This is a genomic window from Lentzea sp. CA-135723 (genome assembly GCF_050936595.1).
Taxonomy (GTDB): Bacteria; Actinomycetota; Actinomycetes; order Mycobacteriales; family Pseudonocardiaceae; genus Lentzea.
Window position 1 is genome coordinate 1,071,886 of record NZ_JBNJMK010000002.1, and the last position, 112,450, is coordinate 1,184,335.

The 112,450-nt window shown below is 69.2% G+C and carries 113 protein-coding genes (2 of these 113 running past the window's edge); 65 read left to right on the forward strand and 48 right to left on the reverse strand.

Annotated elements, in window-relative coordinates; genetic code table 11:
* Positions 1-438 carry the 3' end of a helix-turn-helix transcriptional regulator gene (locus tag ACQEU1_RS40890; protein WP_433214790.1) on the forward strand. It extends 1,956 nt beyond the left edge of the window, so only the last 438 of its 2,394 coding nucleotides appear in the window; its start codon lies off the left edge, out of view; the stop codon is at positions 436-438.
* Here the strand turns inward: ACQEU1_RS40890 and ACQEU1_RS40895 are convergent.
* On the reverse strand, positions 435-875 hold the full coding sequence (locus ACQEU1_RS40895) for an Lrp/AsnC family transcriptional regulator (RefSeq protein ID WP_433214793.1): 441 nt from the start codon (positions 873-875) through the stop codon (positions 435-437). The two genes, ACQEU1_RS40890 and ACQEU1_RS40895, sit on opposite strands and share 4 nt — an antisense overlap.
* A gap of 74 nt (positions 876-949) precedes the next feature.
* Here ACQEU1_RS40895 and ACQEU1_RS40900 point away from each other — a divergent pair, with 74 nt between their 5' ends.
* Complete coding sequence (locus ACQEU1_RS40900; RefSeq protein WP_433214796.1) at positions 950-2,137, forward strand: trans-sulfuration enzyme family protein; 1,188 nt, start codon at positions 950-952, stop codon at positions 2,135-2,137.
* A gap of 140 nt (positions 2,138-2,277) precedes the next feature.
* Positions 2,278-3,621 carry an amino acid permease gene (locus ACQEU1_RS40905; RefSeq protein ID WP_433217036.1) on the forward strand — a complete coding sequence of 448 codons (1,344 nt, stop codon included), beginning with the start codon at positions 2,278-2,280 and terminating at the stop codon, positions 3,619-3,621.
* 56 nt (positions 3,622-3,677) lie between these two features.
* Here the strand turns inward: ACQEU1_RS40905 and ACQEU1_RS40910 are convergent, their stop codons facing one another.
* A complete protein-coding gene (locus tag ACQEU1_RS40910) occupies positions 3,678-3,983 on the reverse strand; it encodes a hypothetical protein (protein WP_433214799.1) in 306 nt (101 codons plus the stop codon).
* A 124-nt stretch (positions 3,984-4,107) separates the two neighbouring features.
* Positions 4,108-4,455: a hypothetical protein gene (locus tag ACQEU1_RS40915; protein ID WP_433214802.1), complete on the reverse strand. Its 348-nt coding sequence runs from the start codon at positions 4,453-4,455 to the stop codon at positions 4,108-4,110.
* 103 nt (positions 4,456-4,558) lie between these two features.
* On the opposite strand from ACQEU1_RS40915, the gene ACQEU1_RS40920 reads away from it, so the two are divergent.
* From ACQEU1_RS40920 to ACQEU1_RS40930, 3 genes are read left to right on the forward strand one after another with little or no spacing between them, the layout of a single operon-like run.
* Positions 4,559-4,774 (forward strand): hypothetical protein, encoded by a 216-nt coding sequence (locus ACQEU1_RS40920; RefSeq protein WP_433214805.1) that lies wholly within the window; start codon positions 4,559-4,561, stop codon positions 4,772-4,774.
* 23 nt (positions 4,775-4,797) lie between these two features.
* Positions 4,798-5,424: a pyridoxal 5'-phosphate synthase glutaminase subunit PdxT gene (pdxT, locus tag ACQEU1_RS40925; RefSeq protein WP_433214808.1), complete on the forward strand. Its 627-nt coding sequence runs from the start codon at positions 4,798-4,800 to the stop codon at positions 5,422-5,424.
* On the forward strand, positions 5,421-6,170 hold the full coding sequence (locus tag ACQEU1_RS40930) for a YebC/PmpR family DNA-binding transcriptional regulator (protein ID WP_433214811.1): 750 nt from the start codon (positions 5,421-5,423) through the stop codon (positions 6,168-6,170). Before pdxT ends, ACQEU1_RS40930 begins: the two co-directional genes overlap by 4 nt.
* Before the next feature lie 83 nt (positions 6,171-6,253).
* On the opposite strand, the gene ACQEU1_RS40935 is transcribed toward ACQEU1_RS40930, so the two are convergent.
* On the reverse strand, positions 6,254-6,670 hold the full coding sequence (locus ACQEU1_RS40935) for a hypothetical protein (protein ID WP_433214814.1): 417 nt from the start codon (positions 6,668-6,670) through the stop codon (positions 6,254-6,256).
* A gap of 147 nt (positions 6,671-6,817) precedes the next feature.
* Complete coding sequence (locus ACQEU1_RS40940) at positions 6,818-7,408, reverse strand: TetR/AcrR family transcriptional regulator (protein WP_433214817.1); 591 nt, start codon at positions 7,406-7,408, stop codon at positions 6,818-6,820.
* A gap of 102 nt (positions 7,409-7,510) precedes the next feature.
* On the opposite strand from ACQEU1_RS40940, the gene ACQEU1_RS40945 reads away from it, so the two are divergent.
* Positions 7,511-8,248, forward strand: a complete 738-nt coding sequence (locus ACQEU1_RS40945) for a 3-oxoacyl-ACP reductase family protein (protein ID WP_433214820.1) — start codon at positions 7,511-7,513, stop codon at positions 8,246-8,248.
* Complete coding sequence (locus ACQEU1_RS40950) at positions 8,245-9,438, forward strand: MFS transporter (protein WP_433214823.1); 1,194 nt, start codon at positions 8,245-8,247, stop codon at positions 9,436-9,438. Before ACQEU1_RS40945 ends, ACQEU1_RS40950 begins: the two co-directional genes overlap by 4 nt.
* On the opposite strand, the gene ACQEU1_RS40955 is transcribed toward ACQEU1_RS40950, so the two are convergent.
* Together ACQEU1_RS40955 and ACQEU1_RS40960 are read right to left on the reverse strand one after the other, a co-directional pair.
* Complete coding sequence (locus ACQEU1_RS40955; RefSeq protein ID WP_433214826.1) at positions 9,413-9,625, reverse strand: DUF397 domain-containing protein; 213 nt, start codon at positions 9,623-9,625, stop codon at positions 9,413-9,415. The genes ACQEU1_RS40950 and ACQEU1_RS40955 overlap by 26 nt on opposite strands.
* Entirely contained in the window at positions 9,622-10,455 is an 834-nt protein-coding gene (locus tag ACQEU1_RS40960) for a helix-turn-helix domain-containing protein (RefSeq protein ID WP_433214829.1), read from the reverse strand. The genes ACQEU1_RS40955 and ACQEU1_RS40960 overlap by 4 nt, the downstream gene beginning before the upstream one ends.
* 127 nt (positions 10,456-10,582) lie before the next feature.
* Between ACQEU1_RS40960 and ACQEU1_RS40965 the strand changes: the two genes are divergently transcribed.
* Positions 10,583-11,083: a DUF4262 domain-containing protein gene (locus ACQEU1_RS40965; RefSeq protein ID WP_433214832.1), complete on the forward strand. Its 501-nt coding sequence runs from the start codon at positions 10,583-10,585 to the stop codon at positions 11,081-11,083.
* Positions 11,080-11,547, forward strand: coding sequence for a GNAT family N-acetyltransferase (locus ACQEU1_RS40970; protein ID WP_433214835.1), 468 nt, complete (start codon positions 11,080-11,082; stop codon positions 11,545-11,547). The genes ACQEU1_RS40965 and ACQEU1_RS40970 overlap by 4 nt, the downstream gene beginning before the upstream one ends.
* Before the next feature lie 336 nt (positions 11,548-11,883).
* Here ACQEU1_RS40970 and ACQEU1_RS40975 read toward each other — a convergent pair whose 3' ends face one another.
* A complete protein-coding gene (locus tag ACQEU1_RS40975; RefSeq protein WP_433214838.1) occupies positions 11,884-12,546 on the reverse strand; it encodes a glycoside hydrolase family 75 protein in 663 nt (220 codons plus the stop codon).
* 85 nt (positions 12,547-12,631) lie between these two features.
* Positions 12,632-13,195 (reverse strand): TIGR03086 family metal-binding protein, encoded by a 564-nt coding sequence (locus ACQEU1_RS40980; RefSeq protein ID WP_433214841.1) that lies wholly within the window; start codon positions 13,193-13,195, stop codon positions 12,632-12,634.
* 145 nt (positions 13,196-13,340) lie between these two features.
* Between ACQEU1_RS40980 and ACQEU1_RS40985 the strand changes: the two genes are divergently transcribed.
* Complete coding sequence (locus ACQEU1_RS40985) at positions 13,341-14,816, forward strand: peptide MFS transporter (RefSeq protein ID WP_433214844.1); 1,476 nt, start codon at positions 13,341-13,343, stop codon at positions 14,814-14,816.
* A 169-nt stretch (positions 14,817-14,985) separates the two neighbouring features.
* On the opposite strand, the gene ACQEU1_RS40990 is transcribed toward ACQEU1_RS40985, so the two are convergent.
* Positions 14,986-16,266 carry a cytochrome P450 gene (locus ACQEU1_RS40990; RefSeq protein WP_433214847.1) on the reverse strand — a complete coding sequence of 427 codons (1,281 nt, stop codon included), beginning with the start codon at positions 16,264-16,266 and terminating at the stop codon, positions 14,986-14,988.
* A 32-nt stretch (positions 16,267-16,298) separates the two neighbouring features.
* A complete protein-coding gene (locus ACQEU1_RS40995; RefSeq protein ID WP_285641206.1) occupies positions 16,299-16,892 on the reverse strand; it encodes a TetR/AcrR family transcriptional regulator in 594 nt (197 codons plus the stop codon).
* 154 nt (positions 16,893-17,046) lie between these two features.
* Between ACQEU1_RS40995 and ACQEU1_RS41000 the strand changes: the two genes are divergently transcribed.
* The 8 genes from ACQEU1_RS41000 (at position 17,047) to ACQEU1_RS41035 (ending at position 27,962) form a co-directional block, all read left to right on the forward strand.
* Positions 17,047-17,199, forward strand: a complete 153-nt coding sequence (locus tag ACQEU1_RS41000; RefSeq protein ID WP_433214851.1) for a hypothetical protein — start codon at positions 17,047-17,049, stop codon at positions 17,197-17,199.
* Between the two features lie 235 nt (positions 17,200-17,434).
* Positions 17,435-20,308: a PQQ-dependent sugar dehydrogenase gene (locus ACQEU1_RS41005; protein ID WP_433214854.1), complete on the forward strand. Its 2,874-nt coding sequence runs from the start codon at positions 17,435-17,437 to the stop codon at positions 20,306-20,308.
* Between the two features lie 139 nt (positions 20,309-20,447).
* On the forward strand, positions 20,448-21,647 hold the full coding sequence (locus tag ACQEU1_RS41010) for a glutamate-cysteine ligase family protein (RefSeq protein WP_433214857.1): 1,200 nt from the start codon (positions 20,448-20,450) through the stop codon (positions 21,645-21,647).
* Positions 21,644-22,933: an ergothioneine biosynthesis protein EgtB gene (gene egtB / locus ACQEU1_RS41015; RefSeq protein ID WP_433214860.1), complete on the forward strand. Its 1,290-nt coding sequence runs from the start codon at positions 21,644-21,646 to the stop codon at positions 22,931-22,933. Before ACQEU1_RS41010 ends, egtB begins: the two co-directional genes overlap by 4 nt.
* A 4-nt stretch (positions 22,934-22,937) precedes the next feature.
* The gene (egtC, locus tag ACQEU1_RS41020) at positions 22,938-23,663 is read left to right on the forward strand and encodes an ergothioneine biosynthesis protein EgtC (protein WP_433214863.1); all 726 of its coding nucleotides are present in this window, start codon (positions 22,938-22,940) and stop codon (positions 23,661-23,663) included.
* Entirely contained in the window at positions 23,660-24,631 is a 972-nt protein-coding gene (egtD, locus tag ACQEU1_RS41025; protein ID WP_433214866.1) for an L-histidine N(alpha)-methyltransferase, read from the forward strand. The genes egtC and egtD overlap by 4 nt, the downstream gene beginning before the upstream one ends.
* Positions 24,632-24,694: 63 nt before the next feature.
* On the forward strand, positions 24,695-26,290 hold the full coding sequence (locus ACQEU1_RS41030) for an alpha/beta hydrolase (RefSeq protein WP_433214869.1): 1,596 nt from the start codon (positions 24,695-24,697) through the stop codon (positions 26,288-26,290).
* An 85-nt stretch (positions 26,291-26,375) separates the two neighbouring features.
* The gene (locus ACQEU1_RS41035) at positions 26,376-27,962 is read left to right on the forward strand and encodes an alpha/beta hydrolase (protein ID WP_433214872.1); all 1,587 of its coding nucleotides are present in this window, start codon (positions 26,376-26,378) and stop codon (positions 27,960-27,962) included.
* On the opposite strand, the gene ACQEU1_RS41040 is transcribed toward ACQEU1_RS41035, so the two are convergent.
* Together ACQEU1_RS41040 and ACQEU1_RS41045 are read right to left on the reverse strand one after the other, a co-directional pair.
* Positions 27,947-28,105, reverse strand: a complete 159-nt coding sequence (locus tag ACQEU1_RS41040; RefSeq protein WP_433214875.1) for a hypothetical protein — start codon at positions 28,103-28,105, stop codon at positions 27,947-27,949. The two genes, ACQEU1_RS41035 and ACQEU1_RS41040, sit on opposite strands and share 16 nt — an antisense overlap.
* A gap of 61 nt (positions 28,106-28,166) precedes the next feature.
* Positions 28,167-28,886, reverse strand: a complete 720-nt coding sequence (locus ACQEU1_RS41045) for a sulfite exporter TauE/SafE family protein (protein ID WP_433214878.1) — start codon at positions 28,884-28,886, stop codon at positions 28,167-28,169.
* Between the two features lie 83 nt (positions 28,887-28,969).
* Here ACQEU1_RS41045 and ACQEU1_RS41050 point away from each other — a divergent pair, with 83 nt between their 5' ends.
* Positions 28,970-30,736 carry a LamG-like jellyroll fold domain-containing protein gene (locus ACQEU1_RS41050; protein ID WP_433214881.1) on the forward strand — a complete coding sequence of 589 codons (1,767 nt, stop codon included), beginning with the start codon at positions 28,970-28,972 and terminating at the stop codon, positions 30,734-30,736.
* Here ACQEU1_RS41050 and ACQEU1_RS41055 read toward each other — a convergent pair.
* Complete coding sequence (locus tag ACQEU1_RS41055) at positions 30,696-31,616, reverse strand: sigma-70 family RNA polymerase sigma factor (protein WP_433214884.1); 921 nt, start codon at positions 31,614-31,616, stop codon at positions 30,696-30,698. The genes ACQEU1_RS41050 and ACQEU1_RS41055 overlap by 41 nt on opposite strands.
* Entirely contained in the window at positions 31,613-32,569 is a 957-nt protein-coding gene (locus tag ACQEU1_RS41060; protein ID WP_433214887.1) for a helix-turn-helix transcriptional regulator, read from the reverse strand. Before ACQEU1_RS41060 ends, ACQEU1_RS41055 begins: the two co-directional genes overlap by 4 nt.
* A gap of 181 nt (positions 32,570-32,750) precedes the next feature.
* Here ACQEU1_RS41060 and ACQEU1_RS41065 point away from each other — a divergent pair, with 181 nt between their 5' ends.
* Entirely contained in the window at positions 32,751-32,942 is a 192-nt protein-coding gene (locus ACQEU1_RS41065; RefSeq protein WP_285641232.1) for a S1 RNA-binding domain-containing protein, read from the forward strand.
* Positions 32,943-32,976: 34 nt separating this feature from the next.
* Here ACQEU1_RS41065 and ACQEU1_RS41070 read toward each other — a convergent pair whose 3' ends face one another.
* From ACQEU1_RS41070 to ACQEU1_RS41085, 4 genes are all read right to left on the reverse strand, one after another.
* Positions 32,977-33,834 carry a hypothetical protein gene (locus tag ACQEU1_RS41070; RefSeq protein ID WP_433214892.1) on the reverse strand — a complete coding sequence of 286 codons (858 nt, stop codon included), beginning with the start codon at positions 33,832-33,834 and terminating at the stop codon, positions 32,977-32,979.
* A complete protein-coding gene (locus ACQEU1_RS41075) occupies positions 33,831-34,292 on the reverse strand; it encodes a hypothetical protein (RefSeq protein ID WP_433214895.1) in 462 nt (153 codons plus the stop codon). The genes ACQEU1_RS41070 and ACQEU1_RS41075 overlap by 4 nt, the downstream gene beginning before the upstream one ends.
* 100 nt (positions 34,293-34,392) lie before the next feature.
* Positions 34,393-34,869, reverse strand: coding sequence for a hypothetical protein (locus tag ACQEU1_RS41080; protein WP_433214898.1), 477 nt, complete (start codon positions 34,867-34,869; stop codon positions 34,393-34,395).
* A complete protein-coding gene (locus ACQEU1_RS41085; RefSeq protein ID WP_433214901.1) occupies positions 34,869-36,302 on the reverse strand; it encodes a helix-turn-helix domain-containing protein in 1,434 nt (477 codons plus the stop codon). Before ACQEU1_RS41085 ends, ACQEU1_RS41080 begins: the two co-directional genes overlap by 1 nt.
* Positions 36,303-36,684: 382 nt before the next feature.
* On the opposite strand from ACQEU1_RS41085, the gene ACQEU1_RS41090 reads away from it, so the two are divergent.
* The 8 genes from ACQEU1_RS41090 (at position 36,685) to whiA (ending at position 43,899) form a co-directional block, all read left to right on the forward strand.
* Positions 36,685-37,173, forward strand: coding sequence for a hypothetical protein (locus ACQEU1_RS41090; protein ID WP_285641239.1), 489 nt, complete (start codon positions 36,685-36,687; stop codon positions 37,171-37,173).
* Positions 37,174-37,320: 147 nt separating this feature from the next.
* Positions 37,321-37,590 carry a Rieske (2Fe-2S) protein gene (locus ACQEU1_RS41095; protein WP_433217039.1) on the forward strand — a complete coding sequence of 90 codons (270 nt, stop codon included), beginning with the start codon at positions 37,321-37,323 and terminating at the stop codon, positions 37,588-37,590.
* Between the two features lie 108 nt (positions 37,591-37,698).
* Positions 37,699-38,166 carry a Rieske (2Fe-2S) protein gene (locus ACQEU1_RS41100; RefSeq protein WP_433214904.1) on the forward strand — a complete coding sequence of 156 codons (468 nt, stop codon included), beginning with the start codon at positions 37,699-37,701 and terminating at the stop codon, positions 38,164-38,166.
* Positions 38,167-38,208: 42 nt separating this feature from the next.
* Positions 38,209-40,110, forward strand: coding sequence for an excinuclease ABC subunit UvrC (uvrC, locus tag ACQEU1_RS41105; protein ID WP_433214907.1), 1,902 nt, complete (start codon positions 38,209-38,211; stop codon positions 40,108-40,110).
* 273 nt (positions 40,111-40,383) lie between these two features.
* Positions 40,384-40,734: a phosphohydrolase gene (locus ACQEU1_RS41110; protein WP_433214910.1), complete on the forward strand. Its 351-nt coding sequence runs from the start codon at positions 40,384-40,386 to the stop codon at positions 40,732-40,734.
* Between the two features lie 356 nt (positions 40,735-41,090).
* Positions 41,091-41,948: an RNase adapter RapZ gene (gene rapZ, locus ACQEU1_RS41115; RefSeq protein WP_166054870.1), complete on the forward strand. Its 858-nt coding sequence runs from the start codon at positions 41,091-41,093 to the stop codon at positions 41,946-41,948.
* Positions 41,949-41,953: 5 nt separating this feature from the next.
* Positions 41,954-42,922, forward strand: a complete 969-nt coding sequence (locus tag ACQEU1_RS41120) for a gluconeogenesis factor YvcK family protein (RefSeq protein WP_382445155.1) — start codon at positions 41,954-41,956, stop codon at positions 42,920-42,922.
* On the forward strand, positions 42,913-43,899 hold the full coding sequence (gene whiA / locus ACQEU1_RS41125; protein WP_030478101.1) for a DNA-binding protein WhiA: 987 nt from the start codon (positions 42,913-42,915) through the stop codon (positions 43,897-43,899). The genes ACQEU1_RS41120 and whiA overlap by 10 nt, the downstream gene beginning before the upstream one ends.
* Positions 43,900-43,999: 100 nt before the next feature.
* Here whiA and ACQEU1_RS41130 read toward each other — a convergent pair whose 3' ends face one another.
* A complete protein-coding gene (locus tag ACQEU1_RS41130; RefSeq protein ID WP_433214914.1) occupies positions 44,000-46,327 on the reverse strand; it encodes an ATP-binding protein in 2,328 nt (775 codons plus the stop codon).
* 91 nt (positions 46,328-46,418) lie between these two features.
* Between ACQEU1_RS41130 and ACQEU1_RS41135 the strand changes: the two genes are divergently transcribed.
* The 6 genes from ACQEU1_RS41135 (at position 46,419) to ACQEU1_RS41160 (ending at position 50,571) form a co-directional block, all read left to right on the forward strand.
* On the forward strand, positions 46,419-46,625 hold the full coding sequence (locus ACQEU1_RS41135; RefSeq protein WP_433214917.1) for a hypothetical protein: 207 nt from the start codon (positions 46,419-46,421) through the stop codon (positions 46,623-46,625).
* Between the two features lie 114 nt (positions 46,626-46,739).
* Complete coding sequence (gap, locus tag ACQEU1_RS41140; RefSeq protein ID WP_433214920.1) at positions 46,740-47,744, forward strand: type I glyceraldehyde-3-phosphate dehydrogenase; 1,005 nt, start codon at positions 46,740-46,742, stop codon at positions 47,742-47,744.
* Positions 47,745-47,760: 16 nt separating this feature from the next.
* Positions 47,761-48,954: a phosphoglycerate kinase gene (locus ACQEU1_RS41145; RefSeq protein ID WP_433214923.1), complete on the forward strand. Its 1,194-nt coding sequence runs from the start codon at positions 47,761-47,763 to the stop codon at positions 48,952-48,954.
* The gene (tpiA, locus tag ACQEU1_RS41150; protein ID WP_433214926.1) at positions 48,954-49,742 is read left to right on the forward strand and encodes a triose-phosphate isomerase; all 789 of its coding nucleotides are present in this window, start codon (positions 48,954-48,956) and stop codon (positions 49,740-49,742) included. Before ACQEU1_RS41145 ends, tpiA begins: the two co-directional genes overlap by 1 nt.
* 174 nt (positions 49,743-49,916) lie before the next feature.
* A complete protein-coding gene (secG, locus tag ACQEU1_RS41155; RefSeq protein WP_285641251.1) occupies positions 49,917-50,159 on the forward strand; it encodes a preprotein translocase subunit SecG in 243 nt (80 codons plus the stop codon).
* Between the two features lie 67 nt (positions 50,160-50,226).
* On the forward strand, positions 50,227-50,571 hold the full coding sequence (locus tag ACQEU1_RS41160; protein ID WP_053738343.1) for an RNA polymerase-binding protein RbpA: 345 nt from the start codon (positions 50,227-50,229) through the stop codon (positions 50,569-50,571).
* A 66-nt stretch (positions 50,572-50,637) separates the two neighbouring features.
* Here ACQEU1_RS41160 and ACQEU1_RS41165 read toward each other — a convergent pair whose 3' ends face one another.
* Positions 50,638-51,507 carry a hypothetical protein gene (locus tag ACQEU1_RS41165; RefSeq protein WP_433214931.1) on the reverse strand — a complete coding sequence of 290 codons (870 nt, stop codon included), beginning with the start codon at positions 51,505-51,507 and terminating at the stop codon, positions 50,638-50,640.
* A gap of 217 nt (positions 51,508-51,724) precedes the next feature.
* Here ACQEU1_RS41165 and ACQEU1_RS41170 point away from each other — a divergent pair, with 217 nt between their 5' ends.
* The gene (locus tag ACQEU1_RS41170) at positions 51,725-52,357 is read left to right on the forward strand and encodes an AzlD domain-containing protein (RefSeq protein WP_433214934.1); all 633 of its coding nucleotides are present in this window, start codon (positions 51,725-51,727) and stop codon (positions 52,355-52,357) included.
* The gene (locus ACQEU1_RS41175; protein ID WP_433214937.1) at positions 52,354-53,964 is read left to right on the forward strand and encodes a serine/threonine-protein kinase; all 1,611 of its coding nucleotides are present in this window, start codon (positions 52,354-52,356) and stop codon (positions 53,962-53,964) included. The genes ACQEU1_RS41170 and ACQEU1_RS41175 overlap by 4 nt, the downstream gene beginning before the upstream one ends.
* Here the strand turns inward: ACQEU1_RS41175 and ACQEU1_RS41180 are convergent.
* Complete coding sequence (locus ACQEU1_RS41180) at positions 53,951-54,571, reverse strand: TetR/AcrR family transcriptional regulator (RefSeq protein WP_433214940.1); 621 nt, start codon at positions 54,569-54,571, stop codon at positions 53,951-53,953. The two genes, ACQEU1_RS41175 and ACQEU1_RS41180, sit on opposite strands and share 14 nt — an antisense overlap.
* A 39-nt stretch (positions 54,572-54,610) precedes the next feature.
* On the opposite strand from ACQEU1_RS41180, the gene ACQEU1_RS41185 reads away from it, so the two are divergent.
* A complete protein-coding gene (locus tag ACQEU1_RS41185) occupies positions 54,611-55,744 on the forward strand; it encodes a hypothetical protein (protein ID WP_433214943.1) in 1,134 nt (377 codons plus the stop codon).
* Here the strand turns inward: ACQEU1_RS41185 and ACQEU1_RS41190 are convergent.
* From ACQEU1_RS41190 to ACQEU1_RS41200, 3 genes are all read right to left on the reverse strand, one after another.
* Positions 55,734-56,990, reverse strand: coding sequence for a sensor histidine kinase (locus ACQEU1_RS41190; RefSeq protein WP_433214946.1), 1,257 nt, complete (start codon positions 56,988-56,990; stop codon positions 55,734-55,736). The two genes, ACQEU1_RS41185 and ACQEU1_RS41190, sit on opposite strands and share 11 nt — an antisense overlap.
* A 140-nt stretch (positions 56,991-57,130) precedes the next feature.
* Positions 57,131-57,760 (reverse strand): DUF4360 domain-containing protein, encoded by a 630-nt coding sequence (locus ACQEU1_RS41195; RefSeq protein ID WP_433214949.1) that lies wholly within the window; start codon positions 57,758-57,760, stop codon positions 57,131-57,133.
* Positions 57,761-57,840: 80 nt separating this feature from the next.
* On the reverse strand, positions 57,841-58,377 hold the full coding sequence (locus ACQEU1_RS41200) for a DUF4360 domain-containing protein (protein ID WP_433214952.1): 537 nt from the start codon (positions 58,375-58,377) through the stop codon (positions 57,841-57,843).
* 284 nt (positions 58,378-58,661) lie between these two features.
* Here ACQEU1_RS41200 and ACQEU1_RS41205 point away from each other — a divergent pair, with 284 nt between their 5' ends.
* Entirely contained in the window at positions 58,662-59,051 is a 390-nt protein-coding gene (locus ACQEU1_RS41205; RefSeq protein ID WP_433214955.1) for a response regulator, read from the forward strand.
* Positions 59,052-59,376: 325 nt separating this feature from the next.
* Entirely contained in the window at positions 59,377-59,613 is a 237-nt protein-coding gene (locus tag ACQEU1_RS41210) for a hypothetical protein (RefSeq protein WP_433214958.1), read from the forward strand.
* 76 nt (positions 59,614-59,689) lie between these two features.
* On the opposite strand, the gene ACQEU1_RS41215 is transcribed toward ACQEU1_RS41210, so the two are convergent.
* Positions 59,690-62,578 carry a substrate-binding domain-containing protein gene (locus tag ACQEU1_RS41215; RefSeq protein ID WP_433214961.1) on the reverse strand — a complete coding sequence of 963 codons (2,889 nt, stop codon included), beginning with the start codon at positions 62,576-62,578 and terminating at the stop codon, positions 59,690-59,692.
* Positions 62,579-62,695: 117 nt separating this feature from the next.
* Between ACQEU1_RS41215 and ACQEU1_RS41220 the strand changes: the two genes are divergently transcribed.
* Together ACQEU1_RS41220 and ACQEU1_RS41225 are read left to right on the forward strand one after the other, a co-directional pair.
* Positions 62,696-63,913 carry a hypothetical protein gene (locus ACQEU1_RS41220; protein WP_433214964.1) on the forward strand — a complete coding sequence of 406 codons (1,218 nt, stop codon included), beginning with the start codon at positions 62,696-62,698 and terminating at the stop codon, positions 63,911-63,913.
* A gap of 37 nt (positions 63,914-63,950) precedes the next feature.
* A complete protein-coding gene (locus tag ACQEU1_RS41225) occupies positions 63,951-64,817 on the forward strand; it encodes a M48 family metalloprotease (protein ID WP_433214967.1) in 867 nt (288 codons plus the stop codon).
* 37 nt (positions 64,818-64,854) lie between these two features.
* Here ACQEU1_RS41225 and pgl read toward each other — a convergent pair whose 3' ends face one another.
* Genes pgl through tkt form a run of 6 tightly spaced genes read right to left on the reverse strand, consistent with a single transcriptional unit; the run spans position 64,855 to position 72,984 of the window.
* The gene (gene pgl / locus ACQEU1_RS41230) at positions 64,855-65,628 is read right to left on the reverse strand and encodes a 6-phosphogluconolactonase (RefSeq protein WP_433214970.1); all 774 of its coding nucleotides are present in this window, start codon (positions 65,626-65,628) and stop codon (positions 64,855-64,857) included.
* Entirely contained in the window at positions 65,625-66,638 is a 1,014-nt protein-coding gene (gene opcA / locus ACQEU1_RS41235) for a glucose-6-phosphate dehydrogenase assembly protein OpcA (protein ID WP_433214973.1), read from the reverse strand. The genes pgl and opcA overlap by 4 nt, the downstream gene beginning before the upstream one ends.
* On the reverse strand, positions 66,635-68,122 hold the full coding sequence (zwf, locus tag ACQEU1_RS41240) for a glucose-6-phosphate dehydrogenase (RefSeq protein WP_433217043.1): 1,488 nt from the start codon (positions 68,120-68,122) through the stop codon (positions 66,635-66,637). Before zwf ends, opcA begins: the two co-directional genes overlap by 4 nt.
* A gap of 50 nt (positions 68,123-68,172) precedes the next feature.
* Positions 68,173-69,759, reverse strand: a complete 1,587-nt coding sequence (locus ACQEU1_RS41245; RefSeq protein WP_433214976.1) for a glucose-6-phosphate isomerase — start codon at positions 69,757-69,759, stop codon at positions 68,173-68,175.
* Between the two features lie 25 nt (positions 69,760-69,784).
* A complete protein-coding gene (gene tal, locus ACQEU1_RS41250) occupies positions 69,785-70,897 on the reverse strand; it encodes a transaldolase (RefSeq protein WP_433214979.1) in 1,113 nt (370 codons plus the stop codon).
* Entirely contained in the window at positions 70,894-72,984 is a 2,091-nt protein-coding gene (tkt, locus tag ACQEU1_RS41255; RefSeq protein ID WP_433214982.1) for a transketolase, read from the reverse strand. The genes tal and tkt overlap by 4 nt, the downstream gene beginning before the upstream one ends.
* A 253-nt stretch (positions 72,985-73,237) precedes the next feature.
* On the opposite strand from tkt, the gene ACQEU1_RS41260 reads away from it, so the two are divergent.
* Genes ACQEU1_RS41260 through ACQEU1_RS41270 form a run of 3 tightly spaced genes read left to right on the forward strand, consistent with a single transcriptional unit; the run spans position 73,238 to position 76,480 of the window.
* A complete protein-coding gene (locus tag ACQEU1_RS41260) occupies positions 73,238-74,161 on the forward strand; it encodes a heme o synthase (RefSeq protein ID WP_433214985.1) in 924 nt (307 codons plus the stop codon).
* A 22-nt stretch (positions 74,162-74,183) separates the two neighbouring features.
* Entirely contained in the window at positions 74,184-76,199 is a 2,016-nt protein-coding gene (locus tag ACQEU1_RS41265; protein ID WP_433214988.1) for a hypothetical protein, read from the forward strand.
* A gap of 41 nt (positions 76,200-76,240) precedes the next feature.
* A complete protein-coding gene (locus tag ACQEU1_RS41270) occupies positions 76,241-76,480 on the forward strand; it encodes a three-helix bundle dimerization domain-containing protein (RefSeq protein WP_433214991.1) in 240 nt (79 codons plus the stop codon).
* Here ACQEU1_RS41270 and ACQEU1_RS41275 read toward each other — a convergent pair.
* The 4 genes from ACQEU1_RS41275 to ACQEU1_RS41290 all read right to left on the reverse strand — a co-directional run bounded on the left by ACQEU1_RS41275 (position 76,464) and on the right by ACQEU1_RS41290 (position 79,255).
* Positions 76,464-76,706: a hypothetical protein gene (locus tag ACQEU1_RS41275; RefSeq protein WP_433214994.1), complete on the reverse strand. Its 243-nt coding sequence runs from the start codon at positions 76,704-76,706 to the stop codon at positions 76,464-76,466. The two genes, ACQEU1_RS41270 and ACQEU1_RS41275, sit on opposite strands and share 17 nt — an antisense overlap.
* 83 nt (positions 76,707-76,789) lie before the next feature.
* The gene (locus ACQEU1_RS41280) at positions 76,790-77,440 is read right to left on the reverse strand and encodes an HD family phosphohydrolase (protein WP_433214997.1); all 651 of its coding nucleotides are present in this window, start codon (positions 77,438-77,440) and stop codon (positions 76,790-76,792) included.
* 222 nt (positions 77,441-77,662) lie between these two features.
* Positions 77,663-78,310: a hypothetical protein gene (locus tag ACQEU1_RS41285; protein WP_433215000.1), complete on the reverse strand. Its 648-nt coding sequence runs from the start codon at positions 78,308-78,310 to the stop codon at positions 77,663-77,665.
* A 6-nt stretch (positions 78,311-78,316) separates the two neighbouring features.
* Positions 78,317-79,255 carry a hypothetical protein gene (locus tag ACQEU1_RS41290; protein ID WP_433217046.1) on the reverse strand — a complete coding sequence of 313 codons (939 nt, stop codon included), beginning with the start codon at positions 79,253-79,255 and terminating at the stop codon, positions 78,317-78,319.
* 396 nt (positions 79,256-79,651) lie between these two features.
* Here ACQEU1_RS41290 and ACQEU1_RS41295 point away from each other — a divergent pair, with 396 nt between their 5' ends.
* Complete coding sequence (locus ACQEU1_RS41295; protein WP_433215003.1) at positions 79,652-80,173, forward strand: FKBP-type peptidyl-prolyl cis-trans isomerase; 522 nt, start codon at positions 79,652-79,654, stop codon at positions 80,171-80,173.
* Positions 80,174-80,217: 44 nt separating this feature from the next.
* Here the strand turns inward: ACQEU1_RS41295 and ACQEU1_RS41300 are convergent, their stop codons facing one another.
* Together ACQEU1_RS41300 and ACQEU1_RS41305 are read right to left on the reverse strand one after the other, a co-directional pair.
* Positions 80,218-80,442, reverse strand: coding sequence for a cold-shock protein (locus ACQEU1_RS41300; protein ID WP_433215006.1), 225 nt, complete (start codon positions 80,440-80,442; stop codon positions 80,218-80,220).
* Positions 80,439-81,380 carry a quinone oxidoreductase family protein gene (locus ACQEU1_RS41305; RefSeq protein ID WP_433215009.1) on the reverse strand — a complete coding sequence of 314 codons (942 nt, stop codon included), beginning with the start codon at positions 81,378-81,380 and terminating at the stop codon, positions 80,439-80,441. The genes ACQEU1_RS41300 and ACQEU1_RS41305 overlap by 4 nt, the downstream gene beginning before the upstream one ends.
* A 133-nt stretch (positions 81,381-81,513) precedes the next feature.
* Here ACQEU1_RS41305 and ACQEU1_RS41310 point away from each other — a divergent pair, with 133 nt between their 5' ends.
* Entirely contained in the window at positions 81,514-82,302 is a 789-nt protein-coding gene (locus ACQEU1_RS41310; RefSeq protein ID WP_433215012.1) for a glycoside hydrolase family protein, read from the forward strand.
* Between the two features lie 210 nt (positions 82,303-82,512).
* On the opposite strand, the gene ACQEU1_RS41315 is transcribed toward ACQEU1_RS41310, so the two are convergent.
* On the reverse strand, positions 82,513-84,099 hold the full coding sequence (locus tag ACQEU1_RS41315; protein WP_433215015.1) for a DUF885 domain-containing protein: 1,587 nt from the start codon (positions 84,097-84,099) through the stop codon (positions 82,513-82,515).
* A 36-nt stretch (positions 84,100-84,135) separates the two neighbouring features.
* On the opposite strand from ACQEU1_RS41315, the gene ACQEU1_RS41320 reads away from it, so the two are divergent.
* The 4 genes from ACQEU1_RS41320 to ACQEU1_RS41335 all read left to right on the forward strand — a co-directional run bounded on the left by ACQEU1_RS41320 (position 84,136) and on the right by ACQEU1_RS41335 (position 86,759).
* Positions 84,136-84,426 carry a hypothetical protein gene (locus tag ACQEU1_RS41320; RefSeq protein WP_433215018.1) on the forward strand — a complete coding sequence of 97 codons (291 nt, stop codon included), beginning with the start codon at positions 84,136-84,138 and terminating at the stop codon, positions 84,424-84,426.
* Complete coding sequence (locus tag ACQEU1_RS41325) at positions 84,423-85,274, forward strand: ATP-grasp domain-containing protein (RefSeq protein WP_433215021.1); 852 nt, start codon at positions 84,423-84,425, stop codon at positions 85,272-85,274. Before ACQEU1_RS41320 ends, ACQEU1_RS41325 begins: the two co-directional genes overlap by 4 nt.
* A gap of 75 nt (positions 85,275-85,349) precedes the next feature.
* On the forward strand, positions 85,350-85,772 hold the full coding sequence (locus tag ACQEU1_RS41330) for a MarR family winged helix-turn-helix transcriptional regulator (protein ID WP_433215024.1): 423 nt from the start codon (positions 85,350-85,352) through the stop codon (positions 85,770-85,772).
* Positions 85,773-85,871: 99 nt separating this feature from the next.
* Complete coding sequence (locus ACQEU1_RS41335; protein ID WP_433215027.1) at positions 85,872-86,759, forward strand: NmrA/HSCARG family protein; 888 nt, start codon at positions 85,872-85,874, stop codon at positions 86,757-86,759.
* On the opposite strand, the gene ACQEU1_RS41340 is transcribed toward ACQEU1_RS41335, so the two are convergent.
* Together ACQEU1_RS41340 and ACQEU1_RS41345 are read right to left on the reverse strand one after the other, a co-directional pair.
* Positions 86,745-88,322 carry a solute symporter family protein gene (locus ACQEU1_RS41340; protein WP_433215030.1) on the reverse strand — a complete coding sequence of 526 codons (1,578 nt, stop codon included), beginning with the start codon at positions 88,320-88,322 and terminating at the stop codon, positions 86,745-86,747. The genes ACQEU1_RS41335 and ACQEU1_RS41340 overlap by 15 nt on opposite strands.
* Complete coding sequence (locus ACQEU1_RS41345) at positions 88,319-88,729, reverse strand: DUF485 domain-containing protein (RefSeq protein ID WP_433215033.1); 411 nt, start codon at positions 88,727-88,729, stop codon at positions 88,319-88,321. Before ACQEU1_RS41345 ends, ACQEU1_RS41340 begins: the two co-directional genes overlap by 4 nt.
* A gap of 333 nt (positions 88,730-89,062) precedes the next feature.
* On the opposite strand from ACQEU1_RS41345, the gene ACQEU1_RS41350 reads away from it, so the two are divergent.
* The 8 genes from ACQEU1_RS41350 to ACQEU1_RS41385 all read left to right on the forward strand — a co-directional run bounded on the left by ACQEU1_RS41350 (position 89,063) and on the right by ACQEU1_RS41385 (position 96,104).
* Positions 89,063-91,711: a nitrate- and nitrite sensing domain-containing protein gene (locus ACQEU1_RS41350; protein ID WP_433215036.1), complete on the forward strand. Its 2,649-nt coding sequence runs from the start codon at positions 89,063-89,065 to the stop codon at positions 91,709-91,711.
* Complete coding sequence (locus ACQEU1_RS41355) at positions 91,708-92,127, forward strand: roadblock/LC7 domain-containing protein (protein WP_382445103.1); 420 nt, start codon at positions 91,708-91,710, stop codon at positions 92,125-92,127. Before ACQEU1_RS41350 ends, ACQEU1_RS41355 begins: the two co-directional genes overlap by 4 nt.
* Positions 92,128-92,130: 3 nt before the next feature.
* Positions 92,131-92,679 (forward strand): DUF742 domain-containing protein, encoded by a 549-nt coding sequence (locus ACQEU1_RS41360; protein ID WP_433215039.1) that lies wholly within the window; start codon positions 92,131-92,133, stop codon positions 92,677-92,679.
* Positions 92,680-92,758: 79 nt separating this feature from the next.
* Complete coding sequence (locus tag ACQEU1_RS41365) at positions 92,759-93,277, forward strand: ATP-binding protein (protein WP_285641303.1); 519 nt, start codon at positions 92,759-92,761, stop codon at positions 93,275-93,277.
* A 131-nt stretch (positions 93,278-93,408) separates the two neighbouring features.
* Complete coding sequence (locus tag ACQEU1_RS41370; RefSeq protein WP_433215042.1) at positions 93,409-94,245, forward strand: helix-turn-helix domain-containing protein; 837 nt, start codon at positions 93,409-93,411, stop codon at positions 94,243-94,245.
* Entirely contained in the window at positions 94,242-94,409 is a 168-nt protein-coding gene (locus ACQEU1_RS41375) for a DUF397 domain-containing protein (RefSeq protein ID WP_433215045.1), read from the forward strand. The genes ACQEU1_RS41370 and ACQEU1_RS41375 overlap by 4 nt, the downstream gene beginning before the upstream one ends.
* A 117-nt stretch (positions 94,410-94,526) precedes the next feature.
* Entirely contained in the window at positions 94,527-94,991 is a 465-nt protein-coding gene (locus ACQEU1_RS41380; RefSeq protein ID WP_433215048.1) for a GbsR/MarR family transcriptional regulator, read from the forward strand.
* Between the two features lie 9 nt (positions 94,992-95,000).
* Positions 95,001-96,104: an ankyrin repeat domain-containing protein gene (locus ACQEU1_RS41385; RefSeq protein WP_433215051.1), complete on the forward strand. Its 1,104-nt coding sequence runs from the start codon at positions 95,001-95,003 to the stop codon at positions 96,102-96,104.
* Here the strand turns inward: ACQEU1_RS41385 and ACQEU1_RS41390 are convergent.
* From ACQEU1_RS41390 to ACQEU1_RS41400, 3 genes are read right to left on the reverse strand one after another with little or no spacing between them, the layout of a single operon-like run.
* Positions 96,083-97,009: a COX15/CtaA family protein gene (locus tag ACQEU1_RS41390; RefSeq protein ID WP_433217049.1), complete on the reverse strand. Its 927-nt coding sequence runs from the start codon at positions 97,007-97,009 to the stop codon at positions 96,083-96,085. The two genes, ACQEU1_RS41385 and ACQEU1_RS41390, sit on opposite strands and share 22 nt — an antisense overlap.
* Before the next feature lie 11 nt (positions 97,010-97,020).
* Positions 97,021-97,779, reverse strand: a complete 759-nt coding sequence (locus ACQEU1_RS41395; protein WP_433215054.1) for an ABC transporter permease — start codon at positions 97,777-97,779, stop codon at positions 97,021-97,023.
* Positions 97,776-98,681: an ABC transporter ATP-binding protein gene (locus ACQEU1_RS41400; protein WP_433217052.1), complete on the reverse strand. Its 906-nt coding sequence runs from the start codon at positions 98,679-98,681 to the stop codon at positions 97,776-97,778. The genes ACQEU1_RS41395 and ACQEU1_RS41400 overlap by 4 nt, the downstream gene beginning before the upstream one ends.
* Before the next feature lie 201 nt (positions 98,682-98,882).
* Between ACQEU1_RS41400 and ACQEU1_RS41405 the strand changes: the two genes are divergently transcribed.
* Entirely contained in the window at positions 98,883-99,458 is a 576-nt protein-coding gene (locus ACQEU1_RS41405) for a DUF998 domain-containing protein (protein WP_433215057.1), read from the forward strand.
* Positions 99,455-101,440 (forward strand): glycosyltransferase, encoded by a 1,986-nt coding sequence (locus tag ACQEU1_RS41410; RefSeq protein ID WP_433215060.1) that lies wholly within the window; start codon positions 99,455-99,457, stop codon positions 101,438-101,440. Before ACQEU1_RS41405 ends, ACQEU1_RS41410 begins: the two co-directional genes overlap by 4 nt.
* A 652-nt stretch (positions 101,441-102,092) precedes the next feature.
* On the opposite strand, the gene ACQEU1_RS41415 is transcribed toward ACQEU1_RS41410, so the two are convergent.
* From ACQEU1_RS41415 to mptB, 4 genes are all read right to left on the reverse strand, one after another.
* Complete coding sequence (locus ACQEU1_RS41415; protein WP_433215063.1) at positions 102,093-102,935, reverse strand: oxidoreductase; 843 nt, start codon at positions 102,933-102,935, stop codon at positions 102,093-102,095.
* 91 nt (positions 102,936-103,026) lie between these two features.
* Complete coding sequence (locus ACQEU1_RS41420) at positions 103,027-103,557, reverse strand: TetR/AcrR family transcriptional regulator (RefSeq protein ID WP_433215066.1); 531 nt, start codon at positions 103,555-103,557, stop codon at positions 103,027-103,029.
* A 10-nt stretch (positions 103,558-103,567) separates the two neighbouring features.
* Positions 103,568-107,212: a patatin-like protein gene (locus ACQEU1_RS41425; RefSeq protein ID WP_433215069.1), complete on the reverse strand. Its 3,645-nt coding sequence runs from the start codon at positions 107,210-107,212 to the stop codon at positions 103,568-103,570.
* A gap of 84 nt (positions 107,213-107,296) precedes the next feature.
* Entirely contained in the window at positions 107,297-108,844 is a 1,548-nt protein-coding gene (mptB, locus tag ACQEU1_RS41430) for a polyprenol phosphomannose-dependent alpha 1,6 mannosyltransferase MptB (RefSeq protein WP_433215072.1), read from the reverse strand.
* A gap of 311 nt (positions 108,845-109,155) precedes the next feature.
* On the opposite strand from mptB, the gene ACQEU1_RS41435 reads away from it, so the two are divergent.
* The 4 genes in view from ACQEU1_RS41435 to ACQEU1_RS41450 are tightly spaced (at most 1 nt apart) and all read left to right on the forward strand, a layout consistent with a single transcriptional unit that may run on beyond the window.
* Complete coding sequence (locus tag ACQEU1_RS41435; protein ID WP_433215075.1) at positions 109,156-109,827, forward strand: helix-turn-helix transcriptional regulator; 672 nt, start codon at positions 109,156-109,158, stop codon at positions 109,825-109,827.
* Positions 109,824-111,278: a Fe-S cluster assembly protein SufB gene (gene sufB, locus ACQEU1_RS41440; RefSeq protein ID WP_433215078.1), complete on the forward strand. Its 1,455-nt coding sequence runs from the start codon at positions 109,824-109,826 to the stop codon at positions 111,276-111,278. Before ACQEU1_RS41435 ends, sufB begins: the two co-directional genes overlap by 4 nt.
* Before the next feature lies 1 nt (position 111,279).
* A complete protein-coding gene (gene sufD, locus ACQEU1_RS41445) occupies positions 111,280-112,437 on the forward strand; it encodes a Fe-S cluster assembly protein SufD (RefSeq protein ID WP_433215081.1) in 1,158 nt (385 codons plus the stop codon).
* Positions 112,434-112,450 carry the beginning of a non-heme iron oxygenase ferredoxin subunit gene (locus ACQEU1_RS41450; protein WP_382437014.1) on the forward strand. The gene runs 298 nt beyond the window's last position, so 17 of the gene's 315 nt are visible here — the first part of the coding sequence; it begins with the start codon at positions 112,434-112,436; its stop codon lies off the right edge, out of view. The genes sufD and ACQEU1_RS41450 overlap by 4 nt, the downstream gene beginning before the upstream one ends.

The following is a 112,450-nucleotide window of genomic DNA, read 5'->3' on the forward strand; positions in this document are numbered from 1 at the left end:
GTGTTGCGGGAACAGGCACACGCGCTAGGCGTGGACGGCATCGCGTTGCTGCAGGAGTCGGTCGACCTGCTGGCACCCACGGGCGCGGTCCTGGAACGGGCGCGCAGCCACTTCGCGCTCGGCCGGGCGCTGCACCTCGCGGGCAGGGTCAAGCCGGCCAGGGCGGAGCTGCGCACCGCCGTCGACCTCGCGGACGACTGCGGCGTCGAGGAACTCGCCGAGGCGATCCGGCAGGAGCTCGCGGCCGGGCCGGCGGGGCTCACCGAGTCCGAACGGCGCGTCGCCGCGCTCGCCGCGGAAGGGAAGATGAACCGCGAGATCGCCGCCGCGTTGTTCGTGCAGCTGCGCACGGTCGAGATCCACCTGACGAAGGTTTATCGCAAGCTCGGCATTGACGGGCGCGACCAGCTGGCACCCGCATTGCGGCTCGCCGGTTAATGCTTCCTGACGTGCGAGAAAAGGAGGTTCGTATGAACCTCTGTCACCTCTCGGCGTGAAGTGAACTTGTCGAGCACGAGCCGTTGGAGATGACCGACGTCGGATACCGCGACGTGCACCAGGAAATCCTCTGGGCCCGTCACGTGCGAGAGCGCCAGCGTTTCGGGAAGCGATAGCACGTAGGCCATGAACGGGTCGACGATCTCCTTGGTGTGCGGGCGGATCTTCACCGCCAGCATCGCCTGGACGTGCCGGCCGACCGCGCTGGGATCGATCTCGGCGTGGTAGCCGGTGATCACGCCGCGCTCCCGCAACGCCCGGTGCCGCACGACCGCGGTGGACTGGGCGACGTTGACGCGTTCGGCCAGGTCCTTGTTCTGCAGCCGCGCGTCCTTCCGCAGCTCCCGCACGATGGCCTCGTCGATCGAATCCAGCACGGCTCTTCTCCGTTCCGCCGAATCGGCTGCGGTTCGTCCACCGCTCGCCCGAGGAAGTCTCCACCATTCGGGCCATGACGCGCATCGAGACCATCGCAGTGCACGGCGGCCGCGACGACCTCGCGGAACTCGGCGTGCACGCCCCTCCCATCGACCTGTCCACCACCTACCCCGTGCCTGACCAGGCGCTCGGCGGGGAGGCGCTGGGGGACTGGGCCACCGGCGCCGCGCGGGCGGCCTCGCCCGTCTACGCGCGGCTGCACAACCCCACGGTGGCCCGGTTCGAGCAGGCGCTCGCGGCTCTGGAGCACACCGAGACGTCCGTCGCGTTCGGCAGCGGCATGGCAACGGTCACCGCCGTGGTCCAGGCCGCCTGCGTGATGGCGGGAAAACCGCACGTCGTAGCCGTGCGGCCGCTCTACGGCGGCACCGACCACCTGCTGTCGTCGGGTCTGCTGGGCGTCACCACCACGTACGTCGAGGCGGGCCTGGTGTCCTCCGCGATCCGGCCGGACACCGGGCTCGTCGTCGTCGAGACGCCGGCCAACCCCAACCTCGACCTCGTCGACATCGAGCACGTCGTCCGGCAGGCGGGGGACGTGCCGGTCGTGGTCGACAACACCTTCGCCACCCCGATCCTGCAGAACCCGGCGCTGCACGGCGCCGAGTACGTGCTGCACTCCGGCACCAAGTACCTCGGCGGGCACGGGGACGTGCTCGGCGGCGTCGTGGCCTGCACCGAGGAGCGCGCGGCGGCGTTGCGGCAGGTCAGGATCATCACGGGCGCCGTGCTGCACCCCCTGGGCGGCTACCTGCTGCACCGCGGGCTCGCCACGCTGCCGTTGCGCGTCGAGGCGGCCTCCAAGTCCGCGGCGGTTCTCGCCGCACGACTGGCCGAGCACGACGCCGTGGAGTTCGTGCGCTACCCCACGGCCTCACGGCAGATGCGTGGTACAGGCGCGATGATCGCGTTCGGAGTGCACGGCGATCCGGTCGAGATCGTGCGAAGGCTGAAACTCGTCACCCCGGCCGTCTCATTGGGTTCCGTGGACACGTTGATCGAGCACCCGTCGGCTTTGACCCATCGCCTGGTACCTGGCGAAGAACTGCGTGCTTCTGGCGTTCCGGACAATTTGCTGCGCATTTCCGTGGGCCTCGAGCATGTCGAAGACATTTGGTCCGACCTAAACGCGGCGCTGTGTGACGTCGCTTACGTTAAGCCTTCCCCAACCGATTACTTGGTGATGACTGCCACTCGCTAGGGTTCCGACGCATCAGCGCATCGGGGCGCGGGAGGTTCCGATGCGAGCAATTTTCCGTTTTCGGAAGGAACCTCCTCGTGAGTTCTGTGGAAACTGATGCGGACGGCTACACCAAGGCGCTGAGCAAGCGTCAGGTGCAGATGATCGCCATCGGTGGCGCGATCGGCGTCGGCCTCTTCCTGGGTGCGGGCGGACGCCTCGCCACAGCGGGGCCGTCGCTGGTCCTGTCGTACGCCGTGTGCGGCCTCGCGGCGTTCTTCGTCATGCGCGCGTTGGGCGAGCTCGTGCTCCATCGCCCCGTGTCGGGCAGTTTCGTGGAGTACGCCCGCGAGTTCATCGGACCGTGGGCGGGCTTCACCTCAGGCTGGCTCTACTGGCTGAACTGGGCCATGACCGGCATCGCCGAGATCACCGCTGTCGCGATCTACATGCACAAGTGGTTCCCGGACATGCCGCAGTGGATCACCGCGCTGGTGGCCCTGGTCGTGCTCGTCGCGATCAACATGCTGTCGGTCAAGCTCTTCGGCGAGCTGGAGTTCTGGTTCTCTGTGATCAAGGTGACCGCGATCGTGGTCTTCCTGGTCGTCGGCACCGGCCTGGTCATCGGCAACGCGGACGTCGGCGGCACCACGGCGTCCGTCTCGAACACCCTGGGCCACGGCGGCCTGTTCCCGGCGGGCTTCGGCATCGCGCTGATGACGCTGCAGGCGGTCATCTTCGCGTACTCGGCCATCGAGCTCGTCGGCATCGCGGCCGGTGAGACCAAGAACCCCGAGAAGATCATGCCGCGCGCCATCAACGGCGTCGTCTACCGCATCGCCATCTTCTACGTCGGTTCCGTGCTGCTGCTGACGATGCTTCTGCCGTGGGACCACTTCACCGGCACGGAGTCGCCGTTCGTCACGGTGTTCTCGGCGCTCGGCATCCCGGTCGTCGGCGACATCATGAACGCCGTCGTGCTGACGGCCGCGCTGTCCTCGTGCAACTCGGGCCTGTACTCCACCGGCCGCATCCTGCGGTCGCTGGCGCAGAAGGGCGAGGCCCCGGCCATCACCGGCAAGATGAACTCCCGCCACGTGCCCTACGGCGGAATCCTGTTCACCGGTGTCGCGTACCTGTTCGGCGTGGTGCTCAACTACACCGTGCCCAAGGAGGCGTTCGACATCGCGATCGCCGTCGCGTCGTTGGGTGTCGTGTCGACGTGGGCGACGCTCATCATCTGTCAGCTGCGATTGCGCAAGAAGGCGTTGGCAGGCGAACTGGAACGGCCGTCGTATCGGATGCCCGGTGCGCCTTACACCTCGTACGGCACGTTGGCGTTCCTCGCGCTGGTGATCGGGCAGATGGCGTTCGCCGGCACACCGGAGAAGATCGCGTTCTGGTCGATCCCCGTGGTCGCGCTGGTGCTGTTCGTCGGCTGGCGCTTCGTGAAGTCGCGGCAGCCGGTCGGGCCCGCGCAGGAACAGCTGGCCTCGGTCGACTGAGTTTCACCAACGGCGGGCCGTCTCCTTTCCCGAGGGAGGCGGCCCGCCGTCGTTCGTCAGCAGGTGGCGTCGGCCTGACGCCCCGGCTTGCGGGCCGGCTTGGTGCCGTTGACCAGGTAGTCGGCGATCGCACCGTCCACACAGGTGCGTTCAACGTGCCGTTGACGATCAACGCCGACCCGCTGCCGCCGATCTGCGCGGGCGTGCCGGGCTGGTGCTTCCAGAAGGCGCACGGCCCGTTGAACCACGTGTTGCCCCACGTCGATGAACTCCGACGACCCGAAGCCGGTGTCCAGGTGGTACGCGCCGTCCTGCGTGGCGAGGAAGTCGAACCAACAGTGCTGGTTCTCCTCCAGCAACACGTCCTGGTCGATGGATTCATGCGGTCGAGCAACGGGTCGTTCTCGCAGTCAGCCAGCCGTTCTGGATCCGGTAGGTCCAAGACGGCTGGCTGACCAGCGTCGGCACGCCCGAGAGCTACCTGGTTCACGACGCAGGTGGTGGCCGGGACGCTCGGCGCCAGGTCACGGCGCTCGATGCCGATCCAGTCGAACTCCTCTCCGTGCGGCAGGCGCGCGCCGAGCAGCGAGTTCTGGGGTCCGGTGCCGGTGAACGGGTCGCCGTCCTGTGCTGGACGCGGGAGAGCGCCAGCGTGATCGTGGCGCCGTTCGGCTGGGCCGGGTCGCGCGGCACGGCGAGGGTGCCGCACTCGGCACCGCCGGCGGCGAGGGCCTGGTCCGCGCACGGGCCCCACTGGATGACGGGCTGGGGAGTGGCCTGCGCCGGGACGGCGAGCGTCACCAGTGCCGGCGAGGTCGCTGGAAGTAGCTTCACCACCTCATGTTGATCAGCGGAAGTCCTTGTGAGACAAGACTTTGGCGTGACGGTCGGCAACTGTTGCCCGTTGGTGCACCGCGACCGTGCTTGGATCGGCTGCATGAGTGAGACGACGAGGTCGCGCTGGGACTGGGTCTTGCTGGTGCTGGGGGTCGTGTTCCTGCTGATCGGTGTGGTCGCGGTGACCGACGCCGTGTCGTCCGGCGGCATCGCGAGGGTGCTGTCCGGTTCCGTCTGCGTGGTCTTGGGCGTGGGCACGATCTGGCGCTGGGCCCGGCACCGAGCGGCCTCGCGGGGTACCGGCGAACGGCCCTGAACACCTCGAATATGCTGGTGAGCATGGTTGTCGCTGCCCCACCCGTCATCGGCGTGCTCGCCCTGCAGGGCGACGTTCAGGAACACCTCGTGTCGCTCGCGAAGTGCGATGTCACCGCACGGCCCGTGCGCAGGGCCGAAGAGCTGGACGAGCTGGACGGCATCGTCATCCCCGGCGGCGAGTCGACGACCATGAGCAAGCTGCTGGTCAACTTCGACCTGCTGGAGCCGCTCCGCGCCAAGATCAAGGCGGGCTTCCCGGCGTACGGGTCGTGCGCGGGCATGATCCTGCTGGCCGAGACCGTGCTGGACGGCCGGGACGACCAGGAGCAGCTCGGTGGCCTGGGCGTGACGGTGCGCCGGAACGCGTTCGGCCGGCAGATCGACTCGTTCGAGACCGACCTCGACCTGGCGGGCGAGCCGGTTCACGCCGTGTTCATCCGGGCGCCTTGGGTGGAGTCGGTGAGCGAAGGGGTCGAGGTTCTCGCTACGGTGCCTGTTACGGCTGAGGCGGGAGACGCCGCCGGTAGGATCGTCGCGGTCAGGCAGGGCAACGTGCTGGCGACGGCGTTCCACCCGGAGCTCACGGGTGACGAACGTGTTCACCGCCTGTTCGTTGACATGGTTCGCGGTTCGACGGAGGAGAAATGAGCGGCCACTCCAAGTGGGCGACCACCAAGCACAAGAAGGCCGCTATTGACGCCAAGCGCGGCAAGCTCTTCGCGCGGCTGATCAAGAACATCGAGGTCGCGGCCCGCACGGGCGGCGGCGACCCCGACGGCAACCCGACGCTGTACGACGCGATCCAGAAGGCCCGCAAGAACTCGGTGCCGCTGGACAACATCGAACGCGCCCGCAAGCGCGGCGGTGGCGAAGAGGCCGGCGGCGCCGACTGGCAGACCATCATGTACGAGGGCTACGGCCCCAACGGTGTCGCGGTGCTCATCGAGTGCCTCACGGACAACCGCAACCGTGCCGCGTCCGAGGTGCGCACGGCGATGACGCGCAACGGCGGCTCGATGGCCGACCCGGGCTCCGTGTCGTACATGTTCAGCCGCAAGGGCGTCGTGATCGTGCCGAAGTCGGGCACGACCGAGGACGACGTCATGATGTCGGTGCTCGAGGCCGGTGCCGAGGAGGTCAACGACCTGGGCGAGGCCTTCGAGGTCGTGTCCGAGGCGGGCGACCTGATCCCGGTGCGCAAGGCGCTGCAGGAAGCCGGCATCGACTACGACTCGGCGGACTCCAGCTTCCTGCCGTCGGTGTCGGTGCAGCTCGAGGCCGAGGGCGCGCGGAAGATCTTCAAGCTGATCGACGCGCTGGAGGACTGCGACGACGTGCAGAACGTCTTCGCGAACTTCGACGTGTCGGACGAGGTCATGGCCGAGGTCGGCTGACCACGAACGCGCAGGAACGCCGGTCACGCGAGAGCGTGGCCGGCGTTCTGCGTTCAGGCGATGTGTTCCGATGAGTGCCGGATTCAGTTTTCGTTGGTGCAGCCCTGCCTGGTGCAGACCGCAGTGCCGCGGTGGTCCGCACCGTCCCACAGGGCCACGACGACGTAGGTGAATCCGCCCGGGTAGTTGCAGTCGAAGGGGACGCGGAACGGCCGGTTTTCGCCTGCCTGTGCCGTTCGGGTGTCAATGCCCGTGTCACAGTGTTCGGCCAGACCACGGAACCGGGCCTGCTTCGTGGAGGATCGCGCCCTGAGTTCGCCGGTGATGACGACGTCGCGGTTGTGCCACGTGACGGAGCCCGTGATGACGCTCGCGCCGTACGGCACCCGGAATTCCGTGACCGGGTAGTCGGCCGCGGCCGCCGTGGTCGCGCTGATCGGCATGAGGCCCGCCGCCATCACGGCGGCCGCGCCCAGCGTCGCGGCAATTGTCTTGCGCATTGTCGTGATCCCTCGTTCGGGCCGATTGTTCCGGCCGACGACCCGAGACTGCCCAGCAAGTGCTGTCCGGCGCCGGGCTGCTGGGCGCCGGACATCAATGACCGGACAATCGGCCCCGTTCGCCGCTGGACCAAGCTCGCGGCGCGTTCATTCCCAGGGCAGCGTGCGCAGGGTCAGGTCGACGATGCGCCTCAACTGCTCGCGGGACGCGCCCGTCGACGCCTGCACCGCGATGCCCTGCGACACCGACAGCACGTAGACCGCCACGTCCCGCGGGTCCGTCCCGGCAGGCAGGTCGCCTTCCTCCGACGCCCGCGTGAAGCGCGACGTGAGGACCTCCTCCGCCGACCGCCACCGCGCGTTGAGCTCGGCTTTCGCCTCCAGGGCCGTGTCGCCGGGGGAGAGGGCGCTCTGCACGAGCAGGCAGCCCGCCGGGGTGTCGGCGCCGGTGGTGGCGTCGACCGCGCCCAGCAGGAAGAGCCGCACGACCTCACGTGCGGTGGGCGCGGCGAGGGCGGCGGGGCCGTAGGCGAAGATCGTCGAGATGTAGTGCTCGACGGCCTGTTTGAAGAGGCCCGTCTTCGAGCCGAAGGCGGCGTAGATGCTGCCCGGCTTGAGGTTCGTGGCGGTGGTGAGGTCCGACATCGTCGCGCCCTCGTAGCCCTTGGCCCAGAACACGCGCATGGCGGAGTCCAGCACGGCCTCCGTGTCGAACTCGCGCGGCCTGCCGATCGCCATCGTGGGCCTCCTCACTTTTTTGAGTACCCGTTCAAGATAGCACTTGCGAGGCGAAGCTCTGCGGTGACATCTTGAACGAGCACTCAACAACAAGGGGTAACCATGGAGCTCGAAGGCAAGGTCGCGATCGTCACCGGTGGGTCGCGGGGGATCGGGGCGGCGATCGCGGAACGGCTCGCGCACCAGGGCGCGACCGTCGCGATCACTTACTACGCATCGCCTGACCAGGCGGAACTGGTCGTGAAGTCGATCGAGGACAAGGGCGGGAAGGCCTTCGCGATCAAGGTCGACGCTGGCGACCGGGACGCGGTCAGGGCCGGGGTTCGCGAGGTCGTGGAGCGGTTCGGCCGGCTCGACGTGCTCGTCAACAACGCCGGGGTGATCGACGTCAAGCCCATCACCGACGTCGGCGACGACGAGTACGACCGGACGGTCGCGGTCAACCAGACCAGCGTGTTCGCCGCCAGCCAGGAAGCGGTGAAGCACTTCCGAGAAGGCGGGCGGATCATCACCGTCGGCTCCATCAACGCCGACCGGGTCACGTATCCCGGCGGCACGCTCTACGTGCTCACCAAGGCCGCGGTCGCCGGGTTCACCAGGGCGCTCGCCCGCGAGGTCGGCGCCAGGGGCATCACGGTCAACAACATCCAGCCCGGGCCGACGGACACCGACATGAACCCCGCCGACGGGCCGCGCGCGGACTTCTCGCGGGCGCACATCGCCATCGGGCGGTACGGGACGGCCGACGAGGTCGCGAGCCTGGTCGCCTACCTGGCCGGGCCGGACGCCGCGTACGTCAACGGCGCCTCGATCGACGTCGACGGCGGCTACGCGGCTTGATCCCGATCATCATGCTCGCGGTGTTCGTGATCCCGATGGGCATCTCGGGCACGGCCATCGCGCTGCCGCTCATCGCGCACGACCTGGGCAGCGACCCCGCGAGGTTGCAGTGGGTCGTCAACGGGTTCAGCGTCGCGTTCGCGGTCTTCGGACTGGTCTGGGGGGTCGCCTCTGACCGGATCGGGTACCGCAGGACGTTCCGGATCGGCGTGGGAACGCTGCTGGTGGCCTCGGCCACCAGCGCGCTCGCGCCGAACCTCGTGGTGCTCGACGTCGCGCGCGTGGCGGCCGGGATCGGCAGCGCGGCGGTGGCGACGGGCGCGAGTTCGTTGCTGTCCAACGGTTTCGGCGGCGCCGAACGCAAGCGCGCGTTCGCCGTGTTCGGCACGGTCATCGGGCTCGGGCTGGCGTTGAGCCCCACGATCTCGGGCGCGCTCATCGCCGCGTTCGGCTGGCGAGGGGTGTTCGTGGCGCACGCGGTGCTGGCCGTGCCGGGACTCGCGTTCAGCGGGCTGCTGCCGAACCCGCGCACGAGCGGAAGCCGCAAGGTCGACTTCTCCTTGCTGCGCAACAACTACTTCCTCGCGCTGGCCCTCGTCACGGTCGCCGGGGCGTTCGGCTTCGTCACGCTGCTGACGTACCTGCCGGTCGCGTTCAGCGGGATCGCGGGCCTGCCGGCGGGAACGGCCGGGTTGCTCATGCTGCCCATGACCATCCCGGTGCTGGTCGGACCGGTGCTCGGCATGCGCGGCTCACCGAGGACCGTCATCGCGGTGTCGTTGGCGGCGCTGGTGCTGGGATCGCTGGGGATGGTGCTGCTGGCGCCCGGGAACTGGCTCGGCTGGCTGGTGGTGCCGATGCTGCTGGTGGGGTTCGGGTTCGGCCTGCCGCTGGGGCGGATCGACGCCGAGGCGCTCGCGACCGTGCCCGCGCACAGCACCGGGACGGCCTCGGGCGTGCTCAACCTCGTGCGGATCGGCAGCGAGGCCGTCGCGGTGGGCGCGTACGCGGCGACGATCGCCTGGCTGATCGGACGAGCCCTGCCCGAGGACCTCGCCCACGACACCGCCGCCGGACACCCCGGCCAGGCGGCGGTCTACGCGGACGCGTTCGGCTGGATGATGATCGGCCAGGCCGTGGTCGTCGCGGTGGTGGCGGTGGCGATCAGCTGGTTGCTTTCACGTCGGTGAGGAACGCCGACCACGCGGCGGGCGAGAAGGGGAGGTGGGTGGCGGGGGCCTTGCTGTCCCGGATGCCAACCCCCCGGCCTACCTCGACGCAGTTGTCACCGGTTCCGCTGTAGCTGCTCTTCTGCCAGCCGATCTCCAAGCAGTTGTTGCTGTCGCCGCTGTAGCTGCTCTTCAGCCAGTTGGTCATTGGAGACCCTCCAAGATGCTGTTGATCACCGCCCTAGATTGTTCCTCATCCAAGGCGACAGCAGCGAGGTCCTTCAGGATGGTCTCGTAGGTGTCGACGGTCTCCTTGTCGTCGAAGAACAAGCAGCACCGCACACTCTCGATGTAGACGACCGGTGGGTACTTCGGGAACTTCATCACCCGGAAGTCACCGGACGTTCCCGCGTGCATGCCGACAGACCTCGGGATGATTCGGATGCTGATGTACCTGCGCACCGACATCCGCAGGAGGTGGGCGAGTTGTTCCCGCCACACTTCTTCGCCGCCGACCTGGAGCAGCAAAGCGTTCTCGTGCACGAAGAAGGTGAACTTCCGGCCCGGCTCGAGGATCTCGGCTCTCGCCACGCGCGCCGCGACGAGGGCAGGCACGTCCTCGGCTTCGACCGGGGCGGCTTCGGTGACGACGGTGATGTACTCGGGGATCTGGAGCAGGCCCGGCACGAGGTTCATCGACCAGCCGGTGGTCTCGTCGGATTCTTTCTCCTGATTGATCAGTGTCTGGACCTGCTCCGGGACACCGTTGTCTGGCACCTGGAGGTAGACGCTTCCCTGCTCGCGGAACAGCTCGATCAGGCGTTCGCGCTCCGCCAGTGGTGTGCGGCAATAGGCGAGGAGCTCGCGGACCTCGGTCTCGGTCACGCCGCCCTTGCCGGCGAGCATGTCCGAGAGCTTGGCCTCCTGCCAGCCGAGCTTCACGGCGAGTTCGCGCTGGGTCATGCCGGTGGCGTCGATGGCGGCGCGCATGCCGTTGCCGAACTCGCGGCCCACCACGCTGGACGATCTCTTGGGCATGGACGGACGGTAGGGCCGGCGGCCGCGAAACCTCTATCGTTTCCGGCCAAATCTGCCTGAAGGTGGGAGCGTTGGAACAGCTCCAAGCAGGCATAAGGCGCCGGAACGGTGCCGTAGGGTGGGTGGCGTGCTTTCCGACGAAGACATCGAACTGAGGGCGCGGCTGCTGTCCGCGGCCGACCGGTTCGGGCACACCAACATCGTGGTGAACCCGGACGCCGAAGGTCCCGGCTACGTGTTCTCGGTGGGGGCCTGGCGCCGGTTCGGGGTCGCAGAGGCGGTGGTGATCGGGCTGCCGCAGGGCATGGGCGAGAACCTCGTCAACATGTACGTGAAGCGGGCCAGCGAGGGCGAGCGGTTCCAGCCCGGCAAGCTCTACGACGACTTCTTCGAGGGCGTGCCGATCACGTTCGAGCGGGTCTACAAGGGGTTCTACCCGGAGTTCTTCGGGAGCGCGTACCTGCTCTACGACGGGTCGGAGTTCGCCGCGCTGCAGATCATCGTGCCGACGCCGCAGGGCCAGTGGCCGTGGCAGCCGGACGCGCCGGAGGGGTTCCACGACCACCAGATGATCCTCACCGAGAGCGGCATCCCGGAGAGCTGGGCGCCGGGGGTCACCGGGCCGTGAGCGTCCACTTCGGACAGTTGACGCCCGCCCACGCCGGTGAGGTCATGACGATCCAGCGCGCCGCGTACCTGGCGGAGGCCCGCCGGTACGGGGCGTGGGACCTGCCGCCGCTGGTCGAGACCCTCGACGAGATCCGCCGGCACCTGGGTGACGGAACGCCGTCGGTCGGCGCGTTCGACGGGCCGCGGCTGATCGGGTCGGTGCGCAGCCGGGTCGACGGCGACCGCATGGAGGTCGCGCGGCTGGCCGTCGCGCCGGACGTCCAGGGAGGCGGAATCGGCCGCGCGCTGCTCGAAGCGGTCAGCGGACGTGCACCCGATGAGGTGAAAGGCGTCTGGCTGTTCACCGGGGCCGAGAGCGACGGCAACATCCGGTTCTACGAGAGCGCGGGGTTCGTGCGGGTCAGCGAGCACCTCGACGCCGTGGGTATCAGGTGCGTCACTCTGGAGCAGAAGGTCATCTGACGTTCAGGGGCCTGTCACGAGCGGCTGGCACGCTCAGGAACCGGTCCACCCACGACCAACCACCGGTGCGGACGTCGATCACACGTCGGCTGATCCGTCCGGCACCCGCTGCCCCCGGCGCATCCGGCGCCGGGGGCAGCGTTGTTTCCCGAATCGTTGTCCGGCGGGCGTTGTCCACTTTTCGCGCGCCGACACCGGACAACGATCTCCCGGTAGAAATGCGGTGCGATCAACGGCGGGGGGCCGGTGATCGCGGCGGGGGAAAGGAACGCCCCGCCTCGCAGGAGGCGAGGGGGATGCGGGGCGGGGCGTTTCGGAACAACGACCGGGAATTCGTCAGTTCTGGCTCAGGAACTGCTGGGCGAGCGATTCGCCGAGCGAGGTGGCTTTCGCGTGGTCCTCGATCGGCGACACCTTCGAGTTCTTGAAGTAGATGTAGTGCACGGGGCCGTCCGAACCGCCGTTCTCGGGGTCGGGGTTGATGCCCAGGTTCACGGCCGTCGCGTAGGACGCCTCACCGATGATCGCCGTGGGGCCCGTGTCACCGACCACGGCGTACTCGACGCGGTTGTTGTAGATGACGGCCACGACACCGCCGCCCTGGATGCCGAACTTGCGGTAGTCCCACGTGCCGCTGGCCGAGGGCACGACCACGTACGGGAGCTTGTCCGCGACCAGCGGCTTTCCCTTGGAGTCGTGGAACGCGGTGTCGTCCTGGTACCACGGGTCGGTCTGCTCGTTGCACTTCGAGGTGCGCTGGCCGTCGCAGTCGACGTCCAGGTCGGCCTTGTACCAAACGGCGCCGTTCTTGCCGCAGACCGGGATGTTCGCGGCCGTCTCGGAGTCGCTGCGGTACTTGCCGGACGAGATCTGCTGGCACGACGTGAGCTTGGCGAGCAGTTGCGACGCGGACGGCCCGGCGGCGTGCGCGGCGGGCGACGCGAACAGGGAAGCGACGAGTGCGGACACGGCGAAAAGCCCTGGGGCGAGCTTGCGCATTGTTGCCTCTTTCGACAGGGAACTTTCCTGACTGAAAGCGGCGGCAGCAATAGAGTGCGCAACTTAAGCAACACGCGTCAAGGCCTTAAGGCTTACGTCCCAGAAGTCCGATCAGGCGCGTTTGGTCGTCCGCGTCCGGCGCAACCGGAACGGGCGAATCGAACATCGACGAACCACTCCAGTCGTCGATGTTGCGTTCCACATAACCCAGAACGGCCGACGCGAGTCCGGGATCAATTCGTTCGTCCGCGCCGATCGAGCGGGCGAGGTCCCAGGCGTGCACCGCGAGATCCGCGGTCATCTGCCAGCAATATTCCTCGGCGTCGAGCTTCCCCGACGAGACGCTCACCGGTTTGGCCAGCGCGTGCGGGCCGAGCCAGGCCTCGCGGGCCGCCGCGGCCGCCACGACCCAGGACACGAGCGGGTCGTCGCCGAGGTTGTCGTGGTCGAACCTGTCGCCGACCTGTTTGGCCGTGCAGCCCGCGAGCAACTCAGGGGCCCAGAGCTGTTCGTAGACGAGGTGACCGACGAGGTCCCTCACCGACCACTCCCGGCAAGGGGTGCCGAGTGTCCACTGGTCCGGCGCGATCTCGCGCACCCTCCGGTCGAACTCCGTCATCGCCACGCCGTGCGCCTGGATCAACTCCATCCCAGCAGTGCATCAAATCTCGCCCAACCCCGCACCCCGGCGTGAGAGTTGGGCCACTCGGACGCAACCCGATTTGGTGGCCGTACACGCGTTCGGCGTAACCTCGACCGGATCTCCGCCGTGACATCGTTGACACGAAGGGACGATGACTGTGAGCGCACCCAGCGCCAGCATCTCCGAGCAGGACAAGGGATTCTTCGGGCACCCCCGAGGCCTCTCCACCCTGTTCTTCACCGAACTCTGGGAACGGTTCTCGTTCTACGGGATGAAGGCCATCCTCGGCCTCTACCTGTGGACAGCCGTCTCCGAGGGAGGTCTGGGCGTCGACAAGGCCCTGGCCCTGTCGATCGTCGCCATCTACGGCACGGCGGTCTACATGTCGAGCGTCGCGGGCGGCTGGCTCGCGGACCGGCTGTGGGGCGGGCAGCGCGCGGCGTTCATCGGCGGCGTGCTGATCATGTGCGGTCACATCGCACTGGCCGTCCCGATCGGCCTCGCGGGCGTGTACCTCGGCCTGATCTTCGTGGTGCTGGGCACCGGCCTGCTCAAGACGAACGTCTCGACGATCGTCGGCGGCCTCTACAGCCGTGAGGACAAGCGCCGCGACGCCGGCTTCACGATCTTCTACATGGGCGTCAACATCGGCGGGTTCATCGCGCCGCTGATCACCGGCTCGCTCGCGGACGGCTGGGGCTTCCACGCCGGGTTCGCCGCGGCCGCGGTCGGCATGGCGCTCGGCCTGATCCAGTACCGGATGGGCCGCAAGCACCTGAAGGGCTCGGCCGCCGTGCCGCCGAACCCGTTGCACCCGGCCGAGAAGGGCCGCGTCTACGGGATCATCGGCGTGATCGCGGTGGCGGTCGCGGGCCTCGGTCTCCTCGCGTACGTGCTCGGCGACGTCGACGGCGTCATCCTGCTGATCAGCGTCATGTCGATCGTCCTGCCGATCGGCTACTTCACCGTGATGTACCGCAGCAAGAAGACGCTGCCGGAGGAGAAGCCGCGCGTCCTCGCGTACATCCCGCTGTTCGTCGCGGCGGCCATGTTCTGGCTGATCTTCGAGCAGAGCGCGTCGGTGATCGCGGAGTTCGCGGACTCGCACGTCGACAACCACGTGTTCGGCTGGGAGTTCCCGGTCGCGTGGTTCCAGTCGATCAACCCGATCATGATCATCGTGCTGGCGCCGGTCTTCGCGTTCCTGTGGCTGAAGCTCGGCACCCGCGCGCCGTCGACCCCGCGCAAGTTCGCCGGGTCGCTGGTGCTGGTCGGGCTTTCGTTCGTGCTCATGTACTTCGCGAGCAACTCGGCGGCAGACGGCAAGGTCACGCCGCTGTGGCTCGTGGTGATGTTCCTGATCATGACCGCGGGTGAGCTCATGCTCTCGCCGGTCGGTCTGTCGGCCACGACGAAGCTGGCGCCCAAGGCGTTCGCGTCGCAGACGATGAGCCTGTGGTTCCTCGCGGTTTCGGCGGGTACCGGTGTGGCCGCCCAGCTCGTGAAGTTCTACACGACGAGCCCTTCCGCGTACTTCTTCACATTGGGTGGCGCGGCCGTTGTTCTCGGCCTCGCGCTCGCCGTTGCGGCGCCTTCCATCAACAAACTGATGGTGGGCGTCGAGTAAAGGGAAGTTTCGAAACAAGGTGAGAGGGAGGCCCGTCGCGGCGGCGGTGCGGCGGGTCTCCCTCTCGCTTCTAAGCATGCACTACGGAGATGTGTCATTGGGGCACGAACATTGCTCCACGCGGGTGAAGTCGAGCACTCGTCGCAACAGATTTCGCCCCAGGTCAGCGTCAGTTCACTGCGAGTGACCGTTTGGTTTCGCCCGCTCGCACCGGAAGTCGCAACGCGCCGCGGATGAGCTTCGACTTCCTGCGCGTCACCGGGCCGTCCGCGGCGAGGTTCGGGAACCGCTTGAAGAGCTCGTGCAGCGCCAGCTGGCCTTCGATCCGGCTGAGTCCCGCGCCGATGCAGTAATGGATTCCCGCGCTGAACGCGAGGTGCTCGCGCGCGTTGGACCGCGTCGGGTCGAATTTGGCCGGGTCCCGGAAAACCTTCGGATCGCGGTTGGCCGCGGCCAGCATCAACATGACCGGCATTCCCTTGGGCAGGCTCACGCCGGCGAGCTCCAGGCGTTCCTTCGGCCAGCGGATCGTGTACTGCACCGGCGGGTCGAGCCGGAGCACCTCCTCCACGAAACCCTCGGCGTACTCGGGGCTCTGCGACAGCGGCGCGACGGTGTGCGGGTTCTCGAACGCCTTCAGCACGCCGTTGCTGATCAGGTTCACCGTCGTCTCGAAGCCCGCGAACAGCAGCAGCCCGGTCGTGGCCACGAGGTCCTCGCGGCTGAGGTCGTCGTGCTGGGTGACGAGGTGGCTGACGATGTCGTCCTGCGGGTGGCGGCGGCGTTCGTCCATCAGGCCGTCGATGAAGTCGTTGTACTCGATGATGGTGGCGTGCAAGGCCTTCAGCTGCTGGTACGACCACACGCCGTCGAGCGTCTCGGCCAGCGCGCTGCCCCAGCGGGCGAAGACGTCCTTGTGGTCGTCCGGGACGCCGAGCAGGTCGGCGATGACCTGGATCGGGACCTGCGACGCGAACTCCGTGACGACGTCGAAGCGGTCGCCGAGCCGGTCGAGGTGGTCGGTCACGATCTTCTGGATGGACGTCGTGCGGTCCTTCAAGGCGCGCGGCGTGAAGAACGGCTGGACGAGCTTGCGCAGCCTGGTGTGGTCCGGCGGGTTCTTCATCAGGAACGAGTCCTGCACGGGGTTGACGATCTTCTCGCCGTCCTGGACCAGCGTGATCGGCACCATCGACGCCTCGTCGAACGTGGCGGTGACGAACCTGTTGTCCCGCAGGACCGAGTCGCAGATCTCGCGGGAGCCGGTGACGTACGCGCCCATGCGGCTGCGGACCATGTCGCCCTTGGCGCGCACCTTCTCGTACATCGGGTACGGGTCGCGGTTCGGCGGCGAGGCGATGACGCCGGCGTACGGGTCACCCATGAGCGCGTAGCCGCGGACGAGCGTGCGCAGCGCGAAGAACTGAGCGGCGGTCTTCAGCTGGGACATGCCGTCCACAGTGCGTGGTGTTCACGGAACTCTCAAGAGCTGCGACGGTGCCGGCGCACGGTTTCTTCCACTAGATCGAGCACCGGTTCCATGTCGTCCGCCGGGAGACCCATCGCGAGGTGCGAGACGAGGCCTTCGAGGACGAGCTCGAGGAAGTTCGTCAGCACCGTGACGTCGACGTCGTCGCGCAGGTTTCCGGCTTCGCGCTGCCGGATGAGGCGTTGCCGGGTGGCGGCCGTGAGCTGTTCGGACCGCTCGGCCCAGCGGGCGCGGAAATCGGGATCCGTGCGGAGGCGGCGCGAGACCTCGAGACGCGTGCCGAGCCAGTCGGCCGCGTGTTCCTCGTCCCTTTTCTCCGGTTCGTCGAGAAGGTCGCGCATGACCTGAACGAGGCCTTGTTCGGCGACCACGTCCGCCATTCTCAGGGCGTCGTCCTCGGCGAGCGCGAGGAAGAGCGACTCCTTGTCGCGGAAGTGGTGGAAGATGGCACCGCGGGAGAGTCCCGTGGCCTCTTCGAGACGGCGTACCGTGGCACCCTCGTAGCCGTGGCGCGCGAAACAGGCACGCGCACCGTCGAGGATCTGACGGCGGCGGGCGTCGAGGTGGTCCTGGCTCACCCTGGGCACCTGCAGATGGTGTCAGGACAGGGGAGGGAAATCCAATCCGTACGTACGGATTGGACACGTCCGTTGGTGTGATCTTCGTGGCCGTGCCCGTTCGTGTGGATCTTCGGCCTCGCCTGTCCCGATGGGCGGCGTTCTGGTCATATCCTCTGCGGCCATGGACACCCCGGAGATCATCAAGCTGTCGGCGCTCGCCGAGCGCCTCGGGTGGCAGCGGCGTGAGTCCACAGGCGTCCACGTCGTCGATCTGCTGCTCAGCCGGACGGTCTCGGATCTCATCGTGGCGCTGGCCGAGAACCGGGATCGGTAACGGGATTTGGTAAGCGCTTTCCCGCAGTTCTGGGACGGGGTTGACTCGGGCTGTCACGCAGTGGTGTGATCTGCGCGACAGTCAGGAAAGTTTCTTGTCTAAAACTGAATCCGCCGCCGCTCCGCGTGATCCCCCTACCCGTCTTGTGGGAGGCACAACAGTGGCACCGAGCAGAAGCCGGGCGTTTCGCGCGCTCGGCACGATGGGTGTTGCCTGCACAACAGCCATCGCAGTGATGTCCTCGCCGGAGTCCGCCGTCGCGGCGCCGGTGCGTTACGAAGCGGAGAACGCGACGATCTCGCAGGGCGTGGTGGAGTCGAACCACGCCGGGTTCTCCGGGGCCGGGTTCGTGAACGTCGACAACGTGGTGGGCTCGTCGGTCGAGTTCACGGTCAACGCCTCGCGCGCGGGTGCCGCGAAGCTGGTCTTCCGCTACGCCAACGGAACCGCGGACAACCGGCCGGTCGACGTGTCGGTCAACGACGCCGTGGCCGTGGACGAGCGGGCCTTCGCCGGCACGGGCGCCTGGACGACGTGGGCGTCGGCCGAGAACACCGTCTCGCTGGTCGCGGGCTCGAACAAGATCAAGGTGACGTCGACGGGTGCCACCGGTGGCCCGAACCTCGACTACCTGGAGGTCGAGGAGCTCTCCGCGGTGCCCGCCCTCGACCAGGAGGCCGAGGACGCGACCATCTCGCAGGGCGTCGTGGAGTCGAACCACGCCGGGTTCTCCGGCAGGGGATTCGTCAACTACGACAACGTGATCGGCTCGTCGGTCGAGTACACGATCAACGCCGAGTCCGGTGGCGAGCACGACCTCGCGTTCCGCTACGCCAACGGCACGACGGTCGACCGCCCGGTGTCGGTGACCGTGGACGGCGCCTCTGCCCAGACCGTGTCGTTCCCCGGTACCGGGGCCTGGACGACGTGGCAGACGCGGACCCTGCGCGTGACGCTGCACGCGGGTGCCAACAAGATCAAGGCGACCGCGACGACCGCGAACGGCGGGCCGAACGCGGACAAGCTCTCCGCCGTGCTGGTCGGGCCTCCGGACAACGAGGCGCCCACGCCGCCGCGGAACCTGCAGTTCGTGTCGTCGACGCACAACTCGGTGACTTTGAAGTGGGAAGCCGCCACGGACAACGTCGGTGTCACCGGGTACGACATCTACCAGCACGGCCAGCTCGTCACGAGCGTCGGCAACGTGCTGGAGGGCACCGCGACCGGGCTGCGTCCTGATGTGGAGTACGACTGGACCGTGTTCGCGAAGGACCGGGCGGGCAACGTCTCGCAGGCCTCGAACAACGTGCCGGGCCGCACCAAGCCCGCGCCCGTCGACAACCAGGCGCCCACGACGCCGTCGTCGCTGCGGTCGACCGGTGCCACGTCGACCAGCGTCTCGGTGGCGTGGAACGGCTCCACGGACAACGTGGGCGTGACCGGCTACGAGATCCACTTCGACGGCGCGCTGAAGCAGACCGCCGACGGTTCGGCCTTGTCCGCGACCATCGCCGGCCTGGTGACCGGGCAGACCTACGCGGTGAAGGTGCGGGCTCGCGATGCCGCCGGCAACCTGTCCGGGTTCTCGAACGAGATCTCCGTGAAGCCCTCCGCCGGTGGTGGCACGGGCGTGCCGAACCCCGGCTCCGTCACGCAGATCGCGTCCGGCGTCGACGTGGCGTGGGGCCTCGCGTTCCTGCCCGACGGCTCGGCGCTGGTGACCGAACGGGAGACGTTCAACGTGCTGCGCGTGACCGAGGGCGGCACGAAGACCGTCGTCGGCAAGGTGCCGGGCGCGATGGGCACCAACGGTGAGGGCGGCGCGCTCGGCATCGAGGTCTCGCCGAACTTCGCCTCCGACCGTTTCGTGTACATCTACCACACCTACGCGGACGGAAACCGGCTGGTCAGGGCTGTGTTCGACGGTTCGGGGCTCTCCGGCTGGACGACGTTGCTGTCCGGCGTGCCGAAGAACCGGTACCACAACGGCGGGCGCCTGCGGTTCAGCCCGGACGGCCGGTACCTGTTCGTCTCGACCGGCGACGCGCAGAACGGCAACAACGCGCAGAACCTCAACACCAACGCCGGCAAGATCCTGCGCCTCAACCCGGACGGCTCCATCCCGTCCGACAACCCGTTCCCCGGCAAGGCGATCTGGTCCTACGGCCACCGCAACGTGCAGGGCCTCGACTTCGACTCGCAGGGCCGCCTGTGGGCCTCGGAGTTCGGCAACTCGCAGCAGGACGAGGTCAACCTGATCACCAAGGGCGGCAACTACGGCTGGGAACCGTGCGAAGGCACGATCGGCAACTGCGCCGGCACCATCCCGCCGAAGAAGACCTGGTCGACCTCGCAGGCCTCACCCTCGGGCCTGACCATCATCAACGACTACGTCTTCGTGGCCACCACCGTCGGCCAGCGCATCTACCGCATGCGCATCGACGCCAACGGCAACCTGGTCGACCAGCAGATCTACTTCCAGGGCACCTACAACCGCCTCCGCACGGTCGAGGTGGACCGCGACGGCGACATCTGGCTGACCACCACGACCGACAAGGACGGCTCGGCCGGCAACGACCGCATCCTGCACATCGACATCGTCTACGAAGGCGGCTCTGCTTTTAAGCTTTCGTCCACAGCCTTTGCAGACGACGCGATGATCCCGGCCAAGCACACGTGCGCGGGTGACGGCGTGCCGGGCCAGGACCCGTCCCCGCCGTTCGCGTGGGGTGAGTCGTCGGGTGCCGTCGCCTACGCGATCGTGTTCGCGGACCGCGTGAACAACGGCAACAAGCTCCATTGGGCGATCTGGGACATTCCCGGCAACGTCCGTTCGTTGCCGGAGAACCTCGGGTCCGGGTTCAACGTACCCGGTCAGGGGTCTGCCAAGCAGAAGGCGATGGAGTCGGGGGCCAATTCCCTCAAGTACTTCGGGCCCTGCCCCGGTGGCTCTACCAACCCGTACACGTTCACGTTGTACGCGTTGAACACCGCGACGGTGCCGGGCATCACGTCCGGTTCTTCGATGGCGCAGATCGAGACGGCCATCAAGAACGCGTCAACCGCCAACACGGTGCTGCGCGGCCGTTCCAATGCTCGGCGCTCCTAGCCTCACGATGTGAGACGAATGCCCGTGTGCACGCGTGCACACGGGCACTTCACTTGTTTCGTAAGGATTTGAGGGCTGCAAGTGTCAGACCCCGCGTGTAGCGTCGAAACGGCCAGACGATCACGGGGAGTGTGGCAGCGTGACTGCGTTGCGTGACCAACCGGCGCCGGCGAGGTTCGCCGACCGCGCCGAGGCCGAGGCTTATGTGGCCTCGGTCTGTTTCAAGCACGGGCCTCCGAGGCTCTTCGGGGTGGAGTTGGAATGGACCGTCCACCACGCCGAAGACCCTGCTCAGGTCCTCGATCGGCACCGGCTCGCCGCCGCGCTCGGTGAGCACGCACCACCCACGCTCGTGCCCGACAGCCCCCAGCGGCCGCTTCCCAGCGGCACCCCGCTGACCGTCGAACCCGGCGGGCAGGTCGAGATCTCCACTCCTCCCTGCACCAGCCTCCCGGACCTCTTCCGGACGGTCTCCCAGGACATCGCCCACCTCACCGAGATGCTGGCGCAGCACGGTCTCGTGCTCGGTGACAGGGGCGCTGACCTGCACAGACATCCGACGCGCATGTTGCAGGTGCCGCGGTACGCCGCGATGGAGCACGCGTTCGGCGCGCTCGGCCTCGACGGCATCTCGATGATGTGCAACACCGCGGGTCTGCAGGTCTGCCTCGACTTCGGTGAGGCCAAGCACCTGCAGGACCGGTGGGCGGCCGTGCACCAGCTCGGGCCGGTGATGATCGCGTTGTTCGCGAACTCGCCGAGCATCGGCGGGATGCACGAAGGATGGGCTTCGGCCCGGATGAGAGCTTTGTACGGCTGCGATCCCGTGCGCACCAGACCTGCGGCTGTGTGCGCCGATCCGGCCCAGGCGTACGCGCGCAGAGTCCTGGACACGCCCGTGATCGTCGTGCGCGGGCCGGGTCCCAACTGGATTCCGAAGCGGCGGTTCACGTTTGCCGAGTGGATTTCCGGGGCACACGACCGTGCGCCCACGAGCGACGACCTCGACTACCACATGTCGTTGATGTTCCCGCCGGTTCGCCCGCGCGGGTACCTGGAGATCAGATACCTCGACACGCCCGCGCCTGGCGGGTGGGTCGCGCCGAGTGCGCTGCTCGTCGCGCTGTTCAGCGATCCGTCCGTTGTGGACGGTGTGCTGGCGGCGACGGAACGGGCCGCCGGGCGGTGGCTGGTGGCCGCACGGCACGGTTTGGCGGACGAACGCATCGCGCGTGCCGCGAAAGACGTTGTGGCGCTGGGCGTTGAGGCATTGCCTCGTACGGGACTCTCGCCCGATCAGATCAGCACCATCAGCCGGGAGCTTGAGGGGAAGCTGTGACCGAAGAACTCCGCGAGCAGGTGGCGGGGGAACTGTTGCGCTCGCGCGCGCGTTCCATCGCCTTGACAGATGCCGTCGACGAGCACGACCTCGTCCGGCAGCACTCGAAGTTGATGTCGCCGCTGGTCTGGGACCTGGCGCACATCGGCAACCAGGAAGAGCTGTGGCTCGTTCGCGACGTCGGCGGACGCGAACCGGTGCGCAGCGACATCGACGAGTACTACGACGCGTTCAAGTTCAGTCGTTCGGTGCGTCCCGAGCTGCCGTTGCTGAACCCGCGCGAGGCCCGGCAGTACGTCGGGGACGTGCGCGGCAAGGTGTTCGACGTGCTGGAGAAGGTCCCGTTGCAGGGGCGGCGGCTCGTCGAGAACGGGTTCGCGTTCGGCATGATCGTGCAGCACGAGCAGCAGCACGACGAGACGATGCTCGCCACGCACCAGCTGCGCACGGGCGAACCGGTGCTGCACGCTCCGGCACCTCCGCCGGGAAGTCTGGTGCCCACGACGGAAGTGTTCATTCCGGGCGGACCGTTCGAGATGGGCACTTCGGACGAACCGTGGGCTCTGGACAACGAACGGCCGGCGCACGCCGTGCACGTCGACTCGTTCTTCATCGACACGACACCGGTGACGAACGGCGAGTACGCCGAGTTCATCCTGGCGGGCGGGTACGACGACCGTCGACTGTGGACGGACGAGGGCTGGCAGCACCGGCTGGACGCGAAGCTCCAGGCGCCGAGGTTCTGGCAGCGCGAGGAGAACTCGTTCGTGCGCACGGCGTTCGGCGTGACCGAGCCGATCGTGCCGGACGAACCCGTGGTGCACGTGTGCTTCCACGAGGCGCAGGCCTACGCGACGTGGGCGGGCAAGCGGCTGCCCACCGAGGCCGAGTGGGAGAAGGCCGCGCGGTTCGACACGGCGGCGGGCAAGACCCGGCGCTACCCGTGGGGTGACGAGGAACCGACCGAGGACCACGCCAACCTCAACCAGCGGCACCTGCGTCCGGCCCCGGTCGGCGCGTACCCGGCGGGGGCGTCGCCCGCGGGCGTGCACCAGCTGATCGGTGACGTGTGGGAGTGGACGTCGAGCGACTTCGGGCCGTACCCGGGCTTCGAGGTGTTCCCGTACAAGGAGTACTCCGAGGTGTTCTTCGGGCCGGACTACAAGGTGCTGCGCGGAGGCTCGTTCGGCACCGACAAGTCCGCGATCCGTTCCACGTTCCGCAACTGGGACTACCCGATCAGAAGGCAGATCTTCGCCGGCTTCCGCTGCGCCAGGGACGCCTAGGCCGATGTGCCGCCACCTGGCTTACCTGGGCGCAGCCGTGCCCGTCGGGGGCCCGCTCTTCGAGGCACCGCACTCGCTGGAGCACCAGTCCTACGCGCCGCGCGACATGCGGGCCGGGGGAACCGTGAACGTCGACGGCTACGGCGTCGGCTGGTTCCCCGGCCCGGTGCGGTACCGGCGCGCGGGCACGTTGTGGAGCGACCCGAACCTGCGCCAGCTGGCATCGACGTCCTCGGGCGCTTTCCTGGCGGCGGTGCGGTCGGCGACGACGGGCATGCCGGTGACCGATGCCGCCTGCGCGCCGTTCACCGACGGCGCCTGGCTCTTCAGCCACAACGGGCGGATCGACGGTTGGCCGCACACCGTGGCCGGACTCGCGAAGACGGTCGACGTCACCGATCTGCTCACCATGGACGCGCCCACCGACTCCGCTCTGCTGTGGACGGTGCTGCGGCGCCGTCTGGAGAGCGGGAAGGATCCGGCCGAGGCGCTTGTTGAACTCGTGCGGGAAGTTGCGGACGCGGCGCCGAAGTCGCGGCTGAACTTCTTGCTGACCAACGGGAAAGTGCTCGTGGGGACGACGTGGACACACGCCCTGTGGGTGCTGCAGCAAGGGGAGGGCGTGACACTCGCGTCCGAACCGCTCGACGACGACCCGGGCTGGCGGGAGATCCCCGACCGGCACGTGGTCACCGCCGTTCCATCCACTGTGGAGGTTCGACCGATATGACCGAGCCGGTGCTGGACGTTCATCTCACGCCGGAGGACGCCGCACACGCGCTACGTGCCGACGTGCGGGCCGGACTGACCGCGGACCCGAAGTGGGTCTCGCCGAAGTGGTTCTACGACGCCGTCGGCAGTGCGCTGTTCGAGGACATCACGCGGTTGCCCGAGTACTACCCGACCCGTGCCGAACGCGAGGTGCTGGCGGAGCGCGCGGGCGAGATCGCGTCGACCACCGGCGCGCACTCGTTGGTGGAGCTGGGTTCCGGATCTTCGGAGAAGACCAGGCTGCTCCTCAGCGCGTTGCGGGAACACGGGACGTTGAAGGAGTTCGTGCCGCAGGACGTGTCGGTGTCGGCGCTGACCGAGGCCGCGCACGCGATCATGGCGGACTACCCAGGGCTGCGGGTGCACGGCGTGGTCGGCGACTTCACGCAGCACCTGTCGCTGCTGCCGGGCGAGTCGCCGCGGGTCGTGGCGTTCCTGGGCGGCACGATCGGCAACCTGATCCCGGAGGAGCGGGAGAAGTTCCTGCGCACGGTCCGGGACGTGCTCGAACCGGGGGAGTGGCTGCTGCTCGGCACCGACCTGGTGAAGGACCCCGGCACGCTGGTGCGGGCGTACGACGACGCGCAGGGCGTGACGGCGGAGTTCAACCGCAACGTGCTGAACGTGCTCAACCGCGAGGTCGGCGGGGACTTCGACGTCGAGGCGTTCGAGCACGTGGCGTTGTGGAACGCCGAGCAGGAGTGGATCGAGATGCGGCTGCGGGCGAAGCGGGCGATGACCGTGCGCCTCGCCGACCTCGGGCTGACCGTCGAGTTCCACGAAGGTGAGGAACTGCGGACCGAGGTGTCGGCCAAGTTCCGCGAGGACGGCGTGCGTCAAGAGCTGGAGGACGCCGGATTTTCGCTGCACCGCTGGTGGACCGACGCCGAGGGGCGGTTCGCGGTCTCGCTCGCGCAGGCCGTGTAATCGGGACCACAACCCGACGATAGGCGGGTACACAGCGTGCACGCCCAGTGATGGGCTGCCACGATGAGACCTGCATCAACGCGTGCCGTGCGCGTGGCGCTCGCCAGTGCGCTCGCGCTCGGCACCGTCATCACCGGGCTGGGCAGCGCTTCCGCCCAGCCCGAGACCGCATCCGCGAAACCCGCCGCCTGGGGGCCCTGCGCGGCGGACGTGCTCGCCGAGATCCCCGCCGCCGAACGCACGAAGGTCAGCTGCGCCGTCCAGGTCGTGCCCGTCGACCACTCGCGGCCGCGCGGCGACACGACCGGCGTGATCATGATGAAGCGCCCGGCCGGCGACCCGGCCAAGAAGATCGGCTCGCTGTTCATCAACCCCGGCGGCCCCGGTGGCGCCGGCCTGATCTACAGCGCCTACGGCGGAAGCTTCTTCACGCCGGAGGTCCTGGAGAAGTTCGACCTCATCGGCTTCGACCCGCGGGGTGTGGGCCGGAGCGCGCCGCTGCGCTGCTTCCGCACGCAGGAGGAGGCCGAGGCGGTCAACGAGGGCTGGTACGCGTTGCCGCGCACCAAGGACGAGATCGCGTCGTCGATCCGCCAGTCGAAGGTCTACACGGACTACTGCAAGATCAACGCCGGTCCGTTGCTGAACCACATGTCGACCGAGGCCGTGGCCAGGGACCTCGACGTCATGCGCGAGGCCGTGGGGGACAGGCAGCTCACGTACGTCGGGTTCTCGTACGGCACGCTGCTCGGCGCGACCTACGCGAACATCTTCCCGGCCAAGTCGCGCGCTTTGGTGCTAGACGGCAACGTCGACCCGAAGCTGCGGCTGACCAACGGCGCCCAGTACGACAAGGAGCGGGCGCGGGGCTTCGAGATCGCGCTGGACGCGATGCTCAAGCGCTGTGACTCCGTTGGCGTGGAACGGTGTGCGTTCGCCGGTGGCGCGCGCAAGAAGTTCGACGACATCCGCACGAAGCTGGGTCAGGGCCCCACGACGCTGCCGGGTGGCGCTGTCGTGACGCTGACCGACGTCGTCGGCCGCACGTCGAGCAACCTCTACAGCCCGACGTCGTTCAAGTCGCTGACCGCGTGGCTGCAGTCGATCCACGCCGCGCAGAACCCGTCGGCCGCCTCGCTGGCCGTGCAGTCCGTTGTGGACGTTCCGCTGCTGAACAACCAGGCGGGCCGCGCCGACGTCCGGGTGCTGCCGGACACCCCGTACACCGCCGACGACTCGTACTACGCGGTGAACTGCATCGACAAGCCGTTCGCCCGCACGAACCGCAACTGGGCCACGACGGCGGCGCAGTGGGAGAAGGAGTCGCCGACGTTCGGCCGCTACCAGGCCGCGTCCGACCTGCTGACGTGCCCGACGTGGCCGACCCGCAACCCGGACCGCTGGATCGGGCCGTGGAACAAGAAGACGAAGAACCCGGTCGTCGTCGTGGGCAACTACTACGACCCGGCGACGCAGTACCTGTTCGCGGAGCGGATGGCGAAGCAGCTCGGCAACGCCCGGCTGATCAGCGTCGACGCGTTCGGGCACTGCATCCTCGGTGACTCGGCCGGTGCCGACGCCGCCGTGACGCGGTACCTGGTCGACCTCACCGCGCCCGCCAACGGGCAGGTCTTCCAGCCGAACGCGCAGCCGTTCTAGGTCTCGTTGACACACCCGCCTGTCGTCAGGACTACCCGACGATAGGCGGGTGTGCGCGGTGCACGCTGAGTGATGGGGTGCATCCGTGACGTCAACTTCCATGCGTGTGGTGCTCGCGAGCGCGCTCGTGCTCGGCACCATCGTTACCGGCGTGGGCACCGCCCAGGCCTCCTCCGTCAGCCCCGCTGCCTGGGGGCAGTGCGCGGCCGACGTGCTCGCCTCGCTTCCCGCCACCGTGACTCCCGAAGAACGCGCGCGGCTGACGTGCGCCGTCCAGGAGGTGCCCGTCGACCACGCGCGCCCGCGCGGGGAGAAGACCGGCATCGCCATGATGAAGCGCCCGGCCAACGACCCGTCGCGCAAGATCGGGTCGATCTTCCTCAACCCTGGCGGCCCCGGCGGCTCGGGCCTGACCCGCGGCGCCGTCGCCAAGAACTACTTCGGCGCGTCCGTGCTCGACCGGTTCGACGTCGTCGGCTTCGACCCGCGCGGCGTCGCCAGGTCCGCCCCGATGCGGTGCTTCCGCACCCAGGAGGAGGCCGCGTCGGTCAACGAGGGCTGGTACTCGCTGCCCAGGACCCAGGCTGAGATCACGTTGTCGATCCGGCAGTCCAAGGCCTACACGGACTACTGCAAGATCAACGCCGGTCCGCTGCTCAACCACATGTCGACCGAGGCCGTCGCCCGCGACCTCGACGTCCTGCGCGAGGCCGTGGGGGACGAGCAGCTCAACTTCGTCGGCTTCTCGTACGGCACGCTGCTGGGCGCGACCTACGCGAACATCTTCCCGCAGCGCACCCGCGCGATGGTGATCGACGGCAACGTGGACCCGCGCCTGCGTCTTTCCGATGGCGCGCAGTACGACCGCGAACGCGCCGGCGGCTTCGAGATCGCCCTCGACGCGATGCTGAAGCGCTGTGACTCCGCCGGTGCCGAGAAGTGCGCGTTCGCCGGAGACGCCCGCGCGAAGTTCGAGGCGATGAAGGTAGCGCTGGCCAAGGGCCCGGCGACGTTGCCGAACGGCACCCGGGTGACGCTGTCCGACGTGGTCAACCGCGTGGCCGGCGACCTGTACTCGATCGCCCGCATCGCGCCGCTGGCCGCCTGGCTGCAGAGCGTTCACCTGGCTCTGAACCCCGGCGTTCTCTCGGTTCAGTCCGTTGTGGAGCTCGAAGCGCCGCTCGCCAACGCCGGCGGCCGCTGGGACGTCGACCCGCTGCCCGACACCCCGTACACCGCGGATGACTCGTATTACGCGGTGAACTGCATCGACAAGCCGTTCGCCCGCACGAACCGCAACTGGGCGACGACGGCGGCGCAGTGGGAGAAGGAGTCGCCGACGTTCGGCCGCAACCAGGCAGCGTCCGACCTGCTGACGTGCGCCACCTGGCCGGCCCGCAACCCGGACCGCTGGATCGGCCCGTGGAACAAGAAGACGAAGAACCCGATCGTGGTGGTGGGCAACTACTACGACCCGGCAACGCAGTACGTGTTCGCACAGCGCATGGCCAAGCAACTCGGCAACGCGCGGCTGGTGAGCGTGGACGCGTTCGGCCACTGCATCCTGGGCCGCTCGGCCGGCGCGGACGCGGTGGTCGCGAAATACCTGGTGGACCTGGTGCCGCCGGCTGCCGGCCAGGTGTTCCAGCCGAACGCTCAGCCGTTCGCCTGATCTCGCCTGAAGCGGTGGCGGTGCTCGTACAGCGCCGCCGCCGCGGTGGCGAGCAGCAGCACGTACCCGGCGTACGTCGGTGAGAGCCACACGGTGAGACCGAGGCCCGCTGCTGCTGCGATGCGCGATACGACGTCTCGCACTTCGGCAGCAAAGCCGTCGCGTTCCGCTTTCACGGCAGCTCGCGACAGCCCGCTTCCACCCTCACAGCAGTGCGCTCCGCACGATCAGCACCACCGCGCTCACCCCGGCCACCACCAGCATCGGCGTCCGCACCCCCTTGGCGTCGAACCTCTTCCGCAACGGCCCGGACAGCAGGAACCCCGCGATGAGGAACGGAACCAGCAGCACCCCGCTCCACAACTGGTGCGCGGTCACGTTCCCGGCGATGCTCAACCCGGCCATCGACACCGCCGACCCCAGCGTGAAGAACGCCGCCAGCGTCGCCCTCACCTGCGGCCCCTCCTGGTTCTGGTAGACCAGCGCGATCATCGGCCCGCCGATCGACGTCGCCGTGCCGAACGACCCGCTCGCCACCCCGGCCGTCACCAGCGACGGCGGCGTGGGTTGCGGCCGCCACGACGTGACGGACAGCAGCACGCACACCAGCACGGCCGCGCCCACGACGATGCCGAAGCTCTTCGCGTCCAGCGAGTCCACGATCCAGATGCCGACGACGGTGCCGGGCAGCCGCCCGAGCATCGCCCAGCCGACGCCGCGCCAGTCGACGTGGCCGAACTCCCGCACCAGCGACAGCAGGGCGTGCGCGCAGGCGATCACGAGGACCGGCACCGGGACCAGGGCCGGGTCCAGCAACGCGAGCAGCGGCACGGCGACGAGGGCCAGGCCGAAGCCGATCAGGCCCTGCAGCAACCCTCCGAAAGCGACGATGACACCTGCCGCGACGAGCAATCCCCAGGACATGGTTAGCTACGCTACAGATCGGGGCGAGCAGGTTTCTTCTGCCGTTCTCCCCGCGTTGGCCGGGCACACCTACGCTCCGCGCCATGACCGCGTCTCGTCGTTCCTTCCTGCTCGGCACCGGTGCGACCGCCGCCGCTGCCGCCCTGGTCACGCCCGGTTCCGCGGCTGCTGACAACGTTGTCGGGTACGGCCGTCCCGACACTGACTCGCGGCGCTTCACGCTCGCCGTGATCCCGGACACGCAGTACATGTTCGACCTCGACCGGGGCGACTCGGCGCCGTTGAAGGCGACGCTCCAGTACCTGGTCGATCGCCAGAGATCCGAGAACATCGTCTTCATCAGCCACCTCGGCGACCTCGTCGAGAACGCGCGGAAGAGCGAGATCGACGACATCAGCGCGCGGTTCGAGGTGCTCGACCGGCGCCGGATCGGGTACAGCGTGCTCGCGGGCAACCACGACGTGCCGGACTCGCGCCTCGACGACCAGCGCGGGCGCACGCCGTACCTGGACCGGTTCGGGCCCGGCAGGTTCCGGCAGTCGCCGACGTTCAAGGGCGCGAGCGCGGACGGCTACAACTCGTTCCACATCTTCACAGCCGCCGGCAAGGAGTGGCTGGTCCTCGCGCTGGACTGGCGCATGTCCGCCAAGGGGTTCGCGTGGGCGCGGTCGGTGCTCACGCAGCACGCGAAGCTGCCGGTCATCCTCACCACGCACGAGCTCGTATACGACGGCGGTGACGGCGTCGCGGCCATGTCCGACTACGGGCGGCGGCTGTGGGAAGAGCTGATCAAGGACAACGACCAGATCTTCCTGACGCTGAACGGGCACTTCTGGCCGCCCGCGCGCACGGTCATGCGCAACACCGCCGGCAACGACGTGCACGTGCACATCGCGAACTACCAGGACCGCTACTACGGCGGCGGCGCGATGATCCGCCTCTACCACTTCGACCTCGACCGCGGCGTGATCGACGTGCGCACGCTGTCACCGTGGCTGCTCGGCAAGAAGTCGCTCAACCCGTTGGAGCGCAAGGAGACCGAGTTGACCGGCCCGGCCGACCGGTTCAGCGTGCCGATCGACTTCGAGCAGCGCTTCGCCCGGTTCGACCCGCCCGTGCTGCCCGCGCCGCAGCCCGTCCGCGACGTCCTGGTGCGCGGCACGGTCGCGTACTGGCGGCTCGGCGAGGGACTGAAAGACCTGTCCGGCAAGGGGAACGACCTGCGCCAGACCGGTGAGCTGACCGTCAGCGACGACCACAGCCGGTTCGCGCCGTCGCACAAGTCGTTGTTCTTCGGCAAGAACGGCTACCTGACCACTGTGGACAGCGCGCCGCTCAACCGCGAGACGTTCGAGCGCGGCTACACGATCGAGGTGTTCCTCAAGCTGCCCAACGGGTTCAACCACCCGTGGTGCGGCCTGTTCACCAAGCTCGCGCCCGGCTCGGCGGCCGGCAAGACCGGCGACGACCCGAGCGAGCCGATCGCGACCCTCAACGTCGCCGGCGGCGGCCAGCTGCAGTGGGCGGTGTTCCCGCGCAACCTGCCGGGCATCTCCACCAACTGGGGCCACGAGATGGACTACGAGACGTGGTGGCACATCGCCGTGGTCAACGACGGCACGCACACCACGTTGTACGTCGACGGCTCTCCGTTGCTGCGCAACCCGTCCACGCCCGCACGCGGCATCTCGACGGCCGGCGACCCGTGGCTGGTCGGCGCCTACGCGTACAACAAGATCGTGGAGAAGTCGTTGCACGGCTGGGTCGGCGACATGCGCGTGGTGAACCGCCCGCTGGACCGCTCCGAGTTCATGCGTGCGAAGGCAGCCCGAACCTCGGGAACAGACTGAGGTCGAAGAACGACGAGACGCGCGTGATCCGGTCTCCGGTGGCTTCCAGCACCTGGAGGTTGAACGGCCGGAACACGCCGTCCTCGGCACGCAGGTAGAGCCCGAACGCCGGCTGGCTGTTCGCCTCCGTGGCGATCATGCGCGCGCCGTGCGGGACGGCGGGGCACTGGTTCACGAGGTGCCACGCGACCATGTCCGGACCGAGGTAGAACTGCGGGAACGGCGGCATCTCCCAGATCACGTCCTCGGCGAACATGCCGATGATCGCCGGGATGTCCTTGGCCTCGAACGCCTTCACCCAGCGGTCGAGCAGGTCCTTGGCCGCCGCGGGTTCGGTGACCTGGTCCTCGGTCAGGTCCTTGAGCTGCGCGTGGGCGCGTTGCAGGGCGCTGTTGACGGCCGCGACGGTCATCTCCAGCTCGTCGGCGGTCTCGGCGGCGCTCAGCCTGAGCACGTCGCGCAGGATCAGCACCGCGCGTTGCCGGGGCGGGAGGTGTTGCAGGGCCGCGACGAACGCGAGCCGCGTCGACTCCCGTTCGCCGACGATCGCGGCAGGGTCGGTCGGGAACGGTTCGAGCCACGGGATCTCGTGGTCCTCGGTGAGCTCGTCGTGCTCGGTCGCACCCCTGGTGCCGAGCCCGAACGGCAGCGGGCGGCGGGTGCGGCCGTCGAGCGCGGTCAGGCAGGCGTTCGTGGCGATGCGGTACAGCCAGGTGCGGACGGACGAGCGGCCCTCGAACGAGCCGTACGCCTTCCACGCCCGCAGGTACGTCTCCTGCACCAGGTCCTCGGCGTCGTGCAGCGAGCCGAGCATCCGGTAGCAGTGCGCGAGCAGCTCCCGCCGGAACGGGTCCGCGGCGGTCTCGAAGTCGACCGTCATGCCTTCACCGCCTTCCGCAGCCGGGTGATGAGCATCCTGATGTGCTCCTGGAGCTCCGGCGGTTCGTGCAGGTCGAAGTCGAGGCCCAGGTACAGTAGGTAGAACACCATGCGGTCGAGCGACTCGGCGCCGGTGCGCATGAGGCACGAGTGGTCGTCGACCGGTTCCAGGGACGCGGCCATGGGGGAGGTGCGTTCGGCGACGTCCTGCAACGGCGCGTGGATCGTCAGAACGGCCTGGTAGGTGTAGACGTTCGCGGCGACCTGGCGGGAGACGAACTCGGCCAGCGACTCCGCCGGGGGTTCGCGGGGCGTGAACCGGGCGGCCAGTGCGGGTTCCTCGGTGATCCGGTCCACCCGGAACGTTCGCCAGTCCTGTTTGGACACGTCCCACGCGACGAGGTACCAGCGCCGTCCGGTGTGCACGAGCCCCTGCGGTTCGACGAGCCGCTTCGACGGCTCGCCCTGCGTTGCGGCGTAGGCGAACCTGAGCTGCTGGTGGTCGCGGCAGGCGGCGGCGATGATCGTGAGCGTCTCCGGGTCCACGGTCGGCCCGGCGGCGTTGAGAGGCGTGGTGTGCGTCTGGAGGGCCTGCACGCGCCGGCGGAGTCGCGTCGGCAGGATCTGCTCCAGCTTGGTGAGCGCGCGGATCGACGTCTCCTCGATGCCCGCGATCGTGCCGTTGGCCGCGGTGCGCAGTCCGACCGCGACGGCCACCGCCTCGTCGTCGTCCAGCAGCAACGGCGGCAGCTCCGCGCCCGCACCGAGCTGGTAGCCACCGGCCGCGCCGGGCAGCGACGTGACGGGGTAGCCGAGGCTGCGGAGCTTGTCGACGTCGCGGCGGATCGTGCGGACGTCCACGCTGAGGCGACCGGCGAGCTCCGGGCCCGTCCAGTCGCGCCGCACCTGGAGCAGCGACAGGAGCTTCAGCAGCCGTGCGGACGTCTCCAGCATGTCCGCGAGTCTAGATTCCGTTGCGGACAACGGCCTGCGGTGGTTAAGGTTCACGGCATGACTGCCGGGTCGGCCTTGTGCCGTGAGCGGAACGGTTGCCCGGCCCTGACTTGATCAGGGCCCCTCCAGCCCCCGCGCTTCGTTCTTCGGGACGCGCGCACGGGAGAGGAGGTGATGCGCAATGCTTCCCAACGTTGGTGATGTCTTCTCGGGGAAGGTCGTCTCGACCGTTCCCTTCGGATCGTTCGTCGAGCACCCCGCTGGTGCACACGGACTTCTGCACGGACAGCAGGCCGAGGTCGGTTCCTCGGTCCAGGTGAAGGTGCTCGCGGTCGACACCGCGCAGCAGCGCTTCAGCCTGGAGCTGGCGTGACCTGAGAGCGCGGGCAGAGGCGCCCTGCCCGTGCTCACGGTCGGCGGTAGTCCGCGCATTCGCTGGTCAGGCGGTCGTGCAGGGTCTTGCGGTGCCCGTCTTCCTCGGGCGCCGGACCCAGCGCGTCCGCGGGACTGGTGACCTCGTGCAGCAGCCGGTACAGCACCACATCCGTTGCGGTGTAAAGCCAGTCGTCCGCCCTGCCGGGTGGTGCGGCGGGGCCGAGGACGTTCTCGAACCACGCGGGGAAGAGCAGGTCGCTCGCCACCGCGTCCTCCAGGCGAACGCGGATGAGGTTCCGCACGTGCTTGATGGCCTCGTTGCCGGTCGACTTGGCAACGGTGTCCCTGGCGTGCGTGTCGTCGTCCGGCGCCTCCGGCCGTTCCTTGCCGGCGATCGACTGCCACTGCTTGTAATGCCTGCGCCACAACGCTTCCGCGTTCGGCGGCAGGTGCGTGAGCGCCTCGGCGGCGTCGACCGCCTCCAGCGCCGCCCTGTCGTACTCGGCGATCGCCCTGCGGGTGTCCTTGGCCTCCTGCGGCGTGAAACTCCTGCGCGCGTAGGCCTCCTGCCCCTTGAGGATCTTGGCCAGGTCCGCGTCGTCGATCTCCGGCCACGCGTCGAAGTCGGCCTTGCGCGTCTCGCCGGCCCGCACCTTCCTGTTGAGCGCCACCAGAAGCCGCTCCAGCCGGTGCACGCTCTCCGCCAGCTCGGTCACCCGGTCGCCGGTCTTCGTGACCTTGCGGTTGGTGTCCTTGAGCTGGTTGCTCTGGCTCAGCTGGTGGTGCGCCGCGTCGGTCTGGGCGTTGTCGATCCGGGTCTCGAGCGACTTCACCTCCTTCTTGAGCCGCTCGATCTTGTCGTCCAGAGCCTTGACGGGATCGATGTTCACTTGAGCGTCCTCCAGGCCCACCAGCCGATGCCGGCGAGGGTGACGAGTGTCGCCCAGCCGTTCGCGAGAGGGGTCAGGAGGGTGGCCGCGAGCGCGGCCGTGATCGCCGCGGTGCGCGCCCTGGGTTCCCAGAGCCGCCGTCCCGCGGGGTCGACCAGGACGGCTGCCGCCGTGGCCACGGCGGTGAGCAGGGAGAGCAGGGACCAGGCGTCGAACCAGCCCACGGCGACGATCAGGGCCGCCGCGGTGGTGGCCGCCGCGATCGCCCGGTTCGGGACGGTCAGCCTGGCGGCCTCGACGTCCCTGCGGGCCTGCATGACCGCGTCCACGTGGTCGTTCGTGGTGGAGAGCAGGGTGCGGAAGTCCGGGCTGCCGGGGCCTGCTGTCTGGAGGGCTCGCAGTGCTGTTCGCAGGGACTGCTGGCGGTCCGCCAGGCGGGCGGACGGATCGGCTGCCATGCCCCGACATCGTGATCAAGCGGGGTGGGCTGGGCTAGGCCTGTGAGGGGAGTTGGTCCGGTTGCCGACGAACTTCCCTCACTCGGCCTAACGGTCCCGGCTACGACTTCCGGCGCGCTTCCGGCGGCCACACGATCTCGATCGGCACGCCGGACGCCCGCGCCTGTTCCACCACGTCCGCCGTCCCGCCCTTGCCGGCCGCCGGCACCCCGTCCCACACCGCCACCAGCACCTCGACGGACGCGAGCATCCGCTCGTTGGCCGCCACGTAGGCCAGCCGCCCACTGGACATGTGCGGCAGCACGCTGACCACCGTGGCCGCCGCCCGCAGCTCGTCGTAGTCGGCGACCTGGTGCGGTTTGAGCTTGTCGCGGTAGTCCAGCGCGGGGAGCACGACCTCCACCTCGCCGCCCAGCTCCAGGACCGCGCGCGCGAAGATCTGGTCGGCGCCTGGTGCCAGGCACGTCACGCCGACCAGGGACCCGCCGAGCCCCGCGAGGGTCTCGGCGATGGCCCGCTGGACGGCGGGGACGCACTCGGGTACCAGGTTGGTGTGACCGGTGATGCCCACGCGCATCAAGCGGTCCGTATCGCTCTGATCGCGTCCCTGGTGTCCTGCACGGCGGGGATGTGGCGGTGCCGTGCCGCTTCCTTCGCGAAGTCCTCCAGTTTGCGCAGCACCCTCCCCGAGGAGAGCTTCGCCGCTGTCGGCAGGACCTCGTTGATCAACCCGCACGCTGCCTCCGGGTCTCCCGCGACCATTTTGGTGCGCGCCAGTCCGATGACGTCGAAGGCGCGGTTGCGCACCTTCGACGGGTCACGCAGTTCCAGTGCGCGCCGGATGTGCTGCTCGGCGAACACGGCCTGCGTGGGGTCGTGCATGGCGAGGTCGCGGCAGCGGGCGCCGATGACGCCCTCCAGCTCGGCCTCGTCGAAGCTGTGCAGGTAGCGCGGCTCGTTGTCCGCGTCCCGCTGGGCGAAGCTGTCCTGGGCCATGCCCACGGCCTGGTGGAACTCGCGGGTCTTGCCCATGCTCGCGTAGGCCCAGGCCTCGCGGGTCAGGAGCAGCGCCTTCAACGTCGGGGTGCCGGTGCGGCGGGTGCCGTACTGGCCGAGTTGGACGAGCTCCAAGCCGTCTTCCGGCCGGCCCAGGTCGAACATCTGCCTGGCCATGGCGGCCAGGCACAACGCCGCGAAGCCGTCGTTGTGACCGGCCTTGGCCATCCGGATGGCCAGCACGTAGTAGCGCTGGGCCGCGTTGTGCAGGCCCGCGTCGAACGACATGCTCGCCGCCACCTTCGACAGCTCCGCGCCGATGAAGAACGCGCGTTCCGTCGTCGGGCCGGACGGGGCGCGCCCCAGCCGTTCCGCGAGCTCGTCGAGCTGCCCCAGCACCGCCTTGCGGGCCAGGCCGTAGCCACCGCGGCCACCCCAGCCGCGCAGTCCGTCGGCCACCCGCTGCAACGCGAAGAGCTCCTCCTCGCTGATCGCCGAGTGCGACGACCACTTCGACAGGTTCTGCAGCGGGTGCAGCCACCTCTGCAGCGGCTCGACCAGTGCGGACCCCACCGTCACCGCGGCAGCCCCTGTGAGTGCCGCTCGTCTGCTGATCGCCAAGTCGCTCCTCGCCGTCTCCTCGACCGAACGGGCAATGCTCGTCGCCTCCCACGGGGCGGCGAGCACATCTGGCGGGCCCGTTTCGGGGGAGCCCACCTGAGCTGGGATGACGACTCGGTCGAACCACAGTCGTTCGCCCGGAACACCGAGCACCAGCGCGAAGTGGCGCAACCGGTCGAGGCGGTCGATCTGGTTCTCGCCCGACTCGTAACGCGAGAGCTGCGCCTGGCTGATGCCGAGCCACCCCGCCATGCGGTCCTGGGTGACGCGGCTGAGGTGCTGCGGGTGGTGCCGGTAAGCGGAGATCAAGGCGCCCATGTCGCGGTCGGTGCACGCGGCCGCGATCGCGGGGTGGTCCCAGAAGTCGTTCGGGACCTCAGGTGGTCCGTGCACGTCCGCACGAGCGTTGCGGCGGCACCGGTGACACAGCCGATCGGAGTTGTCGGCGGCGATGAACGCCCCGCACGGGCAAGCGCGTCTGGATCTGGGTGTCGGTGAATCCATCGGCCTCGCCCCCGTCACTGAGCGTTTCCCCAGTGTACGGAGGTGTGATCGTCAGTCCATCCATCTCATGCATAAGACGTAATGGATTCGCGTGTCGCACTCCTGGTGCCTCCGCCTGGCGGATGAGCTTCATACGCCTGCTGCATGAGGCTCATGCATCGGGCGAGTGGTGTTGGCGGGAACTGAGAAGCACCCTGCACAACGTCAGGCTGCGGGTCGATCCCCGTGGCGTGGCCAGTGCCTGACCCACCTAAGGGGAGGACAACCGCCGATGAGCCTCACGACCGCGGAGACCGGTACGGCCGGTATCCCACAGAACAGGGGACATGCTCGAGCGATCGGGGAGGCCGTCGCCGGCTACCGGTTGCTCGGCTGGCAGGTGAGCGTCACCGAGCAGGGCGTGTTCCTGCCCCTGGGTCCCGCCACGACAGCCCTGGCGATGCCGGCGCGGATCGGGTCGCGAGTGCTGGCCGACCTGAAGTCGCGGATGCTCGCCGGGCCGGTCACGGTCATCCCGGGGCCCCGCGAGCACTGGATCTTCCTCGCCGAGCTGGTGGCGTTGCTGCCGACGCACCTCAAGGCGCCGCCGGAGGTCCAGTTCGTGCGGTCGCCGCACCGGATCGCGCTTCCTCCGACGATGACCCGCTACGGGTCGTTGAGGTGGGCGAACCCGCCGTCGCACTCGCGGCACTGGTTCCCGCCGTTCACGGCCGTGCTCGCGCTGGCCCGGACGGCCGCCGCGGAGGACCAGCGCCGATAATCGGTGCCCGTGGATGGTCTTGGTCGTCGAACGGTGTTGTTGTGTGGGCTCGCTGCCGCGTTGAGCGCCTGTGGCGAGCCCGCTCCTCGCAAGACGGGCGGTGTCGGGACCGCTCGTGCCGGTGACCGGGTGGTCGCCGTCGCATCCGTGCCTTCCGGCTCGGGATTGCTGGTGGACATGCCCGGTAATGCCCAGCTGCTCGTCGTGCAACCTCGATCGGGTGAATTTCGGGCGTTCAACCCCTCTTGTCCGCACGTGGGTTCGTTCGTGAATCCACCCGCCGGCGGGGTCATCACCTGCCCTTTGCACGGGAGCGCTTTCGACCCTTCCAGCGGCGCCGTTCGCAAAGGACCTGCGACTTCCGGACTCGTGGAGGTCGCCGTCGTGCGTTCCGGCGACGATTTGGTGCTCGCCTGAGACCTGTGCATTTGCTGTGCATTGGGCGTCTGGATGAACTCTCGCTGACCGATCCGCGTAATGCTGTGGTGTAACCCCGAACACCCCCACCACCACGGAGGATCGGTCGTGAACACCGAAAGCCCGGTCAGCAGGCGCGCGGCTCTGTGCGGAATCGCGGTTGCGCTCGCCGTGCCCAGCGGCCTCGTGACGGCGTGCAGTTCGACCTCGCCCTCCGGCTCCGCGCCGACACAGGGCGGCTCCGACCCGACGGGGTCCACCGGATCCGCCGGAACCGCTGGTACGGCCCTCGTGGCGCTGGCCGACGTGCCGGAAGGCGGCGGCGCTGTCGTCGACGCCCCCGGCGGCAAGAGGATCGTCGTCGCGCGCATTTCGGCGACCGAGGTCAAGGCGTACGACGCGTCGTGCCCGCACCAGGGTTCGATGGTCGGGGAACCGTCCGGCGGCACCATCACGTGTCCTTCGCACGGCAGCCAGTTCGGCGCGTCCGACGGTGCCGTGAAGAAGGGGCCGGCGACGACCGGCCTGAAGGCCGTCGCGGTGAAGGTCGACGGTGACCAGGTGGTCCTGACCTGACCCTTTCTGTTTTTGTCAGACCCCGTCGATAGTCTTGACGGCGTGGCAGATCCCTCGACGTACCGCCCCGCGGTGGGCACGATTCCTGAGGCTCCCGGCGTCTACAAGTTCCGCGACGCCGGTGGCCGGGTCGTGTACGTCGGCAAGGCGAAGAGCTTGCGCAGCAGGCTGAACTCGTACTTCGCCGACCTGGCCGGGTTGCACCCGCGCACCCGCCAGATGGTGACGACGGCGGCCTCCGTCGAGTGGACGGTCGTCACCACCGAGGTCGAGGCGCTGCAGCTCGAGTACAACTGGATCAAGGAGTTCGACCCGCGCTTCAACGTCCGGTACCGCGACGACAAGTCGTACCCGATGCTGGCCGTGACGTTGCACGAGGACTACCCGCGGCTGCACATGTACCGCGGCCCGCGCAAGAAGGGCGTGCGTTACTTCGGCCCGTTCGCGCATGCGTGGGCGATTCGCGAGACGCTGGACCTGTTGTTGCGCGTCTTCCCGGCGCGCACGTGCTCGGCGGGCGTTTTCAAGCGGCACAGTCAGATCGGCCGTCCCTGTCTGCTCGGCTACATCGACAAGTGCTCCGCGCCGTGCGTGGGCAAGGTGTCGGCGGACGAGCACCGCGACATCGTGCTGGACTTCTGCGACTTCCTGGCGGGCAAGACGGACAACATGATCCGCCGCCTCGAACGCGAGATGCTGGCCGCGTCCGAGGAGCTGGAGTTCGAACGGGCGGCCCGTCTTCGCGACGACCTGGGCGCGTTGCGCCGCGCGATGGAGAAGCAGGCCGTCGTGCTGGGCGACGGCACGGACGCCGACGTGATGGCGTTCGCGCAGGACGAGCTGGAAGTCTCGGTGCAGGTCTTCCACGTGCGCGGCGGCCGGGTGCGCGGCCAGCGCGGCTGGGTGCTGGACAAGGTGGAGGCCGTCGACGACGGCGCCATCGTCGACCAGTTCATCATGCAGTTCTACGGCGACGAAACGGAGAACACCCCGCGCGAGGTCCTGGTGCCCGTGCTGCCGGACGACGCGGACGCGCTGGAATCCCTGCTGTCCGAACAACGAGGCTCGCGCGTCGCTCTGCGCGTCCCGCAACGGGGCGACAAGCGCGCGCTGATGGAAACGGTGGCCCGCAACGCCTCCGAGGCCTTCGCCCAGCACAAGCTCCGCCGGGCGGGCGACCTCACCGCGCGCTCAGCGGCGTTGCAGGAGATCCAGGACGCACTGGGCCTCGACACCGCCCCGCTGCGCATCGAGTGCGTCGACATCAGCCACGTCCAGGGCACCGACGTGGTCGCCTCCCTGGTCGTCTTCGAGGACGGTCTGGCCCGCAAGTCCGAATACCGCCGCTTCGCCCTCCGCGAGGCGGCGACGGAAGGCGACGTGGCCTCCATCGCCGAGGTGGTCCGCCGCCGCTTCCAGGCCATGCTCCGCGAGACGGCCAACGGCGGCCCCAACCCGGGCATAGACCCGGACACCGGCAAACCCCGCAAGTTCGCCTACCCGCCCAACCTCCTGGTGGTGGACGGCGCAGGCCCGCAAGCCGCGGCCGCGTCCGACGTCCTGGCAGAACTGGGCATCACCGACGTGGCGGTGGTAGGCCTTGCCAAACGCCTCGAAGAAGTCTGGGTCCCAGGCGAACAGGACCCGGTCATCCTCCCGCGCAGCAGCGACGGCCTGTACCTCCTGCAACGAGTCCGCGACGAGGCCCACCGCTTCGCCATCGCCTACCACCGCCAGAAGCGCTCGAAGCGCATGACCACCTCAGAGCTGGACGAGGTCCCAGGCCTCGGCGAAACCCGCAAAGCCGCCCTGCTCAAGCACTTCGGCTCCGTCAAGAAACTCCGCCAGGCCACAGTGGACGAGATCAGCGACGTCCCGGGAGTGGGCCGCCGAACGGCGGAAGCCGTGGTGGCCACCCTGGCCTCCACAGCGGGAAAGCCCTGACGATGTCGCCCGGGAACACCGAACCCGCCGGAACCGTTGCGCTGAAGCGCTTGTCCCGCCGGGCGATGACAGAGGAGGCGGACCTGCGTCGACTCCCGCCGGCCGCCGAAGCACTGCTGTCCGACCTGAACGCGCCGCCCCGCCTGGTGGCGCACCTGCGGGCGGTCCACGACGTGGCGGCTCAACTGCTCGTCTGGGTGGCACGAACCCATCCGGGCGCCGCCGTCGACCACGAGTCCGTCCTGTACGGAGCAGCCACGCACGACGTGGAAGGTGTTGCACCCCAACGAACTCTCGGGCCCAGGCCACGACCACGAGCCGGCGGGCCACGCCCTGCTGCGTGCGCGAGGCGTGGAAGAGCGCCTGTCCCGCTTCGCCGGCACCCACGCGTCCTGGACCGCGGACGGCATCACCCTGGAAGAGCTCCTGGTGAGCCTCGCCGACAAGGTGTGGAAGGCCAAACGAGTTCCAGACCTCGAACAACTGGTGACCGGCCACCTGGCCCAGGCGAGCGGCCAGGAACCGTGGGAGGTCTTCCTGGCGCTGGACGACGAACTGGACCGCATCGCGGCCGGTGCGGACGCTCGCCTCGCCTACCAGTCGAGCTACCCGGTGTCGGCGTGACCGCAGTCCCGCACCAAGCCTGGCCGACCCGAGCTCCGCATGTCGGCGGGGTGGCGCTCGCGGCACCTGCCCGACCTGTCGTGCCGCCCGATCACACCGCACTCGCACCACACGCCGCACCCGTCACGCTCGTCCTGCGCGCCCCCACCCCGCGGCGCGAGGATCGTGACCGCGGCCACGCCACGCCCGTCTCAACTGCCGAACCTGCCGCACGCGCGGCCCGTTCCGGTGGAGACTCACCACCGGGCCCGCCGACCGAGCGTGGCCCGGCCACAGAGCTAGGCCCACCAAGAGCGCATCGAGCGCGCTCCTGAACAGGTAACGGAGTCGTAGTCGTGAACGCGGAGAAGTCCGGCATCGAAGTCGCTGTGGTGACCGGGCTGTCCGGTGCGGGCCGCAGCACCGCGGCCAAGTGCCTGGAGGACCTCGGCTGGTTCGTCGTCGACAACCTGCCCCCGGAACTCATCGCCACCATGGTGGAGCTCGGCGCTCAGGCGCGCGGGGCCATCACGAGGGTCGCCGTCGTCATGGACGTGCGCAGCCGCGCGTTCACCGAGGACCTGGCCGCCATCATCAAGGACCTCGACGCGCGCGGGTACAAGCCGCGGGTGTTGTTCCTCGAAGCCACCGACGACGTGCTGATCCGCAGGTTCGAGGCGGTGCGGCGCGGTCACCCCATGCAGGGGGACGGCCGGTTGCAGGACGGCATCGAGGCCGAGCGGATCCTGCTCACGCCGCTCAAGCAGGAAGCCGACCTGGTGCTGGACACGTCCGCGCTGAGCATTCACCAGCTGCGGGCCAAGATCGAGGACTCGTTCGGCACGGAGGCGGCGTCCAGGACGCGGGTCACGGTGCTGAGCTTCGGGTACAAGTACGGGCTGCCGATGGACGCCGACCTCGTCATGGACGTGCGGTTCCTGCCCAACCCGTTCTGGATCCCGGAGCTGCGCGAGCAGACGGGTCTCGATGGTGAGGTGCGCAACTACGTGCTGTCGCAGGAGGGCGCTGACGAGTTCCTTGATCGGTACCACGAACTGCTCCGGCTCATCGGGGCCGGGTACCGGCGTGAGGGCAAGCGCTACCTGACGCTCGCGATCGGTTGCACCGGCGGCAAGCACCGCAGTGTGGCCCTGAGCGAAGAACTGGCCGCGAGGCTGGCTAGCGAGGACGGCATGGCTGTCAAGGTCGTGCACAGGGATCTGGGACGCGAGTGACGAAGTTGAAGGCTGTTGCTTTGGGTGGCGGGCACGGGCTGCACGCGACGCTGACCGCGCTGAAGCGGGTCACCGACGACGTGACGGCCGTGGTGACCGTCGCGGACGACGGGGGCTCGTCGGGGCGGCTGCGCAGGGAGCTCAGCGACCTGCTGCCGCCGGGCGACCTGCGCAAGGCCATGGCGGCGCTGGCCGGGGACGACGAGGCCAGCCGGCTGTGGACGTCCCTGTTCAAGCACCGCTTCGGCGGCACGGGGGCGCTCGCCGGGCACGCGGTGGGGAACCTGGTGATCGCCGGGCTGCTGGAGCAGCTCGGCGATCCCGTCGCGGTGCTCGACCTCACGAGCAGGCTGCTCGGCGTCAAGGGGCGCGTGCTGCCCATGTCGAACGACCCGCTCGACATCGAGGCCGACGTCACAGGCCTCGACGAGGACGTGACGGACGTGCGGCGCATCCGGGGGCAGGTCGCCATCGCGACCACGCCGGGGCTCGTGCAGCGCATCCGGTTGACTGCCCCGAACGGGCGACCTGCCGGCTGTCCGGAAGCAGTACAGGCTGTACTTGACGCGGATCTTGTGTTACTCGGCCCCGGATCGTGGTTCACCAGCGTGTTGCCGCACCTGCTGGTGCCCGAACTGCACGACGCGCTCGTGCGCACGGAGGCCAAGAAGGTCCTTGTGCTCAATCTCGTCCCCCAACCGGGTGAAACTGCTGGTTTCTCTCCGGAGCGGCATTTGGACGTAGTCTGCGAACACGCACCCGAGCTGAAGGTGGACGCGGTGATCGCCGACGTCGACTCGGTCCCGACCCCGGACCGGTTGACGCGAGCCGCCTCGGCACTGGGTGCGCGGACGCATCTGGCGAAGATCGCCGCACCGGACGCCGCTGAACGGCATGATCCGGAGGCGCTTGCCGGTTGCCTGAGGCAGGTGGTCGAGGAGACCGGAGTGGGAGGGACGAGCCCGTGGCGATGACGTCGGCGGTCAAGGACGAGCTGAGCAGGCTCGCGGTATCCAAGACCTGTTGCCGCCGCGCGGAGGTGTCCTCCCTGCTCAGGTTCGCCGGCGGCCTGCACATCGTGTCCGGCAGGGTCGTCGTCGAGGCCGAGCTCGACCTGGGTTCGGCGGCCCGCAGGCTGCTCAAGGAGATCCAGGCGCTCTACGGCCACCACGCCGAGGTGTTCACGATCCAGTCCAACGGCCTGCGCAAGGGCACCCGGTACGTCGTCCGCGTCGTCAAGGACGGCGAGGGTCTCGCCAGGCAGACCGGCCTGCTCGACCCGCGCGGCCGTCCCGTGCGCGGCCTGCCCGCGCCGGTCGTGAGCGGGGGAGTGTGCGACGCCGAGGCGGCGTGGCGCGGAGCGTTCCTCGCGCACGGCTCGCTGACCGAACCCGGCCGCAGCTCGTCGCTGGAGATCACCTGTCCCGGTCCCGAGGCCGCGCTGGCCCTGGTCGGAGCTGCCCGCCGCATGGGCATCTCGTCCAAGTCGCGCGAGGTCCGCGGGGCCGAGCGCGTGGTGATAAGGGACGGCGACGCCATCGGCGCGATGCTCACCAAGCTCGGCGCGCACGACAGCGTGATGGCCTGGGAAGAGCGCCGGATGCGGCGTGAGGTCCGCGCCACGGCGAACAGGCTCGCGAACTTCGACGACGCCAACCTGCGTCGTTCCGCCCGTGCGGCCGTCGCGGCGGCGGCACGGGTCGCGCGCGCGTTGGAGATCCTCGGCCCGGAGGCGCCGGACCACCTGGCCGCGGCCGGTCAGCTGCGGCTCGCGCACCGCCAGGCGTCGCTGGAGGAGCTCGGCCAGCTGTCCGACCCGCAGATGACCAAGGACGCGGTGGCAGGCCGTATAAGGCGTCTTCTGGCGATGGCCGACAAGCGCGCGAAGGACCTCGGCCTGCCGGACACGGAGTCCGCGGTGACGGCGGAGATGCTCGAAGCAGAGGTGTGAGAAAGCGGCGGAGCTGAGGGCGGGCGTCTGCCGGCTGGCCCGCTTCGCCGAGCTGAGGAGGCGGGCGTTTGCCGGTCGGTCCAGCCGGCCGGGCAGAGGCCTAAGGCGTCTGCCGCCCCGCCCACACCGCGAGCTGGGCGCGCGACCGCAACCCCAGCTTCGACCGCGCGTGCGTGACGTGCCGGGCGACGGTGTGCGGCGAGATGCCGAGCCGTTGCCCGATCTGCCGGTTCGTCAGCCCTTCCGCCACCAGCGTCGCGACGTGCAGTTCGCGCGCCGAGATCACCCCGTCGGCGGGGTTCTCGGCGTGCGGCTGCGCGGTCAGGGCGTAGGAGATGGCCTGCGCCAACGACATCCGCTCACCCATCGACTCGGCTGCGCGCAGACGTGTGGCGGAGATCCGTGCGCGGCACACGGCCCGTGCGTCGTCCAGCAACGCTTGCCAGTACGGCTCCGCACGGAAGTCATAGCGCGTGCGCACCACACCGGCAGACGTCAGCAACGAGAGAGCGCGTTCGTCGTCGGCTCCCACGCCCACGAGCCCCAACGCCAGTCCTTCCAGGTCGTAGAACTGGTCCATCGGATGGTCGGCGCCGACCTCCAGGCTCTCCCGGAACAGGTCGACTGCCTCGGGAAAGTCCTTGCGCGCCAACGCGATCGCGCCCGCCGTGTGCAGCACGGGGTTCAGCATGTGCGGCAGGCCGATCAGTCGCGTCAACGTCAGCGCGACCCGCACCAACGGTGCCGCCCGGTCCGCGAAACCGTGTTGCAGCAACGTCCAGCCGTACGAGTTCAACAGGATGGCGCGCGCGAGCTTGTCGTTGGAGTCGCGCAGCAGCACAGAAGCCTCGTCGAACAGCTCCCACGCACGCGAGACGGAACCCGTGTGCGCCTCAGCCGACGCCAGCACCTCCAACGCACGTGCCGTTGTGCCCGGACGGCACGCATCAGCGCGTTCGATGGCCAGCGACTCCTCGGCGAACTGCCGCGTCACGTGCCACCCGCCGCGCACGCGGTGATGCATCGCCGCCAGCACCGCCAGCACGCTCCGGTACGCCTGCGGCATCGGCCGGGACAACGCCTGGTGCAGCAGCTCGGCCGGGGCACCCCGAGGGCCGCGCGGGGTGGCCGTCCAGGCCGTCGCGACGGCCGTCAGCGCGTGCCGTGACCAGTCGCCGGTCGCCGCCGTGCGGGTGGCGGCCAGGTCGAGCAGCCCGACGTTGCGGTCCAGCAGCAGCACGACGGGTGGCGACGGGGCGAACGACGAGATCTCCGGCTCCACGACCGAACACACCCACTCGACCACACGGTCCGCCACGAGAGAGATGTCTCCGTGCGCCACAGCCCGTTCACGGCAGTACAAACGCACCGACTCAAGCTGACGGAACGTCGTGTGCCCGCCGACCCGGTCCACCACGAGCAGCGACTTCTGCTCCAGCCCGGTCAGCAGCTCCAGCGCGTCCGGCACCCCGCAGACCGCCGCGGCCACGTCGAGGTCGAACGGCACCCCCAGCACCGCCAGCCGCCGCGAGGCCTCCTGCTCCTCCTCCGACAGCAGGTCGTAACTCCACCCGATCGCGGTGCGCAGCGTGCGGTGGCGGTCTTCGGCCGTGCGCGGACCGCCCGTCAGCAACGCCAGCCGGTCACCCAGCCGGGCGAGGATGTCGGCGGGGGAGAGCACGGGGATGCGCCGCGCGGCCAGTTCGATCGCCAGCGGCATGCCGTCCAAGGAACGGCACACGGCGATCACGTCGGCGACGTTCGCGGCGTCCAGCTCGAACGAACGGTCCACCGACACCGCGCGGTCGCGGAACAGCGCCACGGCGTCGTGCTCCAGCTCCAGCTCGCCGACCGAGAAGACCTGCTCACCCGCCAGCCGCAACGGCTCGCGCGACGTCACCAGCACGCGCAGCCGGGGACAGCGGGCCAGCAGGTCGGTGACCACGCCCGCGACGTCGCCGAGCAGGTGCTCGCAGTTGTCCAGCACCAGCAACGGCCGCCGGTGCTGCTCGACCTCGGCGACCACGGCGTCGCGCGCCGACCCGTTCGGCAACGGGTGCGCCCCCACCGCGGCGAAGATCGCCTGCAGCACGTCCGGCGCGGACGCCAGCGCCGTCCACCAGGTCTGGTCGGCGCGTCTGCTCGCGTACTGGATCGCCAGCCGCGTCTTGCCCGCACCGCCGGGGCCCACCAACGAGACGAGACGTTCCGTCTCGTTGCGGGTCAGCGCGGCCAGCTCCTCCTGCCTGCCCACGAAGCTGTCGAGAGGCGCCGGGAGCAACGAGACGATGCGGATCGTCTCGTTGCGGGTGGAGGTGCGCGAGCGGTACGCGCGCTGCCGGCACGCGTTGGAGCAGTACCGTCGACCCGCGGCCGCCTCCGTGAGAGGGTTTCCACACGTCACGCATGTGGCAGCGGCGGCCGTCATGACGCTTGACCGTACCGGGTGCGTAACGGCCTGTAACACCCGCTGTTTCGGGGTATTGAGCCTGCTCCGGAAGCGTGGACAGGATCCTGGCATGACCGCGCAGACCAGACCTGAGACAGCGCTCGTCCCGCCGCAGGACCGCCCCGTCGTCGACGAGTGGCTGGCGCGCATCCAGGCCGTCGTCGGACGCGACCCGAAGGACACCAGCCCGGAGGCTTGCCGGACCGCCGCGGAGGCGGCAGAGGAGTTGAGCGCCTACCTCTGGATGCTCCGCGCGCTGCGCCGCCGAACGGCCTAGTCAAGCCCACTTTTTCTGGCTCGATCAAGAGATACTCACTATCCCTGTGACCAGGGACGCAGTTCGGCAGATAGGGTGGGCTTGTTCCTGCCAGCTGAACGCAAGGAGTCAGTCGTGACGGTTCGTGTAGGTGTCAACGGTTTCGGTCGGATCGGGCGCAACTTCTTCCGCGCCGTGAGGGCCGGCGGCCACGACATCGAGATCGTCGCGTTCAACGACCTCGGTGACGTCGCCACCATGGCCCACCTGCTGAAGTACGACAGCATCCTCGGTCGCCTGGACGCCGACGTGCAGGTCACCGACGAGGGCATCTCCGTCGACGGCAAGGTCATCAAGGCCCTGGCCGAGCGCGACCCGGGCAAGCTGCCCTGGAAGGACCTCGGCGTCGACGTCGTGGTCGAGTCCACCGGCTTCTTCACCGACGCCACCAAGGCCCGCGCGCACGTGGACGAGGGCGGCGCCAAGAAGGTCATCATCTCCGCGCCGGCCAAGAACGAGGACCTGACGGTCGTCATCGGCGCCAACGAGGACAAGTTCGACGGTTCGCAGACGATCATCTCGAACGCGTCCTGCACCACGAACTGCCTCGCCCCGCTGGCCAAGGTGCTGCACGACAGCTTCGGCATCGAGCAGGGCCTCATGACCACGATCCACGCGTACACGCAGGACCAGAACCTGCAGGACGCGCCGCACAACGACCTCCGCCGTGCCCGCGCCGCCGCGCTGAACATCGTCCCGACCTCCACGGGCGCCGCGAAGGCCATCGGCCTGGTCCTGCCGGAGCTCAAGGGCAAGCTCGACGGCTACGCGCTGCGCGTGCCGATCCCCACCGGCTCTGCCACCGACCTGACCGTCACGCTCAAGCGCGAGGTCACCGTCGACGAGGTCAACGCCGCGTACAAGGCCGCCGCCGAGGGCCCCCTGGCCGGCATCCTCAAGTACTCGACCGACCCGATCGTGTCGGCCGACATCGTCACCGACGCGCACTCGTGCATCTACGACGCGCCGCTGACCAAGGTCATCGGCAACCAGGTCAAGGTCGTCGGCTGGTACGACAACGAGTGGGGCTACTCCAACCGCCTCGCGGACCTGGTCAAGCTCGTCGCCTCCAAGATCTGAGTTCGGAGCGAGTGCGTTGAAGACTCTCAGCGACCTGCTCGCCGAGGGTGTCGCGGGTCGGCGCGTCCTGGTGCGCGCCGACCTGAACGTCCCCCTCGACGGAGACAAGATCACCGACGACGGCCGCGTGCGCGCGTCGGTGCCGACGATCAAGGCATTGGCCGACGCCGGTGCCCGCGTGATCGTCACCGCTCACCTCGGCCGTCCCAAGGGCGAGCCGGACCCCAAGTTCTCGCTGGCCCCGGCCGCCGCTCGCCTCGGTGAGCTGCTCGGCACGGAGGTCGCGCTCGCGTCCGACCTCGTCGGCCCGTCCGCCACGTCCGTGGTCGGCGCGCTCACCGACGGTGGCGTCGTGATGCTGGAGAACGTCCGCTTCGACGCCCGCGAGACCTCGAAGGCCGACGCGGAACGCGCGGAGCTGGCCGACGAGCTGGCGTCGTTCGCCGACGCGTTCGTGTCCGACGGCTTCGGTGTCGTGCACCGCAAGCAGGCCTCGGTGTACGACGTGGCGCAGAAGCTGCCCGCGTACGTCGGCGGTCTCGTCGAGGCCGAGCTCGGGGTGCTGCGCAAGCTCACCGACGACCTGGAGCGCCCGTACGTCGTGGTGCTCGGCGGCGCGAAGGTGTCCGACAAGCTCGGCGTCATCGCGAACCTGCTGTCCAAGGTCGACAAGCTGCTCATCGGCGGCGGCATGGCGTACACGTTCCTCAAGGCCCAGGGCCACGAGGTCGGCACGTCGCTGCTGCAGGAGGACCAGCTCGACCAGGTCCGCGGCTTCCTCGCCGAGGCCGAGAAGCGCGGCGTCGAGCTCGTGCTGCCGGTCGACGTGCTGGTCACGGCCGAGTTCGGCAACGTCGAGCACGAGGTCGTCGCGACGTCCGCTATCCCCGCGGACAAGATGGGCCTCGACATCGGCCCCGAGTCGCGCGAGCTGTTCGCCTCGAAGCTGGCCGACGCTCGCACGGTCTTCTGGAACGGCCCGATGGGTGTGTTCGAGATCGAGACCTACGCCGGCGGCACCCGTGCCGTGGCCGAGGCCCTGGTCAAGTCCGAGGCGTTCACCGTCGTCGGTGGCGGCGACTCCGCCGCGGCCGTGCGCGCGCTGGGCCTGCCCGAGGACGGCTTCTCGCACATCTCCACCGGCGGCGGCGCGTCGCTCGAGTTCCTCGAAGGCAAGGAACTCCCCGGCATCAGCGTTTTGGAGTCCTGATGGCAGCCCGGCTCCCGCTCATCGCGGGCAACTGGAAGTTGAACCTCAACCACCTCGAGGCCATCGGCCTCGTGCAGAAGATCGCTTTCTCCCTCCCGGAGAAGTACTTCGCCAAGGTCGAGGTCGCGGTCCTCCCGCCGTTCGTCGACATCCGCAGCATCCAGACGCTGGTCGACGGCGACAAGCTGCTGCTCAAGTACGGCGCGCAGGACATCTCGCAGCACGACTCCGGCGCGTACACCGGCGAGGTGTCGGGCGGGATGCTCGCGAAGCTCGGCTGCCACTACGTGGTCGTCGGGCACTCCGAGCGCCGCGAGTACCACGGCGAGACGGACGCCATCGTCAACGCCAAGATCAAGGCGGCGCTGAAGGTCGAGGTCACCCCGATCTTCTGCTTCGGCGAGAAGCTCGACGTGCGCACCGCCGGCGGTCACCTGGAGCTGGTGCGCCAGCAGCTGGAGGACGGCCTCGCCGGCTTCTCCGCCGAGCAGGTCGCCAAGATCGTGTTCGCGTACGAGCCCGTGTGGGCGATCGGCACCGGCAAGACCGCGTCCTCCGCGGACGCCCAGGAGGTCTGCTCGGTGGTCCGCTCGTTCGTGGCGGAGAAGTACGGCGAGGAGACCGCGGCCGTCGTCCGCGTGCTGTACGGCGGTTCGGTGAAGTCGTCGAACATCGCCGAACTGATTGCGCAGAAGGACATCGACGGCGCGTTGGTCGGCGGTGCCAGCCTTCAGGCCGACGAATTCACCAAGCTGTGCGCTCTGGCTGCCGGCGGGCCGCTGCCTTAAGTTGATCAGGTGTGCCGGGCACCCGTGCCGGATCTTTCGACGCCCCCGCTGAGCGCCGATCGAGACGGTTAAGGTGGGCGGCCAGCACACCTTTATCCCTAACCCCACTGGTTGCACACGTTCGGCAGTCGAACAGGTACTCTGTGGCGTCGGCTGCCTGACAGCGAGGAAGAAATGATCCTGTTCCTGCAGATCCTGTTGATCGTCTCCAGCGTCGTGCTGGTGCTGCTCGTGCTGTTGCACCGCGGGCGCGGCGGCGGTTTGTCCTCGCTGTTCGGCGGCGGTATGCAGTCGAGTCTGTCCGGTTCCTCCGTCGTCGAGAAGAACCTCGACCGCCTGACGCTGTTCGTCGGCGCGGTCTGGGTCATCGCCATCGTGGGCATCGGACTGCTGATCAAGCTGCCCGGCGCAGCCTGATCAACCGTTCAGCGGCAGAAGCCCTTCGGGGCTTGGGGTAATCCACTTGGTGGGGGTGTAACGGTCGATGTCAGGTGGTAACGCGATTCGCGGTACCCGCGTCGGCGCAGGCCCGATGGGCGAATCGGAGCGCGGCGAGTCCGCGCCCCGCCGTCGGGTGTCGTACTGGTGCGCGAACGGTCACGAGTCCCGGCCTTCCTTCGCGGTCGACGCGGAGATCCCGGAGAACTGGGACTGTCCGCGTTGCGGCCTCCCCGCAGGTCGTGACGAGCAGACGCCACCCGCGCCTCCGCGCAACGAGCCGTACAAGACGCACCTTGCGTACGTGAAGGAGCGCCGCTCCGACGCCGATGGTGAGGCGATCCTCGAAGAGGCGCTGGCCAAGCTGCGTCGGCAGCGGGAAGAGCCGTAAGTTTTAGTTCCAACGCGAGAGGCCCCCTCATCCTGCGGAGAGGGGGCCTTTCGCGTTGTTGTGGGGTTAGCGCCTCAGGCCGGAGAACTGCCGGCGGAGCATCGCGGCACCCACGAGGAGGAAGAAGAGAAGTACGACGAGGGTGCTGGTCGTGCCGCCGGACGAGCTGGAGAGCGTCACGTCGACGTTGCCCACGAGGACGATGCCGCATTCCGCGCGGACCTTGTGGCGCCCCGGTTCGATGTTCGCGAACTTCACCGGGGACGAGAAGGCACCGTTGTCGTCGGCCGTCGTCTTGCCCACGTCCTGACCCAGCGACTTGAGGGTGACGCTGGCGCCCTTGGGACAGCCGATGCCGGTGGCGTTCAGGTCGTCGCCCGGCTGGATGTTGTCCTTGTCCAGGACCAGGACGCCGTCACCGGGGCCCGTGAAGGCGTCGGTGGTGGAGGTGGAGGGCGACGACGAGTCCGTGGTGGTGGTCGTGGTCGTCGTGGTGGTGGTCGGCGGGGTCGTGGTGGTGACGCCGGGGGGCTTGGTGGTGACGGGCGGGTTGGTCACCGGGGGATTGGTCACCGGCGGGTTGGTCGTGACGACCGGCGGCTTGGTCGTGGTGACCGGCGGCGGGATGCGGACCGTGTAGTTGTTGGAGGCCGAGCTCGCCTGGCACGAGGTCGGCTGGACGGTCACCCGGTGGCTTCCCTCCGCGGCGTTCGCCGGAACCGTTGCCGAACCGGAACCCGTCCCGTTGCTGCTGCCGGAGCCGCTGCCCACTACTGTCTTGCCGTCCCACAGGACCCGCACCGTGGGGAACTCGCACGTTCGGGGGAAGTAGATCCCCGTCCACGAGACCTTGAAGCCCGATCCCGGCGCGCCCGCGTTCGGGCTGACCGTCAGCGCGGGGGGCTGCTGGGCCGTTGCCGGTGTGGCGCTCAGCACCGTAACACCGGCCGTAATGGCCACGAGTAAGCCTAAAGACCGCATTCCCTCTCCCCGGATCAGAACCTAAGGTGCGCTAGTGAGACGTCGCATGGCCGGTGCAGGTTTACTGCTGTTGTGCGGAATTATGCTGCTCCCGCAGACGGCCTCCGCACAGGACGGGTCTGTGATCCTCGAGGCCGATGTGGACGGTAGGCCGGTTGGAGTAGGGACGCTGGTGCTGGACCCGGCGCGGACCGCCAAGGTGTCCATCACGGTCCGCAACAACACGAACACCGTGCAGCGCGTCAAGACGGTGCGGATCAGCGGGTCGGCGTTGGCGTTGACCTTCTTCTCTTACGACACAACGGTTCCGTTCGACGTGCCGGCCAGGTCGTCGGAGACGCGGTCGTTCCCGCTGGAGCCCACGGACCTCGGGGAGCAGGCGCTCGGGTTGTTGCCCGTCGAGGTCGAGGTCATCGACACGAGCCGGGAGAGCATCGCGTCGGTGGAGACGACCGGGGACGTGCAGGGGTCGTTGTGGTCGGTGTACGGGGCTTTCGGGCTCGGGGTGCTGGTGCTGACCGCGCTGTCGTGGGCCGGGGCGCTCATCGCGCTCGGGCGGCGCCGGCTGCCCGCCAACCGGTGGCAGCGGGCCATGCGGTTCCTGCCGGCCGGGATCGGGACCGGGCTGGTCGCGGTGATCTCGCTGTCGGTGTTGCGGCTGGTGGCGCCTTCGCTCACGGCCGAGATCCCGTTCGTCCTGGGGGCGGCCGCGGCGGCGTTCGTGCTCGGGTACCTGACGCCGCACCCCGGTGAGCCCGGGCCGAAGTCCTATGTGGATCCCGACACGGTGAGGATTCAGCGGTGACTCTGTCCAGTGTGGTCGCTGCCCTGCCGCAGTACGCCGTCGGCGAGCAGATCGGCGAGGGCGGCATGGGCGTCGTCTACGGGGGAGTGCACCGGCAGCTCGGGCGGCCCGTGGCCATCAAGCGGTTGCCGCACGCGGTGGCGGAGGACCCGCGGATGAGCGAGCGGTTCGAGCACGAGGCGCGGTTGCTGGCCCGGCTCGACCACCCGCACATCGTGCCCGTGTACGACTACGTGCGGCAGCAGGGTGAGCACCTGCTGGTGATGGAACGGCTCCACGGCGGCACGGTGTGGTCGCGGTTCGCGAACGACGGGCTGACGGCCCAGCAGTCGTGCGGGATCGTGCTGGCGGCGTTGTCCGGGCTGCACGCGGCGCACGAGGCCGGGGTGCTGCACCTCGACGTGAAGCCCAAGAACCTGCTCTTCACCTCCAACGGCCTCGTCAAGGTGGCGGACTTCGGCATCTCGCAGGTCGTGTCGGAGGGCGCGACGCTCGTGACGCACGGCGGCGCGGTGCTCGGCACTCCCGCCTACATCGCGCCGGAGCAGGCGATGGGCAACCCGCTGTCGCCCGCGGCGGACGTGTACGCGACCGGCACGATGCTCTACGAGCTGCTGTGCGGCGACCTGCCGTTCGAACGCGGCGGCGGGCCCATCGCGATGATCCAGAAGCGCGTGTTCCAGGAACCCCGGCCGTTGCCGAAGGTGCCGGAACCCCTCGCGGGCGTGGTGATGCGCAGCATCGCGCGCGAACCGGAGGCGCGGTACCGCAACGCCGAGACGTTCGCGATCGACCTGGCGGCCGCGGCGGGCCACCTGTTCGGTCCGGACTGGCTCGTGCGGCTCAACATGCCCGTGCACCTCGCACCGCAGGTGTCGTCGTCGTCCACTCGTCCGTCGCTGCGGCCGGTGCCCGAACGTGACACGGTCACGCTCACCGGGCAGCGGATCCGTGCCACGCTCGTGGACCCGGTTCCGGCCGCACGGCTGAGCGGCAGCAGCACGCTCGTGCCCGCCGCACAGGTGCTCAAGCCGCCCTCGACGCCGTGGGCGTTGTGGCTGGTGGCGGCCTTCGCGTTGATCGCGATGGCGATCGTGCCGTTCGTGGCGACGGCCAACACGATCACCACGTCCGTCGAGCTGGACCTCGCGAATCCCGTGCAGGTCGAGGGCACCCATCTCGTGGTCACGGCGGCGGGGATCCCGCTCGCGGACGTGCCGAACCGCTCGGAGGAAGGGTTCGTGCTGCCGGGCGCGGCGCGGTGGATCATCGGTGGCGCGGTGCGGGCCCAGGTCGACGAGCAGCCGCCGTTCCTGCTGGTGTCGAGCCAGACGCCGTGGCTGAGCCTGATGGGCACGGGCTCGGTGTTGCTGCTGCTCTTCGCGTTCGCCTACCTGGAGTCGAACCTGCGGGCGTTGCGGCGCCGGCAGACCGGCATGGCGGCGATCATCGCGTCCGTGCCGCTCGGGCTCGTGATGGGCATCGCGGTGTGGTTGCTGGCGTGTGTGTGGCTCGAGCACGAGCCGACGATGGCGATCGCGCTCACCTGCGGTGTGCTCGGCGCGGCGGCGGCGTTGAGCGCCTCGCTCGCCTCTAAGCGCGTCTGACGGCCAGTTCGAACAGGTCCGCGAGCTCGCGGGCGTACGCGGCGACGTCGGTGTCCGGCCGGGTCATCAGCTCGGCCGGCGCCGCCTCCATCGCGGCCAGCACCGACACCGCCATCACGCGCGGCGCGAACTCCCGCAGCTCACCGGCCCGCTGGCCCTCGCGGAACATGTCCTCCAGCTCGGTCAGCGTGCGCGCGTTCTGCTCGTCCGCCCACGTCCGTGCGGCCTCGGCGTCCCGCGCGGCGGCCGCGATCTGGCCGATCGCGATCAGCTCGGCCGGGTGCTCGCCGCAGTAGAGGACGAAGCCTTCGACCAACGACCGCAGCGCGCTCACGTAGCCGTCGGCGTTCTCTGTGTGTGCGGTCAGCGCACGGTCCATCGAGTCGTGCACGGTCAGCATGACCTGCTTCATCAACGCCTCGCGCTTGGCGAAGTGGTACGTGATGAGCCCCGGGCTGATGTCCGCACGCTGCGCGATCTGCACGAACGACGACTTCGCGTACCCGATCTCGGCGATCGTCGCGATGGTCGCGGCCACGATCTGACCGCGCCGAACGTCCTCGATGAAGCTGCGCTTCTGGCCGCCCGGCCGTTTTTCTGGTTGCATGAATAGCATCCTAGTTGAGTAACTAGTTTCGGGGGAACCATGATCAGTCGGCAGGTGTTCCTGAAAGCGGCGTTAGGTGCCGCGGCCCTGTTCGGAGTGGGTGGGACGGCCTCGGCGAACCCTCAACGAGACGGCACCTACCGTCTCGGCGGGGTTCCGCAGAAGCGCGGCGGGGTCTGCTACGACACGGGCGTGCTGCACGCGGTGGGGGACCCGCTGAGCCGCGTCCGGTGGAGCCGGCAGCAGCTGGAACGGGAGATCGGCCTGGTCGCCGGCCTGCGCTGCCCGTCGCTCACGGCGTTCGGCACCGACCTGGGCCGCCTCGCCGAGACGACGGACGTGGCGCTGCGCCGAGGCATGAAGGTGTTCGTGCAGCCACGCCTCTACGACCACTCGCAGGAGGAGATCCTCCAGCACATGGCAGAGGCGGCGCGCACGGCCGAACGGAAGCGGCACGGCGACAACGTCACGTTCGTGACCGGCTGCGAGCACTTCCTCTTCACGCCGGGCATCATCCCCGGCGACTCGTTCCTGGACCGCATCGCGCACATCCCGTCGATCCCGGACAGCGAGTGGCCGCAGATCATCAGGCGGTTCCGCGAGTTCATGGCGAAGGCCGTCGAGGTGACGCGCCGCGAGTTCCACGGCCGGGTCAGCTACGGCGCGGCGGCGGGCGCGGACGCCGAGTGGAACGACTGGTCGTTGTTCGACCTCGTCGGCCTCGACTACTACAACCACTTCGCCACGGACGCCGAGTACACCACCGACCTGGACAGATACCGGCGCTGGGGCAAGCCGCTGATGATCCTCGAGTACGGCTGCTGCACCTTCACCGGCGCCGCGGAGGCCGGCGGCATGGGCTGGGACATCGTCGACTGGTTCGCCGACCCGCCCGTCATCAAGCCAGGCTTCGAGCGCAACGAACAAGAGCAGGCCGACCACATCGCACGCATGCTGCGCGTGTTCGCCGCACAGCCGGACGTCGAGGGATCGCACCTGTACTCGGTCATCTCACCGGACTCGCCGCACCACCCGACGTGCCGCGATCGCGACTACGACATGGCTTCGTACAGCCTGTTCCGCACGGTCCGTGAGCGCTTCGACGACGACAACTCGCCGTACCGCCTGGAACCCAAGAAGTCGCTGCACGCCTTCCAGCGCTTCAATCGGTGACGACGCGTTCCCTCGGGAACGTCGCGGACACCAGGAAGCCGCCGTCCTCGGTCGGCCCCGCCGAGAACTCGCCACCGAGCAACGTGGCGCGCTCGCGCAGGCCGACCAGGCCGTGGCCTCCGCTGGGCAACGTCGACGACGGGCTGGACGCGGCGGTGTTGCGCACCTCGACCAGCACGTTGTCGTCGTACTGGGCGTCGATGAACACCGTCGCGCTCGCGCCCACGGCGTGCTTGCGGATGTTGGTCAGGGCCTCCTGCACCGTCCGGTAGACAGCGCCGGAAACGGGGGCGGGCAGGTCCTCGACCGGGCCCTTGAGCTGCACGGACACCTCGAAACCGGCGTCGGCGGCCAGGTCGGACAGCTCGTCCACACCCGGCTGGTTGCCGTCCGTGGTGCGTAGGACGGACACGAGCTGACGGAGCTCATCGAGCGTGCGCGTGGACAACGTGCGGATGGTGCCGGCGACCTGCTTGTGCTCGGCGTCCACAACGGCCATGCGCAACGCACCGGCCTGCATCGCGATCAGGCTCACCTGGTGCGACACGACGTCGTGCATCTCGCGCGCGAGCTTTGCCCGTTCGTCCGCACGAATCGCGTGCGCGTGGAGCACCTGTTCTCTCTCGCGGGACTCGGCGAGTTCGGAGATGCGGTCGGACAGCTCCTGCCGTGCGTGCACCAGCAGGCCGATCGCGATCGGCAGGCCCGCCACCAGGAAGCCGTAGATGGCCGAGTGGAAGTGGCCGGACGCGGGCCGGTCGAGCAGCTCCTGGAACGGCCAGGCGACGAACCGGCACAGCCACACCAGCGCGGCCGCGAGACCCGTCTGCCAGCCGCCGATGTAGCGGCGCGCGACCGTGTACAGGGCGATCATCGCGGCGAGCTGCGACCAGCCGACGAAGAAGCCGGGGATGGTCAGCACGAGCGTGAGGAACGGGAACCTGCGGCGCAGCACCAGCGCGCCCACCGCGATCCAGTTCAGCCACAGCTGGTAGTCCTCGATCGGCGGGAGGTCGGTGATCGGGTCGGCCTCGAGCCACAGCGCGTACAGCCAGACGTCGAGAACGGCGAAGAAGATCAACGCCAGGTCCGCGAGCACCTGCCGGTAGTCACCACGGAACGGCCAGCGCGAGCCGGCCGCCCTCTCCTCCGGCCGTCTGGCCGGGAGCAGCGTCGTGGTCAGGATCCGACCTCCCCTGTGAGCCTTCCGATCCTCACCGTACTGCGCGTATGCGGCGGATGGCATTGGCTGCCCCTTTACCCCGACCTGCCCCGTCATGGGGGTAAGACGCCGCCACACGCGAATCTGTACGGCTATCGGCTCACATATGTGCTACCGCACACGCTCGTGTGAGCGCGTGCGGTAGTCACCGCACTACAGAGGGCCTACGGGCACGTCTTCCAGCTGAACTGGTAGGTCGTGTCGATCGCACCGTCCGTGGAGTCCATCGAGACGAAACTCGTCGTCGTGGCCGTGTTGGACGTACCGGGGTACACGCGGAGCTCGGTGTTGATGTTGAAGTTCCGCTTCTCGCCGCACGGGGAGTAGACGATCGCGGCGACCTCGGTCTCGTCGGTGGCCTGCCAGTCGTCGCTGTGCGGGCCGTTGTAGCGGTGCTGCGCGGAGTCGTTCTGCGACATGCCCTGGAAGTAGTAGTTGGCCTTCTGGATGGCGTACGCACCACGTTCCAGGTGCGCGAACCCTCTGTAGTCGGCCTGGGCGATGCCGTAGGTGAAGCCCTGCGGCACGTTGACCCGCAGGTTGAGCTGGCAGTTCTTGCGGAAGTCGGTCGGCCGCGCGCCGACGCCGACCTGGGCCAGGTAGTCGCTGTAGGTGACGGTGAAGGCCTTGTTGTCCTCGGACACCGCGACGGCCGCCGTGCCCGCCGGGCAGCCGGAACCGTTGACCGTGACGATGTCGATCGTGATGTGGTCGGGCGGCGGCGTCTCGTTGGGAGCGCCGGGCGGGATGATGATGGCCGAGGCCAGCAGGGCAGCGGCAACCGCGTTGAGCATGAGGCACCTTTCCAAACGCGTCTCGCAGGGAGGGTGGCGGCGGTTGGACTTCGGTGGCGGCGGCCTTTATTGGTGAAGAATCAGCAGCGCTTCCAGCTGAAGTGATGCAGCGTGCGCACTTCTCCGCGCTGGTAGTCCATCGTCATGAAACTGTTTGTATTGGCGTCCGACGTACCCTTGTCGACGCGCAGAGAGCTGTTGACGTTGAGATTCTTCCGCTCACCGCAGGGCGACCAGACGATCTCCGAGAACTCGGTCCGGTGGGTGATCGACCAGTTGTCGTCGAACGGCCCGTTGAACGCGTGCTTCCACGTCGTGGTGGCCGATTGGCCCTGGAAGTAGTAATTCACCGACTGGTACCCGGTGGCGCCGGGTTTGAGGTACCCGTACCCCGCGTAGGTCGCTTCCGCGATGCCGTACGAGAAGCCCTGCGGAACGTTGATCTGCAGGGTGAGCTGGCAGTTCTTCCGCGATTCCGTCGCATCCGCGCCCTTGCCGGCCTGGGCGAGGTAGTCGCTGTAGATCACCCAGAACGAGGTGTTGTCCGGTGCCACGATGACTTCTGCGGTGCCCTGCTTGCACCCGGAACCGTTCACCGTCACCACGTCGATCGTCACGCGCTCCGAAGGAATCGTGGCGGCGTGCGCGGGTGCTGACGACAATGTGAACAGCACGGCCAGAGCGGCTGCTGCCGTCGCTTTACGCATGAAGTTGGCCTTTCCTGGTGCCTCTTTCTCAGCGTGGAGCGGCAGCGGTGCCGCGAAGGTTAGCGCAGACCCTCAACCAATGGTGTGACCCAAATGGCCCAGATCACACTGATGGAGCAGTTCGTGAAGAATTACCAGAAATAGACGCCGACCTGGTGCTGAGGGAACCGATAAGTTCCGGCATACTTGCCCGCATGTCGCTGGCTGGGCTGGTGCTCGTGGTCGAGGACGAGGACCCCGTGCGGAGGTACACCGTGAGCCTGCTCGAGGAGCTGGGCTTCGCCGTGCTGCAGGCGAGCGACGGCACGGAGGCGATCGCGATCCTGCGCGAGCGGTCCGCCGAGGTGTGCGCGATGCTGCTCGACCACAGCATGCCCGGCCTGTCCGGCGAGGAGGTGCTCGCCGAGCTCGAGCGCGAGGGCCTGACCGTGCCGGTGGTGCTGACGAGCGGGTACGACCGCACGTCGCTCGAGCGCCGGTTCGCCGGGCACGAGATCGCGGGCTACCTGCAGAAGCCGTTCCGGATCGAGACGCTGGACGAGACCGTGCGCGTCGCGGTGGCGAAGCGCGCGCAAGCCTCCTGAGCGCGGGGCGCTCGGTTCCGATCCTGAACGCGAATGCGCGCCGACGGGCGCAGATCGACCGGCTCACGGATGCACCCGGCTGCGCACCGCACCGCGATGAAGCCAAACGGACCTCGACCAGCCAGGCCGAGAGTTCCTGGCCAGAGCGATGTCAGCTCCCACCCTCAGGCTCGGTCGATGAGTCTGCGTGCCCTGAGATCTATGTAACGTCCAGCAGTTCGACGTCGACTACCACGCATGACCCTCGCCGGAGCCGCCGAAAGTTTCTCGAGCAACACCAGGTAGCTCGGCGTGCCCAAAACCGGCAGAGATCCTCGTCTGCGGCGTGGTGCTCGCTCTGGTGGCAGGTCTGATCACCTTCTCGGTCCGCTACTCCTACGGACTGGCCAAGCTGCTTCTGCGCCGCCGGGAACGCACGTCGGACGTCACGAACCAGGTGACAGGCGAGGTGCACGGTGACGTGAACCAGATCGGCGCCGTGCACGGAGACCTCATCTTCAACCCGGTCTGCCCGCGATGTCGCGATGGTGCCAGGCGGCCAGATTGCCGTCCAGGACGGTAGGGAAGCGCACACCGACGAGCATCTCTGCACGTCCCTCGCCTGCCGGTGTCACCTGACGAACCCGCAGGACAGGACCTCAGTCCGCGAGCACCTGCCGGACGCGTTCCAGCAGGTCGGACTCCACGTACGGCTTGGTGATCAGCACCTCGTCGTCGAGCACCTCGTCCGTCGTGTAGCCCGACATGTAGATCACCGCGGGCGCGACGCCGGTCGAGCGCAGCAGCCTGACCAGCTCGGGGCCGCCCATCTTCGGCATGACCACATCGGTGAGCACCAGGTCGATCGTGCTGCGGTGCGCGGTGGCGAACTGCAGCGCCTCCTGGCCGTCGCCCGCCTCGATCACCACGTAGCCCGCGGTCTCCAGCGAACGCCGGGTCATGACCCGCACCTGCGCGTCGTCCTCCACGAGCAGCACGGTGCCGGCGCCCTGGTGTGCGGTGGGACGGCGTGCGCACGGTGCTTCGGGGGCGTCTGCGCGTTGCAGTGGCACGGGTAGGTAGACCTCCACGGTCGTGCCCTCGCCCGGTGCGCTGATGAGCTCGATCTGGCCGCCGGACTGCTGCACGATGCCGAACACCGTCGACAGGCCGAGGCCGGTGCCCTTGCCGACCGGTTTGGTCGTGAAGTACGGCTCGAACACCTGCGCCTGGACGTCCGGGGCCATGCCGGCGCCGGTGTCCTGGACGCTCAGCACGACGTACTCGCCCGGCCGGACGCCGACGATCCGGCCGGAGTCGGCGCTGCCGAGCCTGCGGTCCGCGATCGAGATCGTCAGGATGCCGCCGTCGGGCATGGCGTCGCGGGAGTTGACCGCGAGGTTGAAGAGGATCTGCTCCACCTGGCCCGCGTCCGCCCAGACGTGCCCGATGCCGTCCGGCAGGTGCATGTCGAGCTCGATGTGGTCGCCGACGAGCGTGCGCAGCATCGAGTGGACCTTGGTGAGGTTCTCCTTGAGGTCCAGCGACTCCGGGTGCAGGACCTGCTGGCGGGTGAACGCGAGCAGCTGGCGGGTGAGGTTCGCGGCGCGTTCGCCCGCGTGCCTGATGTCCTCGATCGCCGTGCGCCGCGGATCGTCCTGAAGGGTGCGTCGCAGCAGCATCTCGCTGTTGCCGTTCACGACCGTGAGGATGTTGTTGAAGTCGTGTGCGATGCCACCGGTCAACCGTCCGATGGCCTCCATCTTCTGTGCGTGCCGCAGCTGCGCTTCGGTCTCGCCGACGCGTTCTTCGAGCCGTGCGCGCGCGTCCTGCAGCTCTTGCATCAGACGGATCGTGCGCAACGCACTGCTGAGTTGTTGTTGCACGGCCTCGTAGATCCAGCCGGGCTCCGGGCCCTCCTCGAAGATCACGTACCCGAGGTGGTCCTCGTCGGTGTAGAGCGGGGCCACCAGGGCGCTGAACGGCTCGTCGCGGCGGAACGGGTACGGCGTGAGGTTGATCGTCGGGAACGGGGTGGCCGGCGGCCTCTTGAGCTCGCCGTTCTCGTACCGCACGAGCACACGGGCCGTGCCTGGCGTGTCGTACGCCATGACGTGGCAGCCGGGGATGGCGAGCCGGGGGAGTTCCTCGACGAGTGCGGTCGTCAGCTCGTTGACGTCCCGTGACGCGATGAGCCGTTGCCCGGTCTCACGCACCGTCTGGTCGTGACGCTCGTGCGACAGGTACTTGAAGCGTGCGTCCGTTGCGAACGCATCGCCCAGAAGCAACTGCACGCGCAACCACAGGTCGTTGATGATGGTGGCGTCATTGATGCGTGCCGTCACGAACCTGTGGAGGTCGAACAACGGCGGCCACCACTGCGCCGGTTCGCACCCGGCGCGCGCGCTCCAGCGGATGTACTCCGCCAGCAGCTTGAGGAACTCCGCGCCTTCGACCTCGCCCCTGCCCGCGGCCATCAGCTCGACGACCAGCTGCTCGGCCCAGCCGTCCGGCAGCTTCTCACCGGGTGGGCCGAGGGAGTCGCGCAGGTGGTCGGCCACGGTGGACGCGGTGGCCGACTCGTTGATGCTCAGCCTGTCGTGCGCGGGAGCGTGGTCACCGAGCCCGGCGGGCAGACAGCCGCACGACCGGCGCACGATCAGCTCGGTCGGCATGGTCTGGCGCTGCCGCGTCGGTTCGCCCCGCACCAGCGCCACCGCGAGCTCGGCGGCCCGGATGCCCATCTCGTGGAACGGCGCTCTGACAGTGGTGAAAGCGGGCGTCGCGGCGTCGATGTTGACCTCGCGCTGCACCCGTGACGCGGGGCTGCCCGTGCTGTAGCCGAGGTCGTGCGTGCGCACGTTCGTGTGGTTGTCGTAGCCGACGACGGCGATGTCCTCCGGCGTGCGGAAGCCGAGCTTCTCCAGCACCGACACGACACCGATCGCGTAGTCGTCGTTCGCGGCGGCGATGGCGTCCGGCGGTTCGGGCGTGGTCGCGAGCATCCGGCGCACGGCCTCGGCGGCGCGGGTCGGTTCCCAGATGAACGATCCCGGCATCGTCACGAGCGACGGGTCGAACCGAATCCCGTGGTTGCGCAACGAATCCGCGTAACCGAGGAACCTCTCTCGTGCGCCCGCATGCGTTTGCGGCCCTCGGACGAACGCGATGCGCCGTTTGCCGTGCACCTCGATGAGGTGGTCGACGGCCTGACGCATGCCATCGCGGTTGTCCATCAAAATGGTTGGCCACTGGGCAAGGCTGGTTTCCACGCTCACGATGGGCATGGGCGCGTACTGCTTGACGTACTCCTCCATGCCGTCGGACCCGATGAGCTGCCCCACGCGCGTAGTCCACACCACGAGCGCATCGATGCGGTTCGGCGAAACGAGGTCGTAGACCGTGTTCGCCCGACGCTTGAGCGGGTCCGGATGCTCCAACTCGCTGCCCACAAAACACACGAGGTCACACCCGAGCCGTTGAGCGCCGCCACTGACACCACGCCACTGCTCGCCCGCGAGCTCGATCAGCGGGCCAGCGGTGATCATCCCGATGGTGGGACGTCGCTTCGCACTGCCGTTTGCCACAAAACCCCCGCTACTCAACGCGATTGGGGATGATACGCGTTGTCGGGGGGAATGCCTGCCGCGTTACCGGGGAGATTGGTGAACCTTGAACTGGAGGGCCTGGCGTCGAATCCCGCGCTGCCCTCGTTCCTGCTGGACCGCCTGGTCCACCACGCCTCCCTCGCACCCGACCTGGCCGCCCGCCCCGATCTGACCCGGTCCCACGTGCGCACCCTGCTGGGCCACGGCTCGTCGTCCGTCGTGCACGTGCTGCTGTCCCGCGGCGCGGTCGCCCCCGCCGACGTGCCGCTGACCGACGAAGCGGTCGCCCTCGCCGTGACGTCCCACCCGGACGCCGATCCCGCCGTGGCCCGCGTGCTGGCCCACCACCCGGACGAGTCCGTTCGGGCAGACCTCCTGGAGCAGGCCGCTTTCCTGGCGCCGGACGTGATCGCCCTGCTGGCCGCCGACACCTCCACCGAGGTGCGGTCGGCGCTGGCCCGCAGCCCGCACACGCCCGAGGCGGTCCTCACGTCGCTGAGCTCGGAATCCCTGGCCCGCGAACTGGCCTCGAACCCGGCCACCCCACCGGCCGTCGCGGCCGATCTGCTGCGCTGGCACGCGTCCCGCTACTACCTGGCCGCGCGCACCGACCTGCCCGCCGCGGTCTACGTCGAACTCGCCGAGGAACTCGAACCGGGCATCCTGGCGAACCTCGCCGCGAACCCGTCCGTCCCCGCGCCGGTCCTGCGCTCACTGGCCGAAACTCCCGCGCTGCACGGCGCGGTTCTGCGGAACCCCGCGATCCCGCTGGACCTGCTGGTGGAACTGGCTCCGACGGCACGAACGGGCCCGGTGCCCCGCATCGAGTCCGCGTCGGCCGGCGAACTCGCGTCGCTGGCCGAGTCACCCGTCGAGCAGGTGCGGATGATGGTCGCCGCCGTCGTGGCGGGTCGTCCGGACGCCGTGCTGGAGGACCTGGTCGCGCGGCACGGGCCGTGGCTGTACCCATGGGTGGCCGCGAATCCATTGTGTACAACGGAGTTGTTGCACCACATGGCTTCGCACGGCGGTTCGCCGGCAACCTATCGTGCGGTGGCCCAGCATCCGGCCGCCGCGGGCGAGACGTTGTTGTTGTGCATGGAAGATGCGCAAGCCCGGCACTTCGCGGCGGCGCACCCCAACCTGCCCGTCGGCACGATCGTGGAGTTGCTGGCGAGCGAGTTCACGGCGCGAGCGGCGGCGGCGAACCCGTCGTTGCCGGTGCACGTGATGGAACGCCTGGCAGACGGGCGACTCGGCTGGACACAAACGTGATCCCGCTGCCAGGCTCGTCCGCGCGAGGTGATGGCCCGTGCGCGCTCCCCGACGACGCTTCGACATCTCCGCCCTGACCGAGTTGCTGCTCGGCGTTCCCACCGTGCTGAGCAGCCTGCTGATCATCGCGCTCGTCGGCAGGGCCGTGACGCCCCAGGCACTCTGGCTGCTGCCGGCCGTGTGGCTCGCCTCCGGCGCCCTGGTGCTCGTGCCCGCCGTGGACAAGTTGCTGGCGGTGCTGGCCCATCGGCTGCGGAAGCCGACCAGGACCGAGAACGTGGTGCTGGAACCGATCCTCGAGGAGGTGTGCGGGGCGGCGGGGGTGGATCCGCGCAGGTACTGGTTGCGGGTGCAGAACTCCAAGGAGATCAACGCGATGGCGGTCGGCGGGCACGTCGTGGGGGTGTCGACGGCGGCCATGGGGTTGCCGCCCGACCAGCTGGAGGCCGTGCTGGCGCACGAACTGGGGCATCACCTGGCCGGGCACACCAAGATCTCGTTGCTGCGCTGGTGGTACGAGCTGCCGGCGCGGGTCACGGTCGGTGCGGTGCTCACGGTCGGTGTGGGGATTTACGTGGCAGGCCACAAGATCGGCACTCCCACAGCGCGCGTCGTCAGCGTCGTGCTGGTGCTGGCACTAGGTGTCGCTGCCGTCGTCGTGAGTCCGTGGGTGTTGTTGGTGCCCGTTATCGCGCCGTTGATGGCATTGCAGTCGCGGAGGGCCGAGTTGCACGCGGATCGGGTCGCGGCCGAACTGGGGTACGGGCCGTTGCTGCTGGAGGTGTTGCAACGGTGGGTGCGGCAGGGGCACGACCTGCACCGGGCACAAGCCGGGCTGAGGGCGCGGATGCTCGCGTCGCATCCGTCGTGTGCGCAGCGGATCAGTCGCCTGCGCGGCAAATGACGAAGGCCCCGGCCGAAGCCGGGGCCCACGAACACCATCAAGCCAGCGGAGGCCTGAACGAAGCAGGTACCGCCGACGCCGCAGAAGAATCCAGCAGCCACAGCGTGCGGTGACGGCCCACGGCACCCGCCGCGGGCAGCTGCACCTCGCCGGCGCCGTCCAACGCCGTGGCCACGGCCTCGGCCTTGGCCTCGCCGGTGGTCATCAGCCAGACCTCCTGAGCCGCGCGGACCGACGCCAGGGTCAGCGACACGCGGGTCGGGGGCGGCTTCGGGCAGTCGCGGACGGCCACCACCGTGCGTTCCTCCTCGTGCACGGCGGGGGAGTCCGGGAAGACCGACGCCACGTGGCCCTCTTCGCCGACGCCCAGCATGCAGACGTCGAACGCCGGCACGGCGCTCTCCGGCCCGGCCAGCGACGCCAGCAGCGACGCGTAGGCCTCGGCCGCGGCCTCGGGGTCGTCGCCGAACTTGCCGTCGGACGGCTCCATCACGTGCACGCGGGACGGGTCCAGCGGCACGTGGTCCAGCAGGGCGGCGCGGGCCTGCGTCTCGTTGCGGTCGGCGTGACCCGACGGCAGGAAGCGCTCGTCGCCCCAGAACAGGTCCACCCGGGACCAGTCCACCGCGTCCCGCGCGGCGCTGCGGTTCAGGTGGTCCAGGACGGCGGTGCCGGTGCGGCCGCCGGTGAGCACGACCGACGCGAAGCCGTGGGCGGCCTGGGCGTCGGCGATGCGGGTCACCAGGCGGGCCGCCGCGGCGGCGGCCAGGAGGTCGCCGTCGCGGTGGACCACTACTTCGGGGTTGGTCACGAACTGGCCTTCGCCTTCGACTTCTTGGGAGCGGGCGCGCCGTTCGACTCGGCGGGAGCCGCCGGAGCCTCGTCCTTGGCGGACGGCGTGCGACCCTTCGTGACCTTCGCGAGCGACTTCAGCGCCGCCGCGTAGACCTCGTCCGGGTCGAGCCTGCGCAGTTCCTCGGCGAGGCAGTCGCGCACCGAACGCCGCTGCAACGCCACGCGCCGCTCCGGCTGGCCGGGCTGCGAGAGCGTGCCCACCTTGCCGTCCGGGCGCAGCAGGCCGACGTCGCCGGAGGGACGGACGAGCCGCACCTCCACGATGCCCTCGCCCGACGTCGCCTTGAACCGCTTGGCCGGCACCTTCAGGCGGTCGGTCAGCCACGCCGCGAGCAGGTCGGTGGACGGCGAGTCGCCCTCACCGGTCACCTCCGCCTCCGCGACCTTCTCGTACGGCGGGAGGTCCAAAGAGGACGCGAGCATGGCGCGCCACAGCGTCAGCCGCGTCCACGCCAGGTCCGTGTCGCCCGGCGCGTAGTGGGCGCGCCGGGTCTCCAGGGCCTTGATCGGGTTCTTCTCGGCCGCGGCGTCGGTGATGCGACGCTGCGCCAGAGCACCGATCGGGTCCTTCGACGGCGAGACGGGAGCGTCGAACGGCCACCACGCCACGACCGGGGTGTCCGGCAGCAGCAACGGCATGACGCACGAGGCGCCTTCCTTGGCCAGCTCTCCGTACAGACGAAGAACAACGACCTCGGAGGCACCCGCGTCACCGCCGACGCGGATCTGCGCGTCCAGGCGGGGAGCCGCCTGACGGGCACCGCGGGCCACGACGATCACGCGACAGGGGTGCTCGCGCGAAGCGTCGTTCGCCGCGTCGATCGCGGCGTCGGTGCGCTGGCCGTCCTCGGTCACGATCACGAGGGTCAGCACGCGACCGAGGGTCGTCGCACCGCCTTCGTCGCGCAGCCGGACCAGACGCGAGTTGATCTGGGAGGTGGTGGTCGAGGGCAGGTCGATGATCACGGACGCCTCCAGTGCCTTCCGGTGCGAGCGGTCATCGCGTCCGCCGACGGCGGGCCCCACGTACCGGCCTTGTACTTCTCCAGGGCGGGCTCGTCCTTGCGCGCCCAGAACTCCAGGACCGGGTCGAGGATCTCCCAGGACAGCTCGACCTCGTCGTTCTTCGGGAACAGCGACGGCTCACCGAGCAGCACGTCGAGCAGCAGCCGCTCGTAGGCCTCCGGCGACGACTCGGTGAACGAGTGGCCGTAGCCGAAGTCCATCGTGACGTCGCGGACCTCCATGGTGTTGCCCGGCACCTTCGACCCGAACCGGATCGTCACGCCCTCGTCCGGCTGCACGCGCACGACGAGCGCGTTCTGGCCGAGCTCCTCGGTCGCCGTGTCGTCGAACGGCAGGTGCGGCGCCCGCTTGAACACGACGGCCACCTCGGTGACGCGACGGCCCAGGCGCTTGCCGGTGCGCAGGTAGAACGGCACCCCGGCCCAGCGACGCGTGTTGACCTCGCACGTGATCGCGCCGAACGTCTCGGTCTTCGACTCGGGCGAGAAACCGCCCTCCTCCAGCAGACCGGGCACCTTCTGGCCGCCCTGCCAGCCACCGGTGTACTGACCGCGCGAGGTGGTCTCCTCGAACGGCTCCGCGGGACGCGTCGCCGAGAGGATCTTCACCTTCTCCGCGCGGAGGTCGGCCGGCTTGAACGAGACCGGCTCCTCCATCGCGATCAGCGCGAGCAGCTGCAGCAGGTGGTTCTGGATGACGTCCCGCGTGGCGCCGATGCCGTCGTAGTACCCCGCGCGACCGCCGAGACCGATGTCCTCGGCCATGGTGATCTGCACGTGGTCGACGTAGTTCGAGTTCCAGATGGGTTCGTACAGCTGGTTCGCGAACCGCAGCGCCAGGATGTTCTGCACGGTCTCCTTGCCGAGGTAGTGGTCGATGCGGAACACCGACTCCTCGGGGAAGACCTCGTTGACCGTCTTGTTCAGCTCCTTGGCCGACTTCAGGTCGTGGCCGAACGGCTTCTCGATGACGACGCGGCGCCACTGGTCGGGAGCCGTCTGGGCGAGGCCAGCGCGCTTGAGCTGGTTGACCACCGTCGGGAACGCGCCCGGCGGGATCGACAGGTAGAACGCGTGGTTGCCGCCCGTGCCGCGCTCGGCGTCCAGGGCGGCCAGGCACGAGGCCAGGTTGTCGAACGACTGGTCGTCGTCGAACGTGCCCTGCACGAACCGGATGCCTTCGGCGAGCTGCTGCCACACGGCCTCGTTGAACGGCGTGCGCGCGTGCTCCTTGACGGCGTCGTGGACGACCTTCATGAAGTCCTGGTCGGCCCAGTCGCGGCGGGCGAACCCGACGAGACCGAAGCCCGGCGGCAGCAGACCCCGGTTCGCGAGGTCGTAGATCGCCGGCATGAGCTTCTTGCGCGAGAGGTCACCGGTGACACCGAAGATGACCAGCGCGCTCGGGCCCGCGATGCGCGGCATGCGCTTGTCGCGCGGGTCCCGCAGCGGGTTGTGCCACTTGGCGGATGTGGTCACGAGCCGTCCTCCTGGACTGCCTCGACGAGCTGGGCCAGTCCGGCGATGCGGTCTTCGAGGTGAAGACGCAGCACCGGGCGACCGTGTTCGGCCAGGACCTGACCGTCGCCGAGCGCCTGCGCGAGCTGCAGCTGCGCCAGCGTGTAGGGACGGCCGGGCACCTCCAGGTCGTCGCCGGACTCGCCGGTGATCTGGATGAACACGCCGTTCTGGTGACCGCCCTTGTGGTACTGGCCGGTCGAGTGCAGGAAGCGCGGACCCCAGCCGAACGTGGTCTGCAGGTGCGTCCTCTTCGCGATCTCCGCACGGAGCAGCTCGAACGACGCGTCGTCGATCCTGTCCAAGTACGCCTGAACCGAGATGTAGCCGTGGTCGGGCGCCACTTCAACGATGGCCGCAAGCGCTTCCGCGACCGTGTGGACCTTGCGCGGGGCCCAGTCCGTGCCGTGACCCTCGACCGGTCCGTCCACGAAGGACGGGATGGTCGCGGACGCGATCGGCGCGTCGAGCAGCGCGCGGGCCGCCTTCTTCGCGGCCTCGACGTCCGGCTGGTCGAACGGGTTGATCCCGAGCACCCGGCCGGCGAACGCGGTCGCGTACTCCCACAGCAGGAACTGCGCGCCGAGCTTGCCCTCGACCGCTACGTGCGCGGAGCCGGTGGCCGGTCCGATCGCGACGGTCGTGGCATCCGTTCGTGCGTTCACGAAGCCCTCGGCGCCCGGACCCTCGACGACGACCGGCAGCAGGCCGGTGCCGTTCTTGCCGGTCGACTCGGCGATGAGCTGCTCGGCCCAGTCGCCGAAGCCCTTGATGCCCGAACCGGTGTCGGCGAAGACGATCTTCTCGGCACCGTTGGCGTGCGCGGCGCCGAAGATCGCGGCGAGCACGACGGCGGGGTTCTCCCGCGAGTCCTCCGACACGAGCTTCGCGACCTCGGCCGCGTCGTCGAGCAGTTCCTCGACGTTCGCGCCCGCCAGGTACGACGGCACCAGGCCGAACGCGGTCAGCGCCGAGTAGCGGCCACCGACGTGCGGGTCGGCCAGGAACACCTTGCGGTAGCCCGCCTCCTCGGACGCCTGCTGCAACGGCGAACCGGGGTCGGTTACGACCACGATGCGCGACGCGGCGTCGATGCCCGCGTCGGTGAAGGCCTGCTCGAAGATGCGCCGGTGGCTGTCGGTCTCGACCGTGCCACCGGACTTGGACGACACCACGATCACCGTGCGCTCGAGATCACCGGCGAGAGCGTCGGCGACCTGGGCGGGATCGGTGGTGTCCAGCACGACCAGCGGGACCCCTGCGGTCCGCGTGATCACCTCGGGGGCCAGCGACGAGCCGCCCATTCCAGCGAGGACGACGCGGTCGACGCCCTCCGCGTGCAGTTCCTCGCGCAGTGCGACGAGGTCGGGGAGCAGCGCCCGGGACGTCTCGTGCAACGTCGTCCACGACAGGCGGATGCTCGCCTCGGACTCGGCTTCCGGCCCCCACAGGGTCGGGTCCTGCGCGGTCAGCTTGCTCGGCACCGAATCCGCGACCAGGTCAGCAGCGATGATGCTGACCTGGTCGGCGTTCGGTGACCTCACGATTTCGACGGAGGTCACTTCGTGATCAGCCCTTCAGTTGAGCCAGTTGGTTCGTCACCGTCTCGAGCAACTCTTCCCAGGACTTCTCGAACTTCTCGACACCCTCGGTCTCGAGGACCTTGAACACGTCCTCGAGGTCGATTCCCACGGCGGCGAGCCGGTCGAACACCTCCTGGCCCTCGGCGGCACGTCCGGTGACCGTGTCACCGGTGATCTTGCCGCCATCGGCGACCGCGTGCAGCGTCTTCTCCGGCATCGTGTTGACGACGTCGGCGACGACGAGCTGGTCGACGTAGAGCGTGGGGGAGTAGCTCGGGTCCTTCACGCCGGTCGAAGCCCACAGTGGACGCTGCGCGTTCGCACCGTCCGCCTGGAGAGCCTCCCAGCGCTCACCCTGGAAAATCTTCTCGAACGCGCCGTAGGCGATGTACGCGTTGGCCAGAGCTGCCTTGCCCTTGAGCGCGGTCGCCTCGTCCGTGCCGATCGCACCGAGGCGCTTGTCGATCTCGGTGTCCACCCTGGACACGAAGAACGACGCGACCGAGTGGATCGAACGCAGGTCGTGGCCGTTCGCCTTGGCCTGCTCGAGGCCGGAGACGTAGGCCTCCATGACCTTCTCGTAGCGCTCGACGGAGAAGATCAGCGTCACGTTGACGGAGATGCCCTCGGCGATCGTCTTCGTGATCGCCGGCAGGCCCGCCTCGGTGGCCGGGATCTTCACCAGCAGGTTCGGCCGGTCCACGGTCTTCCACAGGTCCTGCGCCTCGGCCACGGTCTTGTCCGTGTCGAACGCCAGGCGCGGGTCGACCTCGATGGAGACGCGGCCGTCCACCCCGTTGGTCGAGTTGTAGACCTCGCGGAACTTGTCGCACGCGTTGCGCACGTCGGTCGTGGTGACCTCGCGGATGGTGGCCTCGGTGTCGGCACCGCGGCCGGAGAGCTCACGCATCTGCTCGTCGTACGACTCGCCCTTCGACAGGGCGCCCGCGAAGATCGTCGGGTTGGTCGTGACACCGACGACGTTCCAGTCGCGGATCAGCTCGTCCAGGTTGCCGCTGGTGAGCCGTTCGCGGGACAGGTCGTCGAGCCAGATGGAGACGCCGGCGCCGGACAGGGCGTCGAGGTTGGGCTTGCTCACTTGGAACCCCTCACGTTGTCAAGGGAACGGCGGGCTGCGGCGACGACGTTCTCCGTCGTGAAGCCGAACTCCTTGAACAGGACCTGGTAGTCGGCCGAGGCACCGAAGTGCTCGATCGACACGATCTCGCCGGCGTCGCCGACGTGGCGGTACCACGGCTGCGCGATGCCGGCCTCGACCGCGACGCGCGCCTTCACCGAGGACGGGATGACCGACTCGCGGTACTCCGCGTCCTGCTTCTCGAACCAGTCGAGCGACGGCATGGAGACCACACGCACTGCAACGCCCTCGCCCTGCAGAACCTTTCCGGCCTCGGCCGCCATCTGCAGCTCGGAGCCCGTGCCGATGATCACAACCTCGGGGTCGTCGTCACCGAAGAGCACGTAACCGCCGCGCTGGACGCCCTCGTACGAGGTGCCTTCGAGGATCGGCAGGTTCTGGCGGCTCAGCGCCAGGCCCACCGGACCGGTCTGCTCGATGACGGCCTTCCACGCGAACGCCGTCTCGTTGGCGTCGCCGGGGCGCACGACCGAGAAGTCCGGGATCGCGCGCAGGGCGGCGAGGTGCTCGATCGGCTGGTGCGTCGGGCCGTCCTCACCCAGGCCGATGGAGTCGTGCGTCCACACGTACGTGACGGCGGCCTGCATGATCGCGGCCAGGCGCACGGCGGGGCGCATGTAGTCGGAGAACACGAGGAACGTGCCACCGAACGGACGGGTCGGGCCGTGCAGCGCGATGCCGTTGAGGATCATGCCCATGGCGTTCTCGCGGACACCGAAGTGCAGCACGCGGCCGTACGGGTCGGCGCTCCACATGCCCGTGGAGATCTCCGCGGGACCGAAGGACTTCGCGCCCTTGATCGTCGTCAGGTTCGACTCGGCCAGGTCGGCCGAACCGCCCCACAGCTCCGGCAGGTGCTTCGCCAGCGCGTTGATGACCTCACCGGAGGCCTTGCGGGTCGGGACCTCCTTGCCGCCCACCTCGTAGACGGGGAGGTCGGCGTCCCAGCCGGACGGCAGCTCGCGCGACACGAGACGGTCCAGCAGCGCCTTGTTCTCGGCGTTGGCCGAGGCCCACGCGTCGAACGACTTCTGCCACTCGGCCTTGGCGTGCTCGCCGCGCTTCACGACCTCGCGGGCGTGCGCGAGGACCTCGTCCGCGACCTCGAACGTCTGCTCGGGGTCGAAGCCGAGGACCTCCTTGGTGGCCTTGACCTCGTCGACGCCGAGCGCGGCGCCGTGCGCGGCACCGGTGTTCTGCTTGTTCGGCGCCGGGTAGCCGATGATCGTGCGCAGCAGGATGAACGACGGCTTGTCGGTGACGGCCTTGGCCTTCTCGACGGCCTCGAGGATGCCCTTGACGTTCTCGCCGGACTCCACGACCTGGACGTGCCAGCCGTAGGCCTCGTAGCGCGCCGCGGTGTCCTCGGACAGCGCGATCGTCGTGTCGTCCTCGATGGAGATCTTGTTGTCGTCGTAGAAGACGACCAGGTTGCCCAGCTGCTGCGTGCCCGCGAGCGACGAGGCCTCGGAGGTGACGCCCTCCTCGATGTCACCGTCGGAGGCGATCACGTAGATGTGGTGGTCGAACGGGCTCTGCCCCGGCGCGGCCGACGGGTCGAACAGGCCGCGCTCGCGGCGGGCGGCCATCGCCATGCCGACGGCGGAGGCGAGACCGGAGCCCAGCGGGCCGGTCGTGATCTCGACGCCCCTGGTGTGGCCGTGCTCGGGGTGACCCGGCGTCTTCGAGCCCCACTTGCGCAGCGTCTTCAGGTCGTCGAGCTCCAGGCCGTACCCCGACAGGAACAGCTGGATGTACAGCGTCAGGCTGGAGTGCCCGGCGGAGAGCACGAACCGGTCGCGGCCGATCCAGTCCGCGTCCGCGGGGTCGTGCCGCAGCACGCGCTGGAACAGCGTGTACGCGAGCGGGGCGAGGCTCATCGCCGTACCGGGATGGCCGTTGCCGACGTTCTGCACGGCGTCGGCCGCGAGCACGCGCGCGGTGTCGACGGCGCGCTTGTCGAGCTCGGTCCAGTCGTCCGGGAGATCGGCCTTCGTGAGCCGGGTGATGTCGTCGGTGACGGTCACGGACTTACAGCTCCAAACTTTGTCGCTCGGGCGGGCGCCCCGGTTCTTCGGAATCGATCCCGAAGAGCCTGACCCGCATCTCTCCCACGTCCACCGGCCAGCCTAGTCCTGAGTGATTCAGATGTTGCGCTGAAAGGTCGCAGGTCGGTGTGTGCCCAGGCACACGAGTACCCGAACGGGCTGTGAATATTGAACGCAGTTACCATCAGTCGCTGGAAATCCCACCACTTGCGACACCAGGAGCGTTCACGCGATGAGTGCGGTCCTCGAGGCGCCGACCAGGTCGCCCCGTCAAGTAGTAGGCGCCTACGTCGCCCTCACCAAGCCGCGCGTCATCGAGCTCCTGCTGATCACCACGATCCCGGCGATGCTGCTGGCCCAGCACGGCCTGCCCCCGCTGTGGCTGATCGCCTGCACCCTCACCGGCGGCACGCTCGCCGCGGGGTCGGCAAATGCCCTCAACTGCTTCGTCGACGCCGACATCGACTCGGTGATGAAGCGGACGGCGGCCCGTCCACTCGCGCACAACGCCATTCCGCCGCGCAACGCCCTGATCTTCGGCGTCGTCCTCGGAATCGTCTCGTTCGCGTTCCTGTGGATCTTCGTCAACCTGATGTCGGCCGCGTTCGCGGTGGCGACCATCCTGTTCTACATCTTCGTCTACACGCTCGTGCTCAAGCGCCGCACCTCCCAGAACATCATCTGGGGCGGCATGGCGGGCTGCATGCCGGTGATCATCGGCTGGAGCGCGGTGACGGGCACGGTCGAGTGGCCCGCCCTGGTCATGTTCGGCGTCATCTTCTTCTGGACGCCGCCCCACACCTGGGCCCTCGCGATGAAGTTCAAGGAGGACTACGCCCGCGCAGGCGTGCCGATGCTGCCCGTGGTGGCCACAGCGGCGCAGGTGACGCGGCAGATCGTGATCTACAGCTGGATCACCGTGGTCTGCACCCTCGCCCTCGCCCCCGTCACCTCCTGGATCTACGTGGCGGTGGCGGCCGCCTCCGGCCTGTGGTTCGCGATCTTCGCGCACAAGCTGCACAACGTTGTTCGCCGTGGCGGTTCCACCAACACGATGAAGTTCTTCCACATGTCGAACCTCTACCTGATGCTCGTGTTCTGCGGTCTCGCCGTGGACGCCGTGGTCGGGTTGCCGGTGCTTGGCTGGCCGTTCTAGCTGCACTTCCAGTCGTACGGCTGTGGCGCCCGTTGAGTTCACCGTCACCGGTGGTGAAGGTTCACCACTGGACTTCGTCGCGGCCCTGACCCCCGCGTCCTCGCTCGTCGTGATCACCGATCCGGGCGGGTGGGCGCAGGTCAGCGCCGGGCTCGCGGTCGGTTCCGCCGCGTCCACCGCGGTCGCCACGGCCGTGCGCCCGCTGCGGTGCGCCGTGCTGGACCTCCGGCACTTCCCGTCGGCCTCGGGGTTGCCCTCGCTCGCGGACGTCCCCGGCGATGTGGTGGTCCTGCACGACTCGCGCTCCTGGGACTCGGCCCCCTTGGTCGCCTCGCTGCGCGCGGCGGGCCGTCCGGTCGTGCTGTTCACCGCCGTGCACACGTGGGTGTCCGGTGTGGACACCTCGTCGGTCGTCGTGGGGTGGAGCGCGCCGCACGTGGTGCTGGCCGTGCCGCGCGCGTCCGGGTCGGTGCGGGTCGAGGACGCGTTGTGGCAGTTCCGCGAGCTGGAGCGGCGCGGCCGGATGACGTTCACCGCGTTGCCGGCGCCACCCGTCGTCGCGGACCGTCCCGTGTCGGTCGTGGTCGCGCTCCCAGGGGCGACGCAGGGGATCGCCGGGGCGTTGCGGCCCGGCGCCGAGTACGAGGTGTGGGTGCGGGTCGGGGACGGGCCCGTGCTCGCGGACGACGTGAAGCTGCGGGCCGTGCTGAGCATGTCCGGGCGGCCCGTGGTGTCCGAGGCGTTCATGCTGCCGGCCGAGGGACCCAGCGCGTGGGTGAACTTCGAGGTCACGACGCCGTACGCGGCCGTGCCGTGGACCGGTGAGCTGGTCGTCCACGCCGGGGTGGTGCCGGTGCACGTGCAGCAGGTGGTGCTGCCGGTGGGGGCCGGTGAGCCGCGGACCTCGACCCGGTTGCGGTTGTCGCGGACGTTCGCCGACCTGCCGGTCGGGCGGGCGGTGTCGGTGCTGGAGTTCGGGGAACGGGCGCTGGTTGCCGCGGGGGACGTGCCGTCGTGGGTGAGCACGGCCGGGGTGGAGATGGGGTTGCCCGCGACGTCCGGGCTGGATCCCTGGTACGGCAAGGACTTCCCGGCGTACTGCACGGACCTGGCGCACCTCGCGCGGCAGGGCGCGGAGGTGTACGCGCACCTGTTCGGCGGCTCCGGGGCCGGGAGGCACGCGGCCGCGACGGGCGCACTCGATCCCGCCGCGGCGATCCGGCAAGCGGCTCGCGCGACGGGCCGCCCGGCCGGGGTGATGATCACGGCGGCCACTGCGTTCGGTTCCGTGCGCTGGCCGCTCGTCTACGACCTCCCCTTCACCGACGCTCCGCACCGCCTCTGCCCCTCGGTCGGCCAGTTCGGGCCGTTCGGCGCAGGCGGGCCGATCCCTCCCCACTGCCCGGTCCACGACCACAGCGGCAACGTGTTGTGCCCCTTCGGTTTCTGGGGCCTGTCGAGCGTCCTCGAACACCCAGTGGGGCCGTTGGTGCACCGGATCTCGCCGCGCCCCTGGCCGTTCGAGGTGTCGATGGCGGTCGACGCCGGCATGGACCGCGGGCTGACCGAACGGCACGTCACGGAGCTGATGTCGCAGATCCCGCCCACGTCCGTCACCTCGGCGTACGTGACGCCTCCCGAGCTGGGACGGGTGCTGGCCGGCGAGACCATGGACGCCGTGCACCTGCACTTCCGCGAGGGGTTCCTCGACGCCGACGAGATCGCACGGTGGGACAGCACGGGTGTGTGGCCGCAGCCGCATTGGCCCGTGCGCAAGCCGTTGGTGGTGGGGACGTCACCGATGGCCGGGCTCGCACGGTCGTTCGTGGAGCACGGCGCGTCCGGTGTGGTCTGTCCGGAAGAGGCGGTGCCGCAGGACATGGCCGGGTGGGTCACCGGCATGCTGCTCGCGCGGGTCGGGTCCGGTATGGGCGCGGGGGAGGCGTTGCGGCAGGTGCGGTGGGAGATGCTCAGCCGCGGCAACGTCTTGGGGCTAGCCTACGCGCTGCACGGAAGTGCCGATCTGCGCGCACGCTGAACCGGCGGCCCCGCCTGATCGTTTGCTCGGTCATGGTGAACTTGCAGGTCCAGCTGAACCAGGCGATCGCGGAACTGGTCCGCCGCTTCGGCGACCGGGTGGAAGGCGACCTGATCGTCGATGCCGCCGTCGGCGCGTACCTCGACCTCCGTCGCACTGCGACCGTGGAGCCGTATCTCGGCGTGCTGACCGTGCGGCGCGCATCGCGTGAACTCGTGTTCGCCGCCGTTGGCGTCACGATGCCTGTGCAGCAGAAGGTCGGCCTCACGCCGGCGAAGTGATCTCCAGACACACGGTGTCAGCGCGGCTCACGGCCGTGCGTGCAAGCGCGGACAACTCCACGAGGTGTGCGAACGCCTCGTGAAAGCCCATGCCGACGAGGGGCGCCCACGAGAGCGCGACGTCGTGCATGCGGGCTGGATCAGCCTTGACGAGCTGCGCCACCAACGCGGCGGGCAGCTCGACAACGTTGTCGTCGGGCAGAGGCGCCCAAACCTCGTTGAACACCTCATGCCACACGACGACGGCTTCGCGCGGGTCGTAGTCACCCGCGGGGACCGACTCCGTGCCGTTTCTGATGAAGAACGTGCTCAGGACGCCACCTTGGTCAACAGGTCCTCGACGCACGGGTCGTCGAGGGACTCAACGATGCACTTCCACAACAGGAGGTTCGTCTCGGCCCACTTGGTGTAGGTCGCGGCGGCCTCCGCGTCGTAAAAGTAGTAGCCCTCGTCGGCTTTGCCCACCTGCTCGCCCACGATCTTGTGCGCGAGCTCGCGCAACGTGATGCCGTTCTCCTGCAGGTACTTGTGCGCCAGGACGACCGGTGTCACCGGCAACGCCTTGAACAGCGTGTCCGCGTCGGACAGCGCCTGCGCCTCCAGAGAGATGTCCCGCGACCGCGTGCGCATCTCGGCCTCGAGCACGATCCGTTCGATCCACTCGATGTCGCCGATGGACACCCCGGCGACGAACAACGTCCTGCGCCGCAACGCCGCGCCGTCCGTGGGCAGCGAGTTGCGGCGGACCATGTAGTTCAGGTCGTGCACCAGTGCCGCGACCTCCACGACGTCCCGTGCGGCGCCGTTGCGTTCGGCGAAGTGCACGGACTTGTCGCGGACGAAGCTCACGTGGTGCCACCCGTGGAACTGGAGCTTCGCGGCGAGGTCCTCGCACAGCCGCTTCACGCGCTGCTCCACGTCCCCGATGACAGACCTCGGAATCTCTGTGCGCGTACGCATCATCAGCCCTCCCTGCCAGGTGGGCTGATGGTATGCGCGTAGCAGTGGCCAGGTGGCGTGACTCAGAACGTTGGCGGTGAATTCACGCTCAGCAGGACACCTCGTGGCGCCGCCCCCACGCCCCCGTACGTCCAGTACGAGGACGTGGGGGCGGCGCCACGATGCGCCCGTCTGACCGCGAATTCCCTCGGCAACGTTCTGAGCCACGCCACCAGCGGCCGTTCACAGATGGTTCGTCAGATCCTCCAGCCGGTCCTCGACGGGCACGTGCCGGTGGCTGATGCCGGTGTCCGGGTCGTAGCTGAGGCTCCACGGGTTCACCGCACGGGACTTGACCAGGAACGTCATGGTGCCGTCCGCCGCGCGCGGGATCCGGTGGAACTCGTGCGCCTGCAACGTGCCGGTGGTGCCCTCGGTGCACTGGGTGCGGTTCGTCAGTTCGGTGCCGACGACCGTGCGGCCGCCGACGCCGAGCCGGGCGTCGAAACGTTCGTGCAGGTAGGCGCCGCTGAGGATGGTGGTGCAGAAGTGGTAGCGGTGGTTGTGCACGGAGTCCGCGTAACCTGCCCGCCAGTCGCGCAGCGGTTTGTACTCGTGCAGCCAGAACGTGAAGGGCTCGCCCTCCCCGTCGCGCAGGCACCAGGCGTAGTGCGTCGTCGTCTCGCGGGAGTGCGCGATCACCCAGGTCGCTTCCTGGGGTGTGAGGCCGTCGATGTGCGCGCGCAGCTCCTTGCGGAGCTCGGGCCGGTTGGCCCACTCGCGGAACCACGTGCCGACGTCGTCCCAGTGGTCGGCGACCGGGAATTCGGCGCGCTTCACCCTGGCGGCGAGCTCGTCGAGCGCGGACAACCCGGTGAACTCGGCTAGCAAGATCGATCAGCTCCTCAACTGAGCGGATGCGGAGAATTCGCGACGGAATGAGTGGAACTTGCGTTCCAGTTCCGCGAATCCCTCTGTGGTGAGTGACTCGCCGGTCACCTTCTCGAACAGCGCCACGAAGTCGGTGCGGGAAGTCGCCGGAGTGATGGCGAAGTGGTAGCCGGCCTTGGAATTGCTGATGCGCAGGAACTCCGCGCGTTCCATCGCGTAAAGGAACGAACTTTCGGTGAACCTGAGCGTGCGCGGATACGGCCTGAGCACTCCCGCTGTGTTGCTGTAGAGCGTGAGCCACGCGGAGTCGTCGAACAGCTCGAGCCGGTCGAGCGGCGGATCCGAAACGATGGTGACGTCGATGCGGGAACACCGGCTGCGGGCCGCGTACAGCCCGACGAGGCCAATGCCGATCTGCTCCTTCAACCGTTCCTGGATCTCGTCGTAGTCGCCGTCCGCGCCTTCGTTGCGCAGCAGATAACGCGCCCGCCCGCTGATGGCGTTGTCGTCGCGCGGGTCGGCCAGCACGGCCCTGAGCTCGCACTCGGTCTGGCTGAGCAGCACTCTTCCGGCCGCGTACCGGCCGGCGAACCCGCGGAAGCAGTACAGCCGGGTCTGCTCCAGGTCCCGCATCATCAGCTGGTTGAAGACCGGGTCCGGCTTCGCGGTCGGCTCGAACACGTGACTGGGGAAGAACTCGCGGTCGAGCGCCCGGTAGGACTCGGTCAGCTCTTTGAGCGCTCTGCGGCTCTCCTCGATGACCGGCTCCAGAAGCGCCTTCTGCGCGGCTTTCGACGTGATCAACGTTTGCGTGAAGCTCACGACCGCCGAAATGAGCGTGCCCGTGCCCAGTGCGGTCAGCAGGTTTCTCGCTGTACCGGAATCCATTTGACTGGAAATGGTCAGCGACGCGCCTGAGGTGACGACGAGTATGAGGAGGAGCAACCCGGTCCGAGTCCAGAACAACTCCTGGAGCAGGTTGCTGCGGATGCCTCCGGCCTCCGCGGACACGTGTCCCACCTCCCGGGTCACCAGATTGGCCGCTACTCGAACGGACGAATGCGGTCGGTGTCCGATCAAGTGCGCGGAGTTACTGTACGCGTCGGTCTAAAGATTAGGAAGCTGCTATTCGTGCGACATTCGGTCCCGGAATAAACGCCCTTGAGCCCAGTGGGCGGCCCGCATCCGTGCGCATCGGTGACGCCGTGTCGCCGCCGCCCCCGAACGTGGCGGATGAGGGTGACTCACCCACCCGAACGCACCCACTCGCCGTGGGTTCGGCCGGTTGGCCGAGGTGGGTGCTACGCGCCGCTCACACCGCTCCGAATACGCTCACCGACCATGCGCAACGTCCTGATCGCTTCCCTGGCCCTCGTGGCGGCAGCCGGCCTCGCGGGCTGTGCCGGTTCGGCCCAGCCCTCCGCGGGCGGGTCGTCCTCCACGGCGACGCCCACGAACCCCTGCAAGGCCGACGACTTCAAGGTCAGCGGCGACTTCGGGAAGGCGCCCACGGTCGAGGTCCCGAACTGCAAGCCCACCGAGGAGCTGATCATCAAGGACCTGGTGCCCGGCACCGGCGCCGAGGTGAAGGCGGGTTCGACGGCCACGGTCAACTACCAGCTCACGACCTTCTCGGACAAGAAGGTGCTGGACAGCTCGTTCAAGCGCGGCGAGCCGTTCCCGGTGGAGAACGTCGGCCAGGCGCGGGTCATCGACGGCTGGAACGAGGGCATCATCGGCCTCAAGGAGAACGGCCGCCGCCTGCTCGTCGTGCCGCCCGCCAAGGGCTACGGCCAGGGCGGCAACGGCATCCAGCCCAACGAGACGCTGATCTTCGTCATCGACGGCGTCAAGGTCAGCTGACCTCGTGGTGCAAAGGCCCGGTTCGAGGTCGAACCGGGCCTTTCTCATGTGCTCCGCACGGTGACGACCCGCCAGCGGTAGCCGTCCTGGTCCGCGCGTTCGGCCTCGAACTCGACGGCGTCACCGACCCTCAGGCTCCGGAAGCCGCCTGGCCTCGCCGAGGTGACGGACGAGAAGTGCGCCCACACCGGCCCGTCGAACTCGGGCGACTCGATGACACCCCAGCCCTCCTCGTCGGACCATCGCGAGACCGTTCCGCGTGACGTCACGGCAGCAGCAGCAACTTGCCGGTCGTCTTGCGGGACTGCAGGTCCGTGTGCGCCTGCCCCGCCTCTTCGAGCTTGTACCGACCGCCGATGCGGATGTTCAGCACGCCGGTCCTGATCGCGTCGAACAGGTCGGCGGCGCGCCCCTCGAACTCCTCGCGGGTGAGCATGTACGCGCCGGTCGACGGCCTGGTGAGGTACACCGACCCGGCCGCGTTCAACCGCTGCGGGTCCACCGGCGGCACCGGCCCGGACGACGCCCCGAAGAGCGCCAGCATGCCGCGCGGCTTCAAGGACGCGAGCGACTGGTCGAACGTGGACGCGCCCACGCCGTCGTACACGACGTCGACCTTCTCGATCTGCGAGGCGAAGTCGCCGTACCGCAGCACCTGGTCGGCCCCGGCCTCGCGGGCCAGCGCCTCCTTCTCGTCCGTCGACACGGTCGCGACGACGGTGGCGCCCTTGGACTTCGCCCACTGCGTCAGCAGCAACCCGACACCACCGGCCGCCGCGTGCACGAGCACCCGGTCGCCCGCCTTGACCTCATACGTCGAGTGCACGAGGTAGTGCGCGGTGATGCCCTGCAGCAGCGAGGCCGCGGCGAGTTCGACGTCCAGGCCGTCCGGCACCTTCACCGCCGCGGTGGCCGGCACGACGACCTCGGACGCGTAGCTGCCCAGCACGGACATCCACGCCACCTTGTCGCCGGCGGCGAACGCGGGGGAGTTGCTGACCACGACCTCGCCCGCACCCTCCAGGCCCAGCGCGGTCGGCAGCGGCACCGGGTACTGGCCGCTGCGCTGGTACGTGTCGATGTAGTTGACGCCCGCGGCGCCCACCTTCACCAGCAGCTCGCCGTCACCGGGCACGGGCGACGGCACGTCGGAGTGTTCCAGCACCTCCGGGCCACCGGCCGAACGCACCACCACTGCCTTGGGCATCTGTCCTCCTAGATCGACTCACCCCGCTCAACCCGGCCCGCGACCCCGATGTTCCCGGTCCCGCCCGCTGAGAACCACCACGCTGGGTGTTCTCCCCATGACAGACGGCTCACGGCCCTGGTAAGACCATCCCATGCGAAAGACAACCCTGCTGTTGATCGCCTGTCTGCTCCTCATGGGAGCGCTTCCATCGCACGCCGCCTCCGCCAAGAAGGGCGTGAACGCGGCCGACGACCCCGGTCCCGCCGGCGCCGCCATGACCGCGCTGGACGCCCGCTGGTACTACACGTGGGCCTCGGACCGCCGCGGAATCCAGAGCAGCGCCGAGTTCGTCCCGATGATCTGGGGAGCGGCGAGCGTGACCGACGCCGAGCTGAACAAGGCCAAGGCCAACGGCCGTCAGCTGCTCGGCTTCAACGAGCCCGACATGCCGGGCCAGGCCAACATGACCGTCGAACGGGCCCTGGACCTGTGGCCCCGCCTGCAGGGCACCGGCCTGCGGCTCGGCGCGCCCGGCGTCGCGTTCGGCGGTGACGTCGCGGGCGGCTGGCTCGACCGGTTCATGGCCGGTGCCAAGGCACGCAACCTGCGCGTCGACTTCATCCCGATCCACTGGTACGGCCAGGACTTCTCCGCCGCCGCGACAGGGCACCTGGAGTCGTACCTGCGCAACGTCTACAACCGCTACCAGAAGCCGATCTGGCTGACCGAGTACGCGTTGATCGACTGGCGCTCCGGCCGGGCGGTGTACCCGAGCCAGGCGCAGCAGACCGCGTTCATCACGGCGTCCACGAAGATGCTCAACGGACTGTCCTTTGTGGAACGCTATGCGTGGTTCACGCTGTCCTCCAAGACCAGCCCGACGGGTCTGTCCACGGGGACGGCGCTGACCGCGGCGGGCCAGGCCTACCGTCCCGCCTAGTGCTGCGTCAGCCGGCCTTCGCCGAGTCTTCGACGCTCAGCGGGCCGGCACCACGATGCGACCGTCCGAACGCCGAACGAGAGGCAGAGGCCGGCTGACGCAGCACCAGCGGATCCCGTGGTCGGCGAGGACCGCGAGCACGGCATCGGGCGTGATCACCGGCTTCATCCGTCTCCGTTGTCGTGAGACGTGCGCGGCTCCACTGTCGCGCTACTCCTCGCCCAGTGCCACCCGGCGCGCGAGTCCGAGCGGCAACGCACCCGAACCGGCGATCCGGTCGTGGAAGTCGCGCAACGACCCCAGCCCGGCGCCGAGGTACTCGTCGCGGATCAGGTCGATCTCCAGCGCGCCGGTCAGGTACGACGGCGCCTGCGTCGGCCACGCGCAGTACCGCTTGACCTCGCTCGTCGCGGTCGCTGGCGTGAGGGCCGTCCGCGCCACCATGAACGCCTCCGCCTCCTCGGGTGTCATGTCGCCGCAGTGCAACGCCGTGTCGACGATCATCCGCGCCGCCCGGAAGAGCCGCGCTTGGACGTGCCCCATGACCGCGGCCGGGGTGGTGTAGAAACCGACCTCGCGCAGCAGCTTCTCCGAGTAGAGCGCCCAGCCCTCGGAGAAGTACGACGTGCGGAACACCTTGCGCAGCGGGTGCGCCGAACCCTGCGCCGCGACCCACGCGCTGTGCCAGTGGTGGCCGGGGTACGCCTCGTGCACCGAGACCGTCGGCAGCTGCGACCGCGAGTTGGCGCGCAGCCGTTGCGACACCTGCTCGCCGGACGCGCCTTCAGGCGTGAACGGCACGAAGAAGTAGCCGGTGCGCCGCGACGTCAGCGGTGGCGGGCCGAGGTAGCTCGCCACGGCCGTGACCGCGCGGTGGAACGCCGGCGCCGCCACGACGTAACACTGCTCTTCTTCGGGCAACGTCACGAGGTCGTGCTCGACCAACGCCGCACGGGCCCGCGTCGTCTCGGCCTCGTACTCGGCGAGCATCGCCTCCATCGTGGGCGGGTGGTCCTCCTGCAACGCCGTGATCGCCGCCCGCCAGTCGGGTGAGCCGGCCAGTTCGACCAGCTCGGCCTCCAGCTCCGCGTACGCGTCCTGCCCGCGCTGGTGCAGCTCGGGCGACCCGTAGCCGAGCATCTCCTTGTCCAGCAACAACGTCGAGTAGAGCTTCTCGCCCATGCGCCAGTCCCCGGTGGCCCGGACGGCGAGGTCCTCCAGGTACAGCGCGTGCCGGTCGAACGCGTCCGCGGCCGGCCCGGCCGCCTCCGCGAGATCGGCGCGGAACTCCGGCGTCGACGCCTCCCGCGGCAACGACTCCAGCAGGAACGTCCGCGCCGTCCGCACCTGGTCCAGCGCCCGCCGCACGACCAGCGGCGACGCCAGCGCGGGATCGAGGTTGGCCTCGGCCGCGGCGAGGATCGACGGCACCTCGGCCAGCTTCGCGACCGTGGCCCCGACCAGCCCCGCCTCGGGCAGCAACCGGTGCAGGAACGGCGCCAGCAACCCGAAGAACACGATCCCGGAGTACTCGCTCGGGTCCCGACGCCAGCCGGGCGACGCCTCCATCGCCGCGGACCCGCGCAACACCGACAACGCGAGATCCCGGTCCACGGACCTGGGCAGCGGCTCCAGCCGGGCGATCCACTCCCCGTTCTCCCTGGCCTGCCGTTCGAACGCGGCCGCGGAGAAGTCGCCGAAGGTGGAGTAGTGCTCCAACGACCCGGCATGAGCGGCGCGGAGGGGGTTGCGGTCGAAGTACCACGAGAGGAACGACGTGAGCGTGTCGGTGGTCACCCGGACGAAGCTACCCGCTGGTTTTACAGTGTGGGGATGTCTGATCAAACCGCGCAGAAGCGCATCGCCGAGTTCGTGAAGGCCCATGGCAAGCCGGACACGGCGGTCCGGGCGGTGGTCGAACCCATCGGCCGCGCCGGCGCGCGCATCGTGCTGGTCGGCGCGGACGGTGCCATGGGCGATGTGATGACCAAGGACGTCGAGTCCGCCACCGCCGCCGTCGAGTCGGCCGCCGGCGTCGAGCAGGCCGAGTGGGACCGCGAGACCACGGCCGCCGCCAAGATCGGCCCCGCGCACCGCCGCAAGATGGCCAAGATGCAGTCATGAGGGTCGTGCTCGCCTCGTGCACCGGCCTGCCCGAGGGCGATGGCGACGAGAACGCGCTGGTAGCGGCCCTGAAGCGCGACGGCGTCGACGTCGTCTGGCAGCCGTGGAACGACGGCACCCAGGACGCCGACCTGGTCGTGCTGCGCGCCACCTGGGACTACCCCGAACACCTCGACGAGTTCCTGGCGTGGTGCGACGGCGTGCCGAGGCTCGCGAACCCGGCCGCCGTCGTCCGCTGGAACATCGACAAGGCCTACCTCGTGGAACTGGCCGGGCGCGGCGTCCCGGTCGTGCCCACCGCCGTCGTCTCGCCGGGGGAGGAGCCCGTCTTCCCGGACGGCGAGTTCGTCGTGAAGCCCTCGGTCGGCGCCGGTTCCAAGGGCGCGGCCAGGTTCACCGACCACACCGCGGCCCGCGCGCACTTCGAGTCGTTGGGCGTCAAGGCCCTGATCCAGCCCTACCAGTCCAGTGTGGACGCCCACGGCGAGACCGCACTGGTGTTCTGCGCCGGCGAGTACTCCCACGCGTTCCACAAAGGACCGATGCTGGCCCAGGGGCTCGCCGAGGCGGAGTCCGGCCTGTACGTCGAGGAGAAGCTCCGCGCCATCGAACCGGCCGCGCCCCAGATCGCACTGGGCGAGCAGGTCCTCGACGCGGCCGCGGCCCTGCTCTCGTTGCGCCGCAAGGACTTCCTCTACGCCCGCGTGGACGTCGTGGCGGGCCCCGGCGGTGCGCCGCTGCTGCTCGAGCTCGAACTGACCGAGCCGACGCTCGGCTTCCAGTTCACCGACGACGCGGCGGCGTCCCGGTTCGGCAAGGCGATCCAGGCGGCCGCCGCGACAGCCTGAGGACGCCGGCCGCGCGGGTCGCAGGCCCGCGCGGCCGTAGACTGGGCGTTCGGCGCCGGACGACGGGAGACGGGCGTGGCCTACGGCGACAAGCTCTTCTGGCTCTCGGTCCTGATCCAGCGCAGGTACGCGCAGATCTGCGCCGAACACGACCTGACCTCCACGCAGGCCACGCTGCTGTGCGCGATCAAGGACGAGCCGCGGCGGATGAGCTACCTCGCCACCGCGCTCGGCATGACCAAGAACGCGCTGAGCCAGCTCGTCGACCGCATCGAGCGGCGCGACCTGGTCAGCCGGGTGAGCTCGGAGCAGGACCGGCGGGTCATCATGCTCGGCGTGACGCCCGCGGGGAAGGTGCTCGCCGAGGCCGTCTACGCCGAGACCACCAGGCGCCTGCCCGACATCGCGGAGAACCTCGACGCCGAGGGCCGGCGCGAGTTCGAACGCGTCGCCACCGCCGTCGTGGACGCGTCGGGCGTCTTGTCCTCCACCTCCTGACCCATCGCGCGGTCCTCTCGCGGCACCCGCGTGCCTTGCGAAGGTTCATGGCATGAACTAATTTGGTTCATGCCGTGAACCAGTGAGAGGGTGGACGAGATGAACACGCAGGGGACCAGCACGATCGCCGTCTTCGGTGCGACGGGGCAGCAGGGCGGGGCGGTCGTCGACGCGCTCCTGGAGCGAGGGGCGCGGGTGCGGGCCCTCGTCCGCTCCCCGGAGTCCGATCGGGCGCGGGCGCTGGCCGCCAGGGGCGTCGAGCTCGCACCCGTCCGGATCGACACCCCGGCGTCCGTGGTCACCGCGCTGGAGGCGGTCGACGCGTTCTACTTCATGACCCCGGAGGCGAACAGCCTCCAGGAGGTCGAGGAGGAGGTCCGCGTGGGCACCGCCCTCGCCGACGCAGCGGTCGCGGCGAGCGTGCCGCACGTCGTGTTCAACTCGGTCTTCGGCGCGGACCGCGTGACGGGTGTGCCGCACCACGACTCGAAGCACCGGATCGAGGAGCACCTGAGGCGTTCCGGTCTGAGGACGACGATGGTCCGCCCGACCGGCTTCATGGAGAACTTCTCGACCGTGATGGCGCCGGTGGTGGAGGACGGCACGGTGGTGCTGAGGCTGCCGCTGCCGGACGACGCCCCGCTGAAGCTGATCTCGATCAGGGACATCGGCCGGATCGCCGCCGCGGTCCTGTTCGGCGCGGACGTGCCCGGTGGAGCCGTCGAGGCCGTCGGCGACGAGCTGACGGGCCCTCGGATGGCCGCCGCGTTCGGCGCGCACGCCGGGCTCCCGTCGCGCTACGAGGCCCTGCCGCTGAGCGTCCTGCCCAACGAGCTCGACCGGGAGATGTTCCGCCAGTTCGCGAAGGCGTCCGAACACCCGTCGGACCTCGCGGCGGTGAGGAAGATCGAGCCGGCCGTCCAGGACCTGGCCGAGTGGATCCGCTCCACCGGCTGGACCGCGCCCGCGGACCTAGCGCAGGCCTGAGCCGAGCCCGGTCAGACCGCGGACCTCCATCTCCGCCTGCTTGGCCGGATCCGCCTTCTCCCCGCCGAGGACCGTGCCGAGGAACCCGGCCAGGAACGACAGCGGGATCGACACGATGCCGGGGTTCGACAGCGGGAAGAACGCGAAGTCCGCGTCGGGGAACACCGACGACTTCGAACCCGAGATCGCGGGGGAGAAGACGATCAGCAGCACGCACGACGTGAGCCCGCCGTAGATGCTCCACAACGTCCCGCGCGTGTTGAAACGCTTCCAGAACAACGAGTACAGCAGCGTCGGCAGGTTCGCGGACGCGGCCAGCGCGAACGCCAGCGCCACCAGGAAGGCGACGTTCTGGCCGTTGGCCGCGATACCGCCGACGATCGCCAGCACCCCGACGCACACGGCGGTGATGCGAGCGACCCGGACCTCGTCGCGCGGATCGGCCTCGCCGTGCTTGATCACGTTGGCGTAGACGTCGTGCGCGAAGGAGGCCGACGCGGTCAGGGTCAGACCGGCGACCACGGCGAGGATCGTCGCGAACGCCACCGCGCACACGATGCCCAGCAGAACGGTGCCGCCGACCTGGAACGCCAGCAGGGGCGCGGCGGAGTTCTCGCCGCCGGGAGCACCGGTGATCTTGTCGGTGCCGACCAGGGCCATCGCGCCGAAGCCGATGACGAGGACGCACGAGTAGAAGATCGCCATCATCCAGGTGGCCCACACGACCGACTTACGCGCCTCGCGCGCGTTGGGCACCGTGTAGAAGCGCATCAGCACGTGCGGCAGAGACGCGGTACCAAGGACAAGAGCGAGAGCCAGCGAGATGAAGTCGATCTTCGACAGGTCCGAGGCGCCGTACTTCACGCCCGGCGCCAGCACGGCCTCGCCCAGCGGCGACTGCTGCGTCGCGCGGTCCAGCATCGACGAGAAGTCGAAGCCGAACTTGCCGATCAGGAAGATCGTCAGCAGCGACACCGACAGGATCAGCAGCACGGCCTTGATGATCTGCACCCACGTGGTGCCCTTCATGCCGCCGACCAGCACGTACAGCACCATGACGATGCCCACGACCGCGATGATGATCGACTGGCCGATCTTGCTGTGCACGTCCAGCAGCAACGCCATCAGGCCGCCGGCGCCCGCCATCTGCGCGATCATGTAGAAGATCGAGATCACCAGGGTCGCGTTCGCCGCGGCCGCGCGCACGGGGCGCTGGCGCATGCGGAACGCCATCACGTCGCCCATGGTGAAACGGCCGGTGTTGCGCAGCCGTTCGGAGATCAGCATCAGGCCGATCAGCCAGGCCACGACCCAGCCGATCGAGTACATGAAGCCGTCGTAGCCGTTCACGGCGATCGCGCCGGAGATGCCCAGGAACGACGCCGCGGACAGGAAGTCACCCGAGAGTGCGATTCCGTTCTGCGTGCCCGTGAACGAGCTGCCGGCCGCGTAGTAGTCCGACGCGCTCACGTTCCGCGTGGAGGCGCGGTAGACGATGTAGAGCGTCAGCAGCACGAAGATGCCGAAGACGGACAGGTTGATCGCGGTGTTCGCCCCGGTCACGCCAGCTCCTCGTCGGTTTCCGCGAGTGCGCGCACCTTCTCGACCTGGGGGTCGAGCTGCCTTCTGGAGTAACGCGCGTACGCCATGGTGATGATGATGGTGGTGACGATCTGGAGGAATCCCAGCGTCAAGCCGACGTTCACCGTTCCGAACAGCGGAGTGCTCATGAAGTCGGCGGCGTAAGCGGAAAGCAATACGAACGTGACGTACCAAGCGAGGAACAGCAACGTCGCCGGGAGAATGAAACGCTTCACCCGTCGCTTCAGGTCGACGAAATCCTCGCTCGTTTGGATGGCACCGAAATCCGGCTCTCCGTCACCATCGATGAGCAATGAGTGAACGGGTTCGTCAAAGGTCGCGAAACCGGGCGTCGCCGGGCGTGACACGGAGGGCAGCGCCTTCGTCATCAACCGCTCGCATTCGTTACGGGGAGTGCCCGGCGAGGCTCCGCGCACACAGCGCGTCCGGTCCGGGGGTGGAGGGCGCAAGCGTAACCACGCGTGGCGGCGAGTCAATCCCCTGAACCCGCAGGACCACCCCAAAAGGTCGGGTGTGACGCTGGGTGATCGATCGTGCACGCGCCAGGTCGTTGTCGCGTCACGCTCTCTGGCCTACTATCCGCTCACACCCGATACGGCTGATGGAGATATCGAGCTGCGGGGACATCGACTCGCGGGGATTCGCCAGGCCAGGAGGTAGCCGATAGTGGGGCACTTCGAGCGCGCCTTGGGGACCATTTCGTGAATGTCGAGTGGAGAAAGATCAGCGACTGGCGCAACTGGCGCCTGCCGGTCAAGCTCGGCGTCGTGCTGCTGGTGCCCGTCGCCGTGGCCGTCGGCGCGGGCGCGTTGCAGATCTCCGGTTACGTCGACCGGTCCAACAACTACGTGCAGATGCAGGGCCTGGTTCGCCTGAGGGCGGATCTCGCGCCTTTGATCTCCAGCGTCCAGCAGGAACGCACGCTCGCCGCGCAGAGCGCGACCAGCGGCTCCGGCGTGGGCGCCTACCAAAACCAGATCAGCGCCACCGACAACGCCGCCGCGACCGTGCGCCGCCGCGTCGACCGCACCGACGGCGTCAGCGACGTCGCGAAGCAGCGGTTCCTCGAGCTCGGCGGCCAGCTGGAGACGCTCAAGAACCTGCGGGAGAAGGTCGCGCAGGGCGGCGACGGCGGTGACCCGTCCGGCGGCACCTCCGGCTACTCGGCGGTCGTGAAGTCGTTGCTGGACTTCGAACAGGCGCTCGTCGGCCAGTTCAACGACGACGCCATCTCCGGCACCGCGCAGGCCCTGCACAACATGGTCATCGCGCAGGAGCAGGTCTCGCTGCAGCACGCGATCGTCCTGGCGGGCATCGGCCGCGGCAAGCTCCTCGGTCCCGAGACCCGCGCGCTGGAGCAGTCCGACATCCGCCTGCAGGACCGCCTGAACGACTTCCAGGCCATCGGCACCACCGAACAGCGCCGCACCTACGACCAGACCGTCACCGGCGCCTCCGTGGCGCTGCGCACGGCGTTCGTGGAACGCGCTCTCACGCAGCCAGAGGGCACCCCGCCGCCCGCGACCCGCCCCGGCCAGCCGAAGCCGCCGCAGGAGTTCGGCATCGCCGTCGACGACTGGAACAAGGCCTCCGGCGCCACCGCGCGGCTGATGGAACAGGTCGGCCGCGCACTGCAGGACGAGCTCGCGAGCACCGCGGGCGCGTTGCAGGACGACACGTCCAACAAGGCCGGTGCCGCCGCCGTCATCCTGCTGGCCATGCTGCTGATCGCCGGCACGCTCGGCTTCGTCATCGGCCGCTACCTGCTGCGCTCGCTGTCCGAGCTGCGCCGCTCCGCCCTCGACGTGGCGCACCACCACCTCCCCGAGGTCGTCGCCGCGATCCGCGCCGACCGCAAGCCGGACACCGAGATCGAACCGGTGCCCGTGCACTCCAGCGAGGAGTTCGGCCAGCTGGCCCGCGCGTTCGACCTCGTGCACGAGCAGGCCGTCCGGTCCGCCGTCGAGCAGTCGTCGCTGCGGTCCGGCATGAAGAACATCTTCGTCAACCTGTCGCGCCGCTCGCAGGGCCTCGTCGAACGCCAGCTCAAGCTCATGGAGGAGCTGGAGCGCCACGAGGAGAACCCCGAGCAGCTCGCGAACCTCTTCAAGCTCGACCACCTCGCGACGCGCATGCGCCGCAACAACGAGAACCTGATGGTGCTGTCCGGCACCGACGTGGCCCGCCGGTTCCACCAGCCCGTCCCGCTCGCGGACGTGCTGCGCGCCGCCGCGTCGGAGATCGAGCACTACCAGCGGGTCGTCGTGAAGTCGACGCCGTCGGTCGAGATCGTCGGCTACGCCGCCAGCGACCTCGTCCGCCTCGTCGCGGAGCTGCTGGACAACGCCACCGCGTTCTCCGCGCCCTCCACCCAGGTCATCATCGGCTCGCGACTCGACCAGCAGGGATCCGTGCTGGTCGAGGTGGGGGACCAGGGCATCGGCATGGGACCTGCCGAGCTCACCGAGGCCAACGAGCGGCTCTCGTCCGGCACCGAGGACGACGTGCCCGTCTCGCGTCAGATGGGCCTGTTCGTCGTCGGCAGGCTCGCCGGCCGCCACGGCATCACCGTCCGGCTCCGGTCGGCGGGAGAGGGCCGTGAGGGCCTGCGCGCGTTCGTGCTCGTGCCTTCCGAGCTCGTCCGCTCGAACGAACCCGCCCCCGCGCCCGCCGGACCCCGGCACGCCGCGCTGCCCCAGCCGAAGCCCGCCATCGCCGCCAAGGCGCCGCACGTCGTCGTGAAGACGCCGAACCTGGCACCGCCGCCGGAACCGGCCCCCGCGATCGACCAGCCGCGCGAGTCGGCCGAGTGGACCTCGTTCCGGGGCGCCGCGATCGACGAGTCGCTTCCCCAGCGACCCGCCCGGTCCGCGAACGGATCCGCCAACGGATCAGCGAACGGATCGGCTCAGGCTCCGGCACCGTCGCCGACCGAGACGACGTCCTCCTGGTTCGCGGGCAGCGGCGTTTCGGACGAACGGGCCAACGGCGATCGACCACCGGCCGGACCTCAGGCCGGGCCCTCCTCCGCACCGTCACCGTCAGTAGTGGCATCCTGGTTCGGCAAGAAGCCCGGCGGGACCGTCTGGGAACAGGCGGGCGACCCCGTCACGGACGCCGGCGAGACCGATGCCGGCCTGCCGAAACGGGCACCGCGCAAGAACCTGCTCCCCGACCTCGCCGAACGTCCCGAGAACGGCACACGTCCCGCCGCGGGCCCGAAGCGCGATCCGGAGCGGGCACGGGGCTTTCTCGCCAGCTACCAGACGGGCCTTCGCCAGGCGCCGCTCGGTGGCAGCGGGAACGGAAACGGCCAGGGGAACGGCCAGTACAACGGGGAGAAGGCATGAGCACGCCGCAGTCACGCCAGGTCGACCAGTTCGGCTGGTTGATCACCAACTTCACCGAGCGCGTGGCCGGTGTCGCCCACGCCATCGTGATCTCCGTGGACGGCCTGCTGCTCACCAAGTCCACAGGTCTGCCGCCCGAGCGCGCCGACCAGTTGTCCGCCATCGCCTCCGGCGTCGTGGCGCTCACCCTGAGTGCCTCACGTTGCTTCGAAGGTGGCGGAGTGTTGCGCACCGTGGTCGAGATGGACTACGGGATCATGCTCCTCATGTCCATTCGAGACGGGTCTTGTCTGGCGGTACTCGCCGCCCCCGACAGCGACGTCGGCCAGGTCGCCTACGAGATGACCGTGGTCGTCGACCAGGTGGGCCAGATCCTCACCCCCGAACTGCGAGCGCAGCTGCACAGCGTGAGGTGATCCATGAGTTCGTCCGCTGACGCGCACGGACGACGAAGGCGGGCCGAAACGCCCGCCGAGCAGACGTTCGCCGACCTGATGAACGGGTTTTCCCTGGACTCGGGCCGAAAGCGACCGCGCTCGTCGTCCGGCGTGCCCGCGCGGGATGCGACTCCCGTCGCACCGCGGCAAGAAGTGGTTCCGGCGTTCGACTCCGTCCTTCCGGACGCCGCCGATGCCTCGATCGTTCGTGCATATGCCTGGACGGGTGGGCGCACTCGGTCGAACATTCACCTCGAGATCGAGACACTTGTCTCCGCCAATGATCAGAGTCGGCAGTCTGCGGGTATCTTGCAGGCTGAGCACCAACGCGTTGTCGAGTTGTGCCACTCCCCGCGATCCGTCGCGGAAGTGGCCGCGCTGATGCGCCTCCCGCTGGGGGTCGTGAAAGTGCTGCTCGGCGACATGGCGGAACGAGGCCTGGTGGACGTGCACCAGACCGCTTCCGCAGGCGGTGACACGCCGGACCTCGGGTTGATGGAGAGAGTGCTGAGTGGACTACGTCGGCTCTAGATTTCCCGAATTCGGGCCCCCAGGGCCGCCCGGTCGGGAGCTGACCTCGGCCAAGATTGTCGTCGCCGGTGGCTTCGGCGTGGGCAAGAGCACTTTCATCAGGTCCATCGTGGAGAACGATCTCCTGACGATGAGTTCCCTCGCGCCGGAACGCGCCGGTGGCGTCACCGAGCTGGTGCGAATCCAGTTCGGACGCGTGTGGCTCGACCCTGGCCTCGCGCTGCACCTGTTCGTGGCCCCGCAGTGGCAGGACCCGCGCGCGGGCTGGGTCGACGTCGTGCGCGGCGCTGTGGGTGCCGTCGTTCTGTTCGACGTGATGCGCCCCGCCGACTCGGTCGACGCGATGCGCTACTTCGAGGACCACAAGATCCCGTACGTGCTGGCGCTGAACAACGTGCACGCGTCTGTCCGGTCGGACGTCTCGGCCATCATCCGCGGCATGGGCATCGCGCCAGAGGTCCCGGTGCTGACCTGCGATCCGCGCGTGCGCCTGTCCGTCCGCGAGACGCTGATCTCGCTCACGGAACACGCCAAACTGGACCGCTGGCGCCGCCGCCCTGGCCCGGACGAGACCACCCCGCTCGCGCCGGTCTGCTGACGTTTTCCGCGGCCCGGTAGCCGCAGGCAAACTCGTTGTGCCGCTTGGAGAATCTCCAAGCGGCCCTCTTTCAGGGCTATTTGAGCTGGAACGATGGAGTCGGGAGGCTTTCGTCTCCTAGCTTTTCCGGCATGCCCAAAAGAGAGTCGAACATCGTGGGCCGCGAGTTCGGCAACGCACTCCGCGCCGCGATCGCCAAGACCGGAATGACGCAACGCGGTCTGGCCGTGGAGCTGGACTGGGACGAGTCGAAACTCTCCGACCTCGTCAACGGCAAGGGCGGCGCCACGGTCCACGAGGTCGAGTTGTTGCTGGCCTACTGCCGCCTGTCGCTCGCGGAACGCCGGCACATGATCGCCCTGTACCTGGAGGCGGAGGAAAAGGGCTTCATCCTGTTCCCCGACGACGGCGTCCCGGACCAGTTGCGCACGTTGATCAGCCACGAGCGCGAATCCAACGAGGTCACCGCATGGTCGATGAGCCTCGTGTCCGGCCTGCTCCAGATTCCCGAGTACGCGCACGCGGTCGCTCTCGAAGGCCCGCACGAGAAAGCGGACATCCCCAAGGTCGTCGCCGCCAGGATGCAGCGGGCGGAGATCCTCAGGCCCGGCCGGACGTTCACCTTCTACCTGCACGAGCAGGCGTTGTGGCTGCCGGTCGGCGGCCAGGAGGTCTGGCGTGAGCAACTGGCCCACCTGCTGCGGATGTCGGTGCGCGCGTACATCAATCTGCACGTCGTGCCGAGGTCGATCGGAGCGCACGCGGGCGTGGCCGGCGACTTCCGGGTGATGAAGTTCCCGAAGTATCCGCCGCTCGTCTTCCTGGACACCCTGAACTGCGGATTGTTCTTCGACGACAAGGAAACCGTCGCGCTGTACGAGGACAGGGTGAAGAAGCTCGCCGCCTCGGCGCTGAATCGGGAAGAATCGAGGGCGGTGATCGACAACATCTTGGAGGGTCTCCAATGACCAACTGGCGCAAGAGCAGCTACAGCAGCACCGCTGACAACTGCGTCGAGGTGGGGCAGGGTGTCGGCGTCCGGGACAGCAAGGCCCCCGCCACGCACCTGCCGGTGTCGGCGACGGCGTGGACGGCGTTCCTCTCGGCCGTGAAGGTCGATTCCGCCCGCTGAGGGCAGTACTCCACATTCATGGGCGCGCGACCGCACGTGGGTCGCGCGCTCTTCGCTGCCCGCGCCCGTTGACAAGATCGCTACGATAGTTTCAGTGTCGACCGAAAGGGATCACTGATGAGCGTCGGGCGGGAGACCAGGCTGTCGGCCTGGATCGAGCGGTTCGCGGCCCACTTCGCCGAGGAGGGCATCCCGCTGATCGGTGGCCGCATCCTCGGGTACCTGCTGGTCTGCCAGCCGGTCGAGCGCACCGCCGCGGAGCTGTCGCAGGAGCTCGAAGCGAGCAGCGGGTCGATCAGCACGAACCTGAAGTACCTGGTCAACGTCGGCCTCGTGACCAAGCGGACCCGGCGTGGGCGGCAGGCGGCCGAGTACCGGATCAACGAGAAGGCCTGGACGGACTTCATCCAGCGCAAGCTGACCGCCATCGCGAGCGTCCAGTTGCTGACCGACGACGGCATGCGGCTGCTCAGCGGCGACCCCGAGCGCGCGCAGCGGCTCAAGGCCGTCGACAACCTCTACGGTTGGCTCTCAGAGGAACTGCCCGCTTTGTGGGAGCGCAGGCCCGTCGCACCGAAGTAGCGTGGTGCCATGTGGCACCCGTTTCGCGATGACATCGAGTACTACGAGGAGCGAGCGCGCGGACTGCTCGCCTCCGCGTGGGACGGCGTTCCCGGCGCGCTGGAGGTCTTCGACGACGTCCCGCTGACGGACGAGGGCGCGCACATGGTGCTCGCGCAGGCCCACGGCTGCGAGGACTGGAAGGCCCTCAAGGCGAACATCCGCAAGCCGCGCCCGTTCGCCCGCGCCTACCAGGCCATCGAGATGCATAACCCCGGTGAGCTCAAGGCGATCATCACGCGCGACCCGTGGCTCGTGAAGGCCAGCGGTACCAACGGGAACGACCTCCTCGGCCTCGCCACCGCCAAGTGCGACGAACGCCTCGTCGAGGTGCTCCTCGACAACGGCGCGGACGTCGACCACCAGAACGTCCACGGCTGGACCGCGTTGCACCAGGCGGCCTACGCGGACCTGCCGCACCTGGCCGAACTGCTGCTCGGCCGAGGAGCCCGCACCGACCTCGAAGCCCGCGGTGAAGGCGGCACCCCGCTCACCGTCGCGTTGTTCTGGGGCAACCGGAAGACCGCGGAACTCCTGGCACGGCACGGAATCCACCCGCCCAACCTGCGCACCGCCGCCGGCCTGGGCGACCTCGACCTGGCGTCAGCACCCGAGGCGGACCGCGGCTACTACCGGCCCCACAGCGGTTTCCCGCGCTGGTGGCCGACCAACGACCCGCAGGAGGTGCTCGACGAGGCGTTGTCGTGGGCCGCCCGCAACGACCGCACCGAGGTCCTCGGCGACCTGCTCAAGCGCGGCGCCCGCATCGACGCGGACGTCTACCGCGGCACGGCGCTCGCGTGGGCGGCCTGGTGCGGGCTGGAGAACGCCACCCGCACGTTGCTGGACCTGGGCGCGAACCCCAACCAGCGCACGGGTTTCGGCGGCCCGATGCACGGCGAGGGCGTCACGGCGCTGCACCTCGCCGCCGAACGCGGCCACCTGCCGGTGATCAGGATCCTGCTGGACGCGGGCGCCGACCGGACCATCACCGACGCCAACTTCGAGGCCACGCCCGCGAACTGGGCCGGCCACAACGACCAGGGCGACGCTCAGGCCTTGCTGAGCGCCTGATCGTCAGCGGCGGGCACCTCGACGACGTGCGTCCGCTCACGCGAGGACGTCCAGAGCGCCGCCGTGGCAACGACAACGGCACCCGCACCGAGTACGTGGATCGACACGAGCACCTCGGGCACACCCGTCCAGTACTGGACCATGCCCAGCACGCCCTGCGCGAGCACGACGGCGACGAGCGTCCAGTAGGCGCGGGTGCGCAGGAAGAAGCCGACCGAGATCAGCAGGCCCAGGAACAGGAACAGCAGGTCGGCGTGGACCTGAGCGAGCGTCGCGACCTCGACGCCCAGGCGCGGCGTCGACGCGTCACCGGCGTGCGGACCGGCGGCGGTGACCCAGGTGCCCGCCAGCAGCAGTGCGCCCAGCACGACCGCCATGACGACCTGGAGCTTCATCAACGGCGCCGGCACCTTCAGCCGTGCGGGGCCGTCACCTTCCCGCAGCGAGCTGACGAGCAGCACGGCCATCCACACCAGACCCATCGAGATCATGAAGTGGATCGACACGGTGTACCAGGCCAGCCCGGTCAGCACGGTGATGCCGCCGACGACCGCCTGCACGGCCACACCGACGAGCTGCACGAGCGACAGCACGAGCACCCGGCGGCGACGGGGGAGGTGGAACCACGCGGCCAGCACGCACAGGCCCGCGATGATGCCGACGACACCGGTCAGCGTGCGGTTGCCGAACTCGACCCACTGGTGCAGCGCGGCGACCTCGGGGTGTTCCACCGGGACGACGCTGCCCTCGACGCACTGCGGCCACGTCGGGCAGCCGAGCCCGGAGCCGGTGACGCGGACGATCGAGCCGGTGACCGCGATCCCGGCCTGCGCGATGACGACGGCAATCGCGAAAGCGCGCTGCCAGGACACGAGGAAGGCGGTCAGCTTCGACACGCCAACGATCGTAGGCGCCGTTATGTCAGCTTCGTCGTCCGGGTGGCCAACGCGCCCGCCACAACGCCCCAGGCCACGAGGACTGCGACGGGGCCCACACCGGGCGCCGTGCCGTGCACCACAGAGGTTTCCAGCGCTTGAGCCAGCGCGGCGGACGGCAGCAGGTGCACGAACGACACGGGCACGCTCAACGCCACACCGCCGACCATCAGCAGCACGAACCAGATGATGTTCGCCAGCGCCAGCACGATCTCCGCGCGCAACGCCCCACCCAGCAGCACGCCCAACGCACCGAACGTCAACGTGCCCAACACGATCAGCAGCACCACCCACGGCAGCCCGGCCAGCGGGAACCGCCAGCCCAGCACCAACGCCGTGACCGCCAGCAGCACGATCTGGATCGCGACCACGACCAGTGCGCCGCAGACCCGTCCGGCCACGAGCAGCCAGCGGGGCAGCGCCGACGCGGAAAGCCGCTTCAGCACGCCATAACGCCGGTCGAACCCGAGAGCGATGGCCTGGCCCGTGAACGCTGACGAAATGATCGCCAGCGCGAAGATCCGGGCCGTCGCCGATCCGACCCGCGGTTCCGGCATCGGGATCACCGACATCAAGCTGAGCGCGATCAGCAACGCCAGCGGGATGATCACGGTCAGCAGGATCTGCTCGCCGTTGCGCAACGTCAGCGTCGCCTCGGTGCGCGCGTGCGTGAAGAGCATGCGCGGCAACGAACCGCGGCCGGGCGCGGGCTTGAACGTGCCGGGAGCGAAGGTGGTCACGAACGCAGCTCCCTGCCGGTCAGCTCCAGGAAAACGTCTTCGAGGCTGCGCTTGGCCACCGTCAGCTCCTCGGCCAGCACGCCCTGCTGCGCGCACCACGACGTGACGGTCGAGACGACCTGCGGGTCGATCAGGCCCTCCACGACGTACGCGCCCTTCGTCGCCTCGCGCACCTTCAGCCCCTCGGGCAGTGCGGCGGACAGCAACGTCAGGTCGAGGCCGGGCCGCGCGCGGAACCGCAGCTGCTGGTCGTCCGGCCGGTTCGCGGTCAGCTCGGCGGGCGTGCCCTGGGCGACCACGCGGCCCTCGTCGATGATCACGACGTCGTCGGCGAGCGCCTCGGCCTCGTCCATGAGGTGCGTGGTGAGGAGCACGGCCACGCCGTCGTCCTTCAGCGCCGCCACCAGGTCCCACACCAGCCGGCGCGCCTGCGGGTCCATGCCCGCCGTGGGTTCGTCGAGGAACACGAGCTCGGGGCGTCCGATCAACGCGCACGCGAGCGAAAGCCGTTGCTGCTGGCCGCCCGACAGCCTCTTGTACGGGGTGCGCGCGGCACCGCCGAGACCGAGGACCTCGATCAGCCACTTGGGGTCGAGCGGGTGCGCGGCGCACGCGGCGACGAGGTTCAGCATCTCCTCGGCGCGGATGCCGGGATAACCGCCACCGCCCTGGGGCATCACGCCGATGCGCGGGCGCAGTGCCTCGGAGCCGGGCGCGAGGCCGAGCACGCGCACCTGGCCGTCGTCGGCGTTGCGGAAGCCCTCGCAGATCTCGACCGTCGTCGTCTTGCCCGCGCCGTTGGGCCCGAGCAGGGCGAGAACGGTGCCGGGCTGCTGAACGAGGTCGAGGCCGTCGACGGCGGTCTTCGAGCCGTATCTCTTGACCAGCCCCGACACTTCCACCGCAGGCTGGGGATTCGGGCTCACAGGCACGCAGCCTAGGCGGTCGGGGCGGTCGCCACTCAGCTGGGTCATTCGGCCCATTCCTGAAGCAGTGCTGAAAAAGGTGGGGCTAGCCCTACCCCGGCACCTCAGGGACACCTCAGGGTCACGTCGGGGGAGTTCCCCATTGGTTGATCACTCCGATCGAAAGAGACTTTTCTCGTGGTCGAAGCGGGGGCGAAAAGGCGAGGCCTGGTGGTCGGGGGACTGGTGTTCTCACTGGTTCCGATTCTTTACCTGCATGTCATGTCGGCAGGCCAGCTCAACCCGATCTCGGACGTGATCAGCGACTACGTGTTCGTCGACAACGGCACCGGGTGGCTCGCGGCGACTTCTCTTAGTCTCGCGGCCGTCTCGGCGTTGCTCGCCGTCAACCTGCGAGGTGTAGGCAGGTCAGCGCAGTGGTTGATCGGCATCTGGTCGGCGGGGCTGACCGTGGCGACGATCTTCCCGACCGATCCGACGGGAGCACCGACCTCGATGTCGGGCTACATCCACCGGTACGCCGGAGCGGTGATGTTCGTGGCCCTGCCGGCCGCGGGCGTGCTCATCGCCCGTCAGTTTCCGGCCCTGCTCGGTATCGCAACAACGGCCACCATCTCCAGTGCGGCGTTTCTCGTGAGTCACGTTTCCTTCAGCGGTTTCGAAGCGCGCGGACTTACGGAACGCGTTTTGTTCGCATCTCTTTACGTCCTGCTTTTCGCCATCGCGGCCCTACAGGTGAGGCGTCCGTCATGACCCTGCTCGCCATCACGCTCGCCGTGCTCGGCGCCGTGTGCTTCGCGCTCGCGGCCCGCCTGCAGCACGACGCGGTCGCCCTGAACGGGGCCCGCGTGAGCGTTCTGCGCCAACCCCGCTGGCTGGGCGGTCTCGCGCTGCTCGTCGCCGGCGCCGGGGTGCACGCCGCCGCGCTGGGCATGGCGCCGTTGACCGTCGTGCAACCGATCGGTGTGCTCGCGATCGGCATGACCGCGTTGATGGACCGCCGTTTCCGCGAACTGCCGGCGATCCTGCTCACGACCGTGGGCGTGGGTGCGTTCGTGTGGTTCGCATCGGGCAGTGCGACCCCCACTCGCGTTGCACCTGATGTCGAACTCACGGCAGGACTGGTGACCCTCGGCCTGATCGCGGTGCCGGGAGTGGTCGCGGCCCTTACGACCAACGCACGCATTCGTGCCGTGGCGTTCGCATCGGCCGGTGGCGTCGCATACGGCTACGTGTCAGTGCTGATGCGTGCCGTGTCGCAGTCCGTGCAGCAAGGCGGGTTCGGGCTGTCACACCTGGCGTCCGTGCTCGGCATCGCCCTGTCGCTCGCCGTGGGCGGCTGGCTCGTCCAGCACTCCTACGCCGGCGGGCCCCCGCACCTGGCCGTCGCCTGCCTGACCGTGGTGGACCCGCTGGTCGCCGTGGGCCTCGGCGCGTTCCTGCTCGGCGAAGCGGCGCATTTGTCTCCTTTGACCGGTGTCGCGCTGTTCGCCTGCGCTCTCGCCGCCGTTTGCGGCGTGTTCGCACTCGCTCGTCAACCTCGTGAAAACTTCCGAACGGAGCTCCCCGTGAACACCTCCAGCGCGCTGCGCGTCGTCATCGCCGCCGACACGTTCCCGCCGGACGTCAACGGTGCCGCGCGCTTCGCGCAGCGCCTGGCGGTCGGTCTCGCCTCGCGGGGCCACGACGTGCACGTCATCGCCCCGGACTCGCCCCGAGCCACCGACATCCCAGGTGTGACAGTGCACCGGCTCCGATCGCACCGCCTGCCGTTCTACCCGGACTTCCGCTTCTGCCTGCCGTGGCAGGCGTCCCGCGAGGCGTCGTCGTTGATCGCGGCTCTGAAGCCGGACGTCGTGCACGTCCAGGCGCACTTCGTGGTCGGCCGGTTCGTGCTGAACGCCGCCGTGGCTCAGGGCATCCCGACGCTGGCGACGAACCACTTCATGCCGGAGAACCTGTTCAGCCACGCCCACGTGCCGTCGTTCCTGCAGGGCTGGGCCCGCAAGTTCGCCTACCGCGACCTGGCCCGCGTCTTCGGCCGCGCCGACGTCGTGACCGCCCCGACCCCGCGCGCCGTGCAGCTGCTGCACGACAGCGGCTTCCCGACCCCGGCCGTCCCCGTCTCCTGCGGCATCGACGTCGCCCAGTACCAGCGCGCGGTCACGCACAACGACCGCCCGACCGCACTGTTCGTGGGCCGCCTGGACGAGGAGAAGCGCGTAGACGAGTTCCTGCGCGCCCTGGCCCGCGTGCCAGGAGCGTTCGGCGAGATCGTCGGCGACGGCACCTGCAAGGCCGAGTGGGAGCTGCTGGCCCGCGACCTCGGCATCACCGACCGCGTGCGGTTCCACGGCTTCGTGTCCGAGGACGAGCTCCTCGACGCCTACGCCCGCTGCGACCTGTTCGTCATGCCCGGCGTGGCCGAACTGCAGAGCCTCGCCACCATGGAGGCCATGGCCGCGGGCAAGCCGGTCATCGCCGCCAACGCCATGGCGCTCCCGCACCTCGTGCACCCCGGCCGCAACGGCTGGCTGTTCGAGCCGGGCGACGTGAACCAGCTGGCCCAGCGCCTGCACACGCTGGTGCACGACGAGCCGATGCGCACGAGGATGGGCGCGGCCAGCAGCGAGATCATCTCGCACCACGCGCTGGGGACGACGCTGGAACGCTTCGAGGCGCTGTACGCGCGGGCGATGGGCCAGACGGTGCCGGTCATCGCGCTGGCGGCCTGACGCGGGCGTTCGGGGGCGAAGGGGTCTAGCGGGTCCGGGGGATCCGAGCGAGTCCGGGGAGCCGTGCGAGTCCGGGTAGATCCGAGCGAGCCGGGGGAGAGCGGGGAGCGGGGAGAGCGCGGGATCGGGGGGAGCGCGGGATCGGGGGGGAGCGCGGGATCGGGGGAGCGCGGGGGGATTGCGGGGGTTGAAGGGGTTGAGGGGGAAGTAGGGGGAGAAAGAGCCACGGCCCGGCCACGTTCACACGGTCGGGCCGTTGGCGTGCGGCCGGGGCTGCGTGAACGGTCCATTGGTGCGACCGTGCGGCGTGGACGGTCCGCTGGTGCGGCCGGGGTGGCGTGAACGGTCCGTTGGTGCGGCTGAGGTGGCGTGAACGGTCCGTTGGCGCGCAACCGAGCGGTGCGAGTGGACCGTTGGTGTGGCTGTGTGGCGCGAGCGGTCCGTTGGTGCGGCCGGGGTGGCGTGAACGGTCCGTTGTGTGGCCGGACGGTGCGAGTGGACCGTTGGCGTGGCCGAGCGGTGTGAACGGTCCATTGGTGCGGCTGAGGTGGCGTAAACGGTCCATTGGCGCGCAACCGAGCGGCGTGAACGGTCCACTAGCGCGCGGCCTGTACAGGGCGACCCGAGCCGTTGGTGCGTGCGACCCGCGCCCTCAGACCTCCTCGGCCGGAAAGTCCGCCGAAGCGCTGACCTCCGCCCACTCCCGCGTCTCGGCACTGCGCCGACCCTCCGCCGCCAGCACCGTCTCCACCGCCGCGGCCCCCAGCACCAGCCGGCGCGGCGGAGCCTCCGACCCCACCACGTCCACCACCACCCGCGCGCCCCGCGCCGGATCTCCTGGCTGCACCCCGTCCGTCTCGTCCCGGAACCGGTTGATCGCCCCCACCGTCTCCTCGTAGTCGGCCCCGACCGCGTGCCGGACCATCGACGAGCCCTGCCAGTCCGTGCGGAACGCGCCCGGCTCCACGATCACCACCCGCACGCCGAACGGCGCCACCTCGTTCGCCAGCACCTCGGAGAAGCCCTCCACCGCGAACTTCGCCGTCTGGTACGCGCCCATCCCGGGCGTGCCACCCGCGCGGCCACCCACCGAAGAGAACTGCACGAACGTCCCGGAACGCTGCTGCCGCAACACCGGCAGCGCCGCCCGCGTCACGTTCACCACGCCGAACAGGTTCGCCTCCACCTGGGCGCGGAAGTCGGCGGGGTCCATCTCCTCGAACGGCGCGCTGTTGGCGTACCCGGCGTTGTTGACCACCACGTCCAGCGAGCCGAACGCGCGCACCGCCTCCGAGACCGCGTGCGCGGCCGCAGCGGCATCGGTCACGTCCAGGGCCACCGCGCGCACCCGGTCCGGGAAACGTTCAACCAGGTCAGCGAGCTGCTCAACCCGCCGGGCCGTCGCCACGACCTGGGCACCGGACTCGGCGGCGGCGAGCACCAGCTCACGGCCGAACCCCCGCGACGCACCGGTGACGAGCCACGTCTGAGCCATCAGAACCTCCATAAGTGTCACTTTCTATGACACTTATGACGCCGGAAGCGCCCGAGAAATGCCCGAACCAGGGCATGGCCTGGGTCACACCTCAGCCGACGCCGTGCAGGAACGTCGACACCACGAGCGCAGCAGCCGCGGGAGCGTCCAGCGAAGGCATCTCCTGCGCGGCCGTGTGCAGCTGGGTCTGCAACGTCCGCAACGCCCACCCGGCAGGCAGGCCCGCGGAGATCAACCCGGCCTCCTCCGCCCGCACCAGGAACGCGGACATCCGGTCGTCCAGCTCGACCCGTCGCCGTTGCACCTCGGCATCGGCGACCGCGCGGATGTCGACCGGCCACTCGCGGCTCAGCCGGACGCCGCCCTCGGCGAACGCCAGCAGCGCGTCGCGCACCGGCCGGTCGTCCAGGGTCGACGCGATCAGCGTCTCGAGCCGGTCCAGCCGGGCGCGGTAGACCGCGAGCAGCAGCTCCTCGCGCGAGTCGAAGCGGCGGTACACGGTGCGGCGGTCCACGCCCGCCGCGGCGGCCACGTCCGGGATGCGCGCGTGCGGGTCCGCCGAGAAGACGCGGGCCGCCGCGCGCAGCACCGCCTCGACGTTGCGCGTCGCGTCAGCCCTCATCCCGGCCAAGTTACCGGAGCTTCGCCTCGATCCGTTGCGCGACAAGCAGTCCGGCCTGCGTGAGCTTCAGCTCGTCCGGGTGGTCGCCGGTGCCGGTCACGATGAACCGGTAGAGCGACGCGTGGCCCTCCAGCCGTTCCCGCAGCAGCCCCGCCACGTCCGAACCGGCCGGGTAGATCGCCGGGATCGCCTCCTCCACGAGCTGCTCGCGGATGCGGCGCCGTTCGATCCGCGGCACGTACCAGGACGTGATCAGCAGCAGCGTCAGGCCGAACGCCAGCGCCGTGCCGATCACCGCCTGCCAGCCCCAGCCGCGCGGGCCGATGATCAGCAGCACGTCGGCGGCGGCCAGGTACACCACGCCGTAGACGACGGCCCAGCCCGCGGTCGCGGCAGCGGGCGGCTCGGCGCGTTCCGTGCCCCACACGCCTTCCACGCGACGCCAGCGCTGCAGGGACTTGCCGCCGGACAACGCCATCCAGACGCCGAACGCTCCACACAGGACGGACGTCGGGATCACCAGCCACGGCTTGGTGTGCAGCTCGAACCGCCAGATCCCCCAGACGCCCGCGACGACCACCACGGCGACGGCGGCCTGCTTCCAGTGGCGCTGGACCAGCCGCCACGGCCGGAAGTCCGCCAGAACCGCCAGCGGCGTCCGGATCGGCGCGGGCAGCGAGCCCAGCACCAGCAACGCCGCCACGACGAACGCGACCCCCGCCAGGGTGATCGTGCCGGTCGTGATCTCCGCACGGTCGTCGGGCAGCCGGTCGACCGCTATGGCTACCAACGGGATCACGGGGGACAGCAGCACCAGGCCGTGCAGCATCGTGCCGCTGCGCAGCGCCGCGTACCCGAACGCGCCCAGCAGGCTCGCCGCGCCGACGGCCGCGCCCGGACCGGCGGCCCAGTCGGGCAGCATGCCGAACAACGCCATCACGACCAGCGCCCCGCCGACCGCGAGTCCCAGCAACCCCAGGAACTGGGCCAGGTTCCCGCCGCGGGTGAGGCCGGTGATCGTCCAGTAGGGGAGCAGCGCCGCACCGCGCACCACCCGTGTCACCGGGCGGACGGCGGCGAGCCCCGAGCGTTCGGAGTCGGCGACCGTGACGGCCACGGCGGCGGCGGTCGCGGCCGTGCGGATCATCTGGTCCGACGCCGCCTCCTGGGTGAGCGGCTCGCGGCCGATGCCGGCGCGGTCGAACGCGTTCAGCGCCGACATGCCGAGCGTGACCGTGTGCTGGTCCGGATATTCGAGGCGGGTCAGCATGTCCGCGTGCTCCTCGAGGAACAGCTCGCCCCGGGAGCGCTTGTCGGCGCCGTCACCCCGGTCGGCGATGATCGCGGCGCGCAGCCGGGGGAGCTCCTCGCAGATGATCCGCCAGTGCAGGCCCCACGCGGCCAGCTCGGCGAGCTTCATCGACGACGGCGACAGCTCGTTCTCGGTCTCGTAGATGTCCGCGAGCTCCTTCTTGGCCAGCTCGGCGCACTCGGCGACCTGGATCGGCAGCTCCAGGCCGAACATCGCCGACACGACCTCGTCGACGACGGCCGCGGCGCGTTCCCCGGCGGTGCGCTGGTCGCCGGCGGGACGGCCGAGCGTGTCCATGCGGCGCAGGCGGCGCGGGTCGAACAGCACCCGGCACAGCATCGTGGCGCCGTCGAGGCGGCCCCAGATCCAGTCGTTGACCCGCCACGACCGCTTCAGGAAACCCGAGAAGCGGGAGAGCGACGCTCCACCCGCCTTGTCGTCGGCCGTGATCGACTGCCGTGCGAACGCGTTGCGCGTCTGCAGCGACACCTGGACGAGCTCGACCGGCGTGTCCAGGCCCGTCGAGGCGTCGTCGGACAGGCACGTGCCCGCGATCTCCAGCGCCAGCAGCCGCGCCAGCCAGCGCTCGCCGTCGGACAGTCCGGCCTCCGCGGCGGTCTCGGGGGCGCCGAGCAGGGCGTTCCACGAGACGAGCCCGCCGAGCTTGAGCCGCTCGGCCGCCAGTTCGGTGATCACCTCCTGCGCGGCGCCGACGATCCTGCCGATCTCGGCGACCTGCGCCCTGACCTCCAGGCCGAGGTGGCCCTCGATCATGTGCTCCTGGTAGCTCGCGAGGCGCCCGGTCCAGTACGTGTCGCCGAGTGAGTCGGACGGCTTCCAGTCGAACAGCTCGGTGCGCAGCCGGCGCAGCTCCGCGCGGACCTGGTGCAGCTGGCGGCGGGCAGCGGCGATCTCCTCGGCCTTGCCGTCCGGCGCGACCCACACCAGCCGCTTGAGCAGGTCCAGGGCCGACGCGCCGAGCCGTTCGGCCATCGTGATGCCCCACTCCCAGCCGGTGTCCTCGCGGCACACGAGGTCGGGGAGCCTGACGCCGGGCACGTACGGCAGGACGCCGTGCTGCTTCTTCCACTTGCGCTGCGCGGTCTCCGCGGCGCGCCGGGCCCGTTCGAACGACCAGTTCGCCGGGTTCCCCTTGGGCAGCGCGAACTGCTGCGCCGTCACCTGCCGGGCGGCGAGCCGGATCTCGACGTCCTCGTAGTGGCCGAAGAGCTTGTCCGCCAACGAGTACACCTCGCCGACGACGTCGTCCCCGTTGGCGTGCAGGCGGTCCAGCAACGCCATCCGGCCGCCCCTGCTGCTCGCGGCGCGCCGGTTGTGGTCCTCGATCTTCTCGACGTAGGTCCGGTTGGCCTGGCTGGACATCGCGCTCAGCAGCTTGCCGCCGGACGCGACCGTCGTCATCGACCTGTCGACCGCGTCGGCCGCGGGCTCGGAGCCGAGCGGTTCGGCGTGCGGGAAGACCAGCAGCATCACCCGCCGCACCGGCCCGTCCGCGGGCATCCGGTCGATGGCCTCCAGCGCCTCTTTCGTCGGCGTGTTCACGAGCACGCCGCCGTCGACGGCGAACCGGCTGCGGTCGCCGCCGTTGGCCCAGTTCGCGACGTCCGCCATGTCCGGGCGGTCCGGCGTGGCCTGGCCGCCGACCGGGATGAAGCTGGGTTCGAACGCGAACGGGAAGCTGGCGCTGCTGCGGGCGGCCAGCGCGAGCTGCAGCACGCGGTCGTTCATCGAGCCGGGCGCGAAGTCGTCGCGGGTGTCCTCGGAGACCCACGCGTACGGGTCGCGGCGGAACGAGAACGAGCCCTGGTGCACCGACTGCGTCAGCGGCTGGCCCAGGTCGTCGTAGGTGATCGTCGGGACGCCGCCGAGCAGCGTGGTGGTGATCCGCAGGTCGATCGGGCGTTCGTCGGCCTCGGTCGGCTCGAAGTCGGTCGTCAGCCGCGCGAGCGCCTCTTGGAGCCGGGGCAAGAAGAACTCGTCGCCCTTGAGCAGCGACGCCGGCGTCCCCCGGAACGGCGTGCGCAGCAGCTGCTCCATCCGCCCCTGCTCGGCCCACAGGTCCCGCAGCCTGCTGAGGTCGGCCTTCTTGTTGACCTGCGACAACGCCAGCGCGGCCCCGTTGATCCCACCGGCCGACGTGCCCGCGATGACGTCCGCCCTCGCCGTGCACCCGACCAGGTCGAGCAACGGCTGGTAGACCGACCCCGGCCTGGTCAGCCGGTCGAGCTCCAGCACCACGCCGCCCATCCAGACGGCGAGGCTCACACCCCCGTTGAGCACGACCGCGAACCGGACCTCTTCGCGCGCCATGTTCTCGTCCATGCCGCACCCCCTCCCGGCAAGAGATCTTCCTACTGCAGGGATCTCGTCCGCCGGAGGTTCGGGGTTACCGGCCCGAACGGGCTGTCAGACGTGCCCGCCACCGGCCGGATCGGACTTGAGGAACGGCCCGACCCGCTTGCGCGCGATCAGCACGCACACCGCGAACGTGATGATCGCCCCGGCCACCGCCTGCGGCACCGTGTACGCGCGCCCGTCGAACGCGGACCCGGTCGGCGGCAGGATCACCGCGATGATCGCGGACACCACCATCGCGAACATCCGGAACTTGGGCCCCACCACCGCCGTCGCCAGCGGCAACATCGCCCACAACACGTACCAGGGCTGCAGCACCGGCCCGAGCACGAGGATCGCGCCCAGCGCGGCCCCGAGCCCGTTCATCGCCTTGATCCGCCCCTTGAAGCTCCTCCACAACAACACCACCGTGATCACCACGGACACCGCCTGCCCGAGCATGCGGGTCAACGCGATCATCGCCTCGGTGTGGTTGCCGAGCCCGAGCATGATGCCGGTCCCCGCCCCCAGGAACCCGAGCGCGGTGGGCGGCGACATCCACGACTTGACCGTGGACGCGACGTTCAACGTCTCCAGCCACCCGAACCCGAACCCGGTCCCCAGGCAGATCGCCACGACCCCGACCGCGGCGATGACCGCCATCACCCCGGCCACCACCGCCAGGTGCTTGAGCTTGCCGCCCAGCTTCCGCGCCACCAGCACCCCGAGGAACCCGAGCGCCGCCATCGCCGGGATCTTCACCATCGCGCCGCACACGATGACCCCGGCGCCCAACGCGATCCACGACCACCTGAGCGGTTCCAGCCCGCGCATCGCCAGCTCGAGCCCGACCAGCATGAGCCCGAGCGCCAGCCCGTCGTTGTGCACGCCGATGACGATGTGGAACAACACCAACGGGTTGAGCGCCCCCAGCCACAGCGCCCCGACCGGCGGCACCCCGAACCGCGCGGCGAGCCGAGGCAGCGCCCACACGATCATCCCCAGGCCGACCAGCACCAGCAGCCGGTGCACGAACACGCCGGACACGACGTGGTCCCCGGTCACCATCGCGGTCAACCGCCCGAACGCGAGGAACAACGGCCCGTACGGCGCCGGCGTCTCCCGCCAGATGTTCGGCACACCGCGAGTCAGCACGTGGTCGACACCGAGCGCGTTGGCCGGCCCCAGCTCGTACGGGTCCAGCCCTCGCGCGGCGATCTCGCTCTGCGCGAGGTAGGAGTAGACGTCCCGGGAGAACATCGGCACGCAGAAGACCAGCGGCACGGTCCACATGAGCAGCGTGCGGTCCATCTGGCCGCGGGAGATGAGCCTGGGTCTGCCCGGCTTGACGAACCGGCCCAGCGCCAGCCAGGCGGACACGATCATGAAGATGCCGGTCCAGACGACCCCCATCGCGACGCTGGGCATCCGGGAGAACAGGCCCAGGACCGGGACGCCGTAGAGCGGGGAGTAGATGGGCGCGGCGCCACCGCCGAGCGACCCGACGGTCAGCAGGAGCGCGCCGATCGTGCCCCAGCGACGCACGATGTCCAGTTGACGACGCTCTCGACCGTTCAAGAGGTCGCTCTCCGGAATCACGGCTCCGCCGTTGGTGGGCATGCGGGCAGCGTATCCAGCGGGGGTGGTGGGGCGTGCCGGGACGTCACCACTCGTGCGCGTGCGCCCTCCGTGCCGTCCTGCCCGGCCTCAGGCGACCTCACCCGGCTCACCTCGGGCAGTCCCGCCGGCAAGCTCCTCCGCCCCCGCCCGCCTCGCCCAACCCGCCGTCCACCCCGGACGAGTGATCCTCAACCGCCCTGGCAGGCGCCCTCAGCCGTGAGTCAGGTCACCCTGTGACCGCGATCTTTGCGACCTCCGGCGAAATACGCAACACTGGTGTTGTGAAAAACGCCGAGAGCCACCTTGACGCCGTGCCTGCGCACGACGGCAAGACTCGGCGTGCTGTCGCCAGGCTCCTGCTGGAGCAGGGCCCGGTCACCGCGGCAGCCGTCGCGGAGGAGCTGGGCATCAGTCCCACGGCGGTGCGTCGGCACATCGACGCGTTGCTCGCGGACGGCGAGGCGATCACGAGGGACGCGCCCAGGCAGACGCAACGTGGCCGGGGTCGTCCCGCGAAGCTGTTCCTCCTGACTGACGCCGGACGTGCCCGGTTCGGCCACGCCTACGACGACCTCGCGGTCGCCGCGCTCAGGTTCCTCGCCCAGACGGGTGGGGAGGAAGCGGTCAAAGCGTTCGCGCAGAGTCGTGTCGACGCGCTGGTGGACCGGCATCGGTCGGCGATCGTGGCCCAGGCCACGCCCGCCGAACGGGCCAAGGCCCTCGCAGCCGCGTTGACCAGGGAGGGTTACGCTTCATCGGCTCGCAACGTCGGGGTGGGTGAGCAGTTGTGCCAGCACCACTGCCCGGTCGCCCACGTCGCAGCCGAGTTCCCCCAGCTGTGCGAGACCGAGACGGAGACGTTCGCGAACCTCCTCGGTACCCACGTGCAGCGCCTCGCGACGATCGCCCGCGGCCACGCCGTGTGCACGACGCACATCCCGAACATTTCACGGATCCCAGATGATGGAGGGGAGCCCGCATGACTGCCGCTGCCGAGCAGCGCACGCCCACCACGGTGCAGTCTCCGCTCACGCAGGAAGAGACCATCGCGTCTCTCGGCAACTACGAGTTCGGCTGGGCCGACTCGGACACTGCCGGCGCGAGCGCCCGCCGAGGCCTCAGCGAGGATGTCGTCCGCGACATCTCGGCGAAGAAGGACGAGCCCGAGTGGATGCTCGACTACCGGTTGAAGGCGCTGAAGCTCTTCGACCTCAAGCCGATGCCGAACTGGGGCGCCGACCTCTCTGGGATCGACTTCGACTCGATCAAGTACTTCGTGCGGTCCACCGAGAAGCAGGCCACCAGCTGGGAGGACCTGCCCGAGGACATCAAGAACACGTACGACCGGCTGGGCATCCCCGAGGCTGAGAAGCAGCGCCTCGTCGCGGGTGTCGCCGCGCAGTACGAGTCCGAGGTCGTCTACCACCAGATCCGCGAGGACCTGGAGCAGCAGGGTGTCATCTTCGTCGACACCGACTCGGGTCTGCGGGACTACCCGGAGCTCTTCAAGGAGTACTTCGGCTCGGTCATCCCCGCGGGTGACAACAAGTTCTCCGCGCTGAACTCCGCGACCTGGTCCGGCGGCTCGTTCATCTACGTGCCGAAGGGTGTCCACGTCGACATCCCGCTGCAGGCCTACTTCCGGATCAACACCGAGAACATGGGCCAGTTCGAGCGCACGCTGATCATCGTCGACGAAGACGCCTACGTGCACTACGTCGAAGGCTGCACGGCGCCGATCTACTCGTCGGACTCGCTGCACTCGGCCGTGGTCGAGATCATCGTGAAGAAGGGCGGCCGCTGCCGCTACACGACGATCCAGAACTGGTCGAACAACGTCTACAACCTGGTCACCAAGCGCGCCAAGGCCGAAGAGGGCGCGACCATGGAGTGGGTCGACGGCAACATCGGCTCCAAGGTGACCATGAAGTACCCGGCCGTGTTCCTCATGGGCGAGCACGCCAAGGGCGAGGTCCTCTCGATCGCGTTCGCGGGCGAGGGCCAGCACCAGGACGCCGGCGCCAAGATGGTCCACATGGCCCCGCACACCTCCTCGACCATCGTGTCGAAGTCGGTGGCGCGCGGCGGTGGCCGCACGTCGTACCGCGGCCTGGTCCAGGTCAACAAGCGGGCGCACCACTCGAAGTCCACGGTGAAGTGCGACGCGCTGCTGGTCGACACCATCAGCCGCTCGGACACCTACCCGTACGTCGACGTCCGCGAGGACGACGTCGCGATGGGCCACGAGGCCACGGTCTCGAAGGTCTCCGAGGACCAGCTGTTCTACCTGATGTCGCGCGGCCTCAACGAGGACGAGGCCATGGCCATGATCGTGCGCGGGTTCGTCGAGCCCATCGCGCGCGAGCTGCCCATGGAGTACGCCCTCGAGCTGAACCGCCTGATCGAACTGCAGATGGAAGGGGCCGTCGGCTGACATGGCCGCCCTGTCGACTCAACCTCACTCCCACGGTGCCGTCGTCCCGGTCGCCTCGCGCGCGGAGCACTTCACGTCGTACGACGTGGACGCGTTCGAGGTCCCGGGCGGCCGTGAGGAGATCTGGCGCTTCACGCCTCTCAAGCGTCTTGCCGGTCTGCACTCCGGCGCTGCGGCAACGGGTTCCGCTGCCGTCGAGGTGAACGCCGCCGCCGGTGTCACCGTCGAGACGGTCGGTCGTGACGACGACCGCCTCGGCAAGGCCGGCGTTCCCGGTGACCGCATCGCCGCGCAGGCGTACAGCTCCTTCGCCGACGCCACCGTCGTGACGCTGCCCGGCGACGCGAAGTCCGACCCGACGACCGTGACGATCACGGGCGCCGGCGAGGGCCAGGTCGCCTACGGCCACCTGCTGGTCAAGGCCGCGCAGTTCGCCGAGGGCACCGTCGTCGTCGACTACCGGGGTTCCGGCGCGTACGCCGAGAACGTCGAGTTCGTCGTCGCGGACGGCGCGCACCTCCAGGTGATCGCGATCCACGACTGGGCCGACGACGCCGTGCACGTCTCGCAGCACCACGTGAAGCTCGGCCGGGACGCGTCGATCAAGCACACGGTCGTGACGCTCGGCGGCAACGCCGTCCGCATCACGCCGGTCGTGCAGTACGCGGGCAAGGGCGGCGACGCGGAGCTGTTCGGGCTGTACTTCGCGGACGCGGGTCAGCACCAGGAGCACCGGCCGTTCATCGACCACTCGCAGCCCAACTGCCGCAGCAACGTGGTCTACAAGGGCGCGCTGCAGGGCGAGGGCGCGCACACCGTGTGGATCGGCGACGTGCTGATCCGCGTGGCGGCCGAGGGCACCGAGACGTTCGAGCTCAACCGCAACCTGGTGCTCACCGACGGCGCGCGCGCCGACTCGGTGCCGAACCTGGAGATCGAGACCGGCGAGATCGAGGGTGCGGGCCACGCCAGCGCCACCGGCCGGTTCGACGACGAGCAGCTGTTCTACCTGCAGGCGCGCGGCATCCCGGAGGAGCAGGCCCGGCGTCTCGTCGTGCGCGGCTTCTTCCAGGAGCTGATCGCGAAGATCGCCGTCCCCGAGGTGCGCGAGCGCCTCGAGGCCGCTATCGAGGCAGAGCTCGAGGCGGTCGGCGCGTGATCAAGGTGTGTGC

Excerpts from the sequence above, each read along its gene's own strand:
- ACQEU1_RS41385 (WP_433215051.1), top strand. The coding sequence starts at position 95,001 with ATGTGGCACCCGTTTCGCGATGACATCGAGTACTACGAGGAGCGAGCG.
- ACQEU1_RS41320 (WP_433215018.1), top strand. The coding sequence starts at position 84,136 with ATGTCTGATCAAACCGCGCAGAAGCGCATCGCCGAGTTCGTGAAGGCC.
- ACQEU1_RS41135 (WP_433214917.1), top strand. The coding sequence starts at position 46,419 with ATGACCGCGCAGACCAGACCTGAGACAGCGCTCGTCCCGCCGCAGGAC.
- ACQEU1_RS41030 (WP_433214869.1), top strand. The coding sequence starts at position 24,695 with ATGAGACCTGCATCAACGCGTGCCGTGCGCGTGGCGCTCGCCAGTGCG.
- pdxT (WP_433214808.1), top strand. The coding sequence starts at position 4,798 with ATGGTTGTCGCTGCCCCACCCGTCATCGGCGTGCTCGCCCTGCAGGGC.
- ACQEU1_RS40985 (WP_433214844.1), top strand. The coding sequence starts at position 13,341 with ATGACTGTGAGCGCACCCAGCGCCAGCATCTCCGAGCAGGACAAGGGA.
- ACQEU1_RS41055 (WP_433214884.1), bottom strand. The coding sequence starts at position 31,616 with ATGACGGTCGACTTCGAGACCGCCGCGGACCCGTTCCGGCGGGAGCTG.
- ACQEU1_RS40960 (WP_433214829.1), bottom strand. The coding sequence starts at position 10,455 with ATGCCCAAGAGATCGTCCAGCGTGGTGGGCCGCGAGTTCGGCAACGGC.
- ACQEU1_RS40990 (WP_433214847.1), bottom strand. The coding sequence starts at position 16,266 with ATGTCCCAGCTGAAGACCGCCGCTCAGTTCTTCGCGCTGCGCACGCTC.
- ACQEU1_RS41080 (WP_433214898.1), bottom strand. The coding sequence starts at position 34,869 with ATGCGCGTGGGCATCACCGGTCACACCAACCTGGTACCCGAGTGCGTC.
- ACQEU1_RS40900 (WP_433214796.1), top strand. The coding sequence starts at position 950 with ATGACGCGCATCGAGACCATCGCAGTGCACGGCGGCCGCGACGACCTC.
- ACQEU1_RS41185 (WP_433214943.1), top strand. The coding sequence starts at position 54,611 with ATGATCAGTCGGCAGGTGTTCCTGAAAGCGGCGTTAGGTGCCGCGGCC.
- ACQEU1_RS41190 (WP_433214946.1), bottom strand. The coding sequence starts at position 56,990 with ATGCCATCCGCCGCATACGCGCAGTACGGTGAGGATCGGAAGGCTCAC.
- ACQEU1_RS41335 (WP_433215027.1), top strand. The coding sequence starts at position 85,872 with ATGAACACGCAGGGGACCAGCACGATCGCCGTCTTCGGTGCGACGGGG.
- ACQEU1_RS40905 (WP_433217036.1), top strand. The coding sequence starts at position 2,278 with ATGATCGCCATCGGTGGCGCGATCGGCGTCGGCCTCTTCCTGGGTGCG.
- tpiA (WP_433214926.1), top strand. The coding sequence starts at position 48,954 with ATGGCAGCCCGGCTCCCGCTCATCGCGGGCAACTGGAAGTTGAACCTC.
- zwf (WP_433217043.1), bottom strand. The coding sequence starts at position 68,122 with ATGCCGCGCATCGCGGGCCCGAGCGCGCTGGTCATCTTCGGTGTCACC.
- secG (WP_285641251.1), top strand. The coding sequence starts at position 49,917 with ATGATCCTGTTCCTGCAGATCCTGTTGATCGTCTCCAGCGTCGTGCTG.
- ACQEU1_RS41425 (WP_433215069.1), bottom strand. The coding sequence starts at position 107,212 with ATGGACGAGAACATGGCGCGCGAAGAGGTCCGGTTCGCGGTCGTGCTC.
- ACQEU1_RS40935 (WP_433214814.1), bottom strand. The coding sequence starts at position 6,670 with ATGCGCAAGACAATTGCCGCGACGCTGGGCGCGGCCGCCGTGATGGCG.
- ACQEU1_RS41195 (WP_433214949.1), bottom strand. The coding sequence starts at position 57,760 with ATGCTCAACGCGGTTGCCGCTGCCCTGCTGGCCTCGGCCATCATCATC.
- ACQEU1_RS41420 (WP_433215066.1), bottom strand. The coding sequence starts at position 103,557 with ATGAGGGCTGACGCGACGCGCAACGTCGAGGCGGTGCTGCGCGCGGCG.
- ACQEU1_RS41005 (WP_433214854.1), top strand. The coding sequence starts at position 17,435 with ATGTCCTCGCCGGAGTCCGCCGTCGCGGCGCCGGTGCGTTACGAAGCG.
- egtC (WP_433214863.1), top strand. The coding sequence starts at position 22,938 with ATGTGCCGCCACCTGGCTTACCTGGGCGCAGCCGTGCCCGTCGGGGGC.
- ACQEU1_RS41310 (WP_433215012.1), top strand. The coding sequence starts at position 81,514 with ATGCGAAAGACAACCCTGCTGTTGATCGCCTGTCTGCTCCTCATGGGA.
- ACQEU1_RS41260 (WP_433214985.1), top strand. The coding sequence starts at position 73,238 with ATGAGTGCGGTCCTCGAGGCGCCGACCAGGTCGCCCCGTCAAGTAGTA.
- ACQEU1_RS41075 (WP_433214895.1), bottom strand. The coding sequence starts at position 34,292 with ATGGCAGCCGATCCGTCCGCCCGCCTGGCGGACCGCCAGCAGTCCCTG.
- ACQEU1_RS40930 (WP_433214811.1), top strand. The coding sequence starts at position 5,421 with ATGAGCGGCCACTCCAAGTGGGCGACCACCAAGCACAAGAAGGCCGCT.
- ACQEU1_RS41130 (WP_433214914.1), bottom strand. The coding sequence starts at position 46,327 with ATGACGGCCGCCGCTGCCACATGCGTGACGTGTGGAAACCCTCTCACG.
- ACQEU1_RS41415 (WP_433215063.1), bottom strand. The coding sequence starts at position 102,935 with ATGGCTCAGACGTGGCTCGTCACCGGTGCGTCGCGGGGGTTCGGCCGT.
- ACQEU1_RS40920 (WP_433214805.1), top strand. The coding sequence starts at position 4,559 with ATGAGTGAGACGACGAGGTCGCGCTGGGACTGGGTCTTGCTGGTGCTG.
- ACQEU1_RS41205 (WP_433214955.1), top strand. The coding sequence starts at position 58,662 with ATGTCGCTGGCTGGGCTGGTGCTCGTGGTCGAGGACGAGGACCCCGTG.
- ACQEU1_RS41050 (WP_433214881.1), top strand. The coding sequence starts at position 28,970 with ATGACCGCGTCTCGTCGTTCCTTCCTGCTCGGCACCGGTGCGACCGCC.
- ACQEU1_RS41180 (WP_433214940.1), bottom strand. The coding sequence starts at position 54,571 with ATGCAACCAGAAAAACGGCCGGGCGGCCAGAAGCGCAGCTTCATCGAG.
- egtD (WP_433214866.1), top strand. The coding sequence starts at position 23,660 with ATGACCGAGCCGGTGCTGGACGTTCATCTCACGCCGGAGGACGCCGCA.
- ACQEU1_RS40945 (WP_433214820.1), top strand. The coding sequence starts at position 7,511 with ATGGAGCTCGAAGGCAAGGTCGCGATCGTCACCGGTGGGTCGCGGGGG.
- ACQEU1_RS41410 (WP_433215060.1), top strand. The coding sequence starts at position 99,455 with ATGACCCTGCTCGCCATCACGCTCGCCGTGCTCGGCGCCGTGTGCTTC.
- ACQEU1_RS41325 (WP_433215021.1), top strand. The coding sequence starts at position 84,423 with ATGAGGGTCGTGCTCGCCTCGTGCACCGGCCTGCCCGAGGGCGATGGC.
- ACQEU1_RS41345 (WP_433215033.1), bottom strand. The coding sequence starts at position 88,729 with ATGACGAAGGCGCTGCCCTCCGTGTCACGCCCGGCGACGCCCGGTTTC.
- ACQEU1_RS41355 (WP_382445103.1), top strand. The coding sequence starts at position 91,708 with ATGAGCACGCCGCAGTCACGCCAGGTCGACCAGTTCGGCTGGTTGATC.
- mptB (WP_433215072.1), bottom strand. The coding sequence starts at position 108,844 with ATGCCCACCAACGGCGGAGCCGTGATTCCGGAGAGCGACCTCTTGAAC.
- sufD (WP_433215081.1), top strand. The coding sequence starts at position 111,280 with ATGGCCGCCCTGTCGACTCAACCTCACTCCCACGGTGCCGTCGTCCCG.
- ACQEU1_RS41370 (WP_433215042.1), top strand. The coding sequence starts at position 93,409 with ATGCCCAAAAGAGAGTCGAACATCGTGGGCCGCGAGTTCGGCAACGCA.
- ACQEU1_RS41215 (WP_433214961.1), bottom strand. The coding sequence starts at position 62,578 with ATGATCACCGCTGGCCCGCTGATCGAGCTCGCGGGCGAGCAGTGGCGT.
- ACQEU1_RS41045 (WP_433214878.1), bottom strand. The coding sequence starts at position 28,886 with ATGTCCTGGGGATTGCTCGTCGCGGCAGGTGTCATCGTCGCTTTCGGA.
- ACQEU1_RS41380 (WP_433215048.1), top strand. The coding sequence starts at position 94,527 with ATGAGCGTCGGGCGGGAGACCAGGCTGTCGGCCTGGATCGAGCGGTTC.
- ACQEU1_RS40975 (WP_433214838.1), bottom strand. The coding sequence starts at position 12,546 with ATGCGCAAGCTCGCCCCAGGGCTTTTCGCCGTGTCCGCACTCGTCGCT.
- ACQEU1_RS41360 (WP_433215039.1), top strand. The coding sequence starts at position 92,131 with ATGAGTTCGTCCGCTGACGCGCACGGACGACGAAGGCGGGCCGAAACG.
- ACQEU1_RS41000 (WP_433214851.1), top strand. The coding sequence starts at position 17,047 with ATGGACACCCCGGAGATCATCAAGCTGTCGGCGCTCGCCGAGCGCCTC.
- ACQEU1_RS41375 (WP_433215045.1), top strand. The coding sequence starts at position 94,242 with ATGACCAACTGGCGCAAGAGCAGCTACAGCAGCACCGCTGACAACTGC.
- ACQEU1_RS40980 (WP_433214841.1), bottom strand. The coding sequence starts at position 13,195 with ATGGAGTTGATCCAGGCGCACGGCGTGGCGATGACGGAGTTCGACCGG.
- ACQEU1_RS41280 (WP_433214997.1), bottom strand. The coding sequence starts at position 77,440 with ATGCGTACGCGCACAGAGATTCCGAGGTCTGTCATCGGGGACGTGGAG.
- ACQEU1_RS41295 (WP_433215003.1), top strand. The coding sequence starts at position 79,652 with ATGCGCAACGTCCTGATCGCTTCCCTGGCCCTCGTGGCGGCAGCCGGC.
- ACQEU1_RS40940 (WP_433214817.1), bottom strand. The coding sequence starts at position 7,408 with ATGGCGATCGGCAGGCCGCGCGAGTTCGACACGGAGGCCGTGCTGGAC.
- ACQEU1_RS41090 (WP_285641239.1), top strand. The coding sequence starts at position 36,685 with ATGAGCCTCACGACCGCGGAGACCGGTACGGCCGGTATCCCACAGAAC.
- ACQEU1_RS40955 (WP_433214826.1), bottom strand. The coding sequence starts at position 9,625 with ATGACCAACTGGCTGAAGAGCAGCTACAGCGGCGACAGCAACAACTGC.
- ACQEU1_RS41060 (WP_433214887.1), bottom strand. The coding sequence starts at position 32,569 with ATGCTGGAGACGTCCGCACGGCTGCTGAAGCTCCTGTCGCTGCTCCAG.
- ACQEU1_RS41065 (WP_285641232.1), top strand. The coding sequence starts at position 32,751 with ATGCTTCCCAACGTTGGTGATGTCTTCTCGGGGAAGGTCGTCTCGACC.
- ACQEU1_RS41305 (WP_433215009.1), bottom strand. The coding sequence starts at position 81,380 with ATGCCCAAGGCAGTGGTGGTGCGTTCGGCCGGTGGCCCGGAGGTGCTG.
- sufB (WP_433215078.1), top strand. The coding sequence starts at position 109,824 with ATGACTGCCGCTGCCGAGCAGCGCACGCCCACCACGGTGCAGTCTCCG.
- ACQEU1_RS41160 (WP_053738343.1), top strand. The coding sequence starts at position 50,227 with ATGTCAGGTGGTAACGCGATTCGCGGTACCCGCGTCGGCGCAGGCCCG.